Raw genomic sequence first — 115343 nt, forward strand, 5'->3', positions numbered from 1 at the left:
ACATCGACGTCCCTCAGTATTGCGCAATCTGTTGATGGAGGTTCCGGTTTGCGTCGACACTTTAACTATGGCAGCTGCTGCCATTTTTTCCTTACTATTTTGCCGAAATTTTCCCGGCAATGAGCGCCTGTTCCTATAGTTAATTTGAACAAACCACGGGAGAGGCCCATGCTGACGGTACACCATCTTAATCAATCACGATCGCAACGCGTACTGTGGGCACTGGAAGAGCTGCAGCTGCCTTATCAGATAGTCCGCTATCAGCGGGAAAAGTCGATGCTGGCGCCGGCGGCGCTGAAGAAAGTCCATCCGTTGGGGAAATCGCCGGTGCTGGAAGACAACGGCTATGTGCTGGCGGAGTCCGGGGCCATTCTCGAGTATTTGCAGGAGACCTGGGACAGCGGCGGGCTGCTGAAGCCGCAGGCGATAGAGGACAAACTGCAGTACCGCTTCTGGCTGCACTATGCCGAAGGCTCGCTGATGCCGCTGCTGTTAATGAAGCTGGTGTTCGCCAGCCTGGGTAAACCCCCTGTGCCCTTTGGCGTCCGCTCTCTGGGCGCCCTGCTGGGCAAGGGCATTCAGAAAGCGTGGCTGGATCCCCAGCTGGCCACCCATGCGCGGTTTATTGACGACCATCTTGCCACGCGGCCATGGTTTGCCGGCGAGCGTCTAAGTATGGCCGATATCCAGATGAGCTTCCCGGTGATGGCGCTGTTGGCGCGCGGTGGCGTGCATGACCTTGTCCATATTGAGGCCTGGCGACAGCGGGTGGAGCAGCGTCCGGCCTGGCAGCGGGCCATCGAGCGCGGCGGTCCCTTCACCTTACCCGGCGCCTGAGGTATCAGCGGATCCGATGACGCCGACAAATGAAAGCAACTCACTAAAAATTTGTTAGCGGATTGCGCATAGACGATAACGTTTGCGCATCGTCTGGTTATTTTCTGCTCGTCATAAGCGAAATTTAGCGAAATACGATAAACATCGGTTGAAAAGGGTTATCTAAAGGCCGGATAATCGTTTGCCTTTCTGTTTTGCTCCCTCTTTTTTCTGCTATCCAGGGGGAGGAGATAAGGTTGACACACCGTAGTGTATGCGCGGAGTTAAACGTTTGCTTTTTTGCAGCCCCCCTGGCGCTGCGATTCGGTACAAGGAGATCGCGTTTAACTGGCAGTGGAGGGTCCACCACGCATATCAACGAACAATAAAAATTTTCAGGGGAAGTTTTCTATGTCTACGCCTTCAGCGCGTACCGGCGGTTCATTAGACGCCTGGTTTAAAATTTCGGCGCGCGGTAGCACCGTGCGTCAGGAGATTGTTGCAGGTCTTACTACCTTTCTGGCGATGGTTTACTCCGTCATCGTGGTGCCGGGCATGCTCGGTAAAGCGGGCTTCCCGCCGGCCGCGGTGTTTGTCTCGACCTGTCTGGTGGCGGGCGTTGGCTCGCTGGTGATGGGGTTATGGGCAAATCTGCCGATGGCTATCGGCTGCGCCATTTCGTTGACCGCCTTCACCGCCTTTAGCCTGGTGCTGGGGCAGCAGATCAGTATTCCGGTGGCCCTCGGCGCAGTATTCCTGATGGGTGTCCTGTTCACGGTGATTTCCGCGACCGGCATCCGCAGCTGGATCTTGCGCAACCTGCCGCAGGGCGTGGCGCATGGTACCGGGATCGGGATTGGCCTGTTCCTGCTGCTGATCGCCGCCAACGGCGTTGGTCTGGTGATCAAAAATCCGCTGGACGGTCTGCCGGTGGCGCTGGGCAAATTTGCCAGCTTCCCGGTGGTGATGTCGCTGATTGGCCTCGCGGTGATCATTGGTCTGGAAAAAATGAAGGTGCCGGGCGGTATTCTGCTGACCATTATTGGCGTGTCGATTGTGGGCCTGATTTTCGATCCGAACGTCCATTTCTCCGGTATTTTCGCCATGCCATCCCTGAGCGATGATAAAGGCAACTCGCTGATCGGCAGCCTCGACATCATCGGCGCGCTGAACCCGGTCGTGCTGCCCAGCGTGCTGGCGCTGGTGATGACGGCGGTCTTTGACGCCACCGGTACTATCCGCGCGGTGGCCGGCCAGGCAAACCTGCTGGACAAAGATGGACAGATCATCAACGGCGGTAAAGCGTTGACCACCGACTCCCTGAGCAGCGTCTTCTCCGGTTTAGTTGGCGCGGCGCCAGCGGCGGTGTATATCGAATCGGCGGCGGGTACCGCGGCTGGCGGTAAAACCGGTCTGACCGCGGTGACGGTCGGTGTCCTGTTCCTGCTGATCCTGTTCCTCTCCCCGCTCTCTTATCTGGTACCGGCCTACGCGACCGCGCCGGCGCTGATGTACGTCGGCCTGCTGATGCTGAGCAACGTGGCAAAAATCGATTTCAACGACTTCGTTGACGCGATGGCTGGCCTGATCACCGCGGTGTTTATCGTGCTGACCTGTAACATCGTGACCGGCATCATGATCGGTTTCGCTACCCTGGTGATTGGCCGTCTGGTCTCCGGCGAGTGGCGCAAGCTGAACCTCGGTACGGTAATTATCGCCGTGGCGCTGGTGGCGTTTTACGCGGGCGGTTGGGCGATTTAAACCCTTCGTGCTCCTCACGGGCGGCTCAGGCCGCCCGTTTTATTTTTAAGCCACATCCTGTTTCCATTTGCGTTAATCTGGGTAGCGTATGATTCACAGGCACGACGCCTCACAGGTATAAAAGAAAACGCAGCAAACAGGGAACACATGGAAATATTCTTTACCATCCTCATCATGACCCTCGTGGTCTCACTGTCCGGGGTAGTGACGCGTGTACTGCCCTTTCAGGTTCCACTCCCACTGATGCAAATCGCCATTGGCGCGCTTCTGGCATGGCCGACCTTCGGTTTGCACGTTGAATTTGATCCAGAGCTGTTTCTGGTCCTGTTTATCCCGCCGCTGCTGTTCGCCGACGGCTGGAAAACGCCGACCCGTGAGTTTATTGAACACGGGCGGGAGATCCTTGGTCTGGCGCTGGCGCTGGTGGTCGTGACGGTGGTCGGCATCGGCTTTCTGATCTACTGGATTGTGCCTGGCATTCCGCTGATCCCGGCGTTCGCGCTGGCGGCCGTACTCTCGCCGACCGATGCCGTGGCGCTCTCCGGCATCGTCGGGGAAGGGCGGATACCGAAAAAAATCATGGGCATTCTGCAGGGGGAGGCGTTAATGAACGACGCCTCTGGTCTGGTTTCGCTCAAGTTTGCCGTCGCGGTGGCGATGGGCACTATGGTCTTTACCGTTGGCGGCGCGACCGTAGAATTTCTGAAGGTGGCGATCGGTGGCGTGCTGGCCGGGTTTGTGGTGAGCTGGTCGTATGGCCGTTCGATGCGTTTCCTCAGCCGCTGGGGCGGGGATGAACCCGCCACGCAGATTGTCCTGCTGTTCCTGCTGCCGTTTGCCTCCTATCTGATTGCCGAACATATCGGTGTCTCCGGTATCCTGGCGGCGGTGGCGGCGGGGATGACCATCACCCGTTCCGGCGTGATGCGTACCGCGCCGCTGGCCATGCGTCTGCGCGCTAACAGCACCTGGGCGATGCTGGAATTTGTCTTCAACGGCATGGTCTTCCTGCTGTTGGGCCTGCAGCTGCCGGATATCCTCTCCAGCTCGCTGGTGGCGGCGGAAGCTGACCCCAACGTCGAGACCTGGATGCTGTTTACCGACATCATCCTGATCTATGCCGCGCTGATGCTGGTGCGTTTTGGCTGGCTTTGGTCGATGCGTAAGCTTAGTCAGCGCTTCCTGAAGAAGAAACCGATGGAGTTTGGCTCCTGGACCACCCGCGAGCTGCTGATCTCCTCTGTGGCCGGGGTGCGCGGGGCGATTACCCTCGCCGGTGTGCTCTCGATTCCGCTGTTGCTGCCGGACGGGAATGTTTTCCCGGCGCGCTATGAGCTGATTTTCCTCGCCGCCGGGGTGATCCTGTTCTCGCTGTTCGTCGGGGTGATAGCGCTGCCGATCCTGCTGCGCCACATTGAATCCAGTGACAACGTGCAGCAGCGGAAAGAGGAACGGCTGGCGCGCGCAGCGACGGCAGACGTGGCGATTGTGGCGATCCAGAAGATGGAAGAGCGCCTGGCGGCGGATACCAAAGAGAATATCGATAATCAGCTGCTGACCGAAGTCAGTTCGCGGGTGATCGGTAACCTGCGCCGGCGCGCCGATGGTCGTAACGACGTGGAGACCTCTATGCTCGAAGAGAGCCTGGAGCGCCGCTTCCGTCTGGCGGCGCTGCGCTCCGAGCGTGGAGAGCTGTATCACCTGCGCGCCACCCGGCAGATCAGTAACGAGACGCTGCAGAAGCTGCTGCACGATCTCGACCTGCTGGAAGCGCTGTTAATCGAAGATCAATAACCTTTAGTCCGGATAGCGCGACGCTTATTCGGGCTACTGGCGAGACTGCAGTAAATGTGTCGCCCCGGTAAGCGTTAGCGCGACCGGGGGAAACCCGGGCAGCGGCGCAAGCGCCTGACCCGGGTTACCCATTCCTCTGTGAAACGCGTTGTCACCAGGGAATTATTCCAGCCAGAACGCTTTACTGCACGCCAGCCAGGCCTCAGCGCTGCGCGACATATACACGCCCTCCCGCCAAATCATCCCCAGCTCCCAGCGCAGCTCGCTTTGCAATGGGATCCAGCAAAAGTTCTGCGGGTCGAGACGCTGGCAAATCGGCTCGGGCAGGATCGCCACGCCAATGCCGGCCTGCACCATCGCGGCGAGAAAATCCCACTGGCCGCTGCGCACCGCGATACGCGGCTTTACGTCATGCTCGGCAAACAGGCGCATCAGCTGCTGGCTGAGGGCAAATTCTTCGTTGTAGATGACCAGCGGATACGCCGCCAGCTCGGCCGGCGAGAGCGAGGTCACGCCCTCCCACGGCGCGGTTCTTGGCGTCAGGACGCACAGCGGGTGGTTGAACAACGGCAGGGTGGTGAGGTGGCTACCCTCTTCGATGGGCAGGGCGGTCATCGCCATATCGAGCTCGCCGTTGCTGACCGCCTGCTGGACCGTCAGGCCGCCAAACTCGGCGATTTTCAGCTCGACGCCCGGGTAGCGCTCGCGGAAGCGGCTGATCGGCTCCGCCATCAGCATTCCGACCATCGGTGGAATGCCAAGCCGCAACACCCCTTTATGCAGGTGGTTGATATCGCTCAGTTCTGACTCCAGCTGGCTGAACTCGCCAAGGATCGCCTGGCCGCGTTCAAAAACAACGCGCCCGGTATCGGTGAGCAGCAGTTTACGGCCATCGCGGATCAACAGCGTGCAGTTCAGTTCATCTTCGAGATTTTTGAGCATCTTGCTGATGGTGGGCTGTGTGACGAACAGCTTTTCCGCCGCGCGAGTAAAACTCTGCTGACGAACCACTTCAACGAAATAGCGCAGCGTTCGGATATCCATAATTATTCCCTGAGACTATACCTGCGATGATTTTAATTCATTTCTGTCCGCTTCTGCGGCTCTCTATACTGCACCCCTGACTTCTTTTTTTCAGGAATATCGCTCATGGCCTTCGCGCCAGCTCGCGTTGCCCCCGTCGTGGCGCAGCGTCTTCAAATCCCGCTGCAGGTGCTCCTTTATGTCGGGTTATTTATTTTTGCGCAATATCTGGTGAACAGGTGGCAGGTACCCCTGCCGGCTAACCTGGTCGGCATGGTGATGCTCCTGCTGCTGATCGTCTGCCGGGTGATCCCCCTGAGCTGGGTTCGCGCCGGCGCCCGCTGGTTGCTGGCGGAGATGCTGCTGTTTTTCGTCCCGGCGGTGGTCGCGGTGGTCAATTATACCCAGCTGCTGATGGTTGATGGCTGGCGGATTTTCCTGGTGATTGCCTTAAGCACGCTGATGGTGCTCGGCGCGACGGCCTGGGTCGTCGACAGGGTCTACCGTTACGAAGTGAGCCGGCTAAAAAATGAGTGATGTCATGCTGAGCGTCCTGTGTCTGGTGGCGACGCTGGGTCTCTATTACGCCAATAAAAGACTGTATCGCCGTTTTCATAAACTGCCGCTGATGCCGCTGGTGTTCACGCCGATCCTGCTGGTGCTGATCCTGGTGCTGGGCCATATCTCTTATCAGAGCTATATGGGAGAGACCCACTGGCTGCTGTGGCTGCTGGGCCCCGCCACCATCGCCTTTGCCGTCCCGGTCTATGAAAATGTCGCGGTGATCAAACGCCACTGGATGTCGCTCAGCGCCGGGGTGGTAACGGCGGTGGTGGTGGCGGTGACCAGCTCCGTATGGCTGGCGCGCGGATTGATGTTGTCTGATGAAATCCAGCGCAGCCTGGCGGTGCGCTCGGTGACCACGCCCTTTGCGCTGGCGGCGGCGAAACCGCTCGGTGGTCAGCCCGATTTGGTGGCGCTGTTTGTGGTGATCACCGGCGTCTTTGGCATGGCGGTGGGGGATATACTGTTTTTACGCCTGGCTATCCGGGAAGGGATGGCGAAAGGAGCCGGGTTCGGCGCGGCTTCCCATGGTGCCGGGACGGCGCGCTCCTATGAGCTGGGCCAGCAGGAGGGCGTGGTGGCCAGCCTGGTGATGATGCTGTCTGGCGTAGTGGTGGTGCTGGCGGCGCCGTTAGTGCGCTGGCTGCTGTTTTAGCGTTCTCGTGTAACCGGTTGTTATGAAATATTGAGGGGCGGAATAGTTGTGAACTATTTTCGCCCCTTTTTGTTTATGCCGGTTATTGGTCATCAGAAAAGATTAAGGCAATTCTTATTACCATCCTCTCTTTGTAACTAAATATTTCATAATCAATACTGATCTAATTATATTGCGAATGATGTATAGGCTTTTTATTATCTCTAAGAATTTTATAAGTTTGTATCGCTATGATTTCAAAGGAACTTCATCTTATTTTTCTCATTTTTTAAGGCGATTTGTTTAAAAATCAATTTTTACATTAATAATTGAGCTTTTACCCTCTGTTCGTTATTCTTTTTACGCGGGCTTGTATTATTGAATGGATTCAAATGCTGGTCGTTTATTTATGTATAATATTAATTATCATAAATCATATGTCACGTAAATGTGTATGTGACGCCGCGCGGATGCAAATTCATTCTCTAATATATCTGCATAAAACAATTGACGGACTGATTGTCGTTTATAATGGATATGGGAATAAATATGAAGATGAGTAAAAAAATTCTGGCGGGTGCCCTGATTTTCTCTGCCTGCAGCGTGCTGTCTACCGTTGCTCAGGCCGATAACACCATTACTTTTAATGGTGTTGTTTCCGATACGACCTGTACGGCGACCATTGACGGCGGCGTAACGGCTATTGATATGGGCACCACCTCAGTGGCGGATCTGAAAGCGTATACCTTCGGCGCTGCCAAGAACTTCTCCTTTAGCTTAGCCGATTGCCCGACCGCGGAAGACGGTGGCAACAGCATCGCTCGCGTCACTTTTGGCGGTGTTTCCGATACCGCGAACAGCGATTATTTTAAAAACCAGGCGACTGATGAGCCGGCAACCGGTGTTGCTGTGGCCCTTTTCGACGAAGCGGGTAAGGTGATGAAGAATAATGAAGAGGGTTCGGATGTCGATATTTCTTCCGGTGCCGCAACCATTCCATTCACCGTTAAAATGGTGAAGTCGGGTGATACCGATCCGACGAAAGGTACCGTTCAGACAACTGTGACTTATAACGTGACTTATTATTAATTCGGCGTTTTGTTGAATGGAGAAAGGGGAATCGTCTGCTATTCCCCTTTAATTAAACGTATGAGATATCCTTTTTTTGTGGTCGGTTTTTTGCTGTCTTCCTCTATTGCGCAAGCCAGCGTGGTCGTGGGCGGCACGCGTCTGGTGTTTGATGGTGCGAAAAACAACGCCGTCATCACGGTTGAGAATAAAGATCAGAGCAGCAATATCGTCCAGTCCTGGCTCTCGGTGGTGGATGCCGCGTCGCCAGCCAAAGACGCGTTTATTATTACGCCGCCGCTGTTCCGTCTCAAAGCCGGAGAGAAAGGATTCGTGCGCGTTGTCCGCTCAGGAAAAAAATTACCCGACGATCGCGAGTCGATGTTTTGGCTCAATATCAAAGGGATCCCGGCAACGGAATATGTCCCGGATAAAAATGTGGTGCAGTTTGCCATCAACTCGAAAATAAAATTGATTTATCGACCTGCCGCGTTAAAAGGCAATACACCGGAATCGTATGCCGAAAAATTACAGTGGGGAAAAGCGGGGGACTCGGTGACGGTAAAAAATAACTCACCGCTGTATATGAATTTTTCCCAGGTTAGCCTTAACGGGAAAAATATTTCTGGCGCATGGTTTGCTGCCCCATTTTCTACTTTAAAAATACCCGTGCAGAGTACCTTGTCCGCGACAGGGAAAAAAGAGATCACATGGAGCGTGATTAATGATTATGGTATGTCAGGGAAGAAATATACCGCTATCATTCAGTAGCGTTGAGCTACTGTTTTCAACCAAAAGTATCTGCGTCGCTATTGTTTTGTGCCTGAGTACCTTGTCTTCTCGCGCTGAGGCCGGTGAATATTTCAACCCGAATTTACTCGAAGTCGCCGAGGATCCTGCGGCTTCGGTGGATCTGTCCTATTTTTCGCAAGATGGCGTACCGCCGGGCACCTATCATCTGGATGTTTACATCAATGATAAGTATGTCAGTTCAGAATCGCTGACCTTTCAGGAAATTGGCCATGACGCAGGCGCGACCGCTTCTCCCTGTCTTTCCGCGGAGTATCTGAATTCGTGGTTGATTAATACCACCGCCTATCCCCAGCTGTTCGCGGCAGGGGAAACCTGCGCCCGGCTGTCGGCGATCCCCGGGATGACATTTTCGGTGTCTCTTGCCCAACAGCGAATCGATTTTACCGTTCCGCAGGCCGCGATGCTGAATCGCCCAAGAGACTATATACCGGAGAGCCAGTGGCAGCAGGGGATCAACGCCGGTCTTCTCAACTATAGTGTCACCGGGCAGCGCAATGCGCCGCGGCATAATGGCGCGACCGTAGACAGCCAGTTTGTTAGCCTGCAGACTGGGGTGAATCTGGGGCCATGGCGTCTGCGCAACTACAGCACCTATAGCCACAGCGACAACAGCAGCCGCTGGGAGTCGGTTTACTCGTACCTTGCCCGCGATATTCACACCCTGCGCAGTCAACTGGTGGTCGGTAATACCTATACCTCTTCCGGCATCTTCGACAGTGTGAGCTTTACCGGCCTGCAGCTCAGTTCGGACAAAGAGATGCTGCCGGATAGCCTGCATGGCTTTGCGCCGACGATTCGAGGGATCGCGCGCACCACCGCGGAGGTCTCGGTTTATCAGAATGGTTACAGCATTTATAAAACCACCGTCGCTCCCGGCGCCTTTGAGATTAACGATCTGTATGCCACCGGCAGCGCCGGCGATCTGTACGTCACCGTTAAAGAGTCTGACGGCAGCGAGCAAAACTTTGTGGTGCCTTTTGCCTCGCTGGCGGTCCTGCAGCGCGAGGGCCAGCTGGACTATGCGCTGAGCAGCGGCAGGACGCGCTCAGGCAGCTCCGACGATAAAGAATACAACTTTATTCAGTCTTCCCTGGCCTATGGCGCCACCAGTAACTTTACTCTCTATACCGGCTTTCAGCAGGCGGAAGATAAATACACCAACCTGCTGTTAGGCGCTGGCTTTAACCTTGGCACCATCGGCGCGCTGTCGTTTGACGGCTCTCAGTCGTGGGCCGACGTGAAAACCAGCGATACGGCCTCGTCAACCCGCAAAGAACAGGGGCAATCGTATCGCGTCCGCTTCAGCAAAAGCTTTCTGCAGACGGGCACCAGCTTTTCCGTGGCCGGCTATCGCTACTCCACCGCGGGATACTATTCGTTTCAGGATTTTGTCGATAACGCCTCCACGCAGCGCGACTGCTGTACGCAGAGCGGCAGAACGAAAGGCCGGTTTGACGCTTCGCTGTCGCAGACGCTGTTCGGCTATGGTTCGCTCTCGCTTTCGCTGGTCAATGAAACCTATTGGGACAGCTCGCGCATGGAGTCGGTAGGCGTGGGCTATAGCGGGTCGATTGGCAGGGCCTCCTACTTTATTAACTATTCCTATAACCGCAATGTGCAAAGCACCGATGACAGCGGCAATAACCGGCCGGCCAGCGATACCATCGTCTCCCTGACGCTAAGCATCCCGCTTGGCGAGACGCTCTCGGCGAATTACACCTTGAACCATGGTCGGCATAACGACACCACGCACAGCGTGGGGCTCAATGGCTCGGCGTTCGAGGATCGCTCTCTCAACTGGAGCCTCCAGGAGGGTTACAACACCCGGGATAAGAGCACCTCCGGCAACCTCAGCGTCAATTATCAGGGAGCAAAAGGCGATGTCGCCGGCGGCTATGGCTACGACCACTACAGCAATCACTACAATTATTCGCTGCGCGGCGGCATGGTTGCTCACGCGGGCGGGCTCACGCTGTCGCGCTTTCTGGGTGAGAGTGCTGCACTGATCGAAACGCCCGGCGTCAGCGATGTGCGGGTGCAGGGCCAGACCAACGTGACGACGGATGCCGCCGGGTATGCCGTCGTACCGTATGTTCGCCCTTACCATCGCAACAGCCTGGCGCTGGATGAACAGCAGATGGCTGGCGCCGAGGTGGATAACGTCGCCAGAACGGTGGTCCCAACGCGCAATGCAATCGTCAAAGTGCAGTATGACACCCGAATTGGCTATAAGGCGATGCTCACCCTGCGTACTCGCAACGGTGTGGTGCCTTTCGGCGCGCTGGTGACCCTTGATAATGATCGCGCCAGCGCGGCGCGCAGCAATATTGTCGGCGATGAGGGGCAGGTGTATCTCACGGGGCTGCAGAAAAAAGGCCAGCTGTTAGCGCGCTGGGGGGAGAAAAGCAGTGAGCAGTGCACCGTTCATTACGACTTCTCCAGCATGGCTCTTGGCGACGATATTCTGTTCTATCAGGCCGAATGCCGGTAATAGATGCAGGTTTTCAACATGGAAGAAGGGGCTGATATGAATATGCGAGACGGCAGCACAAGGGGCATCCTGGTGGCCAGCCTTTTGCTGCTCTCCCTTCCGGCGCTGGCTTATGAAGGCAGCAGCACGGTCAATTTTAACGTCACGGGCACCATCGAAGCGCCTTCCTGCGAGGTGGCCGTGGAACCGTCGAACAGTATCGATTTAGGCACCGTCTCCTCGCAGACGTTCTCCGGAAATGCCGGGTCGAGCGGCGCCAGCGTGCCGGTTAAGCTGGTCTTTTCCAGTTGTTCCGCCGATGCGTCGGCGGTAACCATCGCATTTAGCGGAGCAAAATTCGATAACACTTACACCTCGGTTTATAAAAACTTCCGCACAGGCAGCGACGGGGCCAGCGGCGTCGGTATGCAACTTCTCACTCTTGCCGATCAGCAGCCCCTCGGGCCTGGCGACCAGTATCTTTATACCTTTGGTGACCGTGCCGACGTCCATATCTTCAATATGGTAGCACGCATGTTTTCGCCCTATGGCCAGGTAAGGCCGGGGATTGTCGGCTTTACCGCCACGTTCGATGTGGCTTACAAATAACGTTTCGACAGGGATGGGTATGAAAAAACTGATCTTCTTGTTCATGCTGGTACTGTGTCCCCTCTATAGCTGGGCGGCCTGCACGGGAACCAACTATGGCGATGTCTCGATGACTAACTTGCCGGAAAAGATTCTGGTCAACGCCGGGAGCTACACCGCGGGCACCGTGCTGTATGACTCGGGGAAAATTACCCGCGCGCAAACGGAGCTGATTAACTGCGAGGGAAGCACCTACGCGGTGTTTGCCTGGTCCTCGAACAATGCCGGGGCGCTGATAGGGGATAATATCTATGCTACCTCGGTGCAGGGGATCGGCCTCCGCGTCAAGGTGTGGCTCAATATCAGCGGTGAATATGACGGTGATACCGATGATTTCAGCCCCGACTCGCAGGTACATTATATCGGCGATGTGAATTACTATCTCGGTAAGCCCACCGGCCTGTTTGATTATTATGCCTCGACCCATTACACCCCGGCATATCAGCTGCAGCTGGTGGCCACCGGCGGCGCTATCGCCAGCAACAGTCAATTATCGTTCAGCGATCCGGTGGCTACGGTTTCGGCGAAGGATAGTAAGGCGACGCTCTCCATTTCCCGGCTGCACATCAGCGGCACCACCAGCATCCAGATGATCCCGATGGGGTGTATTGTCGGTAGCAATAATCTCAGTTTTGCCATGGGAAGCATCAATGCCAGCGAGTTCAACACCGCGACGAAGGTGGGGAACGCGCGGCAGTCCCTGACCCTTGCCTGCGAGCCGGGAACCAACGTTTCGATGCGTGTGGCGGCGGCGCAAGCGAGTGGGGATAACCCTGGCAACACGGTGATAGCCTTAACGGCAGAGGAGAATGTTGCCACCGGGGTGGGGGTTCAGTTGAATATGGATGGCGAAGCGCTGCCGTTAAATACCGATATCAGCCTCTATACTTCGAGCCGCACGACGGTGACCAACAGCGGCGCGGACGCCAGCTATAGCTATTTCACCAACCCCGACAGCCCAGGCGGGGCCGCGGCCATGCAGACGCTTGCCTTATCCACTAACTATTACAAGACGGGGAGCGCGGTGACCGCGGGTTCGGCAAACGCCACCGGGGTGATCACCTTAACCTATAACTAAGAGGTCGGGGGTGAGCCCCTTCTCCGGACGGCGCCGGGGAAGGGGAGAGAACGATTAATGCGCCTGGCCGCGTTCGATACCGATCCCGGTTTGTGAACGGATAAACTGGGCGCGGAACTGCTCGCGCTCGCGCATCCCTTCCGGTGAGTTATCGGTGGCGGAGAAGACCCAGATACCGATGAACGCGATGGCGATGGAGAACAGCGCCGGATATTCATACGGGAACAGCGCTTTCTCATGGCCGAGGATCTGCACCCAAATGGTCGGGCCGAGGATCATCAGAATGACCGCAGTCAGCAGGCCCAGCCAGCCGCCGACCATCGCGCCGCGGGTGGTCAGCTTCGACCAGTACATCGACAGCAGAATAATCGGGAAGTTACAGCTGGCGGCAATGGAGAAGGCCAGGCCGACCATGAAAGCGATGTTCTGATTTTCAAACAGAATACCCAGCAGAATGGCCACCACCCCGAGGATCAGCACGGTGATCTTGGAGACCTTCAGCTCCTGACGCTCGGTCGCGCCCTTGCGGAAGACGTTGGCGTACAGGTCGTGCGACACCGCTGAGGCGCCGGCGAGCGTCAGGCCAGCCACCACCGCCAGGATAGTGGCGAAAGCGACCGCGGAGATAAAGCCGAGGAACAGATTGCCCCCCACCGCATCCGCCAGATGCACCGCCGCCATGTTATTGCCGCCGATAAGCTGTCCGGCCGCGTCTTTAAACGCCGGGTTCGCGCCGACCAGCATGATGGCGCCGAAGCCGATAATAAAGGTCAGGATATAGAAATAGCCCATAAAACCGGTGGCGTAGAAGACGCTTTTACGCGCTTCTTTGGCATCACTCACGGTAAAGAAGCGCATCAGAATATGCGGCAGGCCGGCGGTACCGAACATCAGACCCAGACCCAGAGAGAGCGCGGATATCGGATCTTTCACCAGTCCGCCGGGACTCATAATCGCCGCCCCTTTCGGATGGACGGCCATCGCCTCGGTAAACAGGTTATTGAAGCTGAAGCCGACGTGCTTCATGACCATAAAGGCCATAAAGCTGGCGCCGCACAGCAGCAGAACCGCTTTAATAATCTGCACCCAGGTGGTTGCCAGCATGCCGCCGAACAGGACATAGAGCACCATCAGCACGCCAACCAGCACCACGGCGACATGGTAATTGAGGCCGAACAGCAGCTGGATCAGCTTGCCGGCGCCCACCATCTGCGCGATCAGATACAGCGCTACCACCACCAGCGATCCGCAGGCGGAGAGGGTGCGGATCGGCCCCTGCTTCAGGCGGTATGAAGCGACGTCAGCAAAGGTATAGCGGCCAAGGTTGCGCAGTCGTTCGGCAATCAGAAACAGGATAATCGGCCAGCCGACGAGAAAGCCCAGCGAGTAGATCAGGCCGTCGTAGCCTGAGGTATACACTAGCGCGGAAATACCGAGGAACGACGCTGCCGACATAAAGTCGCCGGCAATCGCCAGCCCGTTCTGGAAGCCAGTAATATTGCCGCCGGCGGTATAATAATCGCTGCGCGAACGTACCCGTTTTGAGGCCCAGTAGGTGATGTAAAGCGTCAGGGCGACGAAAATCAGGAACATGACAATCGCCTGCCAGTTGGTCGGCTGGCGCTGTACCGCGCCGGTAATGGCGTCTGCCGCGTGAGCGCCGAGGGGCAGCAGCGTGGCGGCGAGCGCCGTCAGGACTCTCTTGATCATGCTTTTACCTCGTTGAGAACGCTCTTGGTCAAACGGTCGAATTCACCATTGGCCCGCCAGACATAAATACCGGTCAGGATAAACGAAATGACGATCACGCCAATGCCGAGCGGGATCCCGCGGGTGACGCTGGTACCGGCGTGCAGCGGAGTGCCGAGCCAGCCGGGCGCGAAGGCGATAAGCAAAATAAAGCCCACGTAGATCACTAACATAATCACTGACAGAATGGCGGCAAACCGTTGCCGTGATGCAACTAACTCCCTGAAATGCGCACTATTTTCTATCCGCTGACAAAGTTGTTCATTCATCTTAGCGTCTCCAGAGGTCTCCCTTTCGTCATCCACTCAGCGGACGCTGGCGACAGCAACCCCTCCGGCGATGGAGCCGGGATACGGTTTGCTGACGGCGTTCCTGCGAGTGGAATCCTGGGGGAGGGACTTATTTTTATCCTCTCCCCGGCGGGGGAGAGGGTGTAGGGAATCGGTCCTTGCTTACGATGGCATCGTTATGGCCTGCTTCTCTTCGAGCAGTTTTTCCACGACGCCAGGATCGGCGAGCGTCGAGGTATCGCCGAGGTTGCTGGTGTCGCCCGCGGCAATCTTACGCAGAATGCGACGCATGATTTTGCCCGAGCGGGTTTTCGGTAGCGAATCGGTCCAGTGCAGCACATCCGGCGTCGCCAGCGGGCCGATCTCTTTGCGCACCCAGTTACGCACTTCGGCATACAGCTCCGGCGTTGGTTCTTCGCCGTGATTGAGCGTCACGTAGGCGTAGATGGCCTGGCCTTTGATGTTGTGCGGGATCCCCACCACCGCCGCCTCAGCGATTTTCGGGTGCGACACCAGCGCGGATTCAATTTCCGCGGTACCCAGACGGTGGCCGGAGACGTTCAGCACGTCATCCACGCGGCCAGTGATCCAGTAGTAACCATCTTCATCGCGACGCGCGCCATCGCCGCTAAAGTACATATTTTTGAAGGTGGAGAAGTAGGTTTGCTCAAAGCGCTCATGGTCACCGAACAGGGTACGCGCCTGGCCGGGCCAGGAGTCGGCGATGGCAAGATTGCCCTCGGTGGCGCCATCCAGCGGCAGGCCTTCGTTATCCACCAGCACCGGCTGGACGCCGAAGAACGGACGCGTCGCGGAGCCGGCCTTCAGCTCGATTGCGCCCGGCAGCGGGGTGATCATAAAGCCGCCGGTTTCGGTCTGCCACCAGGTGTCCATCACCGGGCACTTCTCGTTGCCGATCTTCTTCCAGTACCACTCCCAGGCTTCCGGGTTAATCGGTTCGCCGACCGAGCCGAGAATGCGCAGCGAGGAACGGTCTGTGCCTTCGATAGCTTTGTCGCCTTCCGCCATCAGGGCGCGGATAGCCGTCGGGGCGGTATAGAGAATGCTGACCTTATGCTTATCGACGACCTGGCACATACGCGCCGGGGTTGGCCAGTTCGGTACCCCTTCGAACATCAGGGTGGTGGCGCCGCAGGCCAGCGGACCATACAGCAGATAGCTGTGGCCGGTGACCCAGCCCACATCGGCGGTGCACCAGTAAATATCGCCCGGATGGTAGTCGAAAACGTATTTAAAGGTGGTGGCCGCGTAGACCAGATAGCCGCCGGTGGTGTGCAGCACCCCTTTCGGTTTGCCGGTGGAGCCGGAGGTATAGAGGATGAACAGCGGATCTTCGGCGTTCATCTCGACGGGCCGGTGCTCGGCGCTGGCATTGGCCATCAGGTCGCTCCACCACAGGTCGCGGCCTTCCTGCCAGTCGATTTTGCCGCCGGTACGTTTCAGGACCACGACATGCTCAATACTGTTGACGTTCGGGTTTTTCAGCGCGTCATCAACGTTTTTCTTCAGCGGGATGGCGCGACCAGCGCGCAGCCCTTCGTCAGCGGTGATCACCAGGCGCGAGCTGGAGTCGATAATGCGCCCGGCCACCGCCTCCGGCGAGAAGCCGCCGAAAATCACTGAGTGGATAGCGCCGATGCGGGCGCAGGCCAGCATCGCCACCGCGGCTTCCGGCACCATCGGCATATAAATGGCGACCACATCGCCTTTTTTAATCCCAAGGTCGAGCAGCACATTGGCGAAGCGGCACACGTCCGCATGCAGTTCACGGTAGGTGATGTGCTTGCTCTGGCTGGCGTCGTCGCCTTCCCAGATGATGGCGGTTTGATCGCCGCGCTCGGCGAGATGGCGGTCGAGGCAGTTGGCGGCGAGGTTCAGGGTGCCATCTTCATACCATTTGATGGAAATATTACCCGGCGCGAAAGAGGTGTTCTTCACGCGGGTATAGGGGCGTATCCAGTCAAGGATCTTGCCCTGCTCGCCCCAAAATGTATCAGGGTCGGTTATGGATTGTTGGTACTGCGCCTTGTACTGTTCCGGGTTAATCAGGCAACGTTCCGCGATATTAGCGGGAATAGGGTGTTTGTGTATTTGGCTCATGGCTTTTTTTCTCCTTTGAACTTGTTAAATATATGTCAAACAAACGTTAATAGTAGGGGTTTTGACAGCTTTGTTTGTTAATTGGGGGGCAGATCACGCAATGATTCAACTGAGTGAAATTTCATCAAATGAAACTTTGAAGTGAAATAATTACGTAAATGAATTTATAGAAACGGAAGGTGTGAAATATTTTTTATTACAAATACTTATGCATTGTAACTGGGGAAAATTCGTGACTTTATGCAGAAAACCAGAAGAAAGCCCTATTCTTAAAGGCTTGCGCAGCATGCCGTGCAAATGATACTGATATTGCGCGTTAAATAACCCCACAAAGCAACGCAACACAATTCATACCCCCTGCAGTGGGTACCATGACGAAAAGGAATGGTGCCTTTCATTGAGGAAGTCAGTAGTGAAGAAAACGAAAAAAGTCAGTCTGGCCTGGCAAATCTTGCTAGCCCTGGTGCTGGGTATCCTTCTGGGCAGTTATCTGCATTACCACGCCGAAAGTCGCGATTGGTTGATTAGCAATTTGCTGACGCCGGCGGGCGATATCTTTATCCATCTGATTAAAATGATCGTGGTCCCGATTGTCATTTCGACCCTGGTGGTCGGGATTGCCGGCGTGGGCGATGCCAAGCAGTTAGGCCGGATCGGCGCCAAAACCATTATCTATTTCGAAGTGATCACCACGGTGGCGATCGTGCTGGGTATCACCCTGGCCAACGTCTTTCAGCCGGGGACCGGCATTGATATGTCACAGCTGGCGGCGGTTGATATTTCGAAATATCAGAGCACGACTGCCGAGGTGCAAAGCCATGCGCATGGCCTGATGGGCACTATCCTGTCGCTGGTCCCGACCAACATCGTGGCGTCGATGGCGAAAGGCGATATGCTGCCGATTATCTTCTTCTCGGTGCTGTTTGGTTTGGGGCTCTCCTCGCTGCCGGCGACCCACCGTGAGCCGCTGGTGACGGTCTTCCGCTCCATCTCCGAAACCATGTTTAAAGTCACCCACATGGTGATGCGCTATGCGCCGATCGGGGTGTTCGCCCTGATTTCGGTGACCGTCGCCACCTTTGGTTTCGCCTCGCTGTGGCCGCTGGCCAAGCTGGTACTGCTGGTTTACTTCGCGATCCTGTTCTTCGCGCTGGTGGTGCTGGGGATTGTCGCGCGTCTGTGTGGCCTGAGCATCTGGATCCTGATCCGTATCCTGAAAGATGAGCTGATTCTGGCCTACTCCACCGCCAGCTCGGAGAGCGTGCTGCCGCGCATTATCGAGAAGATGGAAGCCTATGGCGCGCCGGCGTCGATCACCAGCTTTGTGGTGCCGACCGGTTATTCCTTTAACCTCGATGGCTCAACGCTGTATCAGAGCATCGCGGCGATCTTTATCGCCCAGCTGTATGGTATCGACCTCTCTATCTGGCAGGAGATCACCCTGGTGCTGACTCTGATGGTGACCTCGAAAGGGATCGCTGGCGTGCCGGGCGTCTCCTTCGTGGTGCTGCTGGCAACCCTGGGTAGCGTGGGGATCCCGCTGGAAGGCCTCGCCTTTATCGCCGGTGTCGACCGTATTCTCGACATGGCGCGTACCGCGCTGAACGTGGTGGGCAATGCGCTGGCGGTGCTGGTTATCGCCAAATGGGAGCATAAGTTCGACCGCAAAAAAGCGCTGGCGTATGAACGCGAAGTGCTGGGCAAGTTTGATAAAACCGCCCAATAAAACACAAAGCCCGGCGCGAACGCCGGGCTTTTTCTTATCCTTTACTGATCCGGTCAAACTCTTCGCAGCCGGTATCAAACCCCTCCAGGCAGCTGACGTTAAGCCAGTGCAGCGCCTTCTGCTTATTCGGTTCGATAAAGCCTTTCTCTCCCTGCTGGAACATCATCCCGGCCCAGTATTCGGCATAGCCGGTCCGTGAGAGCGCCGAGCTGCCTTTGAAGTATTCGCTCGCTTTCACATCATCTTCCGGGCCGTGCACGCCGCTGGCGTAGATCAGCCCCAGCAGCATCTGGGCGTCCACCGCTGCATCGCTTTCGCTATCCCGGGCGGCATCCTGCAGCAGCGTGATGGCGTGCGCCACATCGGTGGGGCCAGCCTGACGGTTCACCAGCACCCGCGCCAGAACGATCTCCCCGGATTTACTGCCGACCTTGACGGCTTTTTCCGCCAGCTGGCGGGCCTGCGGATAGTCCGCCTGCTGAGGGTTGCGAATTTTGAGCTGCGCCAGCAGCGCCAGTGCATCGCCATCGCCCTGGGCGGCGGCCTTCTGCGCCCAGTATTCGGCTTTCTGATAATCACCGGAGCTGACCCAGGTATCGGCAAGGTAATATTGCGCGCGTCGATCGCCGGCTTCCGCCTGCTGTTGATACTGGCTGCCCGGTTCGGTGGCGACCGCTGCGCCGCTGGTGAAAACCAGTAGAAATAAAAAGAGGTATTTCATTTGTATTTATTATCAGCAAGGAACATAGCGCGCAGTATAAAGGGAGGCGAAAAAGAAGAAAATGGCGGGAATTAGCGGGGTAAATACCCGGAGAAGGCGCAACGCGCCGCCTCCGGGGAAAATCCCCGGTATCGCTACCGCTTACCGGGGCTACAGCGTTGTGCGATTTGGTAGCCCGGAGAAGGCGCAACGCGCCGCCTCCGGAGAAAATCCCCGGTGGCGCTAACGCTTACCGGGGCTACAGCGTTGTGCGATTTGGTAGCCCGGAGAAGGCGCAATGCGCCGCCTCCGGGGAAAATCCCCGGTATCGCTACCGCTTACCGGAGCTACAGCGTTGTGCGATTTGGTAGCCCGGAGAAGGCGCAATGCGCCGCCTCCGGGGAAAATCCCCGGTATCGCTACCGCTTACCGGGGCTACAGCGTTGTGCGATTTGGTAGCCCGGAGAAGGCGCAATGCGCCGCCACCGGGGAAAATCCCCGGTGGCGCTAACGCTTACCGGGGCTACTCAATGGTACAAAGGTTCGAACCTTAACCCATCGCGCTTTCGCGCAGGCGGGCTTTCAGCTTGTTGTACTCATCAATCACGTACTGTTCCGCCGCGCGCTGATCGGCAATCCGCTCAACGTTGACCGCGCAGTACTTGTACTCCGGCGTTTTGGTTATCGGACTCAGGTTCTCTGAGACCAGCTCGTTACAGGCACCGATCCACCACTGGTAGGTCATATACACCGCGCCTTTGTTCGGCCGGTCGCTGACCTGCGCGCGGGTGATGATCCGACCCTTACGCGAATTCACCCACACCAGCGCTTCATCTTCGATGCCTAACCGTTCGGCGTCGGCGGTGTTGATTTGCGCATAGCCAGGTTCATCCGCCAGTGCCGCCAGCGCCGCGCAGTTACCGGTCATTGAACGACACGAGTAGTGGCCGACTTCGCGCACCGTCGACAGCACCATTGGGTACTCGTCGGTGAGCTTATCGATCGGCGCGACCCAGTCGCAGGTGAAGAACTGCGCCAGCCCGTTCGGGGTATCGAACTTCTCTTTAAACAGATACGACGTCCCCTGGTCGGCGTCGGACTCATCGCGGCATGGCCACATGACGTAGCCGAGTTCGCCCATTTTCTCATAGGTGGCGCCGTAGAAGTCCGGGCACAGATGCCGCAACTCATCCCAGATCTCCTGGGTATTGTTGTAGTGCATCGGATAGCCCATCCGGGTGGCGATTTCGCTGATGATCTGCCAGTCGGTTTTCAGGTCCCACTTCGGCTCCACGGCTTTAAAGAAGCGCTGGAAGCCGCGGTCCGCTGCGGTATACACGCCTTCGTGCTCGCCCCACGATGTGGACGGCAGGATGACGTCGGCCGCGGAGGCGGTTTTGGTCATGAAAATGTCCTGGACGATAACCAGTTCCAGATCGTCGAACGCTTTGCGGACCGCCGAGAGTTCGGCATCGGTCTGCAGCGGATCCTCACCCATGATGTACGCTGCCCGCACTTCACCGTGCGCCGCGCGATGCGGCAGCTCGCTGATGCGATAGCCGGTATGTTCCGGCAGGCTGTCGACGCCCCAGGCTTTGGCGAACTTCTCGCGGTTCTCCGGGAATTTGACGTACTGGTAGCCCGGATAGGTATCCGGCAGCGCGCCCATATCGCAGGCCCCCTGGACGTTGTTCTGGCCGCGTACCGGGTTGACGCCGACGCTCGGCTTGCCGAGGTTGCCGGTGAGGATCGCCAGGCTGGTCAGCGACCGGACCGTCTCCACGCCCTGATAGAACTGGGTGACGCCCATGCCCCACAGGATGGCGGCGGATTTGGCGCTGGCGTACATCCGGGCGCAGGCGCGGATCTCCTGGGCGCTAACCCCGGTGATCTCTTCCACCGACTCCGGCGTATAGCCTTCAACGATTTTGCGATACTCCTCGAAGCCCTCGGAACGGCTGGCGACGAAGGATTTATCGTACAGATCCTCTTCAATAATCACGTGGCCAATGGCGTTGAGCAGCGCGATATTCGAGCCGTTCTTCAGCGCAATGTGCATGTCGGCGATGCGCGCGGTTTCAATTTTGCGCGGGTCGCAGACGATGATTTTCGCCCCGTTGCGTTTGGCGTTAATGACGTGATTCGCCACGATAGGGTGGGAATCCGCCGGGTTGTAACCGAAGATAAACACCAGATCGGTGTTATCAATCTCCGTGATGGCATTACTCATGGCGCCGTTACCGACCGACTGGTGCAGACCTGCAACCGAAGGGCCGTGTCAGACGCGAGCGCAGCAGTCGACGTTATTGGTACCAATAACGGCGCGCGCGAATTTTTGCATCACATAGTTGGTTTCATTACCGGTGCCGCGGGAGGAGCCGGTGGTTTGGATCGCATCCGGGCCATATTTGGCTTTAATGGCGCTGAGGCGAGTGGCGACGTAATCCAGCGCCTCATCCCAGGAGACAGCTTCCAGCTTGCCGCCGCGTTGACGACGGATCATGGGGGTTTTCAGGCGCGGCGTCAGGATCTGGGTATCGTTAATAAAGTCCCAGCCATAATAGCCCTTCAGGCACAGGGTTCCCTGGTTGGTTTTCCCCTGCGCCGCTTCAGCCCGAACGATTTTGCCGTTATCGACCACCAGGTTGATTTTGCAACCTGATGCGCAATACGGGCAAACCGTGACGACTTTTTTCATCGGTCTTGCTCCAGTTATTCAATGGGCGCGTTTGCGCTATCGCGCCGTCACTATGCATCTTCTATGCCATATTTTCATTGTGGATATTCCTTGATGATACGCGGCTTTTTTGGGCGAAATGCTGACGAAAAACAGCCTGTCGACAGATTTGACGTGTCGATACGCCGGAGATGTGACGGCGCTTGAAAAAATGTCACCGGGAGAGGAATTTGTCGGCGCAGGCTTGCAGAATCGATCAGACTGACACTAATTCCCCGCGGGCAGAGGCAAAGATGAAACCAGTCATTTTGGTGGTGGATGACGACATAGCGATGGGCGAACTGCTCAGCGATGTGCTTGGCGCGCACGCGTTTGAAGTATTGGTCTGCCAGACCGGCGGCGACGCGCTGGCGAGGGTGGCGCAGCGGGCAGACATCGCGCTGGTTTTGCTGGATATGATCCTGCCGGATACCCATGGTCTGCAGGTGCTTCAGCAGCTGCAGCGCACGCGGCCTGAGTTGCCGGTGGTGATGCTGTCTGGTCTGGGCAGTGAGTCTGATGTAGTGGTGGGCCTGGAGATGGGCGCCGATGATTACATCGCCAAACCTTTCAGCTCGCGGGTGGTGGTCGCCCGGGTGAAAGCGGTACTGCGACGCAGCGGGGCGCTGGCCGGCGAGACGTCGGGCGTCGGCAGCGGCCTGACGTTTAACGGCTGGCGGCTGGATACCACGCGCTGCGAACTGTATAACCCGCAGCAGCAGGCGATCCCGCTGACCCAGGGAGAATATGGCCTGCTGCTGGCGCTGGCGCAGAACGCGCGCCGGGTATTGAATCGCGAACAGCTGCTGGCGCTGACTCATAATGAAAGCACTGAGGTGTTCGACCGGACCATCGACGTGCTGATCATGCGCCTGCGCCGCAAAATCGAGTTAAACCCGCATCAGCCGACGTTGATTAAAACCCTGCGCGGTCTGGGCTATGTCTTTTCCGCCGATGTGACCCACAGCGATAAGGCGGCGTAGGGCGAGGTGCTGCCAACCTGCTCTTGACTTTATTTAGCGCGGCGAGTTTACTTTTTTTATTAAAGTGACACCTTGGGTTAATCTATGCCATCAAAATTAAACTGGCTGCTGCAAAACAGTGCTCCCGGAGATGTGATCCTTCAGTCCTGGTTAAGCCGGCATGCCATCTCTCCCTCTCTGGCCTTTAAATACACGCAAAGTGGCTGGTTAAAAAAACGAGGCAACGGCGTATACGCGCGTGCGGGACGTGAGCCGGAGTGGAACGATGCATTAGCATGTTTGCAAAATCAGCTAGCCGCTCCGGTGTATGTCGCGGGGCTCAGTAGCTTAGTCTGGCAGGGTCGTTCACACTATCTACAGCTCAAACAAAACCAGTGCTGGTTGAGTATGGAAAATAAAGCGCTGCTGCCAAAATGGTTCAGGGAATTCCCGGGTGTGGAGTGGATAGTCATATCGGGGCAAAAACTGCCGGTGCTGGATGATAAATACCGCGTAATGCTTGATGTAAAAGGGAAAAGACTCACCGGCAGTGCGCCGGAACTGGCTGCTTACGAGTTGTTGAGCGCGGTACCGGGGACCCTCTCATTTAACCACGCGGCAGAGCTTTTCCAGGGACTGGTTAATCTTAATCCTCGTAAAGTAGAGTATCTGCTTTCTGTCAGCCAGTCCGTGCAGACCAAGCGTTTGTATCTCTTTTTCGCCAGTTTTTACGAGCATGGTTGGCTCAGACGAATCGATAGCCAAAAAATCGATCTGGGTGCGGGTAAGCGGCAAATCGTGGTAAATGGCAAGTTCAATGCTCAATATCAAATCACTGTGCCTGAACGCTTTCAAAAGGAATAAAAAATATGGATATACAGGCGCCCTATTATCGGCAGGTTGCTCTGTTAATGCAGGTTTTACCCTATGTTGCCGTCGAACGGGAATTTGCTCTGAAAGGTGGCACGGCAATCAATCTCTTTATCCGTGATTTCCCACGATTATCGGTGGATATCGACCTCGCCTGGGTGCCCCTGGAAAGCAGAACGATCGCTTTACCTCATATACGGGATGCGCTTGCACGTATTGCCGCTAATCTGCAACAACAGGCAGGTATGAACGCTGTATTACAAGCTAATCGTTCCGATGAGATGCGTGTCGTTGTTACTACCGATAGCGCACAAATAAAGATAGAGGTCTCACCGGTCGCACGGGGAACATTATATCCACCACAGGAGCGAGAGGTGGTGGGGGCGGTAGAGGACGTTTTTGGCTATGCCAGCCTTCCGGTGGTTTCGTTGCCCGATCTCTACGGTGGAAAATTATGCGCGGCGCTGGATCGCCAGCATCCCAGAGATTTTTATGATGTGAAATTACTTCTTGATGCGCAGGAGCTTAACCGTCCCATTTTCAATGGGTTTATCGCGTATTTACTTAGCCATAATCGGCCTCTGGCTGAAGTGCTTAGTCCTCGCTGGAAAGATATTGCTGAACCCTTTTACCGTGAATTCAGCGGGATGACATTTGAGACGATAGCCCTGGAGGAACTGACAGCAGTCCCCTACAGGATGATTGATGCGTTAAAATCCTGTTTCACGCAACAGGATGTCGATTTTTTGCTGTCATTTAAACGAGGCGAACCAGACTGGCGTTTAGCGCCGGAAACGCGTATTCAGGATTTGCCTGCCGTGCAGTGGAAATTGCGCAATATTCATCAGATGCCAGCGATAAAACGCGCTGAGTCATTAGATAAACTGGAAAAGGTGTTGGCCGAGTGGCGCAGTTAGTCATCTGGCCCGGGCTTGTTGAACTCAGCGTAAAACAGGCGTGATTTGAATAAACCGTATCCCTTTTCTCGCCATGATACGTCGTTCTCCTGTGGCATCGCCCTGATAGCGGGATCTGCCCAGTCTAACCATTCTGCAACTGAATAAACGCCTGCAGCTCAGGGAGCGTTTTGGCGCCGTCGATCGCGTTGGCGGCCTGCAGGCTGGCGCGGGCGCAGGCGTGGGCCAGCTGCAGACTGTCGGTTAACGGCCAGCGTTCGTGACTGCCATACAGCAGGCCGGCGCAGAAGGCATCTCCCGCGCCGACGCTGCCGATAATCTCCTCCGGCGGCAGCCGCCATGACGGTACCCAGCGCCCGGCTTCCGTGCGGGATACGCCCCATGCGCCCTCCGGACAATGGATCACCACCCGCTGGCGCACGCCGGCGTCAAGTAATGCGCTGGCGGCGCGGGCGATATTAGCGACGTGCGGCTCACCGTTGGGCAGACGGATTTCCAGCCCGCTAAACTCGCTGGCCTCCAGCTCATTGATGGTCAGGTAGTCGAGATGCGCCAGCGCCGGCAGGACCCGCGGGCGGTAGTGCGGATCGCCTTTGCGCGACACCAGGTCGAGGGACACTTCATAGCCTCGATCGCGCATCTGCGCCAGCAGTCGCGCGCTGCGGGTGCCGAACGCCTCGTCGGGCCGATCAAGGCTTTCGAGCAGCAGCAGATAGCCGAGATGAAAAATCTTCAGCGGCGTATCCAGCGGCTCAAAGGCCGGGAGGTCAAGCAGTCGGTTGGCGCCGGGAGAGTGAAAGAAGGTGCGCTGGCCGTCGGCGTCGGTCATCACCTGGGTCATCGAGGTGGGTGCGGAGCTGGTGCGCTGCACGAGCTGGCGATTGATATGGTACTGATCGAGCATGGCGGTAATGTAGTCGCCGTCGTTATCCTCGCCAATCAGGCCAACCGCCTGCAGCGGCAGTCCGGCATGCATTTTAGCCAGGGTCAGCAGGACATTCAGCGGGGCGCCGCCGGTGGCGCGTTCACTATGGACAATTTCCACCAGCCAGCCGCGCTCCGGCCACTGCCTGATCTGGTGGACATGATCGACCAGCATGTTGCCTGCGGCAATAATCCCTTTACGTTCCATGATCGCTACTCCGCGCCGTCATACTCGTTAAGCGTAGCGCACAATCGGCGGAACGATTGTGCGCCGGGTTGCGCTTATTTCACGGTCCAGCCTTTGTAAGAGCTGACGTTGTTTTTGTCGATCATCGTCACCGGGATTAGCACTGGCGCGGTCGGCGCCGGTTTGCCCTGTAGGATGTCGTAGCCAATCTCCACCGCCTTCGCCGCCATGACCTGCGGATCCTGCGCCGGCGTCGCGACGAACAGGGAGTTCTTACGCTTCAGCGCCTCTTCGCCGTCCGGGCTGCCGTCGACACCCACGATGAAGAACTCGCTACGCTGCGCCTGTTTCGCCGCCAGATCGGCGCCAATCGCCGTCGGATCGTTGATCGCGAACACGCCGTCAATCTTCGGATTGGCCGCCAGCAGGGAGGTCATCACCTCCAGGCCGCCTTCCCGGCTGCCTTTAGCGTTCTGGTTGGAGGAGAGGATTTTTATATCCGGGTGTTTTTTGAACTCCGTTTCGCAGCCTTCGACGCGGTTTTGTACCGCAGATACCGGCGGCCCGTTGATGATCACCACGCTGCCTTTGTTGTTCAGGCGGTCGCTAATGTATTTACAGGCCAGCTCGCCCGCCTGGGTGTTATCGGAGGTAATGGTGGCGTCGGCGCCTTCGGCGGCGACGTCAACCGCCACCACCACGATCCCGGCCTCTTTGGCCCGCTTCACCGCCGGGCCAATGCCCTTCGAATCGGCGGCGTTGAGGATGATCATATCGACTTTGGCGGCGATAAAGTTATCGATCTGCGCCACCTGCTGGCCCAAATCGTAGCCGCTGGAGACCAGCGTCACTTTGACATTATCTCCCGCCAGCTTGCGGGCCTCCAGCTCCGCCCCTTTGGTGATCTGCACAAAGAACGGGTTGGCAAGGTCGCCCACTGTCACGCCAATCGCTTTCAGTTCTTTGGCCGACGCAAAGGGGGAGGCGGCCAGCAGCGCGCCAGCACACAGCGCGGTCACTATCGGTTTTAAACGCATTCGCTTTTCCTCGCAGGTAAGATGGTGTTGTTATGCACTTTGATGGTGTCGGGTACGGTATTTGTCGATCAGCACCGCAATGATGATCACCGCCCCTTTGATCACCAGTTGCCAGAAGTAGGAGACCCCCATCAGGGTCATGCCGTTATTGAGGGTGGCGATAATCAGCGCCCCCACCAGCGTACCGGTGATGGTGCCGATACCACCGACGAAGCTGGTGCCGCCGAGAATGACCGCGGCGATGGCATCCAGTTCGTAGCCGACGCCGAGGTTGCCGTTGGCGCTGTATAACCGCGAGGCGCTCATCACCCCGCCAAGACCGGAGAGCAGGCCGCTCATGCCGTAGACAAACAGCAGCACCAGCCAGACTTTGATGCCGGTCAGCCGCGCCGCCTGCATGTTGCCGCCCACCGCGTAGATATGCACCCCAAGGGTAGTGCGGCGCAGGATAAACCAGCACACCGCGATAACCGCCAGGGCGATGACCACCAGCCACGGCACCGGGCCGAGGTAGTCATTGCCGATCCACTCAAAGCTGATATCGGAGTTGATCACCGTGGTGCCGTCGGCCAGCAGATAGGCGGCGCCTCGCAGCGCCGTGTAGGTGCCGAGGGTGACGATAAACGGCGGTAGCCCGGCGAAGGCGACCAGCGCGCCGTTGAACAGCCCAAGCAGCAGGCCGAGCATCAGCGCCGCCGGAATCGACAGCAACGCCAGCTCCGGGATCAGCGACACCACCATTGCCGCCACCGCGGTGGTGCCGAGAATGGAGCCAACGGAGAGGTCAATGCCGCCGGTAAGAATGATGAAGGTCATTCCCGCCGCCAGCACAATGTTGATCGAGGCCTGGCGGGTGATATTCAGCAGATTGCTTTCCGTGAAAAAGTTGGGGGCGATAAAGCCGAAAACGGCGACGATCAGGATGAGGATCGGCAGAATGCCGACGGTCTGCATCAGGTCGCCCATCAACATTTTTTTCGCCGAAGCGGATTTCGCGACCGGCGCGGAGGTCTCTTTCGGTATGCTCATAGTTGCCCTGCCTTAAGGTGAGAATCGTTCACGCCGGTGGCCAGCGTCATGATACTTTCCTGGCTGATATCGCCGGCCTGTAACTCGCCGGCGATAGCGCCCTCGCGCATCACATAGACCCGGTCGCTCATGCCCACCACTTCGGGCAGTTCGCTGGAGATCATCAGAATGGCGACGCCCTGGCGCGCCATGTCGTTCATGATGCGGTAAATCTCGCTTTTCGCGCCGACGTCGACGCCGCGGGTGGGTTCATCGAGGATCAGAATGCGCGGGCCAATCGCCACCCAGCGTGAAATCAATAATTTCTGCTGGTTGCCGCCGGACAGTCCGCCGGCGCGCACCTGGGCGTGCGGCACGCGGATGTTAAGCAACTGGATGGCGTCATCGGAGATGGTTTGCGCCTTCCGGCGGTTGAGCATCCCCCAGTTCGCGTCGCGTTCCAGCGTCGCCATGGTGATGTTTTCCTGGGCTGCCAGTTCGAGAAACAACCCCTGTTCTTTGCGGTTTTCGGTCAGAAAGCCGATCCCGAGGTCGATGGCTTCGCGCGGCGAGTGGATCACCACCGGCTCGCCGTCGATCTCAATCACCCCGCCAGTGGCTTTGCGCACGCCGAAGATCAGCTGCGCCAGTTCGGACCGCCCGGCGCCGACCAGTCCGGCGAGGCCGACGATTTCGCCAGCATGCACCACGAGGCTGCTGGGCTTAACCTTGCCGCCATCGGTCAGATCCTCGACCCGCAGGCGCGGCTGGCCGCGGGGAATGTCGCGTTCTTTATTGAACAGATCGCTGAGCGGGCGGCCGACCATCATGCGCACCAGCTCCGGCGCGTTGAGCTTGTCGCGCACCAGGCTGCCGACATACTGCCCGTCGCGCAGGACGCTGACGCGGTCGGAGAGCTCATACACTTCCGCCATGCGGTGGCTGATATAGATAATCGCCATCCCCTCATCGCGCAGGCGCAGGATGAGCTCGAACAGGCGCTGGGTTTCCCGCGAGGAGAGGGCGGCGGTGGGTTCATCCATCACCAGAATGCGGCTTTGACGGTGGAGCGCCCGGGCGATCTCCACCTGCTGCTGTTCGGCGATGGTCAGGGTCATCACCCGGTCGCTGGCTTTGAACTGGGCGCCGAGACGGTCGATCACCGCCTGCGCCTGGCTGAGCATGGCTTTGCGCTGCACCAGGCCACCGCGCGCCAGCTCGCTGCCGAGGAAAATGTTTTCCGCGACGGTCAGGTTCGGCGCCAGCTGCATCTCCTGATAGATCAACGTGATCCCAGCGGCCAGCGCGTCCTTGGGGCCGCGGATGGTTTGCGGTTTTCCGTCGATCAGGATCTCGCCGCTGGTGGCGGTATAGGCGCCGGCAAGGATCTTCATCAGCGTGCTTTTTCCGGCGCCGTTTTCTCCCATCAGGGCATGGATCTCCCCTGGCCAGACCGGCAGGTCGACGCCCTTCAGCGCGTAGAATTTGCCAAAAGCTTTGGCGATATGGCGCATTTCCAGTACCGGGGTGGCGGTCATCGCGGCGCTCCTGTCTATGAGAACAATAGCTGCAGTCCACCACCGGAAAATAAATGCAGAATGTCAGAATCCATTCATATTTGTCATAGTGATAAATAGTTAACCGCGATCACAGTTACGCGGCGTCATTTTCTGCACCGTCACGCCTATATGCCGACCTATCCTTCACTGGAGTTGCTATGACCGCTCGCCGACACCCGTTTTTCACCAGCGCCCGTGGCCGCCTGCTCTCCTTTAATCTATTGATGGGCGTGGTCACCCTGTTGGTGAGCGGCGTGGCGGTGTTCGGCTTTCACCACGCCAGCCAGCTGCAGGAGCAGGTGCAGCGCCAGACTCTCAACGACATGCGCGGCAGTATGGATCTGGCGCGGGACACGGCGAATGTCGCCACGGCGGCGGTGCGCCTGTCGCAGGTGGTGGGGGCGCTGGAGTACAAAAGCGAAGCGGAACGGCTGCTGGCGACGCAGCAGGCGCTGAAGCACTCGCTGGCCCAGCTGGCGGCGGCCCCGCTGGCGCAGCAGGAGCAGGCGCGGGTGGCCAATATTATTCGACGCAGCAACGCGCTGCAGCAGAGCGTGGCGGAGATGCTGGAGCGCGGCCAGCGCCGCCATCTGCAGCGCAATGCGCTGCTGAGTTCGCTTTACCAGAATCAGAGCAATCTGCGCCATCTCGCCGATCTTAACGATCGCGGCGGGGATAAGGCGATCGATCCGCGCCGGCTGGCCGAGATGGACCGGCTGATCGTGGCCGCGATCCATACCGTTACGCCGCGGTCGATCGTTCTGCAGCTCGACCAGCTGCGCGGCGACCTGCCGGCAGGCAGCGCCGATCCCGCGCTGGCGTTTTTCCTGCCCGACGTCACCCGGGAACTGGCGACGCTGGCCCCGCTGTCGGCCCAGCTGGAGGAGAGCGACCTGACGATCAGCTGGTACATGTACCACATCAAAGCGCTGGTCGCGTTGCTTAACGAGGATATCAATCAGTACGTGACCCGGGTGGCGGAAGCCTCAGAGCAGCGGGCAGCGCAGAGCCATCGGGAGCTGCGCTCCATCAGCATGTTTATTCTGCTTTCCGCGCTGCTGGCGCTGGCGATCACCGGCTGCGCCGGGTGGTATATCTACCGTAACCTTGGCTCGAACCTGACCGCCATCTCCCTGGCGATGTCGCGGCTGGCTCAGGGGGAGCCGAACGTCTCGGTGCCGGCCCTGCAGCGGCGCGATGAGCTGGGCGAGCTGGCGCGAGCCTTTAACGTTTTCGCCCGCAATACGGCGTCGCTGGAGCACACCACCCGGCTGCTGAAAGAGAAGACCACCCAGATGGAGATCGATCGGATTAAGCGCCAGGAGCTGGAAGAGGCGCTGCTGCACAGCCAGAAGATGAAGGCCGTCGGCCAGTTGACCGGGGGGCTGGCGCATGACTTTAACAACCTGCTGGCGGTGATCATCGGCAGCCTCGAGCTGGTGGAACCGGACGCACGCGATGCGCCGCGCCTCTCCAGGGCGCTGAAGGCGGCGGAGCGTGGGGCGCTTCTGACTCAGCGGCTGCTGGCCTTTTCGCGCAAACAGGCGCTGCATCCCCAGGCGGTGGCGATGGCGCCGCTGCTGGAGAACCTCAGCGAGCTGATGCGTCACTCCCTGCCAGCGACCTTAAGTCTGGAGATTGAGGCGCAGTCGCCGGCGTGGCCGGCATGGATAGACGTTGGCCAGCTGGAAAACGCCCTGATCAATCTGGTGATGAACGCCCGCGACGCCATGGCCGGGCGCGACGGGGTTATCAAAATACGCACATGGAATCAGCGGGTCACCCGCAGCAGCGGTCAGCGGCAGGATATGGTGGCCCTGGAGGTGATCGATCATGGCAGCGGGATGTCGCAGGCGGTGAAAGCCCGGGTGTTTGAACCGTTCTTCACCACCAAAGCCACCGGCAGCGGCAGCGGTCTGGGACTGTCGATGGTGTATGGTTTTGTGCGCCAGTCGGGCGGCCGGGTGGCGCTGGAGAGCGCGCCGGGGCAGGGGACGACGGTGCGGCTGCAGCTGCCGCGGGCGATGACCGAGGTTGAGACGACGGTGGCGCCAGCGGAGGACGAGCCGCTGCCGGCGGGAGAACGGCTGGCGCTGGTGCTGGAAGATGAAGAAGATGTACGCCAGACGCTGTGTGAACAGCTGCATCAGTTGGGCTGGCTGACGCTGGAGACGCCGAGTGGCGAAGAGGCGCTGCAGCTGCTGGAGGCGTCGCCGGATATCGCTCTGTTGATTAGCGATCTGATGCTGCCCGGCGCGCTGAGCGGCGCCGACGTGATCCATACCGCCCGACGCCGCTTTCCGGCGCTGCCGGTGCTGCTGATCAGCGGCCAGGATTTGCGTCCGGCGCAGAATCCGGCCCTGCCGGAAGTAGAGTGGCTGCGTAAGCCGTTTACCCGCGCCCAGCTGGCGCAGGCGCTGAGCGCGGCGTACGCGAGGATTTGAGATTCCTCCGCTACTCGGGGGTTGTACGCTTGATTAAGGTAGCGGCAGGACTCTGACGAGATTGGCCCCGATGAAACGTTACGCAACCGCACTGCTCTTTTGCACCCTGTCGCTGACCAGCCTGGCCGCTCGCGCCGATATTATCGATGACGCGATCGGCAATATTCAGCAAGCCATTAACGACGCCTATAACCCGGGTAGCAACCGCTCCGATGACGACGACAGATACGATGATGATGGCCGGTATGATGACGGGCGCTATCAGGGGAGCCGTCAGCAGAGCCGCGACAGCCAGCGTCAGTATGACGATCGACAACGGCAACTGGACGATCGCCGCCGCCAGCTTGACGAACGCCAGCGCCAGCTCGATCAGGATCGTCGCCAGTTAGAAAGCGACCAGCGTCGTCTGGATGATAGCTACTGATCGCTCCGCAACGGACCTGCACTTAATCCAGCACGATTTCCATCCCGTCATATCCCGCTTCGAAACCTGTCGGCAGCGGGTTATCCATCATCCAGACATCTAACTGGTGGCTGATATGGGTGAGGATCACCCGCGGACAGCCAATCACCTGGTTAAGGTGGCGGACGGTGTTTAGATCGTTGTGGTTACGCGGGGTCTGCGCGCGCGGCTCATGACTGCAATCAATGATCATCGCCTGCGGGCGGTTGTTGAGTAAAAACTTCAGCGTCTTGTCCGGCAGCCCGGCGGTATCCGAGAGCCAGGCCACCCGGCTGTGGGCCGACTCCAGCAGATAACCGAAGGTGAGCTTCGAGTGGTTGAGCGGCAGGGGCGTTACCCGCAACCCCTGCAGGTCAAACACCACAAACGGCGTGACGGTATGGCTAAAATCGAGCAGGCCGGGGTGCTTGAGCAGATCGTCGCAGCCGGCGTCGTCCGGCGGGCCATAGACCGGGATCGACGCGCCGACTCCCCAGCGCAGCGGAAACAGCCCCTGCACATGATCCAGATGGTAGTGGGTCAGCAGCACCTGCTGAAAACTACCGGCGGGATGATGTTCCATCAGATCCGGTCGTCCGGCATCAAGCAGCGTCACGGCGCTGTTGAACGTGACCACGCCGCTACAGGGGCGGCGTCGGTGGCTCTCCTCGCGGCGGGCGCGGCGGCAGGCCGCGCAGTCGCAACCGAAGACGGGCACCAGCTGGGCGCCGCCGGTGCCGGTTAAACGGATTGTCAGGCTCATCGTGTCACCTTTCACTCATACCGGCTGATCCTCTACGCGTGCCACGTGGCTGCGCAGCAGGCGGAAGAAATCGTCAACCGATTGTCGAAGACTCCCGTCATTATTCAACGTCAGGCAATTGTCCGGCTTATAGCGCGCGGCGCGATCCAGACGCTGGGCGATTTCCAGTGCGTTTTCCCGGCCGCGCTGCTCCAGCCGCTGGCGGAGCACCGGCGGCGAGACGGCGAGACAGATCGGCACCAGCACCTCGCCGTAGCGTTCCCGGGCCAGCGCCAGGTGGGCGCGGGAGCCGTTGGCCACCACGTCAAAGCCAGCGTGCAGCCACAGGTCGATCTCCACGCCAATGCCATAGTAAGTATTGTTGGCGTGCCAGCTGAGAGCAAAAAGATGCTGCTCGGCGCGGGTAAAAAATTCATGTTCGCTGAGGGCGATATGATTCTCGCTGCCCGCGTTAAACGGGCGGGTAATGTAACGATGGGCCACCAGCAGCTGCGGGTGCTCGCGCTCGCGCAGCGCCGCCAGCAGGCTGTCTTTACCGGAGCCAGAGGGGCCCACCAGCCAAATCAGTTTTCCCGGCATTAAAAGACCCTCGTTCCCTGGCGCCAGACATGGTCGATGTGCACATGCTCGCCGCGACGGCGCGCCAGCACCAGGTCGGCGCGTTTCCCCTCGGCGATGACGCCGCGATCGTCAAGGCCCAGCGCCTGCGCCGGATGCTTGCTGACCAGACGGATCGCCTGCGCCAGGGTGAAGGCGTTATCCTCGGCGTCGGCGATGCGGAAAGCGGCATCCAGCAGGCTGGCGGGGTAATAGTCAGACGAGAGAATGTCCAGCAAACCACTGCTCGCCAGCTGGTGCGCCGCGATGTTGCCAGAGTGGGAACCGCCGCGCACGATATTGGGGGCGCCCATCAGGACGTGCATCCCATGCTGACGTGAAGCCTGCGCTGCGGCCAGCGTGGTGGGAAACTCGGCGATGACGCTACCTAACTGACTGGATTCGGCCACATGCGCCTCGGTGGCGTCGTCGTGGCTGGCAAGGGCGATACGACGGGCGCGGCACATGGCGGCGATGGTCTGACGATTCGGCTGCGACCAGGTGGCGGCCAGGGCCATCTGCTCGGCTTCAAAACGGTCCATTTCGTCGTGAGTGAGATGGTATTTGCCCTGATAGTAATCGCGGTACTTGCTGCGATCGGCGTACTGACGCTGGCCTGGCGAGTGGTCCATCAGAGAGACCATGCTCACCGACTCGCGGTCAATCAGCTTTTCAAACAGCGGCAGCGTGGTGTGATGCGGCAGCTCGCAGCGCAGGTGCAGGCGATGCTCGGCGCGGTTGAGGCCGCGCTTTTGCGTCTCTTCCACCGCATTGACCATCTTCTCCAGATTCTCAAGACGATCGCCGCCATCACGCACGTCGCCAATCGCCACGGCGTCGAGCACGGTGGTGATGCCGCTGGCGACCATCATGGCGTCATGGCTGCTCATCGCCGAGTGGGCCGGCCAGTCCACCTTCGGTCGCGGGGTAAAGAACTTGTCGAGGTTATCGGTATGCAGTTCGATAAGGCCCGGCAGCAGCCAGCCGCCTTCCCCATCCAGCGCCTGCGGCAGCCGACTCTGGCTTTCGGCGAAAGCGAGGATGCGACCGTGCTGGACTTCCAGTGAACCGTGGACCACGTCGTCGTCGAGAACCAGTTTTACGTTATTGATAATCATGCTGTCATTCCCATGGGGTGCAGTCGGTCGGCGACCTGACGGCGTACCCCTTCGTCATGGAAAATCCCCACGATGGCCGCGCCGCGCGCTTTGGCATCGTGGATCAGGTTGACCACGGCAGCACTGTTTTTGGCATCCAGTGAGGCGGTGGGCTCATCAAGGAGCAGAATCGGATAGTCGACCGCAAAGCCGCGGGCGATGTTGACCCGCTGCTGCTCGCCGCCTGAAAAGGTCGACGGCGCAAGGTGCCACAGGCGTTCCGGAACGTTGAGGCGGGTCAGGAGCTGGGCGGCTTTCGCGGCGCTCGCTTCACGCGGCGTCCCAAGGTCGAGCAGCGGCTGCATCACCACCTCCAGCGCTGAAATGCGCGGGATCACCCGCAGAAACTGGCTGACCCAGCCGATGGTGGTTTTGCGCACTTCCAGTACCTTGCGTGGGGTGGCGGTGACCAGATCCACCCATTCCTCGCCGTGGCGGATGTGGATATGGCCGCTGTCCGGCAGATAATTGGCATACAGCGAACGCAGCAACGTCGATTTGCCGCTGCCGGAGTGACCGTGGAGTACCACGCACTCCCCGGCGTTAACGGTCAGCGAGGCGTCGGCCAGCACCGGCAGGCGCACGCCGTGCTGCTGGTGCAGAACAAAGGTTTTATGGATGTTTTCAACGCGGATCATGTTAGCCCTCGCGGGGTTGGGTTGCCGGGTGGCGCTTCGCTTACCCGGCCTACGAATAACGCACCTGTAGGCCGGGTAAGGCGTAGCCGCCACCCGGCAAAACAGCATCAATTCTGCAACACCGACGACACCAGCAGCTGGGTGTAAGGGTGATGCGGATCGTCGAGCACCCGGTCGGTTAAGCCACTCTCGACTACCTGGCCCTGCTTCATCACCAGCAGACGGTTCGCCAGCAGACGGGCGACGCCGAGATCGTGGGTAACAATCACCACCGCGAGATTCAGCTCCACCGCCAGGCCGCGCAGCAGATCAAGCAGCCGCGCCTGCACGGACACATCCAGCCCGCCGGTGGGTTCATCCATAAACACCAGCTTCGGCTGGGTAACCAGATTGCGGGCGATCTGCAGACGCTGCTGCATGCCGCCGGAAAAGGTAGTGGGCAGGTCGTCGATGCGTGAGGGCGGGATCTCCACCTCCTGCAGCCACTTTTCGGCGGTGGCGCGAATGTTGCCGTAGTGGCGGGCGCCGGTGGCCATCAGCCGTTCGCCGATGTTGCCCCCGGCGGAGACCTGGCGACGCAGGCCGTCCATCGGGTGCTGATGCACCACGCCCCATTCGGTACGTAGCAGGCGGCGGCGTTCGGCTTCGCTCATGGCATACAGCGAGCGCTGCTGGTACAGCACCTCGCCCTGCTGCGGCGTCAGGCGGGCAGAGATCGCCTTCAGCAGGGTGGTTTTACCGGAGCCGGACTCCCCGACGATGCCGAGTACTTCTCCCGGCCACAGTTCAAAGGAGACATCGCGAAAACCTTTGTCCGGGGCGTAGAGATGGGTCAGGTTATTCACAGCAAGTAATGGCTGGCTCATTTTTTCTGCCCCTCGCTCTGCTGGCGGCAATAGTCGGTATCGGAGCAGACAAACATCCGCTGGCCGCTGTCATCCAGTACCACTTCGTCGAGGTAGCTGTGGCGCGAGCCGCAGATGGCGCAGGGCTCATCCCACTCCTGCACGGTAAATGGATGGTCGTCGAAATCGAGACTTTCCACCGGGGTATAGGGCGGCACCGCGTAGATCCGCTTTTCGCGCCCGGCGCCGAACAGCTGCAGCGCCGGCATCATGTGCATTTTCGGGTTATCGAATTTCGGGATCGGCGAAGGGTCCATCACGTAGCGGCCATTGACCTTCACCGGGTAGGCGTAGGTGGTGGCGATATGGCCGAAGCGGGCGATATCTTCATACAGTTTCACCTGCATGACGCCGTACTCTTCCAGCGCGTGCATGGTGCGGGTTTCGGTTTCGCGCGGCTCGATAAAGCGCAGCGGCTCCGGGATCGGCACTTGATAGATCAGGATCTGATCCTCCACCAGCGGCGTCTCCGGGATCCGGTGGCGGGTCTGGATCAGGGTGGCGTCTTCGGTACGCTCGGTGGTGGCGACGCCGGTGACGCGCTTAAAGAACTGACGAATCGACACCGCGTTGGTGGTGTCATCCGCGCCCTGGTCAATCACCTTCAGCACGTCGTTCTCGCCGATGACGCTGGCGGTCAGCTGGATGCCGCCGGTGCCCCAGCCGTAGGGCATTGGCATTTCGCGACCGCCGAACGGCACCTGGTAGCCGGGAATGGCCACCGCTTTGAGGATCGCCCGGCGGATCATGCGCTTGGTTTGCTCGTCGAGATAAGCAAAGTTATAGCCAGTCAGTGGGTTAGCCACGTTCGTTCTCCCGTTGCAGGCGTTTCAACAGCGCCAGTTCGGCCTGGAAATCGACATAGTGCGGTAGTTTCAGATGCGAGACGAAGCCGGCCGCTTCGACGTTATCGGCATGGGCCAGCACAAACTCTTCATCCTGAGCCGGGCCAGCAATCTCTTCGTCATAGTCTGGCGCCTGCAGGGCGCGGTCGACGAGGGCCATGGCCATTGCTTTGCGCTCGCTCATGCCGAAGGTCAGACCGTAGCCGCGGGTGAAGTGCGGCGGCTCATCCTGCGGGGCGACGAAGCCGTTGACCATTTCGCATTCGGTGAGCAGCAGCTCGCCAATATTGACGCTAAAGCCCAGCTCTTCCGGCACGATTTCCACCTGCACGTAGCCGCTGCGGATCTCGCCGGCAAACGGATGGTTGCGGCCATAGCCGCGCTGGGTCGAATAGGCCAGCGCCAGCAGGTAACCTTCATCGCCGCGCATCAGCTGCTGCAGGCGCGAGGAACGCGAGCAGGGGTAGACCGGCGGGGTGCGGGTGATATCGTCGGGCGGCGTGCCGCGATCTTCCTCGGCCTTCGCCAGCCCCTGCTGCGTGAGCAGGCTAAAGACGTGCGGCGTCGGCTCTGCTTCGCCATCGGCTTGCTGCACAGACGGCGCTTCGCCGTTGGCCAGCAGGGTAAAATCGAGCAGGCGATGGGTGTAGTCGTAGGTGGGGCCTAGCAGCTGGCCGCCGGGAATGTCTTTGTACACTGCGGAGATGCGGCGTTCGAGGCGCATCTCCGCAGTGTTAATCGGTTCGCTGACCGCCAGCCGCGGCAGGGTGGTGCGGTAGGCGCGCAGCAGGAAGATCGCTTCGACGTTATCACCGCTGGCCTGCTTGAGCGCCAGCGCCGCCAGTTCGCGGTCGGCGATGCCGCCCTCGGTCATCACCCGGTCCACCGCCAGGTTGAGCTGGTCGCCTATCTGATCAACGCTCAGTTCGGGAAGCCGTCCATCGCCCCGCCGTTTCTGTTCCTGTAAGGCGTGAGCGGCGAGGATCGCCTTCTCGCCGCCCTTGACGGCTACATACATTTAGCAAACCTCCACGTGGGTGGTGCGCGGGATCGCCAGCAGGCGCTCGCCGCAGGTGAGGATCAGGTCGATGCCCAGCGGGAACGGATGCGGGCGTTCAGTTAATTCGTCGATGATGCAGTCCGGCAGCTGCGGCGCAATCATTCGCTCTTCGGCAATGCCTGCCCCGGTCAGGCGCAGCATGCGTCCGCCGCTGAGGCTGGCGAGCTGAACAATCAGCGTGACGCCGGTTTCCGGAGCAGTGACGGTGCCAGCGGAAAGGACGTTGAGCTGCTCGGCGCTGATGCCGTCATTGGCGACGGCAAAAACCGCCTGCTGCGGCTGATCCACCAGCGGCGCGCCGGTATGAAAGCGCAGATTCTGTCCCACCAGATCGTTATGCAGAGCGCTGGCGAGCCAGACCGGCGTTTCATGATCGGCAAGGGTCAACAGCAGGCTGGTGGAGGCCACGTTCAATGGCTGCCAGCCGTGCTGAAGCTGCTGCAGGGAGACAATCACCCCCGGCTCGCTCATCGCTTTCAGCAGGCGACGAAAACTGTGTTGGGCATCCTGCACAGCCAGGGTAAAAGCGGGTTGTAAGGTCATGCGTTATCTCCGCGAACCAGGGTAAAGAAGTCGACCCGGCTGGCGTTGACTTCGGCGCGTCGGGCTTCAATGCGCGCGCTGCGTAGCGCTTCCAGCGGGGTTATCAGGGTTTCCATTAACGTATGAAAATGGCGAGGCGACTGCAGCAGGGCGTCGATGGCCGCGCAGCGTTCGGCATGCGGGCGGTCGCGGCCTAAGATCCAGCTGTAGCCGAGCGTCCCGTCGGCCAGACGTACCGCCGCGCGGGTGAGCGTGGCGTCGCCGGCAAAGAAACGGTCGCCGATGCCACCCATGCGGGCCTGGAGCTGTACCAGCCCGGTTTCCGGGGTGCGAATCAATTCATACGCCGGCGCCAGCTGCAGGGACTGCATGCGCGCCAGAAGATCTTGCGGTTCACTGTGGGCCAGCACGGACATCCAGCGCTGGCGGGTGGCGGTATCGAAGTGCATTCAGTGCTCCATGGTAAATTCAATCATGTCGGCGCGGGTCAGGCTGACGGAGTATTCGATGGGGGTCTGCTCGCCCTGGCGGCTGTTGAGGGTGCGTACGCAGAGCAGCGGCGCCATGTTGGGGATCTCCAGCAGCTTGCTCTCTTTCGCCTGCGCGCGGCGGGCGCTGATTTTGGTGCGTGCCCGGGTCAGTTTGACGTCGAGCTCATCGCGCAGCAGGTCGTGCAGCGATCCGTGGCTAAAGGTTTGCAATACCGGCCAGAAACGCAGGTCGGCGAAGTAGTGGTCGATCAGGCACAGGGCGACGCCATTGACCCGGCGCAGGGTGCGCAGGTGGATGACGTTCTCGCCCTCATTGATGCCAAAGGCCTCGGCAACATGCGCGCTGGCGGGGCGCAGCACCGACAGCAGCTTTTCGCTGGTGGGATCGCTGCCCTGTTCCAGCAGGTTCTGGCTGAACCGCGCCTGAGCATTAAGCGGGTAATCGATCGGCCGCATCAGCACCAGCACGCCGACGCCCTGACGGCGCTGGACCCAGCCGCGTTCAACCAGCTGGTCGATAGCCCGGCGCAGGGTATGGCGGTTAACGTCAAAGCGCGTCGCCAGCTGCTGTTCGGCGGGCAGATAGTCGCCGCAGCGATAGTGGTGGCGCAGCTCCTGCTCAAGTCGGGCGGCGATTTCCTGATAGCGCGTGGGATAACTGGTCGGATGTCTGGACAGGTGCATAGTCATCAAGCCTCACACAGCATAGGCGAGGAGGTCCCTCGCGTTGTGGGCCGATCCTGACCGGTTTATGTTGCATTTCGGTTAAGTGATGATGACCAAAGGATGAAGAGTTGGTGCCAGACGGATGACAGGGCGGCCGGGCCGCCCTGGCGGGGTCAGCCTTGTTTGACCACGTTGATCATCCAGGGGACGCCAAAGCGGTCGACGACTTTGCCGAAGCCGTGGGCCCAGAACGTTTCCTGCCAGGCCATCTCAATGCGCCCGCCGACGGCCAGTGCGTCGAACCAGCGCTGGCCTTCAGCGACATCGCTGGGATCGAGGACGAGGGTGAAGCCGGCGTAATGCACATCGGGCCCGAAGGCGCTGTCGCTCAGCATCAGCTCGCCATTATTGATGCGCAGGCTGGCGTGGGCGATGGCATCATCTGCCATCTTCTGGCCAGACGGGCAGCCGTCTGACGCTTCTTGCGCCGGGGGCGGCATTTCGCCAAAGGTCATTTTAAACATCAGCTCCGCGCCCAGCGTCTGCTGATAGAAGGCGATTGCCTCGGCGCAGTTGCCTGCAAAGGCAAGGTAGGGACTTAAGGACATGGTGAATACCTCAGTGACCGTAACCCGTAAAGCGTAGTCGCCGGGGACGCTGTTGAGCCAGACGGCAGCGCGAAAATGTGTAGCGGCATAGCGGCGAAATGGTCAGTGAAAATAGCGGGGACTGAGGCGGAAAATAACAGGTTGCACAGGGAGCGGGTGGGGCACGATGATATCGGGAGCGGCGACGGTGGTGCAGGAAAATAATGACGCCGACCTCCCGGAAATAAATCAGTTCTTTTTGACGAATTCCGACTTGAGCTTCATCGGACCAAAACCGTCAATTTTGCAGTCAATATTGTGATCGCCTTCGACCAGACGGATATTCTTCACTTTGGTGCCGATTTTCAGCATCGAAGAGCTGCCTTTTACCTTCAGATCTTTCACGACGGTAACGCTATCGCCATCGGCCAGTAAATTGCCATTGGCATCTTTAACGATCAGAACGTCGCTCTCTTCTGTCGCCTCGGCAGGGTTCCACTCATGGGCACATTCCGGGCAGATGTACATGCCGTTATCTTCATAAGTGTAAGTCGAATCGCATTTTGGGCAGTGTGGCAGTTGCATGACGTTCCTCGTGATGTCGTCGGAAAACAGGACGTTGGTCCTCTAAACAGCGGCTGATAGCCGAAAGTGTGGCTGATTATAGCGCAATCACCCACTTTTGTCGGGTGTTTTTTTAGTAAAAATTACCCATCACACTATTCGGGTGAAAGCAGAATAACCGCCAAAATTATCCGCCAGAGGATAAGGGGGAGTGCGGAAATAATTTTTGCGAGCAGCCAGTAAAATGAACTTATTTATTTTCGGACACTCTGTAATAAGGCGGTAAATTTATGTGAAGTTGATCGCAGATATAAACGCTGTTAGGGTAAAAAAGGGGAGCAGGTCAATTTCATCAGGTATCACGATCGGCCGCTCTATTTATTCACCAGTAGCCAGAGCAGGCGTCAACAGGTTCGGTTGTACATTCTGTCAGCAGACAGTGCAGGCAAACCTGCTACGCTTGAAATGAGGAGCACAGCAATTCACCGCTCCTGACGCACGATACGAATGGCCTTGTCATTCGGCGATGATGCGTGTACTCAAGGCGGAGTAGCAGAGGAAAAATATGCTTAAAAGGAAAAAAATAAAGCCCATCACCCTTAAGGATGTGACCATCATCGATGATGGTAAACTGAAAAAGGCGATCACCGCGGCCTCCCTGGGTAACGCGATGGAGTGGTTCGATTTCGGCGTCTATGGCTTTGTGGCCTACGCCTTAGGTAAAGTCTTCTTCCCCGATGCCAACCCAAGCGTGCAGATGATTGCCGCACTGGGTACCTTCTCCGTTCCATTTTTAATTCGTCCGTTAGGCGGCCTGTTTTTCGGGATGCTGGGCGATAAATATGGTCGGCAGAAAATCCTCGCAATAACCATCGTGATCATGTCGATAAGTACTTTCTGTATCGGCCTGATTCCGTCGTATGCCACGATAGGCATCTGGGCGCCGATCCTGCTGCTGCTGTGTAAAATGGCGCAAGGCTTCTCGGTCGGCGGTGAATATACCGGGGCATCGATCTTCGTCGCGGAATATTCTCCTGACCGTAAACGCGGCTTTATGGGCAGCTGGCTGGACTTTGGCTCCATCGCCGGGTTTGTGATGGGGGCCGGCGTGGTGGTTCTCATCTCCAGCGTGGTGGGGGAACAGAACTTTCTCGACTGGGGTTGGCGTATCCCGTTCTTCCTGGCGCTGCCGTTAGGCATCATCGGTCTCTATCTGCGCCATGCGCTGGAAGAGACCCCGGCGTTCCAGCAGCATGTGGACACCATGGAGCAGGGCGACCGTGAAGGACTGCAGGACGGGCCGAAGGTCTCTTTTAAAGAGATTGCCACCAAGCACTGGCGTAGCCTGCTGACCTGTATTGGTCTGGTGATTTCCACCAACGTGACCTATTACATGCTGCTGACCTATATGCCGAGCTACCTGTCGCATAACCTGCACTACTCGGAAGATCATGGGGTGCTGATCATCATCGCCATCATGGTCGGGATGCTGTTTGTGCAGCCGGTTATCGGTATGCTCAGCGACCGCTTTGGCCGTCGTCCGTTCATCCTGATTGGTAGCGTGGCGCTGTTTGCCCTGGCGATCCCGGCCTTCATTATGATTAACAGCAACGTGATTGGCCTGATTTTCGCTGGTCTGCTGCTGCTGGCGGTCGTGCTGAACTGCTTTATCGGGGTGATGGCCTCCTCGTTGCCGGCGATGTTCCCGACGCACATCCGCTTCAGCGCCCTGGCCAGCGCCTTTAACATCTCGGTGCTGGTTGCTGGTCTGACGCCAACCCTGGCGGCGTGGCTGGTGGAAACCACTCAGAACCTGATGATGCCGGCGTACTACCTGATGGTCATCGCGGTGGTGGGGATGGCGACGGGTCTGTCGATGAAAGAGACGGCTAACCGCCCGCTGAAAGGGGCGACCCCGGCGGCGTCGGATATCCAGGAAGCGAAAGAAATCCTTGGCGAGCACTACGATAACATCGAACAAAAAATCGAAGATATCGATCAGGAGATCGCCGATCTGCAGGCAAAACGGTCGCGTCTGGTGCAGCAGCATCCGCGTATCAACGACTAACCGTTTTCACTGTTAATCATGCCGCCTGGGGAGACCCCGGCGGCATTTTTTATGCCTCCGGCAAGGCCAGCCCGTGACGTCGCTGCTGGCTAAGTTTACGGTACTGCTGCGGCGGCATGCCCACGTAGCGGGTAAAGGTGCTGTAGAAGCGGCTGCTTGAGCGAAAACCGGCGGTAAGGGCAATATCCAGGATGGTCTTGTCGGTATCGCTCAGCAGCGCCCGCACATGATTGATCCGCATGGCGGTAATATACTGCTTCATGGTCTGCTGCATCACCCGCTGAAAGACCCCCATCGCGTAGTTCGGGTTAAGCTTCACGTGCTCGGCAACGGCATTGACGGTCAGCGCCTGGTCATAGTGGGCGGCGATAAACTCCAGCATCTGGCTGACATAAAACTGCGCGTGGCGCGAGACGCTATTCTTGTGGGTGCGCGAGGTTTTGTTGACCAGAATCGGCTGCCAGCCGGAGAGGCTCAGCCGCTTGAGCATCAGGGCGATTTCATCGATCGCCAGCTGGCGAATCTGTTCATTGTCGTGGTTCAGCTCCTGCTGCCAGCGGCGCACTTCAAAGGCGCTTAACTGCTGCGCGGCGAGGGACTTAATTACCATTCCATGGGTGACGTGGTTGATAAGCTCCCGGTCCAGCGGCCATGAGAGAAACAGATGCATCGGCAGGTTGAATATCGCCATCTGCTGGCAATCGCCGGGGCGGGTCAGCTGATGCGGCGTACAGGCCCAGAACAGGGTGATATAGCCTTTCTCAATGCGCACCACTTCGTTATTAATCAAATACTCCACGTCGCCATCGAACGGCACGTTGACCTCCACCTGGCCGTGCCAGTGGCTGGTGGGCATGGCGTGCGGCGGGCGCAGTTCGATATCCATACGCTGATACTCGGAGTAGAGCGCCAGCGGGCTGCGGCTCTGCTTTTCGTCGCTGCTGCACATAAAGGGATCGGGGGGCAGGGAAGTAAAGCGGTGTTCCATGATTAACGTATTCCTGGATTGTCAGAGTGGCTGCATTTTTCGCCAGAACTGACTACAGCTTAGCGGAATAACCGGCCCGTTTTCTCTACTTTTAAGTCGATCTATTGCCAAAAACTCAGATTTTGTGGCGCTTAATGGCCGATCTGAGTTTACGGGAATGCTCCGGCGGGAACAGGGCAGCGTAACGCTGAACGACGTGCCACTCTGCAAGTGTTCAATGACCTGATGGAGAGTGCGTGATGACCGCCCCAAAAATTACTTTTATCGGCGCCGGTTCGACGGTGTTCGTCAAAAATATTCTCGGTGATGTTTTCCAGCGCCCGGCGCTGAAATCGGCGCATATCGCGCTGATGGATATCGATGAAACCCGGCTGGAAGAGTCGCATATCGTGGTGCGCAAGCTGATGGATTCGGTGGGCGCGAACGGCGAAATCAGCTGCCATCGCGATCGTAAAACCGCCCTGCAGGGCGCCGATTTCGTTGTGGTCGCTTTCCAGATTGGCGGCTATGAGCCCTGTACGGTCACCGATTTTGCCGTCTGCAAGCGCCACGGCCTGGAGCAGACCATTGCCGATACGCTGGGGCCGGGAGGCATTATGCGCGCGCTGCGCACCATCCCCCACCTGTGGGCTATCTGCGACGATATGACCGAGGTCTGCCCGGACGCCACCCTGCTTAACTATGTCAACCCGATGGCGATGAATACCTGGGCCATGTATGCCCGCTACCCGCATATCAAGCAGGTTGGCCTCTGCCATTCGGTACAGGGGACGGCGGAAGAGCTTGCGCGCGACCTCGATCTCGATCCGGCGGATTTACGCTACCGCTGCGCGGGAATCAACCATATGGCGTTCTATCTGTCGCTGGAGAAAAAGCTCGCTGACGGCAGCTACGTCAGTCTCTATCCCGACCTGCTGCAGGCCTACGCCGAGGGCCGGGCGCCGAAGCCTAACCTGCACGGCAACCCGCGCTGCGAAAACATCGTCCGCTACGAAATGTTCAAAAAGCTGGGCTACTTTGTCACCGAATCGTCGGAGCATTTCGCGGAATATACGCCATGGTTTATCAAGCCGGGCCGCGATGACCTTATCGCTCACTATAAAGTGCCGCTGGATGAATACCCTAAACGCTGCGTCGAGCAGCTGGCCAACTGGCATCAGGAGCTGGAGAGCTATCAGCGCGGCGAGCGCATAGAGGTGAAACCATCCCGCGAGTATGCCAGCACCATCATGAACGCCATCTGGACCGGCGAGCCAAGCGTGGTGTACGGCAATGTGCGCAACGATAATCTCATCGACAACCTGCCGCAGGGTTGCTGCGTGGAAGTGGCTTGCCTGGTGGACGCCAACGGTATTCAGCCGACCAAAGTGGGCGCGCTGCCGGCGCATCTGGCGGCGCTGATGCAGACCAACATCAACGTACAAACGCTGCTGACGCAGGCGATCCTCAACGAAGACCGGGATTACGTCTATTACGCCACGATGATGGATCCGCACACCGCCGCGGTGCTGGGGATCGAAGAGATCTACGCGCTGGTGGACGATCTGATCGCCAGCCACGGCGACTGGCTGCCGGCCTGGCTGCACCGTTAATCCTCTCATGCCGCCGGGGGCAACGAACCCGGCGGTGCCTGTCACGCTCTATCAAACGCTGAAGGAGGCGCTGGCGACAGCGACCTGTACCCTATGAGTATTTCAATGACAACAAAGCTCAGCTACGGATTTGGTGCCTTTGGTAAAGATTTCGCTATCGGTATCGTCTACATGTATCTGATGTATTACTACACCGATATTGTTGGCCTGTCGGTTGGGGTGGTCGGCACCTTGTTCCTGGTGGCAAGGATCCTCGATGCGATAGCCGATCCGATCATGGGATGGATCGTCAACTGCACGCGATCGCGATGGGGGAAGTTCAAACCGTGGATCCTGATCGGCACGATAACCAACTCGGTGGTGCTGTATATGCTGTTCAGCGCCCATCACTTCAGCGGCGGGGCCCTACTGGCGTGGGTGTGGCTGACCTATCTGCTGTGGGGCTTCACCTATACCATCATGGATGTGCCGTTCTGGTCGCTGGTGCCGACCATTACCCTCGATAAACGTGAACGTGAACAACTGGTGCCTTACCCGCGCTTTTTCGCCAGCCTTGCTGGGTTTGTGACGGCCGGCGTCACGCTGCCGTTTGTCAGCGCCGTGGGCGGCGCCGACCGCGGTTTCGGTTTCCAGATGTTTACCCTGGTGCTGATTGCCTTCTTTGTGATTTCCACCCTGGTCACCCTGCGTAACGTGCATGAGGTTTACTCCTCGGATAGCGGCGTGAGCGAGGATTCCAGCCATCTTTCACTGCGCCAGATGGTGGCGCTCATCTATAAAAACGATCAGCTGGCCTGCCTGTTAGGCATGGCGCTGGCCTATAACACGGCGGCGAACATTATCGCTGGCTTTGCCATTTACTACTTTACCTACGTGATTGGCAGCGCGGAGATGTTCCCGTATTACATGTCCTACGCGGGGGCGGCGAATTTGCTGACGCTGATCCTGTTCCCACGACTGGTGAAAGGGCTGTCGCGGCGCATTCTGTGGGCGGGTGCTTCGATCATGCCCGTGCTGGGCTGCGGCGTGCTGTTGCTGATGGCGCTGAGCGGCGTTTACAACATCGCGCTGATTTCGCTGGCCGGGGTGCTGTTGAATATCGGCACCGCGCTGTTCTGGGTGCTGCAGGTTATTATGGTGGCCGATACCGTCGACTACGGCGAATATACGATGAATATCCGCTGCGAAAGCATCGCCTACTCGGTACAGACGCTGGTGGTGAAAGCGGGCTCGGCGTTTGCGGCCTGGTTTATTGCCATCGTGCTCGGTATCATCGGCTACGTGCCGAATGTTGTGCAGTCATCTCACACGCTGCTGGGGATGCAGGCGATTATGATTGCGCTGCCGACGCTCTTTTTCGCCCTGACGCTGTTTCTCTATTTCCGTTATTACAAACTGAATGGCGATATGTTGCGCCGTATTCAGATTCACCTGCTGGATAAATATCGCCGGGTACCGGAAAATGTCGTCGAGCCGGAACGGCCGATTGTGGTACCCAACCAGGTGTAAAAAGCGTGCGAAAACCGCTGAGGAAAGAGGGGAGGGATGCTCTCTTTTTGTAAAAGAACAGTGTCTGAAACAGACAGAAAGAGAGAAACTGTATTTCTCTATTTTGTCTCAGTTATTTCTCTTTCAGGGCGCATTGAATTGTTCGTTTCTCCATTTTTTCTCAAATAAAACTCGGAATTGTCTCTTTTTCGTGCACTTGCGCGGCTTTTTAACTCTTGCTACTCTTTTTGGGTCTTACATTTTTCTCTTATTTGTCTCAGTGATGGAGCAATGCGATGCGCATTTTTATCGATGATGGTTCAACCAATATCAAAATGCTGTGGGAGCAAGATGGCGAAACTTTCACCCATATCAGCCCCAACAGTTTCAAACGCGGCTGGTCTGCCACCTTCGGTTCCGGGAAGCCTTTTAACTACACCGTGGATGATGAAAAGTACTCATTCGACCTGATCACTCCCGATGCGCTCCCCACCAATAACATTGACTGGCAATATAGCCCGTTGAACTCCATCGCTGTCCATCACGCGCTGCTGACCAGCGGTCTTGAGCCGCAGGATGTCGAGATTGTGGTCACCCTGCCGCTGACCGAATTTTACGACGAAGATGCGCAATATCGTCTTGATAACATTGAGCGTAAGAAAAAGAGCCTGCTGCGCGACGTTAAACTGAACAAAGGCGTGGTGTTCAATATCACGAAAGTTACCGTGCGCCCGGAATCCATTCCGGCGGGGATCAGCCTGTGCGATGAACTGAAACCGTCGCATTCGGTGCTGATTATCGACCTTGGCGGCACCACGCTGGATATTTCAATGGTCGCCGGGCAGATGACCTCGGTTTCGCGCATTTACGGCGATCCGAAGCTGGGGGTATCGCTGGTGACCGATGCGGTTAAGCTGGCGCTGGCCCGGGCGAATACCGACACTTCCAGCTATAACGTTGACCAGATAATCATCAACCGCCACGACGAAGAATACCTGACCGACAACATCAACGATCCGGATGCGGTTTCTGAGGTGAAGAAGGTGATCAATAACAGCATCGAACGTCTGACCACCCGCGTCCTGACGGCGATTGATAGCTTTAAAGGCTATTCGCACGCCATCGTGATTGGCGGCGGCGCGCCGCTGGTGGCCGATGCGATTCGTGAACGTATGGGGCTGCGCGAGGACCGTTTCGTGGTGGCTGAAGAGCCGCAGTTTGCCCTGGTGCGTGGTCTGAAAATTATTGGTTAAGGAGCGTCTATGACTCTGGATCGCAGAAAAGTGCTGATTTACCTGCGCCCGGATATCAGCGCCAGCGAGCGCTTCGCGGACGCAAAAATTGAGGCCCACCACCGTGGCGACCGCGGCGATATGTCGCGTACGGCGCTGCTGGCGGGGCTGGCGTTAGGGGAAGTTGATAGCCGCTTGCCGTCGATGCTGGCGGCGCTGCTGGCGGAAGATACTAAACCGGAAACGCTGCGTAAGATGCTGGCTTCGTTCCTTGAGATCCAGCCGGCCTCTTCCGCCCCGGCATCCGCGCCAGCGGCGGCTCCAGCTAAGGCGCCGGAGCCACCCGCGCCGGTCAGCGAGAGCGTCTCCGCGCGTAATCTCGCCGGTTCGTTACCGGATTAAGCGCTATTCCCGGTTTGCGCTATCCGGGAAACTCCCCGGCTTGCGCTGCGCTTAGCCAGGCTACTGTTTGCACTGTCCGGTAGCCCGGGTAAGGCGGAACGCCGCGACCCGGGAAATTCCCCGGCTTGCGCTGTGCTTAGCCGGGCTACTGTTTGCACCGTCCGGTAGCCCGGGTAAGGCGGAACGCCGCGACCCGGGGAACTCCCCGGCTTTCGGCTGCGCTTAGCCGGGCTACTGTTTGCACTGTCCGGTAGCCCGGGTAAGGCGGAACGCCGCGACCCGGGAAATTCCCCGGCTTGCGCTGTGCTTAGTTTGTAGGCCGGATAAGGCGTAGCCGCCATCCGGCACGAAGGCGGAACGCTGCCACCCGGGATGTCGCCCCTATCCGTGGGCGAGGAAGCGGGCCAGGCGCTGCTGCAGCAGGCGATTTTCGCGGGTCAGCCGCGCGTTCTCATCCAGCAGGGTCAGCGCCACCGCGATCCCCGGCCAGTCCAGCTCCAGCTCGTTACGCAGGCGCACCGCGCGATGGACAATCGTCACCGCGCTGTCGTCGAATAGCCAGGTTTCCGCCTGCGGCTGGTGCGGTTCAATCATCCCCAAGCCGACGATCTCCGTCAGCTCCTCTTCCGATACCCCGGTACGCAGGCACAATTCGGTAATGGTAAACGTCACTGTTACTGTAGCCATCAGGCTTTCCCCCATGTCTTACGCGGATCGAAGCTGGCTTCGGCGGCGGCCAATTGTTGCCAGAGCTCACGCGCTTTTTCATCTGGTTTTGGCGGCATGACAATTTTGATGACGGCGAACAAATCGCCAGTGTGGGTTTTGCTCACCAGCCCTTTGCCCTTGATACGCAGTCGCTGCCCTGCCTGACTGCCCGGCGGCACCGTCAGCAGAATGCTCTCTTTCAGGGTGGGCACCGTGACTTTCGCACCCAGCGCGGCCTCCCATGGCGCCAGCGGCAGGACGATCTCCAGGTTATGGCCGACAATATCGAACAGCGGATGCGGGGCGATGTGGATAACCAGCCACAGATCGCCGTTCGGGCCGCCGTTTTCGCCCGGCGTTCCCTGGCCTTTCAGACGGATACGCTGACCATCGACTACCCCGGCGGGGATCTTCACATTCAGCGTTTTCGGCGTTTCACTTTCGATCATGCCAAACACGTTGTACACCGGCAGGTTATAGCTGATAGTGCGCGTCTGCTCGGCCAGCGTCTCTTCAAGGAACACCGCCACTTCGATCTCCAGATCGTGGCCGCGTGCGGCATGCTGACGGCGACGCTGATGCGCCTGCTGGCCAAACATGGAGGAGAAGATGTCGTCGAAATCTTGCTGGCTGTAGCTCTGCTCGTGTGTCTGCTGCTGGCGACCGAAGCCGGGATCGTTGCGATGCTGCCAGAGCTGATCGTATTCGGCGCGCCGCTGCTCATCTTTCAGGACTTCCCAGGCTTCGGCGAGATCCTTGAATTTGGCTTCGGCATCGCTTTCTTTACTGACGTCGGGGTGATATTTGCGCGCCAGGCGGCGGTAGGCGGTCTTGATAGTTTTCAGATCGTCGGTTGGTTGCACCCCGAGAATGGCATAATAATCCTTCAATTCCATGATTTTATCTCATCTATGCTCAGTGCGGTGGTTACATATTCCCTGGAACAGGCGTCAGTATAAAGCGTAGGGCAAATGCGCCCTGAAGGGGAAGAAAAGTGGCGGAAACTTGACGCCGTCGGGGTCGGCGGCGTCGTGGGAGAGGTTAGTCTTTCGCCTGCGGCCGTGGGCGGCGGCGCCATCCTTCAAACAGCACCAGCAGCGCGCCGACGGCGCCAGCCACGCGCGCGGTGCCGTCCCCGGCGGCGGGAAACAGTTGCTGAATGGTGGGATCGCTGACCAGCATTGAGCCGGCAATCCAGCCGATGAGCATTCCGCCCAACAGCACCACGGCGGGAAAGCGGGTGAGCAGGACCAGGACCAGTTTACTGCCCGCGACGATAATCGGAATGCTGATCGCCACGCCGAGGGCGACCAGCGCAATGTGCCCTTTTCCCGCCGCAGCGACCGCCAACACATTATCCAGCGACATGATCACATCGGCGACGGTGATGGTGATCGCGGTGCGCCACAGGCTCGCGGAGCTGCCGACCTCGCTCTCTTCTTCCTCATTACTCACCAGCTTCATACCAATCCACAGCAGGAGCAACGCGCCGACTATTTTCAGCCACGGTAGCGACAGAAGATACAGGGCGAGCGCCAGCAGCAGCACGCGCGCCAGGATCGCCCCCACGGTACCGATGATGATCGCTTTGGTGCGCTTTTGTGGCGGCAGTTTGCGGCAAGCCATGGCTATCACCACGGCGTTATCGCCGCCCAGCAGTAAATCGATGGCGACAATCTGCAGCATAATCACCGCCATGTCCCATTGTTGGAGTAACGCATTCATTTCGAGAGAAACCACCTGAAAAAAGAGCAAGAAAAACCGCTGCGCAGGGTACTCCGCCTGGGGCGCATTGACCACTGACGCAGACCCACGCCGTCGCGCGGGAAAAGCGTGCCTGAAAAATAAAGTTACGAATCAACGCGCCGTTGGGCAAGGCTTCGGCGAAAAAGGGTGATATTTTGTCACCCAGACTCACCTGCCGTTCACTTATCGCAAGGATCCCCACTATGTCTGGCCACAAGAAATACCTCTCTGTCGCCCTGCTGAGCGCTGTCTTACTGCCGGCGATGGCCTCTGCCGCTGACGCGCCGGCGACTTTCACCCCGGAACAGGAGGCGAAAATCGGCAAAATCGCCGCCGACTACCTGGTCGCCCACCCGGAAGTCCTCCTGCAGGCGAGCCAGAAATTGCAGCAAATACAGGCTGAACAGCAGGCCAGCGCGGCCACTCAGGCAGTGCTGAAAAACGCGGCTGTATTGACCCAGGATAAAAATACCCCGACCTACGGCCCGGCCAACGGCAAAGTCACGGTGATCGAATTCTTCGACTACCAGTGCGTGTACTGCAGCCGTCTGGCGCCGGTGATGGAGCAGGTGATTAAAGCGCACCCGCAGACCCGCTTCGCCTTCAAAGAGTGGCCGATTTTCGGCGGCCGCTGGGAAAGCTCGCTGGAGGCGGCAAAAACCGGCCTGCAGATCTATCAGCAGAAAGGGGCGGATGCCTATCTGGCCTACCATAACGGGATTTACGCTACCGGCCATAACGAAGGTAAGCTGACGACGGCGGATATCCAGCAGCAGGCGAAGAAAGCCGGCTTTGATGCGAAGAAGGCCACCGACGTCGAACCGGTGCTGCAGAGCATTAACGATCTGGCGCAGGAGATTGGTCTGAGCGGCACGCCGGGCGTGATCGTGATGCCGACCACCGGCGCCACGGAAGCCAGCATCACCGTCTTCCCGGGGCTGGCGGATCAGGCCTCGCTGGAAGCCGCCATCAAAAAAGCCGGCGGCTGATCCACGGCGTCGTAACCCATACAGGCCGCCGACGGCGGCCTTGCTCTCATGCGCGATCGCTCTCTTCCTGCGGCGGCGGTAACGCGTGGCTTTTTAAATCAATAATCTGCCCGATTTGATCGTGGTAAACGGTGAGCAAATTATAGCGGCTCATCTCCGAGATAATCTGCGGCGCAACGTTAAAGCTGCTCGCCAGCTCATCATGTCGCAGGGTGAGCACCGCGGTATGATGCCGGGTGCGAGCGCGGCGCCGGTTGTAATGATACCAGAGGATCAACAGCCAGCCGTTCAGTGCGGCAATCAGCAGATACACCAGCGCCGTATTCAGTGAAGCCATCAGCGACTCCCAGCGCGGAGAGGGCGGCGCGATGAACTGCATCAGCAAATTGGCGTACAGAAAGAACAGAAAACCGAGCCAGGCCAGCAGCGTTAAACCGGCGTCGACCAGCCGGGGCAGCACACGGTGTTCGGTTAAGATGAGCGTATTTTCATTCATCACAGGCTTCCTTTTCCCCGGTCCGGACTCACCCAGCGCGCGCGGGAACGTTGACGTTTCACCATCACTTTCGGAAAAGCGACCAGCGTGGTCAGCAGGCCGATCATCCAGTAGACCATCGGGAACCAGATCACCCAGAACAGTGATTTGGCGACCTTTTTCTCATAGCGTCGCTCGATATACAGACTGGCGACGAACTGCAGCAGGCACATCACGCCAAGCAGCATGCCGGTGAACTCCGGCGGAAACAGGCTGTGCACCGCCAGATTGTCAGGCAGCGGCATCAGGCGGCTGAGGATAAACAGCAGAATGGTAACCGCGTAGGCAAAGGCCCACAGCGTGGAGCAGGCATACTCCAGAAACAGCGGCCACATCCGATGATGCTCCCAGTGAAACAGGCGACGGAGGTTGACCAGAAAAACCTCCGCGCCGCCCTGCGCCCAGCGCAGACGCTGCTTCCATAACCCTTTGAGGGTCTCCGGCATCAGGATCCAGCACAGCGCCCGCGGCTCGAAAAAGATGTCCCAGTGGCGGAGCTGAAGCTTCCAGCTGATATCAATATCTTCGGTGATCATATCCGGGCTCCAGTAGCCGACGTCCGCCAGCGCCTGGCGCCGGAAGGCGGCAATCACACCGGAGACGGTAAAGACCCGGCCATAGATCCGCTGCGTCCGCTTGATAAGCCCAATGATCGACGAGAATTCTCCCACCTGAATGCGACCGATCAGCGTGGATCGGGTGCGGATCCGCGGATTGCCGGTGACCGCCCCGACGTGCGGATAGTGGATCAACGGCGCGACCAGCCAGGCCGCGGTATCCCGGTCCAGCAGGGCGTCGCCATCGATGCAGACCAGCAGATCGCCGCGGGCGGCGGCGGCGCCTGCTTTGAGCGCTACCGCTTTTCCCTGATTGGCGGCAAGGTGGATCACCCGCAGCCTCGGCTCCTCCTGCGCCAGCTGCTGGAGCACCTGGGCGGTGTTGTCCGAAGAGCCGTCGTTAATGGCGATCACTTCGAGATTGGCGTAACGCTGGGCCAGCGCCGCGCTGATGGTTTCCCGAGCGTTTTTCTCCTCGTTAAAACAAGGGATCAGGATCGAAATCAGCGGATTGCCCGGCAGCGTCGGCGGCGGGGTATCCTCCCCCCACGGCCAGTGGCGTTCCAGCTGAAACCAGAAATAAAGGCCCCCGGTGATCCACAGCACTGACATAAACAGCGGCCAGAAGAAGACAAAGTCGAGGATAAGCTCGCCGGTAAATACCGCTGCGACACCTAACGGCAGCCCGAATACGAGGCATAAAATACACAATGCGATGATGCGATCAGTCATGGTCAGGGTACCACCAGGAAGAAAATTGCGGCCTGATACGGGAGATATCAGGCTGGTTGTTAATAAAATCGTCAGGGTAGTAGCCGTAGTTTTTGACGCCGTTCAGCCGCAGCAAACGCATCCAGTCCGCCAGCTGCTGGTCGGGAATGGCGTTTTGCTGGCGTCGGTTCCAGTCTCGGGCCTGCAGTTCAAAGATGGTTTTCTTCAGCGCGCCCGGGTGGCTGGCGACGGCCTGGACCAGCCGCGTCAGCCAGGCCTGGCTGGCGTCAATCGGTACGGACTCCATCAGCGGCATCGCCATGGGTACCGTCCAGTCATAGGCGGCAAGGAAGTCATCCAGATTCTGCGCGAACCAGGCTTCGCTCTGCGGCTCCAGGATCGGCAGGGCGAAGAGATTACGCGCCGTTTTCACCTGCGGGCCGCGGATGGCCTGCACCGCCTGGCGTAGATCCAGAGTGAAGCGGGTCAGGGTTTGGCTTTTGAAACGCATCCATGCCTGGCGCTCTTGCGGACGTTGGGGCACCGGGCCGGCATCGTGCCCCAGACCCGTCTGCCGCCAGGCGGCGACCGCCTCCGGGCTCACGTCTTCAAAATCGGTCAGCACGGCGTCATCGTGAAACAGAATCCCGCTGAAGCTGGCGTGCCGGGCCAGATCTTCGTAGATGTCGGTGATCTGCTGGCGAACCCGGGGATCCCAGGGCGACAGGCGAACGTACGGCTGGCGGGCAAGTAACGCCTTCCCGGTTTGCGGATCCCAGCGCTGAACGCGCGGCAGATCGGACGAGAGATCGAAGGCCAGCACCGGCATCCAGGCATACACCTTCACCCCGCCGCGGGTCTGCAACTGCCAGGAGACGAAGTTAAACAGGTCGGCGCGCATCGGCAGCCAGCGGTTGGGGAAATAGAGCGACTTGACCGTGCCGTCGCCTTGCGGGTCGGAAAAGGCCTGCAGAAAGACATGGCTGATTTTCATGTCATAGACGCGCTGCACCAGCTTATCGATATTTTTCGCCTGCTGGACGGGATTGGGGTCATAGACATAGTCCAGATCCACATGCATCACCCGAACAGGATCGGCTTCCTGAATCTGGGTTACGGCGTTGGCAAAGGCCTTGATCGACGGGTTACCGGCGATCAGCATGCGCGGAATATTGTCCAGATCTTTCACATTGCCCAGGCCGTCGTTCAGCGTAAACGCCAGCTGATACCCCTGCTGTTTGGCGATAGCCAGGGTGCTACCGCTGGCGGCGCCATAGGGCCACACCCAGGCGCGCGGCGCTTTCCCGGCGACCTCGTGGATTTTCGCCGTCACTTTCTGCACGTCATCGGCCATGCGCCGGGTAAACTGCGCGTCGCTTTCATAGCGGCCGGTGGTTTTATCCCAGCCGCGGTTGGCGGCGGCGGGCTCGCGGCTGCCCTGCGGATTGGCCGGCAGACCGTAGTGCGAGGCCCAGGTGTGCGCGCCGATCTCCACCAGCGGCGAGCGGCTGAGCTCGCGCACCATCTCCCAGGTAGCGAAGCGCTCGCGCGGCGTCATCAGGCCGCCAAAATTAACGGGCTGGCCAGCGGGAGTGTCCACCCAGCTGCCCACCGGCGCCCACAGCGCCGGAACATTCCAGGCTTTAAGTAGCGGCCAGACGCGGGTGTAAAAGCTGCTATAGCCATCGTCGAAGCTGAGAAGAAAAGCCCTGGCCGGCAGCGGCTTAACGCCATGGTGTGCATCGAGAATGTCCTGGACGCTCACCGCATGGTAGCCGTGATGCAGCAGCCAGGCGATCTGCTCATTGAGCGCGCTGGTGCGCACTGAAAGATAACGCTGGTCGGCGGCATCGTCTTCGACGTCATGGTAGGCCAGCACCAGAAAGCGATCCGCCGGCCAGGGTTGATTGGCCTCCGGTTGGGGGCGCTGCTGCGGGGCGAGGAAGGGGACTTCCTCAGCACGCACGCTGAAGATAAGGCACAGCCAGACGAGAAGCATCAGGCCGTTGCGCAGGGTCGTGTTCAGCATGGTCATCCTTAAAACCGTATATTTGCATCAAGAGTGATGGCGAGGTTGTTTTCGCGTTTACCGTCGTAGGGGCGTTTGTCCCAGTTCAGCATCACCCCGGTGTCGACGACGTTGTTCCAGCGCAGGCGCTGCCCATAACCCAGCACCGTGATCGCCCCGGCGGCGTGATTTTTTTGCCAGTAGCTGCCGCCGCCGGCGAGCAGCTGCTGGCTCCAGACGGTGTCATAGCGCTGGTAAAGCGTGTGATCGACGGCCAGCGCCGCGGTGGCAGCGAGGTCCCGTGCCGGACTGTAGTAGGCGGTGTCGGTGCGGCTATTGGCGCTGGCCGACAGACCGGGCTGCAGATCCAGCGTTAACCACGGCGTCTGCCAGAGGCGCTCTTTACCGGAGAGGATGTACTCCTGGCGGCGGTTACGATCGGTAAACCGGCTGGCGGCCACGCTGACGCGGTATTCCCGGCGTTCGTTTTGATACCAGCGCAGCCAGCCTTCGCCGCGGTTGGCGCTGACGCCGTTGCGTAACGCGCGCAGCGGAGTCTGCTGCGAAATCCGCTCCAGTTCGCCGCCCAGCTGCCAGCGATCGCTGATGTCGTGGGCGGCGGAAAGGCGGACGCCGGGCTTGTTCTCGCCGTGAAAATTGACGCTGGAGAGTTCAAGCTCGCCCCAGTAGTCGCGCGGGCGCCATTCAACGCCGGCGAACAGCTGGCGACGGCTGCCTTTCCCCTCTTCAAAATTGCCTTCAGCGAAGCGGTGCCCGCCGAACAACCGCCAGCTGTCGGCTAGCGGCGGGCTGTAGATCGCCGTCTCAAAACTGAGGTCGTGGGTGCCGCTCTCCGGGTTGTCGGAGTGCAGCCCTTTGCCAACGCTCAGGCGAAGTTCGGAAAGATGATGGACCTCGCGCGCTCTGGCCAGGCGCTGGGTATTCAGATCCCGTGGCGAGCGGGCGACGACGTCGTCAGTCAGCAGATCCATTTGCCGCCACTCCTGCAGATCGAGGGCGACCCAGGCCTGCTGGCGCTCCAGCTGCAGGCTGGCGGGTTCCAGAGATTCCGCTGCTTTTAGCTGGCTTTCGGCGGCTCGCGGTAGCCCTCTGTCCTGCAGAAGGGCGGCATAATCTATCTGCAGGCCCTGATTGCCGGGGGCCGTTGCCGCCAGGCGCTGCATCCGGGCTTCGGCCTGCGGCAGGGCGTTGGTGGCCGCTAAATAGTGCACGTTAAGCGACTGTGCGGTGAGCCAGTCGTCATTCGGCTGCGGCGTCGGCGAACCGTAGAGACGACGGATGTAGGGTGCATTCCGGGTGAGGCGGGCGACATACTGTTGCGCCGCCGGGTACTGACCGGTGTCCAGCAGGGCGTAGAAAAGCTCATGTTCCTCATTCTGTTGGCTTGTCAGCCACGAGGGATGCTGGTGAATAAGCGTCAGCGCAGGCTCAATTTGCTTAAGGGCGATATAAGAGGAGATGACCCAGCCGATGGCCCAGTCGGGAACGGTCTGCTGCTGCGCGATGAGATTTTGGTATTCACGGATGACCTGCGCGTAATCTGCATTGGCGTACAGCGCACCCAGACGATCAATGCGCGCCCGGATGATGTCGGGCGCAGCCTGTGGGTCGGGGTGCCAGGCGGCAATCATCGCGTCGTATTGCGCCAGGGCCGTGCGGGCCAGCGCGTAACGCGCGTTTTCTTCGCGGGAAGGGGTATCGGCAAGGCGCACCAGTTCGGCGGCGGCGTTCAACTGCAGATTGCGCTTTTCCGCAGGCGTCAGTTCGACGCTATTCGCCAGGCCGAGAGCAGGGGAATCGATCCGGTTGCGGGTCAGGGTCGCCATCAGGCTGGCCAGCGCGGCTTTGTTTTGCGGCTCACGATCGAGGATCTGCGTGTCCACCAACAGCTGGTCCCAGCTTTTGCCAAGCCGCAGGTAGACATAAGAGAGCGTCTGCAGGTGGGCAACGCTCGCCTGCTCCGCTACCAGGCGACGCGCTTCGCTGAGCGCCTCGCCGTCCTTGCGGGCATCGGCCAGCGTTTTGATATAGCCGATACGATAATCGTCACTGTCAGGGGCCTGGCTGAGAGCCTGCTGCCAGAGGGTGAGCGAGGCTTGCCACTGTTTCTGGTTACGCAGGGCCTGTGCCGCCGCGGTGGTACCGCGTGCGGGAAGCGGCATATAAACCTGATAGCGTCGCCAGACTTTCACCACTTCATCGTCCTGGCCGGCCCAGAGAGCTACCTGCAGCCAGTCCGCCACCTGAGAAGGGGTTAAGGCATGCCGCAGCTGGTACTGCTGAAGATAAGAGAGAAAGGGGGCGTACTGGCCTTGACGCGCTTGCAGGATCTGCTGGTCATAGAGCGAATCTGCTCCCTGAACCAGCGCCGGGAAGAGCAAAAGCAAGCCGATTGACAGCGAGAGTTTCGTGTTGCGATTAAACAATAACGTATTTGAATAAGGTGATCTTTCCATTTCTATTTGCCATATGTTCATCAAGAATCCATTGCACAACACGACCGTCCTTTGACGGTGAGTTAAAGGATGAGGATGGTCCCATTTAGCTGACTGGCACTGCGGGTGAATGACTTATTGCAAACTAATAAACATATCTCCTGTTGATAATTGAATGGATAATTTATACCCGATACGGCAGCGGATAAATATGGATAAATGATGAGCTGCGTTTTAAGATAATTCTGTAAAATCGACTTAATTCGAGCGGCGTTGTTGAAGTTGGTTTCTTTAACTTACTGAAATAAATAAAAAAGAGAGAGGGTTGGAATTTTGTTTCAAAATTGATGTGCTGCTTATATTGTGAAGAGGTTGGTGGTTTTTACTGGATATTTAAGATGATTTCTGACAAAAATTCTCAATGCCAAAAAAAGCATCTTTTCTGTGGATTTTTTTTATTTATAATTAATCCGTTTATTTTCCATCAGAACGCAAGGAGGGTTTTCACAGCCAGAGTCAGATGCCGCGCTAATGATAAATCACAGGTCTCGTTATTTTTACCGCCATGCGAAGCGTCCAAAGGGGGAAGGAAAACGTCTGGTTGACGAGAATTTGTTGATTAAATGTTAAAGGGACGATTTGTGGCAACTTCAATGATATTGGTTACTCAGGATTACTATCTTTTTCAAGGGGTTAAGAATTTCTTTCCTGATATCATTCAGTTAGATTCTAGCGGAAAAACGATTTTAGATAATGAGGTTGATGAGGTCTCTCTGCTGGTTGATAGCCGTTCGCCGCTTTGTCATTACGATTACCTGGTGATGGAGGCGGCACAATCCAGAAAGCGAATATGTTGTATCGTCCTCGATATGCGCCATCGGGAAGAGCATTTACTGAGTCTGAAATCGTTTTTAAACATGTCATTATCACCCGCCGATATGGCGACATTATTTGGGCTTTTTCTGGAGATGAAGAGCAAGCGGCTGACCAAAGAGTGGTTTGACGATCTGCGCTTAAGTTTGTCTGAACAGTTAATGCTACGTTTGCTTGGGGCGGGTATGACCATGGAGGAGGTGGCGGTGAATCTGAATACCTCGGTAAAAAGCCTTTACCGGAAGCGCACTGCGCTTTATGAGCGACTGGGGTTAGATAATTTTAATGAAGCCTGCTTATTTATCTTCAGAAATAAACTGCTGGAGCACTCCATTAGGTCGCCATGAGGCTTGGTTGTACAGGGAGTGGATGACATCGCAAGGTATTTGATAACGGAAATATAATAAATTAAATAGCTATTGATAGGTACAACCGTCGATACCGTTCGGTATCCATGGCGGCGTTCGACATATAATTCCGGAGCTCTTTGGAAGTAATTACCGCGAATGCGGTTTGCTATGCACAGCGATTATTATAATGAATATATTCCTTGCGCTGCACAGGAATAGTTTTGTCATAAATTAACTCTACCATGGTATTCCGGCCCAGGTGTCGGAATACCATGGGATATCGTGAAAGCATCAGAGGAGCGAGGTGGATGAGAATAAGGGACAGTATTGCTGAACGGTTAGAGGCGAGTGGGCTCTACCGTCGGGCGGCATCCAGATGGATTGAGGTGATGCAGCGCTGCCTGAACGATGATGACAGAGAGTGGATCCGTCACCATCGTAATCAGTGTCTGAAAAAGGCGCAACGTCCGCCAGCGCCGAAAGAGGAGTTTGCCGACCTCCACCAGGCGGCCAAAGAGACGCAATATCGCATGGGTATCGCGAAGCCCTATGGCGAAGCGTTCAGGCTGCCCGGCAAAGGGAAAACGGCCGCCGAGTAATCCCTTTCTTCATGGCGTTTGCCTGACGTCTTCGTCTTATCCGGCCTGCGTTTGCGCAGGCGTTTCCTCATCCCTCAGGCCTGTGCAAGCGCAGCGCCGCCTGGAGATACACATCAGACGCCGTACCCGCGGTTGTGCCGGATGGCGGCATAAATGCCTTATCCGACCTACGGGTCCTCCACAGGTTCAAACAGCGTAGGCCCGCGCAAGCGCAGCGCCGCCGGGCGATACACATCAGACGCCGTACCTGCGGTTGTGCCGGATGGCGGCATAAATGCCTTATCCGGCCTACGGGTCCCCCCGCAGGCTCAAACAGCGTAGGCCCGCGCAAGCGCAGCGCCGCCGGGTAGGGGATCATAGAGTGGAGTTCGATGAAGAGTCCGGATGCAGAAAAGCAAAAACCCGCCTTTTGGGCGGGTTCTTTAAATAGTGGTGCCCGGACTCGGAATCGAACCAAGGACACGGGGATTTTCAATCCCCTGCTCTACCGACTGAGCTATCCGGGCAACGGGGCGCATTAAACCGTAATCCGCCCACCCCGTCAACCAAATTTCTTAAATTACTTATCGATTGCTTATCTTTGCGGCAATTCTGCGTTCAAAGGCGCGTTTTGGCTTAACTTCACTGCATGCCGTTATCACCCTCGCGGGTTTTCCAGCCGCTGGTAATGGCGATTACGTGGCGCAACCCGGAGATAATATAATCGCCAATGACCTCTTCATCCTCGCGCGGGGAGCTCAGCGTAATTTCCGCATCCACGCCGTGGCGATAGGCGCCATGGTGGCTAAAAATAGTGCCGATATAGCACTTCCCGTTCAGCCAGACCGGAATATAGGCCACTGTCTCATAGATATAGTTGATGGCGACGCCGCTGTAGTAGTTATCCGCCTCGTCGGCGGAGGTGCCCGGTGGGATGGGGCAGATCGGCGCATCGTTGTCGCTGACGGGTTTGTCTTTCAGCAGGCTGCCCTGCATGACCTCCAGCGAACGCAGCAGATCCACTTTATCGCTGTCGCTGAGGGGTGGGGTTAACGGCTGGTCTTTCTCCGGGGAGCGGATGCTGTTCAGCGTATAGCGATAGCGAACCGTCACCGCGGGCGTCTGGCTCGCAGTGCTGAACGGGCGCAGCAGGTAGAGATTATCTTCGCCAAACTGGCCGTTGTACCACAGGGCATACACCTGACCGTTGATTTTGACCCAGTGGTTCCATTGGTTAGCCCCGCGGCCATTGATAGAAAAGAGGGCGCCGGGCACCCCGGCATCGAAATCATCGCCGTTATCACTGTCGCTGCCGTCGACGGCGGCAAAGTCATTATCGCCGCGCCGGAGCACCCCGGTGTAGCTGAAGAGCCCGGTGCCGCCCACGTAGCTGTCGATGATCAGATCGCGTTTGCCGTCACCGTCGAGATCGATCAGGGTAAAGCTGACTTTACCGTTTTCTGAATCTGCGCTGATCGAGGAGCGCAGAAACGCCTGCCACTCGTCATCGCTGATATCCGGGGAAGGTTTGCTGGTCGAAACCAGGGTGTCATCGGCGTAGGTGAGCGTGAAGTCGGTAATATGGCCGGTTAACGGAAACTGCTCGGCGACCTTATTCAGCGACAATTCTGGATCGCTTTTTTGCGCTTTCAGCACTGCGTTATACAGCGTGCGCAGGGCGAGGTTATCCGCCTCTTTCTGCTGCCTGGGGATCACCTGGCTGACAAAGGTCGGCAGCATCCAGGTGCCGCCGGGGGTGATTTCCCGACACATACCGGTGCTGTACTTCAGGCTGGGGGTAAAGGTTTTACCATCCCAGATGCGCGTCTCGCCGGTTAGGCAGTCGGCAATGCCCCGTTCTTTGTGCAAAAAGACGATAGTGCCGTTGGCGTAGCTCGAGGCCTCGGTGGTCAGCAACCGTGGCCTGTTCAGCTGGGCGTTATCGACCAGCCACAGCGCATAGCCGTCGTTATAGGGCGCTCGCCAGCAGAGCGCCTGCACCAGAGAATGGGTTTTATCCAGCGCGGTCAGCGTGATCTGGCGCTCTGCCGCCGGGATGGCCGGGTTCTGCCAGTCGTCACAGCGCTGGTTCAGCAGCGGCGTCAGGGAGGGCAGCAGCTTCTGGCGCTGAAGTATGCTCAGCGCCACCGGCTGCGCGTTATGGATCACCGGGGCGGCGATAATCTCCGGGGCGGCAGTGGCTGGCAAAATGGCATCGTCGCCGGCATCGCCTTTATCCAGCAGCGCGTCGGCGGTGCCGGTGCGTCGCTGAAACGCATCCATTTTACCCAGTACCTCGCGGCTGCCGGCGCTGGAAAGCGGCAGGTGCTGGCCGTTAAGGGTGAATTCGATTTTGCGCTGATTCGCCAGGGCCTGTAGCAGGGCGGCAGTCTGATCGCTGTCCAGACGGAAGTGGCTGTCGTCCTGGGCGTCCAGCGCGCCAAGATCCCGGTCGTCGATCAGCAGGCTGGCGGTGGAGTCGGCGGGGATATCGTGCTCGATTTGCGCAAAGGTGGCCGTGGCGGCGAGGCGCTGTTCGCTGCCGGCGTTGCGGGTCAACAGCACGCTGACCTCGCCCATGCGGACGCCGTAACCCGCCGCCCGGCAGGTGCCAGTGTTATCGCAGGCGAGCTCCCAGTCTTTTTGCGTAAAGGAAAAACCTTGCAGGGGAGCCGCCAGCAGAGGTGTGGAGCACAGCCCCAGCCAGGCAGCCCAGAAGAACGCGCGCATATCAATCCCTGTCAGCAATCAGTGAGGGGGAAATTATAGGCGCGACGTGGCGGTTAGGATATCAGAATCAGGTTAAGGCGCCGCCCATACGACACTGGGCGAAGCGCAGAATATCTTCTGCCAGCCGCCGGGCCGTATCCACATCCGTCTGGCTACGCTTGATCAGCAGACGGCTCAGGCAGCCCTCGACGATCAGCTCCATCTGTTTAGCGACCATTTCCGGGTCATCCACCTCCAGCTGAGTCAGCAGCTCATGAGTATAGGCCAGCGAAGCCTGCTTCTGCTGTTCCGCCAGCTGGTGAATGGGGTGCTGGGGATCGGGATAGAAGGTGCAGGCGGCGATAAACAGACAGCCGGGGTAGCGGTGGTTACTAACGCAGGTGGTGAGCGCGGCATAGCGTGCCAGCAGCTTTTGCTCTGCGCTTAAGGTGTCGTCCAGCAGCAACTGTCGGCGCCAGGCATCCACCTGCTGGCTCAGATAGCGAAGCGCGTCGTACAGCAGCGCTTCGCGATCGGGCCAGAAGCGTTTCAGGTCGCTCGTCGGACAGGACACGCGCTCAGCGACCATCTCCAGCGACGTGTTGGCGATACCTTCAATTTCAAGAATTTTAATGGCTTCTGCCAGGACGTCTTCACGTAGCACGGTGTTCTCCTCCATCTTTCCTCCTAAAGTGTCGCTCACGCTTGCCAATCGCGCAAATGGGCGCTGAATGCCGCGGCATCCATAAAGCCGGTGACTCGCCGCTCAGGCTGTTCCTGACCCTCAGCGTTGAAGAACAAGATCGTCGGCAGACCGAGCACCTGCAGGTGTTTCAGCAGCGCGACGTCTTGCGGGCTGTTCTTCGTCACATCAATCTGTAATAACACGGTGCCTTTCAGCGCCTGCTGCACGTCAGGTGAACTAAAGGTGTATTTTTCAAACTCTTTGCACGCCACGCACCAGTCGGCGTAAAGATCGAGCATCACCGGTTGGCCTTTTGCCTGCGCCAGCGCCTGGTTAAGCTCGGCCACCGAGTTGACGCGGGTGAACGTCAGATGCGCCTGCTGCTCGACTGCCGGAGCGCCAAATGCCCAGTCCTGCAGGGGCCGCGCGCTGACCAGCGCGGCAGCAAGCAGGATGATTTGTACCAGCCGCATCCACGGCCGGGTAGCGCCCAGCGAGGTGATAAACGCCCAGCTGAAGAAGGCGACGCCAAGCATTGACCACAGACGTAATCCCCACGGGTCGCCGACAATGCGCTCCAGCAGGAAAACGGGCAGAGCCAGGATCACGAACCCGAAGGCGGTCTTCACATGGCTCATCCACGGGCCGCTCTTCGGCAGCAGACGGTTGCCAAATACGGTGACGAGGATCAATGGCAGGCCCATGCCCAGCGCGTAGAGGTACAGCGTGCCGCCGCCCAGCCAGAGATTACCGCTCTGGGCGATATACAACAGGATGGCGCTCAGCGGCGCGGTGGTGCATGGGGAGCAGATCAGTCCGGCAATGGCGCCCATCGCGAAAACGCCACCGGGCGAGCCGCCCTGGCGCTTATTGCTGAGCAGCGCCAGCCGCGTCTGCAGCGAGGAGGGCAACTGGAGCGTGAACAGGCCGAACATGGAGAGCGCCAGCAGAATAAATACCACCGACAGTCCCGCCAGGACATACGGGTGCTGCAGGGCCGCCTGGAACTGCAGACCGGCGGCGGCCACTACCAGCCCCAGCGCGGTGTAGGTTAAGGCCATCCCCTGGACGTAAATAAAGGCCAGCAGCAGGGCGCGCGCGGTGGAAAGCCGCTGCTTTCCGCCCAGCACAATGCCGGAAATCAGCGGGTACATCGGCAGCACGCAGGGGGTGAAGGCGATACCAATACCTATCAGCAGCGCCCACAGCGCCGTAAAGGGCAGGCGGGCAGGCGTGTCTGCAGGCGGCACTGCGGCAGGCGCAGGTGATGTGGCGAGCTCCGGGGCCGGTCGCGGCTCAACCGGCAGCGGCGGGTTGAACGCCGGACGGCTGCTCGTCGACGGCATGGGCTCGATGGCGGTTGCCTGGCCGTCGGCAGAAGTCGCCAGCACGGCGCTCAGCGGGATCACTTTGGTTTCCGGTGGATAACAGAATCCGGCATCGGCGCAGCCCTGCCAGGTGACGGTGAGGGTGGCGTCTTTCTCCGCCTGCTTCACCGTGACCGGCACGGTCAGGCGCTGGCGGAAAATCTCGCTTTTGCCGTAAAACTCATCTTGATGCCACTCTCCTGCCGGGAGCGCCGGTTCGTCGATCGTCGCCCCGGCGGCGCGAAAGGTAAACTGTTGACGATAAAGATAGTAACCATCCTTGATTTGCCAGCTCAGGTTGACATCGTGCTGTTGCTGCTGAAAGTCAAAGGCGAAGGCCTGGTCAGCAGGCACGAAGTTCGAGCGCCCCGGCGCGTCGAATAACCCGGCGGTGGCTGACGTGCTGCACAGCAGCAGGATCAGCGTAATGATGCGGTAAGCCATGAGAGGTAATCGTTGTCTCCATGAATGACGGGTAGAACCAGCAGTTCAGGGGTTTGATACGGGTGGTGAGACTTCAGGCAATCCAGCAGCGCCTGCTGATGGGCAAGGTCGGTTTTGAGCAGCATCTGAACTTCATACTCCTGCTCGAGTTTCCCTTCCCAGTAATAGAGCGAGGTGGCGCCCGGCAGCAGCGTGGCACAGGCGGCCAGCTTGTCCGCCAGCGCTTTTGCCGCCAGATCCTGGGCGGTCGCTTCATCCGGCGCGGTACAGAGCACAACAACAGCATCAGGCGTAGTCATCATGAACCTCGTATCAGCGAAAAGAGGCACTATAGCACGCAAGATGCGGGGATATTAGCGTCACGATCGGGGGTAGGGGAGGGAAACGGGCAGCGGGCCCGCGCGGGGCCCGCTGCCAGCGGTATTTACAGCATAATCCCGCCAAAGATAAAGCCCAGGATCACGCACAGCGTGATAGCGATAACGCCGGGGATCAGGAAGGCGTGGTTAAAGACGTATTTGCCGATGCGCGTCGAGCCGGTGTCGTCCATCTCCACCGCCGCCAGCAGGGTCGGATAGGTTGGCAGGACGAACAGTGCCGAGACGGCGGCAAACGAGGCGATCGCCGTCAGCGGGCTGACGCCGAGCAGCAGCGCGGCGGGCATCAGCGCCTTGGTGGTGGCTGCCTGTGAGTAGAGCAGCGTGGCGGCGAAGAACAGCACCACCGCCAGCAGCCATGGGTAATTGTGCAGCAGGTCGCCGGCCACGGCCTGGATATCGCTGATGTGCGCTTTAACGAAGGTATCGCCCAGCCAGGCGACGCCGAGGACGCAGACGCAGGCGCTCATCCCGGATTTAAAGGTGCTGGCGTTGAGCACTTCGCCAGTGTCGATTTTGCAGGTGATGCTAATCAGGGTGGCGATGGTCAGCATAAACACCACGATCGCTTCGTTACGCGGCAGCACCGGGTTCTTAATCAGGCCGACGGTATCGCTGATGGCCGTGGCGTAGAACATCACCGCCACGATGCCGATCAAAAACAGGAGGACAGAGCGTTTGGCGTGCGGCTTCAGCTCAAACACCTGGCTGCCGCGCAGTCTAACTTCCCCCTTGGCCAGCCGCTCCTGGTAAATGGGATCGTCTTTCAGTTCGCAGCCGAGGAAGTTGCAAACAATCGCGGTGAGCATTACCGCCAGCAGGGTGACCGGAATACAGATGGCCAGCAGCGTCAGGTAGCTAACGCCCAGCGGCTCAAGGATCCCGGCAAAGAACACCACCGCCGCGGAGATAGGCGAGGCGGTGATCGCTATCTGAGAGGCCACGACCGCAATCGACAGCGGACGAGATGGGCGAATGCCTTGCTCTTTGGCCACTTCGGTGATCACCGGCAGCGTGGAGAAGGCGGTATGGCCGGTGCCGGCGAGTACGGTCATAAACCAGGTCACCAGCGGGGCAAGGAAGGTAATGTACTTCGGGTGGCGGCGCAGCATCCGTTCGGCGAGGCTGACCAGGTAATCCATCCCGCCGGCGACCTGCATGGCGGCGATAGCGGCGATGACCGCCATGATGATTTCAATAACGTCGAAGGGGATCGCACCCGGTTTGATTTGAAAAATAAGCGTCAGGACAAGGACGCCAAGGCCACCGGCAAAGCCGATACCAATGCCGCCGAGCCTGGCGCCGAGATAAATCGCCAGCAGGACAATAACCAGTTCTGCACCAAACATATATGCCTTCCTTGTTTTTTAACAAGTTGATATTGGATTGTTGTATTTTAGTAAAACTAAAAAGCAAAAAAGGCATGTCATCGCTGACATGCCTTTCAATGACTAACCGGAAAGATTACTGTTCGTTTTCATCGGTATAACGCTTCGCTTTATAAGCAGGATGCATCAGGTTTTGCGCGGAGAAAATATCATCCAGCTCCGCCGCCGTCAGCAGCCCACGCTCCAGCACCACTTCCCGCACGCTCTTGCCGGTTTCGGCGCAGATCTTGCCGACGATATCGCCATTGTGGTGGCCGATAAACGGGTTGAGGTAGGTGACGATGCCGATTGAGTTGTAGACGTAGCCTTCACATACCGCTTTATTGGCGGTGATGCCGTTAACGCATTTCTCCAGCAGGTTGTAGCAGGCGTTGGTCAGGATATGTATGGATTCGAACATCGCCTGGCCGATCACCGGCTCCATCACGTTCAGCTGCAGCTGCCCGGCTTCGGAGGCCATGGTCACCGTGGTGTCGTTGCCGATGACTTTAAAGCAGACCTGGTTGACCACCTCCGGCACTACCGGGTTAACCTTCGCCGGCATAATAGAGGAACCCGCCTGCAGCTCCGGCAGGTTGATTTCGTTGAGGCCTGCGCGTGGACCAGAAGAGAGCAGGCGCAGGTCGTTACAGATCTTAGACAGTTTCACCGCCAGGCGTTTCAGCGAGCTGTGAACCATGACGTACGCCCCGCAGTCCGAGGTGGCTTCAATCAGATCTTCCGCCGGAACGACCGGTAAGTTGCTCACTTCCGCCAGCTTCTGCACCGCCAGCTGTTGATAGCCGTCCGGGGTGTTGAGACGTGTACCGATGGCGGTGGCGCCGAGGTTCACCTCCAGCAGCAGCTCCGCAGTGCGCAGAATACTTTTGGTCTCTTCATTAAGCAGCACATTGAAGGCATGGAACTCCTGGCCGAGGGTCATCGGCACCGCGTCCTGCAGCTGGGTGCGGCCCATTTTGAGAATGTCCTGGAACTCCACGGCTTTCGCCTGGAAGCCTTCGCCCAGTTGTTTAATCGCATCGATTAACTTCAGGATGGAGGCATACACCGCGATGCGGAATCCGGTCGGGTAGGCATCGTTGGTGGACTGGCATTTGTTGACGTGATCGTTTGGGTTCAGGTACTGGTATTCGCCTTTCTGATGGCCCATCAGCTCGAGGCCGATGTTCGCCAGGACTTCGTTGGTGTTCATGTTTACGGAGGTGCCGGCCCCGCCCTGGAAGACATCGACCGGGAACTGGTCCATGCATTTGCCGTTATTGAGGACTTCGTCACAGGCGGCGATTATCGCATTTGCCGCGCTTTTGGGAATGGTCTGCAGCTCCTTGTTCGCCAGCGCGGCGGCTTTCTTCACCATCACCATGCCGCGCACGAATTCTGGTATGTCGCTGATTTTGCTGTTGCTAATGTAGAAGTTTTCAATCGCTCGCAGAGTATGAACGCCGTAGTAAGCGTCCGCGGGAACTTCCCTGGTGCCCAACAGATCTTCTTCGATACGAATGTTGTTTAACATGTGAACCTTCTTTTCAAGCTGCCAATGAATTCACCAAATACACAGAATATCCAGGATTCAGTATATTTTCTGGCCGACGATTATTTCCTTAACCGGCCTGGTGCCCAAGATCATATGCTGATGATAGCGAATATCAGTAAGCTTGATCACTTATTACATCGCGGGTGTGAGAAGATTTATTAATCTGTGAAATGGGTCACCGCTTTCCTATTGCTGGAAAAAATAAGCATTTCCGCTGATTGAAAAGCCGCGCAGCATCCCCATCTTAGTGGGATGCGATCAGCAAATTGATGATTACGGGGGCTGAGCTCAGCGCCCGTTAGATGAAGGAGACGCCGGTGCGTTGGATTCCGTTTATTGCCTTTTTTCTTTACGTTTACATTGAGATATCGATCTTTATTCAGGTCGCGCACGTGCTGGGCGTCTTTATGACCCTAATCCTGGTGATCTTTAGCTCGGTGGTAGGGATGTCGCTGGTGCGTAACCAGGGCTTCAAAAATTTCCTGCTGATGCAGCAGAAGATGGCCGCAGGCGAGAGCCCGGCGGCGGAGATGATCAAGAGCGTTTCACTGATTATTGCCGGTCTGCTGCTGTTGCTCCCGGGGTTCTTTACCGACTTCCTTGGCCTGCTGCTATTGCTGCCGCCAGTGCAGAAGCACCTGACGATGAAGCTGATGCCGCATCTGCGCTTCAGCCGGATGCCGGGCGGCGGCTTTAGCGCCGGTACTGGCGGCGGTGAGACCTTCGAAGGGGAATTCCAGCGTAAGGATCAACAGCGCGACCGTCTGGACCATAAGGACGATCCCCGCGATTAATACACGCCCGGCCCGGTCAGCAGATGCGACCGGGCCGCTTTCTTTCCAGGCCTACACGCTTCCCGTCGCCAGCTTGCGCCTGGGTAAAAACAGCCACAGCCCCGCCAGCATCACCAGCGCGTACAGGCTTTTCCAGCCGACCATCGCCAGCAGCAGCAGACAGAGAATGCTGCCCACCACCGCCAATAGCCGATAGCGCCCGCGCAGCAAACGACAGCCGGCCAGCATGCACAGCAGGTAGATCATGATGAAAATGCCGTTGGCATAGACGATCAGCGCGTCCAGATTGATATCGAGCAAATAGATACACAGGGTGCTGACCACGCAGGAGCCCAGCACGGCGTTGAGGGCATTGCGCGGGATCTGCCGTGGCGACAGCCGTGCGAGGTAGCTTTCGGGCTTATGCTGCGCCTGCGACCAGACCAGGCGGGCGAAGCTTTGAATATAGATGTTGAGGCTGGCGAAACAGGCGAGATAGCCGATGACGCAGGCCACCCACAGCGCTTCGACACCGAACAGACGGACCACGATGTTCGGTAGTGACGCCGCCGCCGCCATCTCCTCGCCAAAGGCGTGGAAGTGCAGCACCAGCACGGTACAGGCCCAGTAGACCGAACCGGCAAGCAGCAGGCCTATCATCAGCGCCCTGGGGAAGTCACGCTCGGGATGTTTAAACTCCGAGGCCAGGTGAGCAAAAGCTTCCAGACCGACAAAGCACCAGAACATGACCGATAGCGCGGAGAAGAGCTGACCATGGTCGATCTCCGTCAGGGCGGGGAAGGGGATCTGCGCCGGGCTTATCTCGCCACGCCACCAGACGGCGACGATCAGCGCCACAATCAGCACGGCAACCAGCGTCTGCAGGTTGGCGCTGGAGCTGGCGCCACGCGAACCGATCCACCAGACGATGGCCAGGGTGCCCAGCTCCGCCAACAGTAGCTGCGCATCATGCCAGCCGAACAGCGCCTGGCCGAAGCCGGTGGCGATGTGCAGCGCGGCGGGGAGTCCGACCGGGATAACGGATAAAAACAGCCAGCCGGTGACGCTGGCCAGACGTGGGCCAAATGCCATATCGACAAAGTGGGCCACGCCGCCCGCGCTGGGAAAATGGCGGCCCAGCAGGGCAAAGACGATGGCAATCGGGAAAACAAGGAGAATGAGCAGCGGCCATGCCCACAGACTGTTATCGCCAGCGACCAGCGCCGCCAGCGCCGGGACGGCGAAGACGCCGGTACCCAGCAATGAGGTGGAAAGTAATCCGACTCCCTGTCCCAGTCCCAACTCCTGTTTTAAACCACTCATGATTCCATCCTGCGCCAGTGAAAAAAAAGAGAGTATCACAATCGCTTTTCCTTATGACGCATTGGCCGATAGCGCTGCTTTTTGCGCGCTAGCGCAAAGGTAAAAATTTTTTTTGATTTTGCCCTTGAAGCGGGAAATGGCCACCCCCATCTCTCTCTGCACTAGCCGGTAAACCGCGTTCGGCCCGGCGTCACCCATAACTGATAATGACTTTCTCGAAGGAGAGCTATCAATGAGTATTCGTCCGTTACATGATCGTGTGATCGTCAAACGTAAAGAAGTTGAAACCAAATCTGCAGGCGGCATCGTTCTGACCGGTTCTGCGGCAGCTAAATCAACTCGTGGCGAAATCATCGCTGTCGGTAAAGGCCGCATTCTGGAAAACGGAACTGTGCAGCCGCTGGACGTTAAAGTTGGTGACATCGTGATTTTCAACGATGGCTACGGCGTGAAGTCTGAGAAGATCGACAACGAAGAAGTGCTGATCATGTCCGAAAGCGACATCCTGGCAATTGTTGAAGCGTAATTCGCACGACCCTGAACGAATTTGAGGAATAAAAGAAATGGCAGCAAAAGACGTAAAATTCGGTAACGACGCTCGTGTAAAAATGCTGCGCGGCGTAAACGTACTGGCAGATGCAGTTAAAGTGACCCTGGGCCCGAAAGGCCGCAACGTGGTTCTGGACAAATCCTTCGGCGCGCCGACCATCACTAAAGATGGCGTTTCCGTTGCTCGTGAAATCGAACTGGAAGACAAGTTCGAAAACATGGGTGCGCAGATGGTGAAAGAAGTTGCCTCTAAAGCGAACGACGCGGCAGGCGACGGTACCACCACCGCAACCGTGCTGGCTCAGGCTATCGTGAACGAAGGCCTGAAAGCTGTTGCAGCAGGCATGAACCCGATGGATCTGAAACGTGGTATTGACAAAGCTGTCATTGCCGCCGTTGAAGAACTGAAAGCGCTGTCCGTACCGTGCTCTGACTCTAAAGCTATCGCTCAGGTTGGTACCATCTCCGCTAACTCCGACGAAACCGTCGGTAAACTGATCGCGGAAGCGATGGATAAAGTCGGTAAAGAAGGCGTGATCACCGTTGAAGACGGTACCGGTCTGGAAGACGAACTGGACGTAGTTGAAGGTATGCAGTTCGACCGTGGCTACCTGTCTCCGTACTTCATCAACAAGCCGGACACCGGTGCCGTTGAGCTGGAAAGCCCGTTCATCCTGCTGGCTGACAAAAAAATCTCCAACATCCGCGAAATGCTGCCGGTTCTGGAAGCCGTAGCGAAAGCTGGCAAACCGCTGGTTATCATCGCTGAAGACGTTGAAGGCGAAGCGCTGGCGACCCTGGTGGTTAACACCATGCGCGGCATCGTTAAAGTGGCTGCGGTGAAAGCACCGGGCTTCGGCGACCGTCGTAAAGCCATGCTGCAGGATATCGCTACCCTGACTGGCGGTACCGTTATCTCTGAAGAGATCGGTATGGAGCTGGAAAAAGCGACTCTGGAAGATCTGGGCCAGGCGAAACGCGTGGTTATCAACAAAGACACCACCACCATCATCGATGGCGTTGGCGAAGAGTCTGCAATCCAGGGCCGTGTAGCTCAGATCCGTAAGCAGATCGAAGAAGCGACCTCCGATTACGACCGTGAAAAACTGCAGGAACGTGTCGCTAAACTGGCTGGCGGCGTGGCAGTAATCAAAGTCGGTGCGGCTACCGAAGTTGAAATGAAAGAGAAAAAAGCACGCGTCGACGACGCCCTGCACGCAACCCGTGCTGCGGTTGAAGAAGGCGTGGTGGCTGGCGGCGGCGTAGCGCTGGTTCGCGTTGCGGCGAAACTCGCTGGCCTGACCGGTCAGAACGAAGATCAGAACGTCGGTATCAAAGTTGCGCTGCGCGCAATGGAAGCGCCGCTGCGTCAGATCGTGTCCAACGCCGGTGAAGAGCCGTCTGTTGTTGCTAACAACGTGAAAGCTGGCGACGGTAACTACGGTTACAACGCAGCAACTGAAGAATACGGCAACATGATCGACTTCGGTATCCTGGACCCAACCAAAGTGACCCGTTCTGCTCTGCAGTACGCGGCATCCGTGGCTGGTCTGATGATCACCACCGAGTGCATGGTGACCGACCTGCCGAAAGGCGACGCGCCTGATTTAGGTGCTGCTGGCGGTATGGGCGGCATGGGCGGTATGGGCGGCATGATGTAATCGTGCGCTCTACGGCATAAAAAAGCAGAAACCCCTGGCCAGCAATGGCTGGGGGTTTTTCTTTTGGCGCGCTTTTTAGTATAAGGCTTATACATAAAAATCATTTAAGCTGCATCAGAGCGGCAAGCACCTCCGTTTCGGGCGTGAACTGACAAGCGCGACCGGGGAGGAAATGAACGCGGCTCATGCCGACGCAGTTTGAAGGATGACAGATTTACATCCGGGCCAGTGCGTCCAGCTCATCGATCATGGGGAATAACATGCAGGTAAAATATTTAGCAGGGATTGTCGGCGCAGCCTTACTGTTGGCAGGTTGCAGTTCCAGCAATGAATTAACCTCTGCCGGCCAGAATGTGCGCTTCGTGCAGGAGAAGCCGGGCGCAGAGTGTCAGCTGTTAGGGACCGCGACGGGTAAACAGAGCAACTGGCTCTCCGGCCAGAATGGCGATGAGGGTGGTTCCATGCGCGGTGCGGCAAACGCCCTGCGCAACCAGGCGGCAGCGATGGGCGGCAACGTGATTTACGGCGTCAGCAGCCCGACGCAGAACCTGCTGTCGAGCTTTGTACCTACCGACAGCGAAATGAACGGCCAGGTTTATAAGTGCCCGAACTGATGCGTGACGCCTCTCTCTGCGAGCGCGGAGAGAGGCGTGGTGTTATTTAATCCCTAAAGAGACTTTAGTTTCCTGATAGTAGTTTTTCAGGAATTTTAAGCCTTGTTCGGCCGATAACGTCTGTCCATCTTCGGCAGGGAGGTCATGCATAAACGTCCGTTTTATCTGATGCTTATCGTTATATCCGCGAAATTTAGGTATAAGGTGCATTATACGTAATGCAACATTTTGAATTTGCTGATCGTTAGCGTTGAGGTAGGTCTTGACGATACATCCGCATAGTAGTTTCTCACCATCATCGGTGTGGTAGCTAAACAGAATGGCGACATGATTGGGAAATAACGCCTTTCGCCATTCATCATGAGAATAGTGTTGATAATTCATGGTCGCGCTTTCATCAAGTTCGCAGTCGTAGAGCATAATAAAATCAAGGGTTCCGCTGAAATGAAGAATCGCTTCTTTATCACCGGAGTTTTGTAGTGCCTGAATCATTGCGCGTAATATGATCTCTGCCTGACCATTACTGAAGCGTAAGGTAACAATTTGCTCGCTTTGTAAAGCAGCGATGATGGTAAAGGTTTCACTATCTTTCTTTAAAGCGATTGACATGATGCGCTTTGCAGGATCGGGACATTCGACGTCTTCCTGTTGCATAACTGGTGACTGACTAATAAGAGCCTGGCTTTCCGCGATGAGAACAGTTTTATATTTTTCACCGTCTTTTTGCAGTCGCTCCATTACCGCCATTAGTCTATTCTGCGTAATTAATAAAAAATCACGAATGACCGTATGCTGCATTGTATAACATTCATCAATGCCATCACTATTGCGGACTTTGAGAACAATCGCTAATAAATGTCCTTCATGCATGATAGTTCCGGTATTGATGCCTTTAATGAGGTTATTCATTTTTCTCCTTCCTTGAGATTAACAATTATTTATGAATGTTTTTGCTAGAGAGATCGATGATTCTATCTGCTGAAGCAATTGTTGATGGCCGGTGTGCCACGATAATACGAGTAATACTTAACGATGATATGGACTGATTAATATAAGATTCATTAGCCAAATCCAGGTGACTGGTAGCTTCATCCATAAATAAAATATTTGGCTTACGATAAAGTGCACGAGCGATAAGCAGACGCTGTTTCTGTCCACCAGAGATCCCCAGGCCTAATTCCCCAACCAGGGTTTCGTATCCCATTGGCATCTTCATGATTTCATCATGAATGTTGCTGAGTTTGGCACAATGCATCACAAACTCCATGTCAGGGTTATCTTCAAAACTACAGATATTATCCGCAATTGAGCCAGAAAACAGGCGATCTTCCTGCAATACACAAGCTGTACTCATGCGATAGTTATTTAAACCAATTTTTGAGATATCTAAACCTTCAACAACGACTTCCCCATGAGTGGGGGTCAGAAGACCACACATCACTTTCAAGAGCGTCGTTTTGCCAATACCTGAGGGACCGACCAGCGCAATTGATTCGCCAGGTAGGACATTAATATTAAGATCGCTGAAAATTGGCTTGGTAAACGGATCATATTGATAGCTCAAGTTTTGAACGTTGAGGGCGACACCTCTATTCTCTTCAAATATACGCCTGGCCGGGAGTTCTTTTTCAGGCTCGGTGAAAACGATCTCAGAGAGACGTTCATTATGTAAAGAGAGCATGCGTAGCTGCATACTTAAGTCCACCAGGCTTGACGCTCGTTGCGAGAACTGGCCACGGAAGGCATTAAATGCCATAAACATCCCAAGCGTCATTTCGTTATCAATAACCATGACTGCCCCTAACCACAGGATAACGACCTGATCTATTGATGTAATTAAGGTGTTTATACCACCGAATAGCATATCGAAGCGTGTTTGTTTAATACCAGCATTACAGGCTTCAATATTGATGTTAAGCCAATGTTCCGAACGCCGCCCTTTAAGATCGAGAGCCTTGATTGTAGAGATGCCATACAATGATTCCATAAAATGTGAGCTGGAACGCGCGCCTTTTACAACCTGCTCTTCCGCCACTCGGCGATAGAACTGGTAAGTCGCCAGACGCATGATGGCGTAACACAGAGTAAACCCGATCACTACCCAGACCAACCATCCGCCATACAGCGTCAGCATGATGATTAAGCCAACAGTCATGATCAGGTCTATCAATCCGGAGATGATGCTGTTAGTAAACGTTGAGCGAATTGTATCTAATGAAGAAAAACGTGATTGAATATCACCCAGATGCCGCTTTTCAAAGAAAGAGAGTGGCAGGCTCATTAAATGATCAAATAGCGTAGTTTTCCATTGAATACTGGTTAAGGTGTTTAATGTTAATGAGGTCCATGCACGTAACATGCTGATGAACGTCCGAAATAACGTAAACATTACTAAACCGATGCAGATGACAGCTAAAAGGCTTTCATCGTGAGCAATAATTACATGGTCGGTTACCAGTTGGGTGCCAATGGGTAATAGCAGGTTGATTGCTTCAACAACAACCGAATAAGCAAAAATTTTAAGCAAAGCATTTTTTAGACCACTGATGTTTTTCATCAGGTCAATGAGGCGTAAGCGACTTTTTGCTTTTTCCTGCTGAAAGTTGTTATCAGGCCATAATTCAAGTGCAACGCCGGTAAAGTGATTTGACATTTCTTTTATGCCTATAACACGTTTACCCATTGCCGGATCGTGAATAATGAAACTATTTTTCTTGCGTTTTACTAGTACTACGTAATGATTTAAATCCCAATGTAAAATACAGGGTAGTTTCAATTGTTGGATTTCATCAAGATCAAGAGAAAGCGCGCGACTTTTGAGTTGCGCTTGTTCGGCCGTTTTGCTAAGTGATAATAGTGTTGCACCTTGCGTTGCGCTACCGAAACGATGACGAAAATTAAATAAATCAATTTCGAGACCATGGTAGCCACATATCATTGCCAGACATGCAATGCCACATTCTGAGCCTTCGGATTGCAATATAATAGGGGCTTTTCGACGTAACGAAAAATTTACGCGAGAAGTAATTTTGTCAAATAATTCGTTAATCATTGATCGGCCCATTTACACTGTGAGAGATTTTATAGAAAGGAGTAAACATCCACATATAAAGTGGTCGCTCTTCCAGGAAGACAGTTGCTTCTGCTTTTAGTCCGTTTGAAAGTGTTAAAACTTTATCGTTATAGCGAAATGAACTGTCTTCTATAGATACTAAGGCCTTATATAAAGTGATATCTTGTTGGTTAGCCGCATTACCAACGTTGTTATACTCTTGTAACTCTTGTCGAGAGGCAGGAACCGTTGAGATAGTCGCTACCTTACCAGGAAATTGTCCAAATTTATCTGAAGGAAAGGCTTCATAACGAATATTTATGGTGTCCCCAACCTTAATATAAGGAATACTATTGTTAGGTAGCCAAAGCATTAGATAATATTCAACATTCCCGATGGGCTTAATCTGTGCAAGGCTGCTGCCACGATCAACCATTTGACCGCTAGTCACTGCTAATGATTCTATTTTTCCGTCGGCAGTTGCTTTAATGATAGCATTGTCGTTTGCGCTAGACTCGACACGCTGATTTTTATAGTCATTGATTTGGTTCTTTTGGCTTGAGATCTGGTTATCAAAATCAGCAGATTTAGTCACCATATCGCTCTTAAGCTGTGTTAACTGCGTCTCCAGTTGCATTTTTTGGCTGGTAAGCGATTGGTAGGAACTCTGCTGTTGAAAATAAAGGTTATGCTGATAATTATACTGATCTTTAGTAATTAGCCCCTTTTTAAGATAGTCATCGTAGCTGGAAAGATTGGTACGCATCTTTTTCAGGCCAGCTTGAGTATTTGCCAACATACGCACGGTTTCATGTAGAGAAGATTCTACGCTGGTGAGCTGGTCATTTAGCGCATCAACAGTTTCTTTTTTGTTTTCGGTAATCTTCTGAATAATTTCTTTTGCATTACTGATTTTTTCATCGATCACCTCTGTCATAGCCAGACTAACGTTACCACTGGTGGTATGTCTGGAGACATCAAGTTCGTAGAGCGGAGTTCCTTTTTTTACAACATCACCGATGTTAACAAATTGCTTAACGACAAAACCCTGTTGCGGAGCAAAAACGTTGATGGAGTGCGGTAACGTGACGACTTCACCATACACATTAATGCGCTGGGTATAGTTAAAAAAAATCAGCATGAATATTAGGACGATTAAAAAGGTACACGCCAGCAGGGTAATTAGCCAGGCAGGCATCCCTGCCAACAGAAGTGCTTTGCCCTTCCAGTGATATTTTTTATATTCGATCGCTTCCTTGCGATAAATATTTTGTGCCATATGTGTCTACTTTTTTAATGGGAGAGAAAAGGCCCGAGGGCGGGCCTTATGAAGGGGGGCATTTATGTTTCCCAGAGTACAGACGTGGCGTTAAAAACCGCATATAACATGTCTTCAGTAATCTGGGAAGCGATATTGAGCCCCCTAAAGACGTCAGTGGTTAAGTCACCAACCAGACCAGCGGCCCAGCTGACGATATAGTATTTTGATTAAATTACCAAAATACTAAAGTACCGTTGAACCCTGCGTACAATACATCTTCGAAAATTTGGCAGACAGTATCGTAACCACCAAAAAGGCCTGCAGTTAGGCCACCGACCAGGCCAGCAATACCGCCGACGATGGCACCACCCAAGGCACCAATCAGACCGAAGCCTAACATACCGCCGGTATTTCCGCCGATGGCGGCGCCTGTTGCCATGCCGCCGAGTGTTCCGCCTACCCCACCGATAATCAGACCTGCACCTGCCTGAAAGAGATTGTTGGCGAGAGAGGTGATCGCACTCTGGGCAGAGCTAAAGTCCCAGATATATCCGGTGCCCCATCCTGGTGTATCAGCAGCACCAGAGACGCAATCCATTTCGACCATTGATAATTCTTTCATTGCGAATTCCTTTGCAATAAGAAAGTTATAAAAATCCTAAATTAGGATCTGCTTGGTTCGGTTTGCTTACCAGAGAACAAACGTACCATTGAAGGCCGCATACAGTACGTCTTCGGCAATTTGAAAAACGGTATCGAAACCGCCGAATAAGCCCGCAGTCAGACCACCGACCAGGCCAGCAATACCACCGACGATGGCACCACCCAAGGCACCAATCAGACCGAATCCGAGATTGCCGCCAGTATTGCCGCCGATGGCGGCGCCTGTTGCCATGCCGCCGAGTGTTCCGCCTACCCCACCGATAATCAGACCTGCACCTGCCTGAAAGAGATTGTTGGCTAGAGAGGTGATCGCACTCTGGGCAGAGCTAAAGTCCCAGATATATCCGGTGCCCCATCCTGGGGTATCAGCAGCACCAGAGACGTAATCCATTTCCATAATAGATAATTCTTTCATTATGATATCCTTCACATAATATTTTTCGATTCGTATGGTAGTTTTAGTATTTGTCTTGTATTACCAGAATACTAAGGTGCCATTAAAGCCAGCATAAAGTACGTCTTCTGCAATTTGCATAACGGTGTCAAAACCACCAAAAAGCCCTGCGGTCAGGCCACCAACCAGGCCAGCAATACCGCCGACAATGGCACCACCTAGAGCACCAATCAGACCGAAGCCTAACATACCGCCGGTATTTCCGCCGATGGCAGCACCTGTCGCCATACCGCCAAGTGTTCCGCCTACGCCACCAACAATCAGGCCTGCTCCAGCCTGAAAGAGGTTGTTGGCAAGGGAGATAATTGCGCTCTGGGTAGAACTAAAGTCCCAGGTATAGCCAGTACCCCACCCTGGGGTATCAGCAGCACCAGAGACATAACCCATTTCCATGATAGATAATTCTTTCATTTATTATTTCCTTTATGAGTTAAATGTAATCTCCGTTTTTCAGAGCCGGAGAAACGCTCCCTATAGCTATAGCTAATATAAATATTATTAGTACAGATATTCGTTTTCTGATGGCAGAGGAATGGACACTATCAGCAAATTATCTGCCATAAAATTTCCGCACAAATTAAGTGGTCCTGTATTCTCATGCAATGTGAATTAATAATTCATATTAAAAATTCATCACAAAACAAAACCCTCAACAATAGATGAGGGTTTTGTTATTACAGTTGCTTATCAATCCTGATCGATGGTTACCGTCATGCCCGTATTTGCCGTTCCTGGGCCGATATTGCCAACAGTGGTTGCAGCCTTATATCTGGCAGTCATTGGTAATGTGAGCTCCTTGTTACTTACGCTTGAACTGGTGTAAGTATAATCAGAAGAGAATTTAAGTAGGGTATTATTATTATCCCGGACCTCAACACCTACGTTCTGGGCTGCATTTGCGACTGTGGAATCAACATCCATAAAGCCGTCACTTGCACCAGACGTCATTCGCTCGAAGGAAATCTTCACCGGCGCATCGGTTGGGATGCCATCGGGGCAGTTAATCACCAGTTTGAAGTTTTTCACCGGACCGTAGCCGCCACTATTAAAATCGCTCTTACTGATAGTCCCCATCTGTACTGTCTGGTTACGGTTTGAGTTACTTAAGGTACAACTTTTCGCCGTCCACCCTCCGGCAGGCCCATTGGCAATGTTAATTTCATAAAATTGCTTGGCACCGACAGAAGTGGCACGTGAATTAACCTTAGCAGTGACCAGCGTACCTGTTTTAAATTTTCCTTTATTAACAGTAGGAATTTCACCCGTTTTGATAATTTCTATTTTTACCGTACCGGTGGCATTGCTACCGCTCCATGAACCCATGGCAGGGCTTTGAGTGTAGGGGGCATACTGTGAACGATAGACAATGTCCGTAACACGGATGCCGATACCGGTTAGCCCTGTTTCATAAACTCCTGAAATAGCAGATTCTGTACTAAAATTAGATCCCATCGTTGACCCATACCACAGCGCCTGCGTTCCACAGTTAAAGGCGGCGGGATAATTTCGGGTATTTACCTGCTGTACTTTTAATACACTGCCTACTGGCGCATCGGGATCGATTTTAAGTGAATTAATAGTGATATTCACCTTATTGGCTGAAACAGAGCAGTCTGCCGCCTGAGCCTTGCCGATAGCCAGAGACGTAGCCGCGAGCAACAGGCTTATATGCAATATATTTTTTCTAGTAACTCTCATGCTCAATATCCTTTTATCGCATCCGATTAGCGGCAGACCGCTTGAGACTGTGTTATCCCTGCGTTCTGCGCAGCAGTTTGTAATGAGAATGCAGCAGTACACATCTGGGTCGATTTTTTACCCCACTGTACTTTCAACGAGCCAGTCTCTTGAAGTCCGGTTAGGTATACCATGCCATTATCGTTAACAATACTGCTATAATTTTCCTGCGCAGGGTCAGATACCGTGGCACCGAAAGGTAAAGGATTATTTAAAGTATCAACCAATCTAATTATTGCTCTTAATCCAACATTACCGCGAAAGTTTGCTCTGGATATGGCACCGCGGGTGGGGACAACTTTTTGACTTGTAATATCCATATCGACGTTGTCTGCAAAAGTTTCACTATCCAACATAACTTCATTATAACGATAAGGCGTCAGATACGGGACAATCGCATAGCCGCGGAAATCTGTTTTCACACCGGTTTCATTTAATATCCGGGTGTCTGTCACTCCTGGTGCTTTAACCAGGGCTGCAGTATCGCCTAATTGTTGGCCAAATGTTAATCCGTTCTCATGAAGAACAACGCTGCCTGATGCGCCATAGTTTACGCGCTGCGCATTGTGATCATAGTCATAGCTGCCAAAAACTTCTCCATAGGTTCCGCTATAATCCATACCGGCGCTGCCACTAGCATATTGTTCATTATCATAAGATTGCTGAACGTTCCAGCTTAAATTGTTATCAGCCAGGGTGGTGCCATTTAGCCCAACACTGTTAGTTGTTGAGCCTGGATTCCCTGTATTCATTGAGTATGTGACCCAGGTATTTGGTAACAAACTGCTAAATGGCAGACTTAAGGTTAGTGAAAATAATTTATCACTGTCGTAGTGTCGATTTGAGTCACCATTGATTTGTGAGGATCTATTGTATGAATAATTAAGTGAATAATTAACCAGTTTCCATGTATTGTTATAACCTACACTAAGTGAAGTATTCCGGCGATCTTCATTCCAGTAATCTTCAACTACACCATTGAGCGTTAATGATCCCAGTGAGCGCCCCATATTCTGGCTAATTGTCGCTTCTGTTCTATTGCGAACACGGTCGTATGAATAACTACCGCTATTGCGATAGCTGTTTAGCACATCACCTAACGTATTATAACCAGACGTTGAGTAGCGATAGCCTGCAATGGATAAGTTTGTCCCGATATCGGTTAAGTTTTTACTATAGCGTATGCGCCAGGACTGACCCGATGTTTTATCCTGATTTTTTAATGTTGACCACGCTTGCGTGACATCGACGGATACCGCACCAAAATCACCCATATTTTGTCCAATACCGACCGCAACAGACTGGTATTTTGAGGATGACTGAAAGCCTCCAAACGTGGTGGCACCATACGGTAAACCATAGCTGGCTGTGGCTTGTGTAAATGGAGTCTCGTCAACGGCACCATCGTAGGGGCGATATTGTCCAGAAGTGATACTGTATTTCAGACTGCCTTCACGACGCAGAACTGGCAGGGAAGCGTAAGGTACAACGAACTCTTGCCGACTACCATCTGATTCCTCTACGGTAACATAGAGGTCGCCACTACCACCGGTAGAGTACATATCAGAAATTTCAAAAGCCCCGGGACGCACATAGGATTGGTAGATTAAATATCCGTTTTGCTTAATTAATACTTTAGCATTTGTTCTGGCTATCCCGCGGACAACAGGAGCATATCCCTGAATACTATCGGCATCCATTTGGTCATCAGTAGCTAACTGAGCACCTGTAAAAGGCACACTATCAAAAATGTCTGCATTAGATGAGCTTTCGCCCATTGTTAATACGCTTTTAATTGTTGGAATATTGCGTTCTACATAGGTATAAACAGTATCCCAGTCTCCTGAGCTTGAATCACTGTCAGACTTGTTCCATGTGGTATAATTCCTCAAGCGCCACGGGCCCAGGTTGAGGCCTGGTTGCATGTTGAGATTATAGTTCTCTGTGTCGCTGATATTGGACCGGCGCGCGTAGCTGTTAGAACCGTTGAACTGATAATTCATCAACAAAGCAGTGATACCATCATCAAACTGGTCCGGGGATACATAACCACGAATAGCAGGACTCAGTGCGGCCTGTGGCAAGTTAAATCTTAATGTTTGCGTATTGAAAATAAATTCGTAAGTCGCTTCAGGAATCACAGAGATATCTGCACATCCGAGCGTGTTATCAATTAAGTTTGGAAATGAATCGGTTCTGATACCAAAAGCACGAAAATCTTTTACGCTTAAACATGGCTGGAGAGTGCTACTGTCCTTACCGCTGGAATTTGTTTTAGTGGTAAATTCAACATCACGGGTATCAATAAACGCATCATTAACAATGATATCAACACGATATTTACCGGGAGATTGCGAGTTTTCGTGCTCAAAAGCTGAGAGGTCTGGCACGCGATCCGAACCGTTCATACCGTTCAAAAATGCCGGGTTGAAAAAGTCTCGCGCAATGACATTTGAGCTCAAGCAAGTAAGACAGGCACTCATCAACGCAAGAGAATAGGTGGTGTATCTAAATTTAACAACCATCGCATAATCCTTTATATTAGCGAGTATCGCTTTATTTTTTTTCCGTCTATGCACTTTTATAATGTGGTTTTATGTTCCGGCCCTATACCGCCTTGGTCGTTTATGATTTTCCAGATTACGGTCCCGCTTGATACGCCATTGGGGAGTGCATATTCATTACTTGAGAATGGCGCGAGTAATAGCGCATCCTTTACCAAGGAGTTATTAACTTTTACAGCAGAAAAATTCATATAGTAACCTGTAGGGTTTATGACTTTGAGTTTTCCTCCAGTTATTTGCCAGGTCAACTTTGTTGTAACATTTTCTGGTGTGTCATCGGCAAGTGCTTTTGGCCGATAAAATAGTTTCATCCGATTACGTACAGCGATTTGCAAAGTATTTTGCTTCGCATCTTCATCTGTCGCTGCCGGGATGGAGGTTACGTTAAAGTAAAAGAGAGATTCTCGATCTGCCGGCATCGCACTGCTTGCGTTGAAGATACGTAAAACACTCTTTTGTTGTGCATCAAGCCGGAAAAGTGGCGGCGTGATCATAAAATAACCGGCAGATGATTCAATGCTTCCTTTCTCAAGAAAGGTTTTTATCAAATACGGAAAGTTCTCTTTATTCTCGACTGTTATGTTTATCTCTTTTTTACCTTCCGGATAAACAAGACGAGTACCGCCAATCACAACTCCCGCTTGAGCGTTTGTAATATTAAAGATAACCGTTACTATTGACAGGAAAAATGATAGAAAAATACGCATAATTTTCTCTGCTTAAAAAGAGGATGTGCTCCCATTTATGGGAGCACAAATTACGTCTTAACTACTATTAATAGTTAATGGTAAAGGTAGCGCTAGAGTTTGCAGTACCAGCAGAGATGGTGGTTTCACGCTGGATATAAGCTGCTTTGAAGTTCAGCTCGGTAGAGCTACCGGTACCTACGTTCAGAGTGAACGGCTCAGACGGCTCACCCAGCTTCAGCGCATTGCCGCTTGGGTTAGACAGCAGGATCGCAACTCCAGACGCTGTGGAACCGCTGTCCAATGCCAGGTAGCTGTTATCGCCATTATAATAAGCGCCATCAAACTTCAGAGTTGCCTGAGTCGGAGTACCCGCTGGGCATTCGGTCAGGAAAATCTTCACATTAGTAGAGCCAGCGCCTTGTGCCGCAGTTGAACCTACGCCAGAGAAGCTGCTTACAGGTACAATGCCCAGATCAACGGTTTCGTTGCTGCCGCCAGTCAGGCTACCGATGTGCGTTTCGCAGGAAGCATCGGTGATAGTACCGGTGAACTGAACAGTACCATCAGCTGCCAGTGCATTGCAGGAGATGATTGACGCAGCTACGAATGCAGCGAGAAGCTTAGCATTTTTTTTCATTTTACAAGTCCATATAAATATAAAGTTACTTAGTCCTGCATAGATACCGATAATTAATTATTATCATGTGAATGACATATCATTTATTGATAATTTTGATAAATGTTTGAGGTGTGCTCGATATTTATCAATGCAATTGCCGGCTCTATGATATCGCTTGCCATAGCGAACCATGGGAAAGCGGGAGTAATTTAAAAGCATGGTGCAAAAAATGCTTGTGAATTCTTTATGAAATGCCTCTGAATTTAATGCTTTTATAGTAGATTGAGATGCTGCCATTATTTGAGGTGAATTTAATCTGAAAATGCGGGGGCTAAACAAGATAACTGTCGCATATTGATTTATCTCCTGTATTCTGTGTGGCGCCGGTCAATGTGAACTAAACTCGTTCCTTTTTGAAATGATAATGTTCATAGACCATGTTGGCTGAACTAATTAGAATTTATTATGGATAATGGTTTTTCGTGGGGCAGGGATATGGATAACGCTGCGTTATTTAATGGGTGTATGATTAATCATGAAGTTATCTTTAATGCAAATATGAATGAGCTGTGGCCGCTTTCAGGTGACGGAGAGTGTGTCAGCCTCAATGCGCCCACTGCCAGATGCTTGCTGTTACTCTTGCAGAATAGCGGTAAAGTGATTTCGCGGGATGAATTTCTGGCTGCTGTTTGGGAAACCCGGGGAGTGGTGGTGTCACAAAATACGTTCTATCAAAATATCTCTTTGCTGCGAAAATCATTGCTCAAAGCGGGGCTGTCGGCGGATATCATTATCACCGTCAGGCAAAAAGGGTTTAGCGTCGCGCCAGATACCCTGATCATCCCTCTCTCTGATGAAGAGTGCGAGAATATGAATCGGGCGACATTAACGCATTATCAAAATAATAAGGTTGCCGACGTTACTGCCGAGAGCAAAGGTCATTCTGACGATCACGTAGTTATTCCATTAACAGAAAGCTTAGCGATTCAGGGCAATGAGTTGATAGAGAATAAAGTGGAGATACCAGGAAAACAATCGGAACGATTACAGGTAACTTTTAAAATGCCCACCTGGTTAATCGCGCTGATTGTAGTGATGATTGTGATTAATATCGTGGTGCTGGTGGTGCTTCACCGTTAGCTTGTCGCAATAGGGGGTTATCACGTAATGCGATAGCTGACAGCTGATAGCTGTTTACCTAATCCTCTGGCAAGAAATGGCTTCACATGGTTTGTCTGCCAGAGCGTCCTGGCAGACAAGTGAATCTGACGTTTATCGCTGCTTCAGCCCTAAATCCAGCGGCGTCTTGCTGGGTTCCCCGCCGATCTCGCGCGCCAGCTTCGGCACCATGTAGCCGGAGATGAGGGTCAATAGTTCACGCATGATTTCACGGGCTTCATCATCGCTAACCATGAAGTGCGCCGCCCCTTGTACCCGATCCAGCACGTGCAGGTAGTAGGGCATTACCCCGGCGTCAAACAGCGCATTGCTGAGGTCGGCCAGGGTTTGCGCGTTGTCGTTCACCCCGCGCAGCAGCACGCTCTGGTTGAGCAACGTGACGCCCGCCTGACGCAGCATGGCCATCGCCGCGCGGAACTCATCGTCAATTTCATTGGCGTGGTTGACGTGGTTAACCAGGATTACCTGCAGCGACGAACGCTGGAAGCGGCTGGCCAGCGTCTCGGTGATGCGCGCCGGGATCACAATTGGCAGGCGGCTGTGAATACGCAGACGCTTAACGTGCGGAATAGCTTCCAGCTGGGTCATCAGCCAGTCAAGCTCATGGTCCTTTGCCATCAGCGGGTCGCCGCCGGAGAAGATGATTTCATCAAGCTGCGGATGCGCTGCGATGTAGTCCATCGCCGTCTGCCAGTTGCGCCTGGTGCCCTGATTTTCGGCGTATGGGAAGTGGCGGCGGAAGCAGTAACGACAATTTACCGCACAACCGCCTTTCACCAGCAGCAGTGCCCGGTTGTGATATTTGTGCAACAAGCCGGGCACCACGCTGTGCTGTTCTTCCAGCGGATCGGTGGAGTATCCGGGGGCGACGATAAACTCTTCCTCGGCGGTAAGTACCTGACGAAGCAGCGGATCGTTAGGGTTGCCTTTCTCCATGCGGGCGATAAACGCGCGCGGGACGCGCAGCGGGAACAGGCGTCTGGCCTCGCGTCCGGCCAGCAGTTTTTCATCAGCGTCTACATTTAAAAGACGCAGCAGTTCATCAGGACTGGTCACAACATTGGCAAGTTGCGTTATCCAATCTTCTCTGGATGGGGTATTTAGGGTTACAATATGCGCCATTTTGTGGCTTAGCTACCAGTTAAACAATTTCAGAGGGCCTTATGGCGACTTACTATAGCAACGATTTTCGTGCTGGTCTTAAAATCATGTTAGATGGCGAACCTTATGCGGTAGAAGCCAGCGAATTCGTTAAACCAGGTAAAGGCCAGGCGTTTGCGCGCGTTAAACTGCGCCGCCTGCTGACTGGCACCCGTGTTGAGAAAACCTTCAAATCTACCGATTCGGCAGAAGGCGCGGACGTTGTCGATATGAACCTGACTTACCTGTACAACGACGGTGAGTTCTGGCACTTCATGAACAACGAAACTTTCGAACAGCTGTCTGCTGACGCGAAAGCGATCGGTGACAACGCTAAATGGCTGCTGGATCAGGCTGAGTGCATCGTGACCCTGTGGAACGGCCAGCCGATCGCGGTCACCCCGCCGAACTTCGTTGAGCTGGAAATCATTGAAACCGATCCAGGTCTGAAAGGCGACACCGCGGGTACTGGCGGTAAACCAGCGACCCTGTCTACTGGCGCCGTGGTTAAAGTTCCGCTGTTCGTCCAGATTGGCGAAGTGATCAAAGTGGATACTCGCTCTGGCGAATACGTATCCCGCGTGAAATAATTTCGCGTCATGATGACTGGCGCAGCCTCCGTGCTGCGCCGCTCTTTACGCACAGGTACGACGAACACGAGACATGAAGCGCAGCGTAAAACTTCTGGTGTTACTGTTTCTGAGCAGCGCGTTACTGGCTGGCTGCAACACCGCCCGCGGAGTGGGTGAAGATATTCAGGGCCTGGGCCACGCCATCTCTCACGCCGTGAGCTAAATTTCCTTCCGTTTTGCTAGTGGCGGTTGCCTCCTGGCGCGCCAGCTTCCTCCACGAATATTCCTTTTCTCTTAAAAATCGCAAAGATCCCTTCATCTGTGGACGGTTTGTCTATGCTTATAGGGCATGAAAACAAAACTGACACTAAGGATGACATTATGGTGAAAAAAACGATTGCAGCGTTCTTTACGGTTTTGGTCCTCTCTTCAGCACTGACTGCTTGTAACACTACGCGCGGAGTGGGTCAGGATATTTCAGAAGGCGGCAGCGCAATCTCTGGCGCGGCAACCAAAGCTCAGCAATAAACGCCGTCGACGGTACGGTTTTACGCCGTACCGTTCTTCACTTCCCCCATCCTGTTGGATATACTCACTGCGACTTTTCATCCACCTTACGGGACGACCCGTAAGCGTTTCTCATCCGGGGACGGCCCCAGCAAAGGAGCCTTATGTCCTGGATAGTCTTATTTATCGCTGGTCTGCTGGAAGTGGTATGGGCCGTCGGCCTGAAATATACCCATGGCTTTAGCCGGCTGGTTCCCAGCGTCATCACCATCGTGGCGATGGTCGTCAGCATGGCGCTGCTTTCGTGGGCGATGAAAACCCTGCCGGTGGGAACTGCTTACGCCGTCTGGACCGGAATCGGCGCTGTGGGCGCCGCCGTGACCGGTATTGTGCTGTTGGGTGAATCCGCCAGCGCTATGCGTATCGCCAGTCTCGCCTGCATCGTGGTCGGCATCATTGGCCTGAAGATTAGCGCGCACTAGTTGTAGCGCTGATTGACCCAGATCAGTTTGCTGACATCAAAGCCCTGCCGGGTAGCAATATCCAGCATCTGCTGCCTGACCTCCGGAGCGATGGTGGGTGCCCGCGCCAGTAACCAGAGATAGTCGCGATCGGGTCCGCAGACCAGCGCGTAACGATACTCTTTATCCAGGGCAATGACGTTATAGCTGCCGTAGAAAGGGCCGAAGAAGGAGATCTTCAGCGCGGCGCGGCTGGGCTCGCCGGTAAAGTACGCCACTCCATCCGTTTTCTGCCACATACCGCGGTCGGGGTTATAGCCTTTATTGACCACGTCCAGGCCGCCGTCATCGCGTGGGTGCCAGGCGATCGTGACCTTTTCCAGCCCGCTTTCAAAAGGGTGGTCAAAGCGGGCGATTTCATACCAGGTACCCAGATAGCGCTGAACGTCGAAGGGACTGACCACGGTGACGCCCGGCGGTGGGGTGGGCGTGCTGCAGGCGACAGACAGGAACGAGACGGCAATCGCGGTGATTATCGGCAGGATACGCATGGCATGCTCCTTGCTGGCTTTTAAGCTAAGTGTAGAGTCCAGCAGGGAAAAGGCGGCAAGATTTTTACATGAAGCGAGCCCGGTAGCAGAAATGCGACCGGGCTCTTGCAGGATCAGATAAACAGTACGCCAACGAGGGTGATGACGCTGAGGATTGCCGCCAGGCCGTAGAAGACCCACTTACCGTTGGGTACATGGATTTTCAGGTCGTGCATGGCGTGGTGAATACGGTGTAGACCGCACCACAGCGGCAGAACAATCATCAGAAAGATGAATGCGCGGCCGATAAAGCTTTGGGCAAAAGCCAGCACGCGCTCATAGCTGAAGGCGTCTGCCGGGGCGAGCCCCAGCGGCAGCAAGATGCCGACCAGCAGCACCATCACCGGCGCGACGATCGCGCCCCACATGCCGCCTGCGCCAAACAGCCCCCAGAATACGGGTTCATCGGAACGTTTCGGATTGGGATTAATCATCTCAGCCTCCTTACCAGAACAGGGCCACAAACAGGATCACCACAGTGACCACCGCCGTTACCACCCAGAGCCCTTTAATGACCGGCTCTGGCCCCATTTTTTCGCCTTTGATGATGACGTTGGCGGCTTTCGGCGCCAGCTCAAACCAGGTTTTGGTGTGCAGCAGCGCCGCCGCCAGGGTAATCAGATTGAGGATCACCACCACCGGGTTTTGCAGGAATCCGATATATCCCGCCCAGCTTTCGGCGCCGTGCTTGAGGGCAAACAGCCCGTAAATCAGCACAATGCTAAACCATACTGTCGGTACCGCTGTCCCTTCCCGCACCATGTAGAAGCGATAAAACGGCAGCTTTTTCCACCAGGTGGAGGTCATTGGCCGCACGTAGGGTTTGCGTTTCGTCGTCATAATGCACTCCTTAGCGTGGTTTCAGGGTGGCGATAAGAAAGTCTTTCGAGCTTTCCACCTTGCCCTGCTGGATCGCGGCCGCCGGGTCGACGTGCTTCGGACACACTTCCGAGCAGTAGCCCACGAAAGTACAGGTCCAGACGCCGTTCTGGCCGTTAAGCTGCGCCATACGTTCCTTTTTGCCGTGGTCGCGGCTGTCTTCGTTGTAGCGGTGGGCGAGGGTGATCGCCGCCGGGCCGATAAATTCCGGATTCAGGCCGAACTGCGGGCAGGCGGCATAGCACAGCCCGCAGTTGATGCAGCCGGAGAACTGATGGTATTTGGCCATCTGGGCTGGCGTCTGCTTGTTTGGCCCCTGGTCCGGCGTGCGGTTATTGCCGATGATATACGGCTTAATGGCCTCCAGACTTTCGATAAAGTGGGTCATATCCACCACCAGATCGCGTTCGATCGGGAAGTTGGCCAGCGCCTCAACTTTGATGCCTTTGGTGTAATCGCGCAGGAACGTTTTGCAGGCCAGCTTCGGCACTTTGTTGACCATCATGCCGCAGGAGCCGCAGATCGCCATCCGGCAGGACCAGCGGTAGCTCAGGTCTGGCGCCAGGTTGTCTTTGATGTAGCCCAGGGCGTCCAGCAGCGAGGTCTGCTCATCATAGGGCACGTCATAGAATGCGCTATGCGGTGCGGTGTCGACCTCCGGGTTGTAGCGCACCACTTCGACTTTCAGGTTTTTCATCTCAGCCATGGGTGGTCTCCTTCTTCTCAGCCGCTTCCGCTTCGGCGCCATAGACACGTTTTGCCGGTGGCAGCGTGGTGATCTTCACGTCGCCATATTCCAGACGGGTGGTGCCATCGGCCTCGCGGAAGGCGAGGGTGTGCTTGAGGAAGTTGACGTCGTCGCGCTCGGTACAGCCCTCATCCAGACGCTGGTGCGCACCGCGCGATTCTTTTCGGGCGATGGCCGAGTGCGCCATACATTCGGCAACGTTCAGGCCGTGTCCCAGTTCAATGGTGTACAGCAGGTCGGTGTTGAACACGCTGGAGTTGTCGGTAATGCGCACGCGCTTGAAGCGCTCCTGCAGCTCAGCCAGCTTATCGATAGTTTTCTGCATCAGCTCCGGCGTACGGTAGATGCCGCAGCCTTCCTCCATCGACAGCCCCATTTCATCGCGAATTTTCGCCCAGTTTTCGTTACCTTGCTGGTTAACGAGATTTTTCAGCCGTTGCTCTACATCGGCGGCCTGTGCATCCAGTGCGGCGCTATTTGCCTCAGTCGTCTGTGCGGCGCGCTGCATGGCCTGTTCCCCGGCCAGGCGGCCGAAGACCACCAGCTCGGCCAGCGAGTTGGAACCCAGACGGTTGGCGCCGTGCAGACCGACGGACGAGCATTCGCCCACGGCAAACAGCCCTTTGATCCGGGTTTCGCACTGCTGATCGGTTTCAATACCGCCCATGGTGTAGTGCGCGGTCGGGCGCACCGGGATCGGCTCTTTCACCGGATCGACGCCGACATAGGCTTTCGCCAGCTCACAGATAAACGGCAGGCGCTCCAGCAGCTTTTTCTCGCCGAGGTGGCGGAGATCGAGATAGACCACGTCACCGCGCGGCGTCGGGATGGTGTTCCCTTTCCGCCATTCGTGCCAGAAGGCCTGGGACACTTTGTCGCGTGGACCCAGCTCCATATATTTGTTCTTCGGTTCGCCGAGCGGGGTTTCCGGGCCCATGCCGTAATCCTGCAGGTAGCGATAGCCGTTTTTGTTGACCAGAATCCCGCCTTCACCGCGGCAGCCTTCGGTCATCAGGATCCCGGAGCCCGGCAGGCCGGTCGGGTGATACTGAACAAATTCCATATCGCGCAGCGGCACGCCATGGCCCAGCGCCATACCCATACCATCACCAGTAACGATGCCGCCGTTGGTGTTGTAACGATAGACGCGCCCGGCGCCGCCGGTAGCCAGCACGACCGCGTTAGCGCGGATCTGCACCAGGGTGCCTTCCATCATATTCATCGCTACCAGGCCGCGGGCCTGCCCGTCATCGACCAGCAGGTCAAGGACGAAATGTTCATCAAAGCGCTGAATTTGGGGAAACTGAAGGGAGGTCTGGAAGAGAGTATGCAGCATGTGGAAGCCGGTTTTATCGGCGGCAAACCAGGTGCGTTCGATTTTCATCCCACCGAAGCGCCGGACGTTGACGCTGCCGTCGGGGCGGCGGCTCCACGGGCATCCCCACTGTTCCAGCTGGGTCATTTCCGTTGGGCAGTGATGAACGAAATAGTCGACGACATCCTGCTCGCACAGCCAGTCGCCTCCGGCGACGGTGTCGTGAAAATGATACTCAAAGCTATCGTGATCCTGGGCAACGGCTGCGGACCCCCCTTCTGCAGCGACCGTATGGCTGCGCATCGGATAGACTTTAGAAATCAGGGCGATTTTGGCATTGGGGTTGGCCTGGGCGGCGGCGATAGCGGCGCGTAGGCCTGCTCCGCCAGCACCAATTACGGCGAGATCGGCTTGAAAAGTTTGCACGACATTCCTCCAGTTTTAGTGTATTTCGCCGCCGGGCTGGCGAAAAAGTATCACTGCTCCTTTATAGGTACAGGAGTATAGCCGTAGGGTCAGTAAGGAAAATTGACGTGTTCGATTTTTTTATCGATATGTGCGGTTATTTATCAGTGATATTTATGCATTCAGGTTAACGATAGATTAATGGCATGTAATCTGCCGGGGATTGCACAAAATTTGTTTCACTCGCCGGTTGCGAGTAGACTTCGTGCCCTTAATTTGCAATCGGAGAAAGTACCATGAGCGAGACGGCAACCTGGCAGCCGAGCGCACCCATTCCCAATCTGTTGAAACGCGCGGCGGTGATGGCGGAAATCCGCCGTTTCTTTACCGATCGCGGCGTGCTGGAGGTGGAGACGCCTTGCATGAGTCAGGCGACGGTAACGGATATTCATTTGTTCCCGTTCGAAACCCGTTTCGTCGGCCCGGGCCATTCACAGGGACTCAATTTGTACCTGATGACCAGTCCGGAATACCATATGAAGCGCCTGCTGGCGGCGGGCTGCGGTCCGGTTTTCCAGTTGTGTCGCAGCTTTCGTAATGAAGAGATGGGCCGGCATCACAACCCGGAATTCACCATGCTGGAGTGGTATCGTCCGTGCTATGACATGTATCGCCTGATCAACGAGGTGGACGACCTGCTGCAGCAGGTTCTGGAGTGTCAGCCAGCGGAAAGCCTCTCCTATCAGCAGGCGTTCCAGCGTCATCTGGATATTGATCCGCTCTCTGCTGATAAAACGCAGTTGCGTGAAGTCGCGGCGAAGCTGGATTTAAGCAATATCGCCGATACTGAAGAAGATCGCGACACGCTGCTGCAACTGTTGTTCACCATGGGCGTGGAGCCGCACATCGGTAAAGATCGGCCGACGTTTATCTATCATTTCCCGGCCACCCAGGCCTCGTTAGCGCAGATCAGCCCGGAAGATCATCGGGTCGCTGAGCGCTTCGAGGTTTACTACAAAGGTATTGAGCTGGCGAATGGTTTCCACGAGCTGACCGATGCCCGCGAACAGCGTCTGCGATTCGAGCAGGACAACCGCAAACGCGCCGCGCGCGGCCTTCCGCAGCAGCCTATCGATAACAACCTGCTGGCGGCACTAGAGGCGGGCCTGCCGGACTGCTCCGGCGTGGCGCTGGGCGTTGACCGTGTGGTGATGCTGGCGCTGGGTGCCGAAAGCATCGGCGAGGTGATCGCCTTTACGGTCGACCGCGCCTGATGGCGCTGTCACCTCCTGCCGCCTGAGAGCGGGGGAGGTGACAGACCCGCCCTGACCGATCCTCCCTCACGCTATCCCGGTTTTCGCCCGAATACCCACAATCTCCTTCCGTGCTTTTGCTACTATCCGCGCTCATTTTTTGAGGCCAGGCGTTGCCTGTTGGGTGATGCCCTCGTTTGGATAGATTTATGCATCAACAATTCAAGAAGATGAGCCTGATTGGGCTGATTCTGATGATCTTCACTTCGGTGTTTGGCTTTGCCAACAGCCCGTCGGCGTTTTATCTGATGGGCTACAGTGCGATGCCGTTTTATCTTTTTTCCGCCCTCTTTTTCTTTATTCCGTTCGCGCTGATGATGGCGGAGATGGGCTCGGCTTATCGTCGCGAAGAGGGCGGGATCTATTCCTGGATGAACCACAGCGTCGGGCCGCGCTTTGCTTTCATCGGCACCTTTATGTGGTTTGCGTCGTACGTGGTGTGGATGGTGAGTACGGCGGCTAAAATTTGGGTGCCGTTATCCACCTTTTTGTTTGGCGCGGACAAAACCCAGACCTGGGCGCTGGCTAGCCTGACCCCGACGCAGACGGTGGGCATTCTGGCAGCCTGCTGGATGGGTGTCGTGACCTTTATTGCCGTCAAAGGGATCAATAAAATCGCCAAAATCACCGCCGTCGGCGGCATCGCGGTGATGGGGCTTAACCTGGTGCTACTGCTGGTGAGCGGGGCGATCCTCCTGCTCAACGGCGGCCATTTCGCCCAACCGTTAAACTTCACCTTTTCACCTAATCCCGGGTATCAGTCGGGCATGGCGATGCTGTCGTTTGTGGTATTTGCCATCTTTGCCTATGGCGGAATTGAGGCGGTCGGCGGCTTAGTGGATAAGACTGATAAGCCGGAAAAGAACTTTGCCAAAGGGATTATCATCGCGGCGATCGTTATCTCGGTCGGTTACTCGCTGGCGATTGTGCTGTGGGGCGTGAGCGCCAACTGGCAGCAGGTGCTTGGCGCGCGTTCGACCAACCTCGGCAACATCACCTATGTGCTGATGACCAGCCTTGGGACGACGCTCGGCCAGGCTCTGCACCTGACGCCAGAGTCGGCGGCCCTGACCGGAGTCTGGTTCGCCCGTATTACGGGCCTGTCGATGTTTCTCGCTTACACCGGCGCGTTCTTCACCCTCAGCTATTCTCCCCTGAAAGCGATTATCCAGGGCACGCCAAAAGCGCTCTGGCCGTCGGTGATGACCCGTCTCAACGTCAACGGCATGCCCGCCGCGGCGATGTGGCTGCAGTGTCTGCTGGTCGGGGTGTTTATCGTACTGGTATCGTTCGGTGGGGATAGCGCTTCCGCGTTTTATAACAAGCTGACGCTGATGGCCAATGTCTCCATGACCTTGCCCTATCTATTCCTGACCATCGCCTTCCCGTTCTTCAAGGCGAAAACGCATCTTGACCGACCGTTCGTGATTTTCAAAAACCGTTCGTCGACGCTGCTGGCGACCGGCGTGGTGTTGCTGGTGGTGACTTTCGCCAATATCTTCACCATTATCCAACCCGTCATCGACAGCGGGGACTGGAACAGTACCCTGTGGATGGTCGGTGGACCGATCTTCTTCTCACTGCTGGCGCAGGGGATCTACGAAAGCTACCGTCGGCGCATGGCGTCCGGCGCGCTGGTGATGGAGAGTTAAAGAACCTGCCCGGCGGTGCAGCCGGGCAGGGGATGGTTTACAGGCTACCAGCCGTACGGCGGCTGGTTTTTCCGGCCGAGGTCATGGTTTTACTGCTTTGCCTGCCGTCGATACTTTCCAAACGCATCTGGAACGGAGGGAACGGCATATCAATGCCATGTTCGCGGAAGCCCGCCAGGATCAGCTGATGCATCTCATGGCGCAGCGGCATGCGATGCCCCATCTCCGCGGCAAAAATACGCAGCTCGAAAATCTGGATCCCCTGCTGCAGGTCGACGAGAAACGCCTCCGGCGCCGGGGTATCGATGACCAGAGAGCAGCGATGCGCCGCGGCAATGAGAATTTTCGTGACCTCGTCGGTATCGGCGTCCACGGGGGCCGGCACCGTCAGCACCACGCGGGTGACTGAGTCCGACAGCGACCAGTTGATAAACTGTTCGGTGATGAAGGCCTTGTTCGGCACGATAATCTCTTTCCGGTCCCAGTCACTGATGGTGGTTGCACGGGTATTAATGCGGGTGACGCTGCCCGTCAGGTCGCGAATGGTGACTGTATCGCCGATGCGGATCGGCTTCTCAAACAGGATAATCAGGCCGGAGATAAAGTTGGCGAAGATCTCCTGCAGGCCAAACCCGAGACCCACACCCAGCGCGGCGACCAGCCACTGCAGCTTCGACCACTCAATACCGATCATCGAGAAGCCCACCAGCCCGCCGACGAGCATCAGCAGATATTTGGTGATGGTGGTGATGGCGTAGCCGGTGCCGGGCGTTAAATCGAGATGCTGGAGGATCGCCAGCTCCAGCAGCGCGGGCAGGTTGCGCACCAGCTGAGTGGTGATGATCAGCACCAGAATGGCAATCAACACCGCGCCAAGCGTGATCGGCTCAAGGCTTTCCACCCCTTGTACCGTCGAGGTCACGTCCCACAGCGAGATATTCTCAAGGAAGCCAAACGCCGAGTGAATTTCCGACCACAGCACGATGACCGACAGCAGCGCGATCAGCATCAGCAGGGAACGCACAAGCCGCAGCGACTGGGTACTGATGGCATCGAGATCGACCTCGCTGACCTCCGTCTCCACCGACCCCTCCGGACTGCTGACGTGAACGGGCTCATCTTCGCCGCGGGCGCGCTGGGCGAGAATTTCCGCGCGACGGTGGCGGGCCCGGTCGAAGGCCAGCCGGCGGCGCTGGATCAGCATCCAGCGGCGGATGATGTGATAGACCACCAGCAGCAGGAACCAGATGGCGACCGAGGTTTCCAGACGCGCAAGCAGCGCCTGGGCGGTGGCGAGGTAGCCGACGGCGGCCGCCAGCATGGCCACCAGCGGGGCGCCAAGCATCAGGTTCCACAGCAGGCGGTTCACCATATTGTCGCCATTCCCCTCTTTATCCAGATAGAGCGGAATACCGGCGTGCTTAAGGCTCAGGGTAACCACCGCCAGCGCGCCGCAGATCAACAGGAAGCACAGGCGGCCCAGCGAAGCGGAGAACTCGCGGTCGTTAAGATTATCAAACATGATCAGCGCCATAATCAGCGGCACAATCAGCCCGATGCTCATCAGGTAGTAGCGCATCGCTTTCGCCACGCGGTTACGCGGCCAGCCGAAGTGGGCGATAAACAGCCCGTTTGGCCGGGCGAAGGTGGCGCAGATCATCACCACCCACAGCAAAGGCACGGTCGCCGTGACCCCATCGCCTATCGCCACCGCCAGCGGGAAGGGCCAGGCGGACTGCAGGCCATAGCCGAGCGTCATCCACAACACCGGCAGCGGCGAGGCCACCAGTATCGACCAGAAGACCGTGCGCAGCGTCAGCCAGAAGTGATCCTGGGTGACTTTCCCCACCCGGGCGCTGGAGCGCTCAAGGAAGCGGGTGAAATGGCGTCGGGAGCTGATGCTAAAGCCAACCAGCAGCAGGGCGGCAAACAGCGGCAGCAAGGTCTCTTTGCTGGTGAGCATCATCGCGCTGGCTTTGCCCAGCTCGCTGATGGTATCCAGGGAGATCAGACGCCGTAGATCCTGGACAATCTCCAGCGGCCAGGAGAAGCCGATGGGGCTGACGTCCGAAGTCCAGAACAGATAGCGGTGGGTCGCTTCGTTGATCTCTTTCAGCGCGTCTTCCAGCTGGCCGTTGGCGACCTTCAGCTTAGTGAGCTCCAGCATCAGAGTATCGCCGCCGCGCAGCAGCGAGTTCAGCAGCTCGTTCTGCGTGCGCAGCTGCGCCTGCAGGATCTTGTTCTGCTCGCTGGTCAGCGGTTGGCCGTCGGCCTGACGGATCTGCCGCAGCTGTGGTTGCTTACTGAGTAAATCTTCAAAGCGCAGACGCTGCACGCGCAACTGTGCCATTTCCGTATCCAGCTGCTGTGGGCGAGGGCGTTCCGGCAGTCGCGCCACCTGGGCGCGTAAGGCTTCACCCAGCAGGTTGGAAGAGCCCAGCCACTGCGATTGCTCGCGCAGGGTGTTTAACGCCTGGCGCACCTGCAGCGTTTGATTCGTCGCCTGCCGCTGCTGGGAGGCCACCAGATCCATGCGCTGCGCCTGCTGGTTCAGCGCCTGGGAGAGCTCCCGGTTGACCTTGAACTGCGCGGTGATGTCCGGCGGCAGGTTTTCACTGTTCTCCGCCAGCAGTTCGGTGCTCTCCAGCGCCTTTTCCGCCTCCCGCTGGCGCTGGCTGTTCTGTAAATTGCGCAGCGCCTGCAGATAGGCATCCAGTTGTTCGCTCTGCTTTTGCGCCAGCTCGGAACGGGCGCGCGACAGCTCCTGGCGGTTGTTGGCGGAAAGCTGGGCGAGGTCGAGTTCATCCACCAGCGCCTTCAGGCGCGCCGATTCCGCCTGCAGGGCAAGATTTTGCGCCTGGGCGAGAGCATTGTTGCCGGTTTGCGTGCCGATGCGGCGCTCAACCTCATTGAGCTGACGACGGGCATCGGTTTGCTGTTGCGGCAGCTGGTTCAGGGAGTCGGCGATTTCACGCGCGCGATCCTGCTCCTGCTGCGCCTGGCGGCTCGATTCCAGCAGCTGGCTGCTGACCTGCAGGATCTCCTGGTTCAGCGCATCGGCGGTCAGGCCGGTTGGCACCTGGCGCGGTTCTTCGCTCAGATTGTTGAGCTGGGAGCGCAGGCTTTGAAACAGTTTGGGGAAATTATCGATAACGTCCTGATACTGACGGGCGCGCTCGAGGGACGATTTTTGCTCCTCAAGCGCGTTCAGCGCGGACTGCAGAACTTCAACGGTTTCAGGCTGGGCGGGCTTTGCCGCCTTCGCCTGTTCCAGTTCCTGGGTTATCTGTTTAGCATCCGGGGCTGTCGCAGCGTACGCCCCGAAACTGAGGCTCAAGGCCAACAGGAAAGTGTATATCAGGCGCACGGCATAACCCTTTTTGCTGAAGAATTAACCTTGGTCTTGTGTATCGTCAACCAGCGGGCTGGCGCGGTGTTCGGCGCGGATCTCTTCTTCCGGTAACGGCGCGGGTTCAGCAGCGGTGCTGGCTTCCACGGCGGTCGCCAGCGGTTGGCCGATTTTAGTCACGGACAGGCTTTGCAGCGAGTCGACCAGCTTCACCTGGCCCGGGGCAAACAGGTTGATCACGGTGGAACCCAGTTTGAAGCGGCCCATCTCCTGGCCTTTCAGCAGGGCGACGGAGCCTTCGCTGTCGCCAGCGGGCCAGGTCCAGCGTTTAATAATGCCTTCGCGCGGCGGGGTCACGGTGCCGGACCACACGGTCTCGATGCTGCCGACGATAGTCGCGCCCACCAGAATTTGCGCCATTGGGCCAAACTCAGTATCAAACAGGCAGATGACGCGCTCGTTACGGGCGAACAGGTTAGGCACATTCTGCGCCGTCAGATGGTTAACCGAGAACAGGTCGCCAGGGACGTAGATCATTTCGCGCAGGATGCCGTTGCACGGCATGTGCACGCGGTGATAGTCGCGCGGCGACAGATAGGTGGTGGCGAAGCTGCCGTTACGGAACAGGTCGGCCATTTGATAGTTGCCGGCCAGCAGGGCTTCCAGGCTGTAGTCATGACCTTTGGCCTGCAGGATTTTATCGTCTTCAATGGCGCCAAGCTGGCTGATCACGCCGTCTGCCGGCATCACCAGCACGTTGGGATCGGTATTCAGCGGGCGAACGTCGTCGCGCAGCGGACGCACAAAGAAATCGTTGAAGGTGCGATAAGCCGCGGTATCCGGCTTCTGCGCCTCTTTCATATCGACCTTGTAGTATTTCACGAACAGATCGATGACCAGTTTCGTCAACCAACCTGCGCGTTTGCTCGCACCCCAGCCTGCGAGGCGGGTGAGCCACAGTTTAGGCAGAATGTATTGCAGTGAAAGTTTAAGATCGTTTAACAAAGTAGCCTCCAGGCCATGATATGTCGTTCCTGACCCCGCCCGCGGGCGGGGTCCTGAAAAAAGGGGACGATTCTATACGTAAACCTCGCCAAATGGCATCCGCGTTAGTCGCAGTTTGACCGCGTCCTGGCAGAGCCTGACGTGATGCTCAGCTTAATGATCAGTCATCGGACGAGGAAAAGTTTTTACGCGTTTTTACCTGTACCTGCTCCATGCTTTCGAGGATGCGGTGGTAGTTCTCAAAACGGCTTTCGGCGATCTTGCCGTTCTCTACCGCTTCGCGAAGCGCACAGCCAGGATCGTTATCGTGTTTACAGTCGCGGTATTTGCAATGGCCTAAATAATCATGGAATTCGACAAAGCCATGGGTGATTTGTTCCGCTTCCAGATGCCAGAGGCCAAATTCACGAACGCCCGGCGAATCAATCACATCGCCGCCGTGCGGGAAGTGGTAGAGGCGCGCCGCGGTGGTGGTGTGCTGGCCTAAGCCGGAAACGTCCGAGACATCATTGGTGAGGATTTGATCCTCATTCAGCCCCAGCAGGGCATTCAGCAGACTCGATTTACCGACCCCGGACTGCCCGGCGAAAATGCTGATGCGGTCGGTCAGGGCCGCTTCCAGCGGCTTGAGACCGTCCTGAGTCCGGCTGGAGACCATGAGCACGCGGTAGCCGATATTGCGGTAGATGTCCATTTGCTCATTGACGAAGCGCAGGCCATCGTCATCCAGCAGATCGATTTTATTCAGGACGATCAACGGCTCGATATCCTGCGCCTCGCAGGCCACCAGATAGCGATCGATAATATTCAGCGACAGTTCAGGCAGGATCGCGGAAACCACCACGATCTGATCGATATTGGCGGCGATAGGCTTCACGCCGTCGTAAAAATCCGGACGCGTCAGGACGGAGGCGCGCTCGTGCACCGCTTCGACGATCCCTTTGACGTTTACGCCGTCGGCGGCGTCTTTACCCGGCCGCCAGACCACGCGGTCGCCGGTGACCAGCGAACGGATTGTCCGGCGAATGTTGCAGCGATGGACGCTACCGTCAGCGGATTCGACGTCGGCATGCATACCAAAGCGACTGATGACAATGCCTTCCGACGTTTCGCCAAACAGGTTGTCATCGTAGTCGGCCTTCTCCGCAGTGGTTTTCAGGCGGCGCTGGTGGTTGGCGTTGACGCGGCGCTGCTGGCCTTTGGAGAGTTTATTTTTACTCAATCGAACTGGCTCCTGGTCGCCCTGATGGGGCAAAACCTCTATGATACACGCTATTTTAGATGAATATAGTCACGCAAGAAGGGTGGAAAATAGCATGAGTGCAAATGAAAACAACCTCATTTGGATCGATCTTGAGATGACAGGGCTGGATCCGGAGCGCGATCGCATTATCGAAATCGCCACCCTGGTGACCGATGCCAACCTGAACATTTTGGCTGAAGGGCCGACTATCGCCGTGCATCAGTCGGATGCTCAGCTGGCATTAATGGACGAGTGGAATGTGCGGACGCATACCGGCAGCGGACTGGTGGATCGCGTGAAGGCCAGCGCCGTCAGCGAGCACGATGCCGAACTGGCGACCATTGAGTTTCTTAAGCAGTGGGTGCCGGCAGGCAAGTCGCCGATCTGCGGCAACAGCATCGGCCAGGATCGTCGCTTCCTGTTTAAGTACATGCCGCAACTGGAAGCCTATTTCCACTACCGCTATCTGGACGTCAGCACGCTGAAAGAGCTGGCTCGCCGCTGGAAGCCGGAAATTCTCGACGGCTTTAAAAAGCAGGGCACCCATCAGGCGATGGACGATATCCGCGAGTCGGTTGCCGAGCTGGCCTACTATCGCGAGCATTTCATTAAGCTGTAAACCAATACCGGGCCTGGTGCGGCCCGGTACATCTTTCTGATTATTTAAACCACTTTTGCTGCATCTGCTGGAAGTCAGGCGTCGCCATGACTGCGGTCAGGGCATCGTTGATGGCATTCAGCAACTCCGGATCGTCTTTGCGCACCGCAATCGCATACTGCTTACCGTAATAAGCCGGGTCGGTGGCCCGCTCATCCATGATGGCGTAGTCAGGGTTCTCTTGTTGCCAGGCGTCAAGGGTGGCGAAGTCGCTCATGACGCCGGTTATTTCGCCGGCTTTCAGCGCGGCTAAAGCGCTGGCGACGTCGTCGTAAGGGATCGCCTGCACGGCCTTCTGCTTATTGCGCAGATAGTGCTGGTGCAGCGTGCCTTTCACCACGCCGATTTTTTTGGCTTTCAGATCGGCAAAGGTATGGGCGACATCTTTATTGACGATCACCACCCCGGAGAGGGCCTGTCGATAGGGGCGGCTAAAGGCGACCTGCTTCTCGCGCATTGGGATCACTTCCATACCGGCAATCACCGCATCAAACTTCTTAAAGCGCAATGCCGGGATCAGGGTATCGAAACGCTGCGCCGTAAACTGGCACTGCGCCTGCATCTGCTGGCACAGGGCGTGAGCGAGATCGATATCGAAGCCGACGGGCTGATTTTTGCCGTTGGCGGTGACAAACGGCGGATTGGCCGTGGTAGTGCCAAAATGGAGCGTCTCGGCTGACGCGGTTCCGATGGCCAGCGTGCTCAGCAGCAGGACGGTGAGGACTTTTCTCATGCTAATTCCCTGTTTGGCGTCGTGGTGGCCACGTTATACGTCGCGCCACCGCACTATGATGCGAGCGATTTTGCGTCATTCAGCCGGGCGGAAAAAGCAATTTTGCCCGTTATGACGCTTATTTATACAATTCAGCGGCGTAGGTGGCGAGAAAATGTCCATTTAAACAAAAAACGCAAAAAAGTGATCGTCAGGGGGTTGCAGGGGCATCGAATTCTCGTATAATGCGCCTCCCGTAACGACGCAGAAATGCAAATTACGACGCCATCAAAATATGGCAAAAAAAGCAGTAACGCGGGAATAGCTCAGTTGGTAGAGCACGACCTTGCCAAGGTCGGGGTCGCGAGTTCGAGTCTCGTTTCCCGCTCCAAAATTTGAAAGCACCATCCTGATCACAGGGTTTCAACTCGCAGATGCGAGGCGAAAGCCGAAGATTAAGCGGGAATAGCTCAGTTGGTAGAGCACGACCTTGCCAAGGTCGGGGTCGCGAGTTCGAGTCTCGTTTCCCGCTCCAAAATTTGAAAGACATACCACACCAGTCGCAGTATTCAGGTTGCTACACGGTAGCTTGAATGACGATGATTAAGCGGGAATAGCTCAGTTGGTAGAGCACGACCTTGCCAAGGTCGGGGTCGCGAGTTCGAGTCTCGTTTCCCGCTCCAAATTTTCTTCCATCTCTTATTTATCCACAGTGCAATCCAGCGCCGGGGATGATTTTCATTTGATATCCAGAAATACTGTGAACAGAGTTATCCACAGGTTGTCGTTCCGTCTTTGACGGCGTAAATGCTTCGCTTTGTAAATAGTATCTTTATATACCATTGAAATTTAACAATTAAATTTCATTTCGAAATGTTAATCCGATCACTTGACCTCGGTCTGCGCCTTGAAACGCAATGTGTTTTAGATTTTATTCACAGCCTGTGAATGAATCAGGCGTCGCGCGGCAAGCCTTTCTCTACTACCCTGACCAGACGTAATTTTTTCGGCAGTTGTACTTCGACGGCGTCGGCGTTCCGCTTGTTTATTTGCTCAGCGATAGCCCATTCGATGTGCTCGTCGAGAAGCGGGTGCTCACCCCGGCGACTCTCCAGCGCGCGAAGATGGGCTTCATCCCAGGGCGCATTGCCCAGCGCGACGGCGATATTGCGCAGCCAGCGCAGGTGGCCAATGCGACGAATCGCCGACCCTTCGGTTACCTTCAGAAACCACGCTTCGCTCCAGGCGAACAGCTCCACCAGCGGTGGCGCATGCAACGCTTTGCGTGGACTGAAATCCTCTTCATCGGTGAGCTGTGAGAAACGGTTCCACGGACAGATCAACTGACAATCATCACAACCGTAAATACGGTTGCCGATAAGCGGACGGAACTCCTCCGGGATAGAGCCTTCCAGTTCAATGGTGAGATAGGAGATGCAGCGCCGGGCGTCGACGGTGTAGGGCTCAACGATGGCGCCGGTGGGGCAGATGGTCATGCAGGCGACGCAGCGTCCGCACTCCTCCGCAACCGGGCTGTCGACCGGTAGAGGCAGATCGATCAGCAGTTCGCCGAGGAAAAAGAATGATCCCGCGTCGCGGCTTAAGATAAGTGAGTGCTTACCTGTCCAGCCAAGGCCCGCTTTTTCTGCGATTGGCCGCTCCAGGATAGGCGCGGAATCGACAAAAGGTCTAAAATTGAGCGAAGCACACTGTTCCTGAATCTTCTCCCCCAGTTTTTTCAGGCGATTACGTAGCAGCTTATGATAATCACGCCCGAGGGCATAACGGCTGACGTAACCCAGTGCGGGATCTTTCAGGGTGCGGGCAAAGGCGGCGTTGGCGGGCAGATAGTTCATCCGCACGCTGATAACGCGTAACGTACCGGGCAGCAGTTCGTGGGGACGGGCGCGCATCATACCGTGACGGGCCATCCACTCCATTTCGCCGTGGTATTGTTTATCCAGCCATGCCTGCAGTTTGGGTTCACTAGCGCTGAGGTCGGTATCGGCGATACCCACCTGCTGGAACCCGAGCTCTGTGCCCCACTGTTTGATTTGTTGCGCTAACTGAACGAGATCGAGGGGCTGTGACATGATGGACCATACAATGACGAAAAACCCTGACAGTATACCATACAACATTTGGCCTGCGGAGGCGCTGCGCCTGGCCGAACGAGAGGCGGCGGACAGCCTGGGGCTGACGCTGTTCGAACTGATGCAGCGCGCGGGCGAGGCGGCCTTTCAGCTGGCCAGCCGCGCTTATCCCGCCAGCGCGCACTGGCTGATCCTCTGCGGACATGGCAACAACGGCGGCGACGGATATGTTGTCGCGCGTCTGGCACAGGCCGCGGGGCGGCGGGTGACGCTGCTGGCGGTAGAGAGTGACAGCCCGCTGCCGGAAGAGGCGCAGGCGGCGCGGGAGGCGTGGCTTAACGCCGGCGGCGTGATCCATGCGGCGACTATCCCGTGGCCCGACGATATCTCACTGATTATTGATGGCCTGCTCGGCACCGGTCTGCGCAGTGCGCCGCGCGATCCCGTCGCGGCGCTCATCCACCAGGCGAACCACCACCCGGCGCCGGTGGTGGCGCTGGATATCCCTTCCGGCCTGAATGCGCAGACCGGCGCGACCCCAGGTGCAGTGGTTCAGGCCGACCACACCCTGACCTTTATCGCCCTCAAACCCGGGCTGCTGACCGGCAAGGCGCGGGATGTCGTCGGGCATCTCCATCATCATGCCCTTGGGCTCGAGCGCTGGCTCGCCGGGCAAAGTACTCCCCTGACGCGGTTTTGCGCCGCCCACCTCGCCGACTGGCTGCCGCCGCGGCGGGCCACCTCCCATAAGGGCGATCACGGCAAGCTGGTGATTGTCGGCGGCGATCGCGGCACAGCAGGCGCTATCCGTATGTGCGGTGAAGCGGCCCTACGCAGCGGTGCAGGGCTGGTGCGAGTGCTTACTCACCCGGAGAACGTGGCGCCCATTGTCACCGTGCGGCCGGAATTAATGGTAGATGAACTGACGCCCCAGACCCTGAAAGCCGCGCTGGAATGGGCTGATGTGGTGGCGATTGGCCCGGGTCTGGGGCAGCGCGAATGGGGGCGCAGCGCCCTGCGCACGGTGGAAAGTTTTAACAAACCGATGGTCTGGGACGCTGACGCGCTGAACCTGCTGGCATTCAATCCCGATAAACGTCACAATCGCGTGTTAACGCCGCACCCCGGCGAAGCGGCCCGTCTGCTGAACGTTAGCGTGGCAGAAATTGAAAGCGATCGCTTACTTTCTGCGCAGCGTCTGGTAAAACGGTATGGTGGCGTGGTTGTGCTGAAAGGCGCAGGCACGGTGGTGGCCAGTGAAAGCGGGGCGATGGGCATTATCGATGCCGGCAATGCCGGGATGGCCAGCGGCGGGATGGGCGATGTGCTTACCGGCATTATTGCCGCATTGTTAGGACAGCACCTGACGCCGTATGATGCAGCCTGTGCCGGGTGCGTCGCTCATGGCGATGCCGCCGACCGGGTGGCCGCTCGCGAGGGCACCCGCGGTATGCTGGCGACCGATCTCTTTTCCACGCTCAGGCGTGTTGTTAACCCGGATGTGATTGACGTAGACCATGATTAACCGAGTGATTCCTTTACCCGATGAGCAGGCCACGCTGGCCCTTGGCGACCGCATCGCGCAGGCCTGTACCGGCGCCACCGTGATTTATCTGTATGGTGATTTAGGCGCGGGGAAAACGACCTTCAGCCGCGGATTTTTGCAGGCGCTCGGTCACCGCGGCAATGTCAAAAGCCCAACCTATACCCTGGTGGAGCCGTATACCCTCGAGAATCTGATGGTATATCACTTCGATCTCTACCGACTGGCGGATCCTGAGGAGCTCGAATTTATGGGGATCCGTGATTATTTTGCCGACGATGCCATCTGCCTGGTGGAATGGCCGCAGCAAGGCGCAGGTGTCCTGCCTGACCCGGATGTTGAAATTCACCTTGATTACCAGGCACAAGGGCGTGAGGCGCGTATTACCGCGATCTCCTCACGGGGTGAATCTTTACTGGCGCGTTTAGCCATTTAGCCTGAAGGATGACGGGATGAAGTATCGCATAACCACCTGGCTTGCCGCTGCGCTAATGCTCTCGAGTCTTCACGCCACTGCGGCGAGTTTATCCGATATCCAGGTCTCCAACGGAGACCAGCAGGCCCGTATTACCCTAAGTTTTGTCGGTGAGCCGGAGTACTCCTTTACCCCACAGGGTAAACGTCTGGTCGCGCTGGATATCAAGCAGACCGGCGTATTGCAGGGACTACCGCTGCAGTTTAGCGGCAGCAACCTGGTGAAGAGTATTCGCGCCGGTACGCCGCAGGATACGCAGACGCTGCGTCTGCTGGTGGATTTGACGGAAGATGGTAAAACGCGAGCGGTGAAGCAGCAGAACGGGGCGAATTACACGGTGGTCTTTACCATCAACGCCGACGCACCGCCGCCACCGCCACCGCCACCGCCGCCTGTGGTGGTGAAACGGGCTGACCCGCCGCCAGTGATGCCTTCCCGGACGGCGACGTCAGGGCGTAACCCGTTCAGCTCGTCGGGTCATGAACGGCAGACGGCGATGACCTCCTCCCAGCCGGCGATGACCAACAATCAGACCGTGACTCGCCCGGCGGCCCGTACGGTGTCGGCGGATGATAAGGTGATTATCGCCATCGATGCCGGACACGGCGGTCAGGATCCTGGCGCAATTGGTCCGAATGGCACCAAAGAGAAGAACGTCACTATCGCTATCGCGCGCAAGCTGCGGGCGTTACTGAACGCCGATCCGCAGTTTAAGCCGGTGCTGACCCGCGACGGAGATTACTTTATTTCGGTGATGGGCCGCTCTGACGTAGCGCGTAAGCAAAACGCCAACTTCCTCGTCTCTATCCATGCTGATGCCGCGCCAAACCGCGATGCGACCGGCGCCTCGGTGTGGGTGCTCTCGAACCGTCGCGCCAACAGCGAAATGGCCGGTTGGCTCGAGCAGCATGAGAAGCAGTCTGAACTGCTCGGCGGGGCAGGCGACGTGCTGGCGAACAGCCAGGCCGACCCCTACCTGAGCCAGGCGGTGCTGGATCTGCAGTTCGGTCATTCCCAGCGCGTCGGCTACGATGTGGCGACCAACGTGCTGAGCCAGCTGCAGCGCATTGGCAACCTGCACAAACGCCGCCCGGAGCATGCCAGCCTCGGTGTATTGCGCTCGCCGGATATCCCGTCGATCCTTGTGGAAACGGGCTTTATCAGTAACAACGGTGAAGAGCGGCTGCTGGGGAGCGATGATTACCAGGAGCAGATTGCGGAGGCGATTTATAACGGCCTGCGCAACTACTTTATGCAGCATCCGCTGCAGTCGGCGCCTCGCGGCGAGGCGGCGCAGACCGCCAGCGCCGCAGCGCCAGGCGGGATGTTGATTAACTAAGGAGCAGGGGATGCCGATTCAGGTTCTGCCGCCGCAGCTCGCCAACCAGATTGCCGCCGGCGAAGTGGTGGAGCGGCCCGCGTCGGTGGTAAAAGAGCTGGTTGAGAACAGTCTTGATGCTGGCGCTACGCGGATTGACATTGATATAGAACGCGGCGGCGCGAAGCTCATTCGCATCCGCGATAACGGCAGCGGCATCAAAAAAGACGAGCTGGCGTTGGCCCTGGCTCGTCATGCGACCAGTAAGATCGCCTCGCTTGACGATCTGGAGGCGATTATCAGCCTCGGCTTTCGCGGCGAAGCGCTGGCCAGTATCAGTTCGGTGGCGCGCTTAACGCTGACTTCGCGCACGGCGGAGCAGCAGGAAGCCTGGCAGGCTTATGCCGAAGGCCGCGATCAGGCGGTAACGGTGAAGCCGGCGGCGCACCCGGTCGGCACCACCCTGGAAGTCCTCGATCTGTTCTACAACACGCCGGCGCGGCGCAAATTTATGCGCACCGAAAAAACCGAGTTCGGCCACATTGACGAGGTGGTGCGCCGCATTGCGCTGGCGCGCTTCGACGTCACCATTAACCTCAACCATAACGGTAAGGTGATACGACAGTATCGGGCAGTGGCGCAGGATGGCCAGCGGGAGCGGCGGCTGGGAACCATTTGCGGCGCCGCTTTTCTCGAACATGCGCTGGCGATCGAGTGGCAGCATGGCGATCTGACCCTGCGCGGCTGGGTTGCCGATCCGCTCCATACCACCCCGGCGCTGGCGGAAATTCAGTACTGTTACGTCAACGGCCGGATGATGCGCGACCGGCTGATCAATCATGCTATCCGCCAGGCCTGTGAAGACAAGCTGGGCGCCGATCAGCAGCCGGCGTTTGTGCTGTATCTGGAGATCGATCCCCATCAGGTGGATGTGAACGTCCATCCGGCCAAGCATGAGGTGCGTTTCCATCAGTCTCGCCTGGTGCATGACTTTATCTACCAGGGCGTACTGAGCGTGCTGCAGCAACAGCTTGATGCGCCGCTGGCGGAAAAAGACGACCCGCCGACGCCGCGCCAGATGCCGGAGAATCGCATCGCCGCAGGCGGCAACCAGTTTGCTCGGCCGTCGGAAGCGCGTGAACCGGCAACCCGATTCAGCATGACATCGTCGCGTGAGCCGGCTGCCTCCGGCGGCAGTTCTGGCGGCGCGAGCTGGCCGCATGCGCAGCCCGGTTACCAGAAGCAGCAGGGCGCGCTTTATCGTCAGTTGCTCGACACGCCCGCCGCTCCGCGACCCGCGCAGCCGTCCGCCGCCCCGGCGGAACTGGCTGGTCACAGTCAGAGTTTTGGCAGAGTGCTGACGATTGTCGGCGGCGATTGCGCGCTGCTGGAGCGCGAGGGCAGTCTGGCGCTGCTGTCGTTGACCGTTGCCGAGCGCTGGCTGCGCCAGGCGCAGTTGACGCCGGGTACGGAAGCGGTATGTGCCCAGCCGCTGCTGATCCCGTTGCGGTTAAAAGTCACGGAAGGGGAGAAGCGGGCGCTGGCCGCTGCGCAGTCGGCGCTGGCGCAGTTGGGGATCGAGCTTCATACCGATGCCCTGCACGTGACGGTGCGCGCGGTCCCTTTACCCTTAAGACAACAAAATTTACAAATCTTGATTCCTGAACTGATAGGCTACCTGGCGCAGCAAAACGCATTCGACGTCGGCAACATCGCCCAATGGATGGCGCGTAATCTGACGAGCGAACAGGCGTCATGGAATATGGCGCAGGCGATTGCGCTGCTGGCGGACGTCGAACGTCTTTGCCCGCAGCTGGTGAAAACGCCGCCGGGCGGCCTGTTACAACCTGTAGATCTCCATTCGGCGATGAATGCCCTGAAAGATGAATGATGTAACCGAGGCGAGCCTGCCCAAGGCAATTTTTTTAATGGGCCCGACGGCCTCAGGTAAAACCGCGCTGGCGATAGCCTTACGTAAAGTTTTGCCAGTAGAGTTGATTAGTGTTGATTCCGCCCTCATTTATCGGGGAATGGATATTGGCACTGCCAAACCGGATGCCGCGGAGCTTAGCGCTGCGCCGCACCGGCTGCTGGATATTTTGGATCCCGCAGAAGCCTATTCCGCGGCTGATTTTCGCCGCGACGCGCTGGCGGCGATGGCCGATATTGTCGCCGCCGGGCGTATTCCGCTGTTAGTCGGCGGAACAATGTTGTATTTCAAAGCGTTGCTGGAAGGATTGTCGCCCTTACCGTCGGCTGACCCAGAGGTCAGAGCGCGGATTGAGCAGCAGGCCGCAGAGCAGGGGTGGAACGCGTTACATCAGCAATTACAGGAAATTGATCCCGTGGCTGCTGCGCGTATTCATCCAAATGATCCGCAAAGGCTTTCCCGGGCACTGGAAGTTTTTTTCATTTCGGGTAAAACTTTAACGGAACTGACGCAAACGTCAGGAGACGCTCTGCCATATCAGGTGCATCAGTTCGCCATCGCCCCGGCGAGCCGTGAACTGCTCCATCAACGCATAGAACAGCGTTTTCATCAGATGTTAGCTTCAGGTTTTGAAGCAGAAGTACGGGCGCTTTTTGCCCGCGGAGATTTGCATACGGATATGCCTTCCATCCGTTGTGTTGGATACCGCCAGATGTGGTCATACCTCAATGGCGAGATCCCTTATGATGAGATGGTTTATCGAGGTGTTTGCGCCACGAGACAGTTAGCCAAACGTCAGGTCACCTGGCTGCGCGGTTGGGAAGGTGTGCACTGGTTAGACAGTGAACAACCTGAACAAGCGCTCAACAAAGTATTACAGGTTGTTGGTGCGAGCCAGAACTGAACGTGTACAATTGAACGGTATCGTGCGTAATTTTTTTTAAGAATCGTAAGGTTCTGAGTACAAAACAAGCATACATATAAGGAAAAGAGAGAATGGCTAAGGGGCAATCTTTACAAGATCCGTTCCTGAACGCTTTGCGTCGGGAACGCGTTCCGGTTTCTATTTATTTGGTGAATGGTATCAAGCTGCAAGGGCAAATTGAGTCTTTCGATCAGTTCGTGATCCTGTTGAAGAACACGGTCAGCCAGATGGTCTATAAGCACGCAATTTCTACTGTTGTCCCGTCTCGCCCGGTGTCTCACCACAGCAATAATGCTGGCGGCGGTTCCAGTAACTATCACCACGGTGGTAGCGCGCAGGGCTCTTCTGCGCCGCAACAAGACAGCGACGACGCCGAATAAGGCCAGTGCTGTTTTTCCACGCCGGGGAGCCAGGTTTTCTGTGTTCCCCGCTGGTATTTTATAAGGGGTTTACGCTTGTTTGACCGTTATGACGCCGGTGAGCAGGCGGTACTGGTACACATCTATTTTTCGCAAGACAAAGATATGGAAGATCTCCAGGAGTTTGAAACTCTGGCCTCTTCCGCCGGTGTCGAAGCAATGCAGGTGATTACCGGTAGCCGTAAAGCACCGCACCCGAAGTATTTTGTTGGTGAAGGTAAGGCAGTCGAAATTGCGGAAGCCGTTAAAGCGACCGGCGCGTCGGTCGTGCTCTTCGATCATGCCCTGAGTCCGGCGCAAGAACGCAACCTGGAACGTCTGTGCGAATGCCGGGTTATCGATCGCACCGGTCTTATTTTAGATATTTTCGCCCAGCGCGCGCGCACCCATGAAGGGAAACTGCAGGTTGAGCTGGCGCAGTTGCGCCATATGGCAACCCGCCTCGTCCGCGGCTGGACCCACCTTGAAAGACAGAAAGGCGGGATTGGTTTGCGTGGCCCGGGTGAAACCCAGCTCGAAACCGACCGTCGTTTATTGCGTAACCGCATCATGCAGATCCTGTCGCGACTGGAAAAAGTTGAGAAACAGCGTGAGCAGGGGCGGCGGTCGCGCGCGAAAGCCGATATTCCAACCGTGTCGCTGGTGGGCTACACCAACGCCGGAAAATCAACGCTCTTTAACCAGATCACCGCTGCCGAGGTCTATGCCGCGAACCAGCTGTTCGCCACCCTGGACCCGACGCTGCGCCGCATTGACGTCCCTGACGTCGGCGAAACGGTACTGGCCGATACCGTCGGCTTTATTCGCCATCTGCCGCACGATCTGGTAGCCGCGTTTAAAGCGACGTTGCAGGAGACGCGTCAGGCGACGCTGCTGCTGCATGTGATTGACGCGGCGGATGTCCGTGTGCAGGAAAACATTGATGCGGTAAATACGGTTCTCGCTGAGATTGAAGCCGATGAGATCCCAGCGCTGATGGTGATGAACAAAATCGACATGCTTGACGATTTTGAACCGCGCATCGATCGCGACGATGAAAATAAACCGATTCGGGTCTGGCTTTCAGCGCAGACCGGGGTTGGCGTACCACTGCTTTTTCAGGCATTAACGGAACGTCTTTCCGGTGAAGTGGCCCAGCATACGCTGCGCTTACCGCCGAAAGAAGGGCGACTGAGAAGCCGTTTCTATCAGCTTCAGGCGATAGAAAAAGAGTGGATGGAGGATGACGGCAGCGTGAGTCTGCAGGTGCGCATGCCGATCGTTGACTGGCGGCGCCTCTGTAAGCAAGAGCCAACGCTTGTTGACTATGTGGTTTAACCTTGCAGCTTGCCTGAAGATATTGACCCCTGTGGGGATATCAAAAACAAATATGGAGCATATACATGGCGTGGAATCAGCCCGGTAATAACGGACAGGACCGCGACCCGTGGGGGAGCAGCAAACCTGGCGGCAACTCTGAGGGAAATGGCAACAAAGGTGGTCGCGAGCAGGGGCCGCCGGATCTGGATGATATCTTCCGCAAGTTAAGTAAAAAACTTGGCGGGCTCGGCGGCGGCAAGGGCGGACTGGGCGGTGGTAATAACGCGCAGACCCCTCGCGGACCGATGGGCGGGCGTATTGTCGGCATCGTTGCCGCGGCGGCAGTGATTATCTGGGCGGCCAGCGGTTTTTATACCATTAAAGAAGCCGAACGCGGCGTCGTGACCCGTTTTGGTAAGTTCAGCCATCTGGTTGAGCCAGGCCTGAACTGGAAACCGACCTTTATCGATAACGTTCAGGCGGTGAACGTGGAGTCGGTACGTGAACTGGCCGCTTCCGGCGTCATGCTGACCTCTGACGAAAACGTCGTGCGCGTTGAGATGAACGTGCAGTACCGCGTCACCGATCCGGAACGCTATCTGTTTAGCGTTACCAGCGCGGATGACAGTCTGCGTCAGGCGACTGACAGCGCGCTGCGCGGCGTGATCGGCAAATACACCATGGATCGCATTCTGACCGAAGGTCGTACTGTGATCCGTAGCGATACCCAGCGCGAGCTGGAAGAGACTATCCGCCCGTACAACATGGGGATCACCCTGCTGGACGTCAACTTCCAGACGGCACGTCCGCCGGAAGAGGTGAAGGCGGCGTTTGACGATGCCATTGCCGCGCGTGAGAACGAGCAGCAGTACATCCGTGAAGCGGAAGCTTATACCAACGAAGTACAGCCGCGGGCGAATGGCCAGGCGCAGCGTATCCTTGAAGAGGCGCGTGCCTACAAGACCCAGACCGTCCTGGAAGCCCAGGGTGAAGTGGCTCGCTTTGCTAAGCTCCTGCCGGAATACAAAGCCGCGCCGGAAATTACCCGCGAGCGTCTGTATATCGAAACCATGGAAAAAGTGCTGAGCCACACCCGCAAAGTGCTGGTCAATGACAGCAAAAACGGCAATCTGATGGTTCTGCCGCTTGACCAGATGCTGAAAGGCGCCGCTGCGCCGGCAGCAAAGAGCGATAGCAGTGACGCCAGCGATCTGCTGCGTCTGCCACCTGCATCCAGCACAGGCAGCGCCAGCACCTCATCAACCTCGAGCTCAACCGGGGGTAGCATTATGGACCAACGCCGCGCTAACGCGCAGCGTAACGACTACCAGCGTCAGGGGGAATAACGATGCGTAAATCTGTTATCGCGATCATTGTCATCGTGCTGGTAGTGCTCTACATGTCAGTCTTTGTCGTAAAGGAAGGCGAGCGCGGGATTACGCTGCGTTTCGGTAAAGTTCTGCGCGACGACGAAAACAAGCCGCTGGTGTATGCGCCGGGCCTGCACTTCAAGATCCCGTTTATCGAATCGGTGAAGATGCTGGATGCGCGTATCCAGACCATGGACAACCAGGCTGACCGTTTTGTGACCAAAGAGAAAAAAGACCTGATCGTCGACTCCTATATCAAGTGGCGCATCAGTGACTTCAGCCGTTACTACCTGGCAACCGGCGGCGGCGACGTCTCCCAGGCCGAGGTGCTGCTGAAGCGTAAATTCTCTGACCGTCTGCGTTCTGAAATTGGTCGTCTGGATGTGAAAGACATCGTCACCGACTCCCGTGGCCGCCTGACGCTGGAAGTGCGCGATGCGCTGAACTCGGGTTCTGCTGGCACGGAAGACGAGGTCAGCACCCCGGCGGCTGATGACGCTATCGCCAAAGCCGCTGAGCGGGTGGAAGCGGAAACCAACGGCAAAGTGCAGGTGATCAACCCGAACAGTATGGCGGCGCTGGGTATCGAAGTTGTCGACGTGCGTATCAAACAGATCAACCTGCCGGCAGAAGTGTCGGAAGCGATTTATAACCGTATGCGCGCGGAGCGTGAAGCGGTTGCTCGTCGCCACCGTTCACAGGGTCAGGAAGAAGCTGAGAAACTGCGCGCGACCGCAGACTACGAAGTCACCAAGACGCTGGCGGAAGCCGAGCGCCAGGGTCGTATCCTGCGTGGTGAAGGCGATGCGGAATCGGCAAAACTGTTTGCCGACGCGTTCAGCCAGGATCCAGGCTTCTACTCCTTTATCCGTAGCCTGCGCGCCTATGAGAAGAGCTTCCAGAGCAACCAGGATGTGATGGTCCTGAGCCCGGACAGTGATTTCTTCCGCTATATGCGTTCACCGGATTCGGCGCGTAAATAAGCCGCAGAGGGTGTAAGCCTGAAGTGCTAACGCGAAAAGGCGCCTGTTTCAGGCGCCTTTTTTCATACTGCGGGGGCGTGAATTAGTTGCCGAGCAGTTTGTTCAGCAGGCCACCGATCACCGGCAGGCTCGCCAGCGCACTTTCGATGGTGCCACCGATAGTCGACCCAACGCTTTCGCCCAGGGTTTTGCCCAGGTCTGGCGCCAGGTCGGCCAGATTGAGGGTGCCAATCAGCGGCAGGTTGATGCTCAGGGCATCGGTACCCATCGTCCATGCGGCGGCGCCGACCTTGCTGCCTAAGGAAGCCAGGCCATCCTGTAACCAGCCTGCGCCGCTCACATTTTCGATTTCAAACGCGGTTAATTCTCTCATGATAAT

General features: G+C 56.6%; 104 protein-coding genes, 4 tRNA genes and 4 pseudogenes. 51 read left to right on the forward strand and 61 right to left on the reverse strand.

Annotated features, from left to right (window positions below; translation table 11 throughout):
• The first annotated feature begins 168 nt into the window (after positions 1–168).
• From SPE70_RS01350 to SPE70_RS01360, 3 genes are all read left to right on the forward strand, one after another.
• Positions 169–837 carry a glutathione S-transferase family protein gene (locus tag SPE70_RS01350; protein WP_008807273.1) on the forward strand — a complete coding sequence of 223 codons (669 nt, stop codon included), beginning with the start codon at positions 169–171 and terminating at the stop codon, positions 835–837.
• Positions 838–1227: 390 nt separating this feature from the next.
• Positions 1228–2577 (forward strand): NCS2 family permease, encoded by a 1350-nt coding sequence (locus SPE70_RS01355; RefSeq protein ID WP_008807272.1) that lies wholly within the window; start codon positions 1228–1230, stop codon positions 2575–2577.
• A gap of 147 nt (positions 2578–2724) precedes the next feature.
• A complete protein-coding gene (locus SPE70_RS01360; protein WP_004206334.1) occupies positions 2725–4371 on the forward strand; it encodes a Na+/H+ antiporter in 1647 nt (548 codons plus the stop codon).
• A gap of 162 nt (positions 4372–4533) precedes the next feature.
• Here the strand turns inward: SPE70_RS01360 and SPE70_RS01365 are convergent, their stop codons facing one another.
• Entirely contained in the window at positions 4534–5415 is an 882-nt protein-coding gene (locus SPE70_RS01365) for a LysR family transcriptional regulator (RefSeq protein WP_012543171.1), read from the reverse strand.
• A gap of 105 nt (positions 5416–5520) precedes the next feature.
• On the opposite strand from SPE70_RS01365, the gene SPE70_RS01370 reads away from it, so the two are divergent.
• From SPE70_RS01370 to SPE70_RS01400, 7 genes are all read left to right on the forward strand, one after another.
• The gene (locus SPE70_RS01370) at positions 5521–5931 is read left to right on the forward strand and encodes a CidA/LrgA family protein (RefSeq protein ID WP_023339420.1); all 411 of its coding nucleotides are present in this window, start codon (positions 5521–5523) and stop codon (positions 5929–5931) included.
• The gene (locus SPE70_RS01375; protein WP_063105931.1) at positions 5924–6613 is read left to right on the forward strand and encodes an LrgB family protein; all 690 of its coding nucleotides are present in this window, start codon (positions 5924–5926) and stop codon (positions 6611–6613) included. The genes SPE70_RS01370 and SPE70_RS01375 overlap by 8 nt, the downstream gene beginning before the upstream one ends.
• 510 nt (positions 6614–7123) lie before the next feature.
• Positions 7124–7681, forward strand: coding sequence for a fimbrial protein (locus SPE70_RS01380; RefSeq protein ID WP_074442684.1), 558 nt, complete (start codon positions 7124–7126; stop codon positions 7679–7681).
• Between the two features lie 60 nt (positions 7682–7741).
• Entirely contained in the window at positions 7742–8431 is a 690-nt protein-coding gene (locus SPE70_RS01385) for a fimbrial assembly chaperone (RefSeq protein ID WP_032691118.1), read from the forward strand.
• Positions 8385–10964: a fimbria/pilus outer membrane usher protein gene (locus SPE70_RS01390; protein ID WP_064170545.1), complete on the forward strand. Its 2580-nt coding sequence runs from the start codon at positions 8385–8387 to the stop codon at positions 10962–10964. The genes SPE70_RS01385 and SPE70_RS01390 overlap by 47 nt, the downstream gene beginning before the upstream one ends.
• A 36-nt stretch (positions 10965–11000) precedes the next feature.
• Positions 11001–11552, forward strand: a complete 552-nt coding sequence (locus SPE70_RS01395) for a fimbrial protein (RefSeq protein WP_044613841.1) — start codon at positions 11001–11003, stop codon at positions 11550–11552.
• A 19-nt stretch (positions 11553–11571) separates the two neighbouring features.
• Positions 11572–12669: a type 1 fimbrial protein gene (locus tag SPE70_RS01400; RefSeq protein WP_023296901.1), complete on the forward strand. Its 1098-nt coding sequence runs from the start codon at positions 11572–11574 to the stop codon at positions 12667–12669.
• Positions 12670–12723: 54 nt separating this feature from the next.
• Here SPE70_RS01400 and actP read toward each other — a convergent pair whose 3' ends face one another.
• The 3 genes from actP to acs form a co-directional block, all read right to left on the reverse strand.
• Complete coding sequence (actP, locus tag SPE70_RS01405) at positions 12724–14376, reverse strand: cation/acetate symporter ActP (protein WP_024623073.1); 1653 nt, start codon at positions 14374–14376, stop codon at positions 12724–12726.
• Positions 14376–14687, reverse strand: a complete 312-nt coding sequence (locus tag SPE70_RS01410) for a DUF485 domain-containing protein (protein WP_004177812.1) — start codon at positions 14685–14687, stop codon at positions 14376–14378. Before SPE70_RS01410 ends, actP begins: the two co-directional genes overlap by 1 nt.
• 183 nt (positions 14688–14870) lie before the next feature.
• Positions 14871–16829, reverse strand: coding sequence for an acetate--CoA ligase (gene acs / locus SPE70_RS01415; RefSeq protein WP_008807262.1), 1959 nt, complete (start codon positions 16827–16829; stop codon positions 14871–14873).
• A gap of 100 nt (positions 16830–16929) precedes the next feature.
• Here acs and SPE70_RS01420 point away from each other — a divergent pair.
• A pseudogene (locus tag SPE70_RS01420) lies at positions 16930–17130 on the forward strand (hypothetical protein).
• Positions 17131–17241: 111 nt separating this feature from the next.
• A complete protein-coding gene (gltP, locus tag SPE70_RS01425) occupies positions 17242–18555 on the forward strand; it encodes a glutamate/aspartate:proton symporter GltP (RefSeq protein WP_012543161.1) in 1314 nt (437 codons plus the stop codon).
• A gap of 34 nt (positions 18556–18589) precedes the next feature.
• Here the strand turns inward: gltP and SPE70_RS01430 are convergent, their stop codons facing one another.
• Together SPE70_RS01430 and fdhF are read right to left on the reverse strand one after the other, a co-directional pair.
• Positions 18590–19276 carry a tetratricopeptide repeat protein gene (locus SPE70_RS01430; protein ID WP_016160120.1) on the reverse strand — a complete coding sequence of 229 codons (687 nt, stop codon included), beginning with the start codon at positions 19274–19276 and terminating at the stop codon, positions 18590–18592.
• A gap of 529 nt (positions 19277–19805) precedes the next feature.
• Positions 19806–21953 (reverse strand): formate dehydrogenase subunit alpha, encoded by a 2148-nt coding sequence (gene fdhF / locus SPE70_RS01435; protein ID WP_077625434.1) that lies wholly within the window; start codon positions 21951–21953, stop codon positions 19806–19808.
• A gap of 272 nt (positions 21954–22225) precedes the next feature.
• Between fdhF and SPE70_RS01440 the strand changes: the two genes are divergently transcribed.
• The 3 genes from SPE70_RS01440 to SPE70_RS01450 all read left to right on the forward strand — a co-directional run bounded on the left by SPE70_RS01440 (position 22226) and on the right by SPE70_RS01450 (position 24720).
• Entirely contained in the window at positions 22226–22954 is a 729-nt protein-coding gene (locus tag SPE70_RS01440) for a response regulator transcription factor (RefSeq protein WP_008807258.1), read from the forward strand.
• A gap of 84 nt (positions 22955–23038) precedes the next feature.
• Positions 23039–23797: a type IV toxin-antitoxin system AbiEi family antitoxin gene (locus SPE70_RS01445; protein WP_040971113.1), complete on the forward strand. Its 759-nt coding sequence runs from the start codon at positions 23039–23041 to the stop codon at positions 23795–23797.
• Between the two features lie 5 nt (positions 23798–23802).
• Positions 23803–24720 (forward strand): nucleotidyl transferase AbiEii/AbiGii toxin family protein, encoded by a 918-nt coding sequence (locus SPE70_RS01450; RefSeq protein ID WP_040971114.1) that lies wholly within the window; start codon positions 23803–23805, stop codon positions 24718–24720.
• Positions 24721–24844: 124 nt separating this feature from the next.
• On the opposite strand, the gene SPE70_RS01455 is transcribed toward SPE70_RS01450, so the two are convergent.
• The 4 genes from SPE70_RS01455 to SPE70_RS01470 form a co-directional block, all read right to left on the reverse strand.
• A complete protein-coding gene (locus SPE70_RS01455) occupies positions 24845–25852 on the reverse strand; it encodes a carbohydrate kinase family protein (RefSeq protein ID WP_022065799.1) in 1008 nt (335 codons plus the stop codon).
• 74 nt (positions 25853–25926) lie between these two features.
• A complete protein-coding gene (locus SPE70_RS01460) occupies positions 25927–26868 on the reverse strand; it encodes an ABC transporter substrate-binding protein (RefSeq protein ID WP_012543155.1) in 942 nt (313 codons plus the stop codon).
• 30 nt (positions 26869–26898) lie between these two features.
• Positions 26899–27897, reverse strand: coding sequence for an ABC transporter permease subunit (locus SPE70_RS01465; protein WP_004206363.1), 999 nt, complete (start codon positions 27895–27897; stop codon positions 26899–26901).
• Positions 27894–29414, reverse strand: coding sequence for a sugar ABC transporter ATP-binding protein (locus tag SPE70_RS01470; protein ID WP_063105928.1), 1521 nt, complete (start codon positions 29412–29414; stop codon positions 27894–27896). Before SPE70_RS01470 ends, SPE70_RS01465 begins: the two co-directional genes overlap by 4 nt.
• A gap of 179 nt (positions 29415–29593) precedes the next feature.
• Between SPE70_RS01470 and SPE70_RS01475 the strand changes: the two genes are divergently transcribed.
• Positions 29594–31879 carry an ATP-binding protein gene (locus SPE70_RS01475; RefSeq protein WP_023296905.1) on the forward strand — a complete coding sequence of 762 codons (2286 nt, stop codon included), beginning with the start codon at positions 29594–29596 and terminating at the stop codon, positions 31877–31879.
• Between the two features lie 70 nt (positions 31880–31949).
• Positions 31950–32303 (forward strand): DDRRRQL repeat protein YjdP, encoded by a 354-nt coding sequence (gene yjdP / locus SPE70_RS01480; protein WP_012543151.1) that lies wholly within the window; start codon positions 31950–31952, stop codon positions 32301–32303.
• A 22-nt stretch (positions 32304–32325) separates the two neighbouring features.
• Here yjdP and phnP read toward each other — a convergent pair whose 3' ends face one another.
• The 12 genes from phnP to SPE70_RS01540 form a co-directional block, all read right to left on the reverse strand.
• Entirely contained in the window at positions 32326–33084 is a 759-nt protein-coding gene (gene phnP / locus SPE70_RS01485) for a phosphonate metabolism protein PhnP (protein ID WP_008807250.1), read from the reverse strand.
• 15 nt (positions 33085–33099) lie between these two features.
• Complete coding sequence (gene phnN / locus SPE70_RS01490) at positions 33100–33663, reverse strand: ribose 1,5-bisphosphokinase (protein ID WP_012543150.1); 564 nt, start codon at positions 33661–33663, stop codon at positions 33100–33102.
• Complete coding sequence (phnM, locus tag SPE70_RS01495) at positions 33663–34799, reverse strand: alpha-D-ribose 1-methylphosphonate 5-triphosphate diphosphatase (protein WP_008807248.1); 1137 nt, start codon at positions 34797–34799, stop codon at positions 33663–33665. The genes phnN and phnM overlap by 1 nt, the downstream gene beginning before the upstream one ends.
• The gene (phnL, locus tag SPE70_RS01500) at positions 34796–35476 is read right to left on the reverse strand and encodes a phosphonate C-P lyase system protein PhnL (protein ID WP_008807247.1); all 681 of its coding nucleotides are present in this window, start codon (positions 35474–35476) and stop codon (positions 34796–34798) included. Before phnL ends, phnM begins: the two co-directional genes overlap by 4 nt.
• Positions 35477–35583: 107 nt before the next feature.
• The gene (phnK, locus tag SPE70_RS01505) at positions 35584–36342 is read right to left on the reverse strand and encodes a phosphonate C-P lyase system protein PhnK (protein ID WP_012543148.1); all 759 of its coding nucleotides are present in this window, start codon (positions 36340–36342) and stop codon (positions 35584–35586) included.
• Complete coding sequence (locus tag SPE70_RS01510; RefSeq protein ID WP_002885202.1) at positions 36339–37187, reverse strand: alpha-D-ribose 1-methylphosphonate 5-phosphate C-P-lyase PhnJ; 849 nt, start codon at positions 37185–37187, stop codon at positions 36339–36341. The genes phnK and SPE70_RS01510 overlap by 4 nt, the downstream gene beginning before the upstream one ends.
• The gene (locus SPE70_RS01515; RefSeq protein WP_008807245.1) at positions 37180–38244 is read right to left on the reverse strand and encodes a carbon-phosphorus lyase complex subunit; all 1065 of its coding nucleotides are present in this window, start codon (positions 38242–38244) and stop codon (positions 37180–37182) included. The genes SPE70_RS01510 and SPE70_RS01515 overlap by 8 nt, the downstream gene beginning before the upstream one ends.
• Complete coding sequence (phnH, locus tag SPE70_RS01520) at positions 38245–38829, reverse strand: phosphonate C-P lyase system protein PhnH (protein ID WP_008807244.1); 585 nt, start codon at positions 38827–38829, stop codon at positions 38245–38247. It lies immediately after the preceding gene.
• Positions 38826–39278: a phosphonate C-P lyase system protein PhnG gene (phnG, locus tag SPE70_RS01525; protein ID WP_008807243.1), complete on the reverse strand. Its 453-nt coding sequence runs from the start codon at positions 39276–39278 to the stop codon at positions 38826–38828. Before phnG ends, phnH begins: the two co-directional genes overlap by 4 nt.
• Positions 39279–40004 carry a phosphonate metabolism transcriptional regulator PhnF gene (gene phnF, locus SPE70_RS01530; RefSeq protein ID WP_012543146.1) on the reverse strand — a complete coding sequence of 242 codons (726 nt, stop codon included), beginning with the start codon at positions 40002–40004 and terminating at the stop codon, positions 39279–39281.
• A gap of 155 nt (positions 40005–40159) precedes the next feature.
• The gene (yjdN, locus tag SPE70_RS01535; protein ID WP_002885221.1) at positions 40160–40594 is read right to left on the reverse strand and encodes a VOC family metalloprotein YjdN; all 435 of its coding nucleotides are present in this window, start codon (positions 40592–40594) and stop codon (positions 40160–40162) included.
• A 228-nt stretch (positions 40595–40822) separates the two neighbouring features.
• Positions 40823–41158 (reverse strand): zinc ribbon domain-containing protein YjdM, encoded by a 336-nt coding sequence (locus SPE70_RS01540; RefSeq protein WP_008807241.1) that lies wholly within the window; start codon positions 41156–41158, stop codon positions 40823–40825.
• Positions 41159–41702: 544 nt separating this feature from the next.
• On the opposite strand from SPE70_RS01540, the gene proP reads away from it, so the two are divergent.
• Positions 41703–43205 (forward strand): glycine betaine/L-proline transporter ProP, encoded by a 1503-nt coding sequence (gene proP, locus SPE70_RS01545; protein ID WP_008807240.1) that lies wholly within the window; start codon positions 41703–41705, stop codon positions 43203–43205.
• 49 nt (positions 43206–43254) lie between these two features.
• On the opposite strand, the gene melR is transcribed toward proP, so the two are convergent.
• On the reverse strand, positions 43255–44193 hold the full coding sequence (gene melR, locus SPE70_RS01550) for a transcriptional regulator MelR (protein ID WP_008807239.1): 939 nt from the start codon (positions 44191–44193) through the stop codon (positions 43255–43257).
• Positions 44194–44432: 239 nt separating this feature from the next.
• Between melR and SPE70_RS01555 the strand changes: the two genes are divergently transcribed.
• From SPE70_RS01555 to SPE70_RS01570, 5 genes and pseudogenes are all read left to right on the forward strand, one after another.
• A complete protein-coding gene (locus tag SPE70_RS01555) occupies positions 44433–45785 on the forward strand; it encodes an alpha-glucosidase/alpha-galactosidase (RefSeq protein WP_050887558.1) in 1353 nt (450 codons plus the stop codon).
• Between the two features lie 93 nt (positions 45786–45878).
• On the forward strand, positions 45879–47294 hold the full coding sequence (gene melB / locus SPE70_RS01560) for a melibiose:sodium transporter MelB (protein WP_008807237.1): 1416 nt from the start codon (positions 45879–45881) through the stop codon (positions 47292–47294).
• Positions 47295–47299: 5 nt separating this feature from the next.
• A pseudogene (locus SPE70_RS26360) lies at positions 47300–47431 on the forward strand (hypothetical protein).
• A 138-nt stretch (positions 47432–47569) separates the two neighbouring features.
• Positions 47570–48526, forward strand: a complete 957-nt coding sequence (parM, locus tag SPE70_RS01565; RefSeq protein ID WP_004146678.1) for a plasmid segregation protein ParM domain-containing protein — start codon at positions 47570–47572, stop codon at positions 48524–48526.
• A gap of 9 nt (positions 48527–48535) precedes the next feature.
• Positions 48536–48907: a plasmid partitioning/stability family protein gene (locus SPE70_RS01570; protein ID WP_016160127.1), complete on the forward strand. Its 372-nt coding sequence runs from the start codon at positions 48536–48538 to the stop codon at positions 48905–48907.
• Positions 48908–49288: 381 nt separating this feature from the next.
• Here the strand turns inward: SPE70_RS01570 and cbpM are convergent, their stop codons facing one another.
• Both cbpM and cbpA read right to left on the reverse strand, forming a co-directional pair.
• Positions 49289–49594 carry a chaperone modulator CbpM gene (cbpM, locus tag SPE70_RS01575; protein ID WP_012543142.1) on the reverse strand — a complete coding sequence of 102 codons (306 nt, stop codon included), beginning with the start codon at positions 49592–49594 and terminating at the stop codon, positions 49289–49291.
• Complete coding sequence (gene cbpA, locus SPE70_RS01580) at positions 49594–50511, reverse strand: curved DNA-binding protein (RefSeq protein WP_008807234.1); 918 nt, start codon at positions 50509–50511, stop codon at positions 49594–49596. The genes cbpM and cbpA overlap by 1 nt, the downstream gene beginning before the upstream one ends.
• A gap of 75 nt (positions 50512–50586) precedes the next feature.
• On the opposite strand from cbpA, the pseudogene SPE70_RS01585 reads away from it, so the two are divergent.
• Positions 50587–50694, forward strand: a pseudogene (locus tag SPE70_RS01585) (hypothetical protein); the annotation flags it as partial.
• On the opposite strand, the gene SPE70_RS01590 reads toward SPE70_RS01585, so the two are convergent.
• Positions 50657–51340, reverse strand: coding sequence for a TerC family protein (locus SPE70_RS01590; RefSeq protein ID WP_012543141.1), 684 nt, complete (start codon positions 51338–51340; stop codon positions 50657–50659). The pseudogene SPE70_RS01585 and the gene SPE70_RS01590 sit on opposite strands and share 38 nt — an antisense overlap.
• Before the next feature lie 224 nt (positions 51341–51564).
• Here SPE70_RS01590 and SPE70_RS01595 point away from each other — a divergent pair, with 224 nt between their 5' ends.
• On the forward strand, positions 51565–52350 hold the full coding sequence (locus tag SPE70_RS01595) for a DsbA family protein (protein ID WP_008807232.1): 786 nt from the start codon (positions 51565–51567) through the stop codon (positions 52348–52350).
• A 46-nt stretch (positions 52351–52396) separates the two neighbouring features.
• On the opposite strand, the gene pgaD is transcribed toward SPE70_RS01595, so the two are convergent.
• From pgaD to pgaA, 4 genes are read right to left on the reverse strand one after another with little or no spacing between them, the layout of a single operon-like run.
• Positions 52397–52846, reverse strand: coding sequence for a poly-beta-1,6-N-acetyl-D-glucosamine biosynthesis protein PgaD (pgaD, locus tag SPE70_RS01600; protein WP_012543140.1), 450 nt, complete (start codon positions 52844–52846; stop codon positions 52397–52399).
• On the reverse strand, positions 52846–54174 hold the full coding sequence (gene pgaC / locus SPE70_RS01605; RefSeq protein ID WP_008807230.1) for a poly-beta-1,6-N-acetyl-D-glucosamine synthase: 1329 nt from the start codon (positions 54172–54174) through the stop codon (positions 52846–52848). Before pgaC ends, pgaD begins: the two co-directional genes overlap by 1 nt.
• Entirely contained in the window at positions 54167–56182 is a 2016-nt protein-coding gene (pgaB, locus tag SPE70_RS01610) for a poly-beta-1,6-N-acetyl-D-glucosamine N-deacetylase PgaB (protein ID WP_012543139.1), read from the reverse strand. The genes pgaC and pgaB overlap by 8 nt, the downstream gene beginning before the upstream one ends.
• 8 nt (positions 56183–56190) lie before the next feature.
• Positions 56191–58638, reverse strand: coding sequence for a poly-beta-1,6 N-acetyl-D-glucosamine export porin PgaA (gene pgaA, locus SPE70_RS01615; protein WP_324726437.1), 2448 nt, complete (start codon positions 58636–58638; stop codon positions 56191–56193).
• Positions 58639–59270: 632 nt separating this feature from the next.
• Between pgaA and SPE70_RS01620 the strand changes: the two genes are divergently transcribed.
• Positions 59271–59837, forward strand: a complete 567-nt coding sequence (locus SPE70_RS01620; protein WP_032701147.1) for a helix-turn-helix transcriptional regulator — start codon at positions 59271–59273, stop codon at positions 59835–59837.
• Here SPE70_RS01620 and SPE70_RS01625 read toward each other — a convergent pair.
• Positions 59835–59963: pseudogene (locus tag SPE70_RS01625) on the reverse strand (hypothetical protein); the annotation flags it as partial. The gene SPE70_RS01620 and the pseudogene SPE70_RS01625 overlap by 3 nt on opposite strands.
• A gap of 185 nt (positions 59964–60148) precedes the next feature.
• Between SPE70_RS01625 and SPE70_RS01630 the strand changes: the two are divergent.
• On the forward strand, positions 60149–60439 hold the full coding sequence (locus SPE70_RS01630; protein ID WP_008807226.1) for a PerC family transcriptional regulator: 291 nt from the start codon (positions 60149–60151) through the stop codon (positions 60437–60439).
• Positions 60440–60869: 430 nt separating this feature from the next.
• On the opposite strand, the gene SPE70_RS01635 is transcribed toward SPE70_RS01630, so the two are convergent.
• The 7 genes from SPE70_RS01635 to aspA all read right to left on the reverse strand — a co-directional run bounded on the left by SPE70_RS01635 (position 60870) and on the right by aspA (position 68901).
• A tRNA-Phe gene (locus SPE70_RS01635) sits at positions 60870–60945 on the reverse strand.
• A 115-nt stretch (positions 60946–61060) separates the two neighbouring features.
• Positions 61061–63148: a DUF1176 domain-containing protein gene (locus tag SPE70_RS01640; protein ID WP_064170543.1), complete on the reverse strand. Its 2088-nt coding sequence runs from the start codon at positions 63146–63148 to the stop codon at positions 61061–61063.
• A 67-nt stretch (positions 63149–63215) separates the two neighbouring features.
• A complete protein-coding gene (locus SPE70_RS01645; RefSeq protein ID WP_032691323.1) occupies positions 63216–63791 on the reverse strand; it encodes a transcriptional regulator in 576 nt (191 codons plus the stop codon).
• Positions 63792–63826: 35 nt separating this feature from the next.
• A complete protein-coding gene (locus tag SPE70_RS01650) occupies positions 63827–65623 on the reverse strand; it encodes a protein-disulfide reductase DsbD (RefSeq protein ID WP_008807223.1) in 1797 nt (598 codons plus the stop codon).
• The gene (gene cutA, locus SPE70_RS01655; RefSeq protein WP_008807222.1) at positions 65599–65922 is read right to left on the reverse strand and encodes a divalent cation tolerance protein CutA; all 324 of its coding nucleotides are present in this window, start codon (positions 65920–65922) and stop codon (positions 65599–65601) included. Before cutA ends, SPE70_RS01650 begins: the two co-directional genes overlap by 25 nt.
• A 125-nt stretch (positions 65923–66047) precedes the next feature.
• A complete protein-coding gene (locus SPE70_RS01660) occupies positions 66048–67349 on the reverse strand; it encodes an anaerobic C4-dicarboxylate transporter (RefSeq protein WP_008807221.1) in 1302 nt (433 codons plus the stop codon).
• Between the two features lie 115 nt (positions 67350–67464).
• Positions 67465–68901, reverse strand: a complete 1437-nt coding sequence (aspA, locus tag SPE70_RS01665) for an aspartate ammonia-lyase (RefSeq protein ID WP_064170542.1) — start codon at positions 68899–68901, stop codon at positions 67465–67467.
• Between the two features lie 338 nt (positions 68902–69239).
• Between aspA and SPE70_RS01670 the strand changes: the two genes are divergently transcribed.
• Complete coding sequence (locus SPE70_RS01670) at positions 69240–69716, forward strand: FxsA family protein (RefSeq protein ID WP_022064659.1); 477 nt, start codon at positions 69240–69242, stop codon at positions 69714–69716.
• A 51-nt stretch (positions 69717–69767) separates the two neighbouring features.
• Here SPE70_RS01670 and yjeH read toward each other — a convergent pair whose 3' ends face one another.
• On the reverse strand, positions 69768–71018 hold the full coding sequence (yjeH, locus tag SPE70_RS01675) for an L-methionine/branched-chain amino acid transporter (RefSeq protein WP_049011230.1): 1251 nt from the start codon (positions 71016–71018) through the stop codon (positions 69768–69770).
• Positions 71019–71250: 232 nt separating this feature from the next.
• Between yjeH and SPE70_RS01680 the strand changes: the two genes are divergently transcribed.
• From SPE70_RS01680 to SPE70_RS01690, 3 genes are all read left to right on the forward strand, one after another.
• Positions 71251–71544, forward strand: coding sequence for a co-chaperone GroES (locus SPE70_RS01680; protein ID WP_003855929.1), 294 nt, complete (start codon positions 71251–71253; stop codon positions 71542–71544).
• A 37-nt stretch (positions 71545–71581) separates the two neighbouring features.
• Entirely contained in the window at positions 71582–73228 is a 1647-nt protein-coding gene (gene groL / locus SPE70_RS01685; protein WP_008807218.1) for a chaperonin GroEL, read from the forward strand.
• A gap of 260 nt (positions 73229–73488) precedes the next feature.
• The gene (locus SPE70_RS01690) at positions 73489–73842 is read left to right on the forward strand and encodes a DUF4156 domain-containing protein (RefSeq protein WP_004152419.1); all 354 of its coding nucleotides are present in this window, start codon (positions 73489–73491) and stop codon (positions 73840–73842) included.
• A gap of 42 nt (positions 73843–73884) precedes the next feature.
• Here SPE70_RS01690 and yjeJ read toward each other — a convergent pair whose 3' ends face one another.
• From yjeJ to SPE70_RS01740, 10 genes are all read right to left on the reverse strand, one after another.
• Complete coding sequence (gene yjeJ, locus SPE70_RS01695) at positions 73885–74751, reverse strand: YjeJ family protein (RefSeq protein WP_040971181.1); 867 nt, start codon at positions 74749–74751, stop codon at positions 73885–73887.
• A gap of 25 nt (positions 74752–74776) precedes the next feature.
• Positions 74777–76894, reverse strand: coding sequence for a peptidase domain-containing ABC transporter (locus tag SPE70_RS01700; RefSeq protein WP_032731750.1), 2118 nt, complete (start codon positions 76892–76894; stop codon positions 74777–74779).
• Positions 76887–78173, reverse strand: a complete 1287-nt coding sequence (locus SPE70_RS01705) for an HlyD family secretion protein (RefSeq protein ID WP_032731752.1) — start codon at positions 78171–78173, stop codon at positions 76887–76889. Before SPE70_RS01705 ends, SPE70_RS01700 begins: the two co-directional genes overlap by 8 nt.
• A gap of 214 nt (positions 78174–78387) precedes the next feature.
• The gene (locus tag SPE70_RS01710) at positions 78388–78777 is read right to left on the reverse strand and encodes a hypothetical protein (RefSeq protein ID WP_032731754.1); all 390 of its coding nucleotides are present in this window, start codon (positions 78775–78777) and stop codon (positions 78388–78390) included.
• A 66-nt stretch (positions 78778–78843) separates the two neighbouring features.
• Complete coding sequence (locus SPE70_RS01715; RefSeq protein WP_032731756.1) at positions 78844–79233, reverse strand: hypothetical protein; 390 nt, start codon at positions 79231–79233, stop codon at positions 78844–78846.
• Between the two features lie 60 nt (positions 79234–79293).
• Positions 79294–79683, reverse strand: coding sequence for a hypothetical protein (locus SPE70_RS01720; RefSeq protein ID WP_032731758.1), 390 nt, complete (start codon positions 79681–79683; stop codon positions 79294–79296).
• Between the two features lie 276 nt (positions 79684–79959).
• Positions 79960–80970 carry a fimbrial protein gene (locus tag SPE70_RS01725; RefSeq protein WP_032731760.1) on the reverse strand — a complete coding sequence of 337 codons (1011 nt, stop codon included), beginning with the start codon at positions 80968–80970 and terminating at the stop codon, positions 79960–79962.
• 26 nt (positions 80971–80996) lie between these two features.
• Positions 80997–83534, reverse strand: a complete 2538-nt coding sequence (locus tag SPE70_RS01730; RefSeq protein WP_324726442.1) for a fimbria/pilus outer membrane usher protein — start codon at positions 83532–83534, stop codon at positions 80997–80999.
• Between the two features lie 56 nt (positions 83535–83590).
• Positions 83591–84280, reverse strand: coding sequence for a fimbrial biogenesis chaperone (locus SPE70_RS01735; RefSeq protein WP_049011389.1), 690 nt, complete (start codon positions 84278–84280; stop codon positions 83591–83593).
• 67 nt (positions 84281–84347) lie between these two features.
• Positions 84348–84899 (reverse strand): fimbrial protein, encoded by a 552-nt coding sequence (locus SPE70_RS01740; RefSeq protein WP_022064650.1) that lies wholly within the window; start codon positions 84897–84899, stop codon positions 84348–84350.
• A 477-nt stretch (positions 84900–85376) separates the two neighbouring features.
• On the opposite strand from SPE70_RS01740, the gene SPE70_RS01745 reads away from it, so the two are divergent.
• Positions 85377–86021, forward strand: a complete 645-nt coding sequence (locus tag SPE70_RS01745) for a winged helix-turn-helix domain-containing protein (protein WP_086512147.1) — start codon at positions 85377–85379, stop codon at positions 86019–86021.
• A gap of 132 nt (positions 86022–86153) precedes the next feature.
• Here the strand turns inward: SPE70_RS01745 and epmB are convergent, their stop codons facing one another.
• Positions 86154–87182, reverse strand: coding sequence for an EF-P beta-lysylation protein EpmB (gene epmB / locus SPE70_RS01750; RefSeq protein ID WP_008807210.1), 1029 nt, complete (start codon positions 87180–87182; stop codon positions 86154–86156).
• Between the two features lie 41 nt (positions 87183–87223).
• Between epmB and efp the strand changes: the two genes are divergently transcribed.
• The 4 genes from efp to sugE all read left to right on the forward strand — a co-directional run bounded on the left by efp (position 87224) and on the right by sugE (position 88761).
• Positions 87224–87790 (forward strand): elongation factor P, encoded by a 567-nt coding sequence (gene efp, locus SPE70_RS01755; protein ID WP_002885506.1) that lies wholly within the window; start codon positions 87224–87226, stop codon positions 87788–87790.
• Between the two features lie 73 nt (positions 87791–87863).
• A complete protein-coding gene (locus tag SPE70_RS01760) occupies positions 87864–87995 on the forward strand; it encodes an entericidin A/B family lipoprotein (protein WP_002885511.1) in 132 nt (43 codons plus the stop codon).
• Positions 87996–88153: 158 nt separating this feature from the next.
• Entirely contained in the window at positions 88154–88300 is a 147-nt protein-coding gene (ecnB, locus tag SPE70_RS01765; RefSeq protein ID WP_004206423.1) for a lipoprotein toxin entericidin B, read from the forward strand.
• 143 nt (positions 88301–88443) lie between these two features.
• The gene (gene sugE, locus SPE70_RS01770) at positions 88444–88761 is read left to right on the forward strand and encodes a quaternary ammonium compound efflux SMR transporter SugE (protein WP_008807209.1); all 318 of its coding nucleotides are present in this window, start codon (positions 88444–88446) and stop codon (positions 88759–88761) included.
• Here sugE and SPE70_RS01775 read toward each other — a convergent pair.
• From SPE70_RS01775 to frdA, 5 genes are all read right to left on the reverse strand, one after another.
• Positions 88758–89291 (reverse strand): lipocalin family protein, encoded by a 534-nt coding sequence (locus SPE70_RS01775; RefSeq protein WP_008807208.1) that lies wholly within the window; start codon positions 89289–89291, stop codon positions 88758–88760. The two genes, sugE and SPE70_RS01775, sit on opposite strands and share 4 nt — an antisense overlap.
• 113 nt (positions 89292–89404) lie before the next feature.
• Positions 89405–89764, reverse strand: coding sequence for a fumarate reductase subunit FrdD (gene frdD, locus SPE70_RS01780; RefSeq protein ID WP_002885526.1), 360 nt, complete (start codon positions 89762–89764; stop codon positions 89405–89407).
• 10 nt (positions 89765–89774) lie between these two features.
• Positions 89775–90170 carry a fumarate reductase subunit FrdC gene (gene frdC, locus SPE70_RS01785; protein WP_002885530.1) on the reverse strand — a complete coding sequence of 132 codons (396 nt, stop codon included), beginning with the start codon at positions 90168–90170 and terminating at the stop codon, positions 89775–89777.
• Positions 90171–90180: 10 nt separating this feature from the next.
• Entirely contained in the window at positions 90181–90915 is a 735-nt protein-coding gene (gene frdB / locus SPE70_RS01790) for a fumarate reductase iron-sulfur protein (protein WP_004177729.1), read from the reverse strand.
• The gene (gene frdA / locus SPE70_RS01795; RefSeq protein WP_022064646.1) at positions 90908–92698 is read right to left on the reverse strand and encodes a fumarate reductase (quinol) flavoprotein subunit; all 1791 of its coding nucleotides are present in this window, start codon (positions 92696–92698) and stop codon (positions 90908–90910) included. Before frdA ends, frdB begins: the two co-directional genes overlap by 8 nt.
• A gap of 275 nt (positions 92699–92973) precedes the next feature.
• Here frdA and epmA point away from each other — a divergent pair, with 275 nt between their 5' ends.
• Both epmA and yjeM read left to right on the forward strand, forming a co-directional pair.
• Complete coding sequence (gene epmA / locus SPE70_RS01800; protein ID WP_008807206.1) at positions 92974–93951, forward strand: elongation factor P--(R)-beta-lysine ligase; 978 nt, start codon at positions 92974–92976, stop codon at positions 93949–93951.
• Between the two features lie 188 nt (positions 93952–94139).
• Positions 94140–95642 (forward strand): glutamate/gamma-aminobutyrate family transporter YjeM, encoded by a 1503-nt coding sequence (yjeM, locus tag SPE70_RS01805; protein ID WP_064170538.1) that lies wholly within the window; start codon positions 94140–94142, stop codon positions 95640–95642.
• A gap of 37 nt (positions 95643–95679) precedes the next feature.
• Here the strand turns inward: yjeM and mscM are convergent, their stop codons facing one another.
• The 3 genes from mscM to rsgA form a co-directional block, all read right to left on the reverse strand.
• The gene (gene mscM, locus SPE70_RS01810; protein ID WP_022064597.1) at positions 95680–99009 is read right to left on the reverse strand and encodes a miniconductance mechanosensitive channel MscM; all 3330 of its coding nucleotides are present in this window, start codon (positions 99007–99009) and stop codon (positions 95680–95682) included.
• Between the two features lie 24 nt (positions 99010–99033).
• On the reverse strand, positions 99034–99996 hold the full coding sequence (gene asd / locus SPE70_RS01815) for an archaetidylserine decarboxylase (protein ID WP_012969117.1): 963 nt from the start codon (positions 99994–99996) through the stop codon (positions 99034–99036).
• A gap of 160 nt (positions 99997–100156) precedes the next feature.
• The gene (gene rsgA / locus SPE70_RS01820; protein ID WP_008807202.1) at positions 100157–101218 is read right to left on the reverse strand and encodes a small ribosomal subunit biogenesis GTPase RsgA; all 1062 of its coding nucleotides are present in this window, start codon (positions 101216–101218) and stop codon (positions 100157–100159) included.
• A 94-nt stretch (positions 101219–101312) separates the two neighbouring features.
• On the opposite strand from rsgA, the gene orn reads away from it, so the two are divergent.
• On the forward strand, positions 101313–101858 hold the full coding sequence (gene orn / locus SPE70_RS01825) for an oligoribonuclease (protein ID WP_004206435.1): 546 nt from the start codon (positions 101313–101315) through the stop codon (positions 101856–101858).
• 40 nt (positions 101859–101898) lie between these two features.
• Here orn and SPE70_RS01830 read toward each other — a convergent pair whose 3' ends face one another.
• Positions 101899–102630 carry a transporter substrate-binding domain-containing protein gene (locus tag SPE70_RS01830; protein ID WP_032731766.1) on the reverse strand — a complete coding sequence of 244 codons (732 nt, stop codon included), beginning with the start codon at positions 102628–102630 and terminating at the stop codon, positions 101899–101901.
• Positions 102631–102924: 294 nt separating this feature from the next.
• Between SPE70_RS01830 and SPE70_RS01835 the strand changes: the two genes are divergently transcribed.
• The 3 genes from SPE70_RS01835 (at position 102925) to SPE70_RS01845 (ending at position 103292) form a co-directional block, all read left to right on the forward strand.
• Positions 102925–103000 (forward strand) — tRNA-Gly (locus SPE70_RS01835).
• A gap of 68 nt (positions 103001–103068) precedes the next feature.
• Positions 103069–103144, forward strand: a tRNA-Gly gene (locus SPE70_RS01840).
• A gap of 72 nt (positions 103145–103216) precedes the next feature.
• A tRNA-Gly gene (locus SPE70_RS01845) sits at positions 103217–103292 on the forward strand.
• Between the two features lie 270 nt (positions 103293–103562).
• Here SPE70_RS01845 and queG read toward each other — a convergent pair.
• Positions 103563–104702: a tRNA epoxyqueuosine(34) reductase QueG gene (gene queG / locus SPE70_RS01850; RefSeq protein WP_008807198.1), complete on the reverse strand. Its 1140-nt coding sequence runs from the start codon at positions 104700–104702 to the stop codon at positions 103563–103565.
• Between the two features lie 13 nt (positions 104703–104715).
• On the opposite strand from queG, the gene nnr reads away from it, so the two are divergent.
• The 9 genes from nnr to hflC all read left to right on the forward strand — a co-directional run bounded on the left by nnr (position 104716) and on the right by hflC (position 114964).
• Positions 104716–106227 carry a bifunctional ADP-dependent NAD(P)H-hydrate dehydratase/NAD(P)H-hydrate epimerase gene (gene nnr / locus SPE70_RS01855; protein WP_023323501.1) on the forward strand — a complete coding sequence of 504 codons (1512 nt, stop codon included), beginning with the start codon at positions 104716–104718 and terminating at the stop codon, positions 106225–106227.
• Entirely contained in the window at positions 106220–106681 is a 462-nt protein-coding gene (gene tsaE / locus SPE70_RS01860) for a tRNA (adenosine(37)-N6)-threonylcarbamoyltransferase complex ATPase subunit type 1 TsaE (RefSeq protein WP_012543113.1), read from the forward strand. The genes nnr and tsaE overlap by 8 nt, the downstream gene beginning before the upstream one ends.
• Before the next feature lie 16 nt (positions 106682–106697).
• Entirely contained in the window at positions 106698–108059 is a 1362-nt protein-coding gene (gene amiB / locus SPE70_RS01865; RefSeq protein ID WP_032731770.1) for an N-acetylmuramoyl-L-alanine amidase AmiB, read from the forward strand.
• 10 nt (positions 108060–108069) lie between these two features.
• Positions 108070–109929 (forward strand): DNA mismatch repair endonuclease MutL, encoded by a 1860-nt coding sequence (gene mutL, locus SPE70_RS01870; protein ID WP_043875915.1) that lies wholly within the window; start codon positions 108070–108072, stop codon positions 109927–109929.
• On the forward strand, positions 109922–110872 hold the full coding sequence (gene miaA, locus SPE70_RS01875; protein ID WP_002885652.1) for a tRNA (adenosine(37)-N6)-dimethylallyltransferase MiaA: 951 nt from the start codon (positions 109922–109924) through the stop codon (positions 110870–110872). The genes mutL and miaA overlap by 8 nt, the downstream gene beginning before the upstream one ends.
• 92 nt (positions 110873–110964) lie before the next feature.
• Entirely contained in the window at positions 110965–111273 is a 309-nt protein-coding gene (hfq, locus tag SPE70_RS01880) for an RNA chaperone Hfq (RefSeq protein ID WP_002885659.1), read from the forward strand.
• 75 nt (positions 111274–111348) lie between these two features.
• Positions 111349–112629: a ribosome rescue GTPase HflX gene (hflX, locus tag SPE70_RS01885; RefSeq protein WP_008807194.1), complete on the forward strand. Its 1281-nt coding sequence runs from the start codon at positions 111349–111351 to the stop codon at positions 112627–112629.
• Positions 112630–112694: 65 nt separating this feature from the next.
• Positions 112695–113957 carry an FtsH protease activity modulator HflK gene (gene hflK, locus SPE70_RS01890; protein WP_012543112.1) on the forward strand — a complete coding sequence of 421 codons (1263 nt, stop codon included), beginning with the start codon at positions 112695–112697 and terminating at the stop codon, positions 113955–113957.
• Positions 113958–113959: 2 nt separating this feature from the next.
• A complete protein-coding gene (gene hflC, locus SPE70_RS01895) occupies positions 113960–114964 on the forward strand; it encodes a protease modulator HflC (protein WP_002885662.1) in 1005 nt (334 codons plus the stop codon).
• 82 nt (positions 114965–115046) lie between these two features.
• On the opposite strand, the gene SPE70_RS01900 is transcribed toward hflC, so the two are convergent.
• A complete protein-coding gene (locus SPE70_RS01900; protein WP_008807192.1) occupies positions 115047–115337 on the reverse strand; it encodes a hypothetical protein in 291 nt (96 codons plus the stop codon).
• Positions 115338–115343: the final 6 nt, after the last annotated feature.

This window comes from Klebsiella sp. ZJOU C1, assembly GCF_035620215.1.
In the GTDB taxonomy this organism is placed as follows: Bacteria; Pseudomonadota; Gammaproteobacteria; order Enterobacterales; family Enterobacteriaceae; genus Klebsiella; species Klebsiella variicola.

Bases quoted from the DNA above. Each gene is read 5' to 3' on its own strand.
- SPE70_RS01350 (WP_008807273.1), top strand. From the start codon at position 169: ATGCTGACGGTACACCATCTTAATCAATCACGATCGCAACGCGTACTG.
- SPE70_RS01355 (WP_008807272.1), top strand. From the start codon at position 1,228: ATGTCTACGCCTTCAGCGCGTACCGGCGGTTCATTAGACGCCTGGTTT.
- SPE70_RS01360 (WP_004206334.1), top strand. From the start codon at position 2,725: ATGGAAATATTCTTTACCATCCTCATCATGACCCTCGTGGTCTCACTG.
- SPE70_RS01365 (WP_012543171.1), bottom strand. From the start codon at position 5,415: ATGGATATCCGAACGCTGCGCTATTTCGTTGAAGTGGTTCGTCAGCAG.
- SPE70_RS01370 (WP_023339420.1), top strand. From the start codon at position 5,521: ATGGCCTTCGCGCCAGCTCGCGTTGCCCCCGTCGTGGCGCAGCGTCTT.
- SPE70_RS01375 (WP_063105931.1), top strand. From the start codon at position 5,924: ATGAGTGATGTCATGCTGAGCGTCCTGTGTCTGGTGGCGACGCTGGGT.
- SPE70_RS01380 (WP_074442684.1), top strand. From the start codon at position 7,124: ATGGATATGGGAATAAATATGAAGATGAGTAAAAAAATTCTGGCGGGT.
- SPE70_RS01385 (WP_032691118.1), top strand. From the start codon at position 7,742: ATGAGATATCCTTTTTTTGTGGTCGGTTTTTTGCTGTCTTCCTCTATT.
- SPE70_RS01390 (WP_064170545.1), top strand. From the start codon at position 8,385: ATGATTATGGTATGTCAGGGAAGAAATATACCGCTATCATTCAGTAGC.
- SPE70_RS01395 (WP_044613841.1), top strand. From the start codon at position 11,001: ATGAATATGCGAGACGGCAGCACAAGGGGCATCCTGGTGGCCAGCCTT.
- SPE70_RS01400 (WP_023296901.1), top strand. From the start codon at position 11,572: ATGAAAAAACTGATCTTCTTGTTCATGCTGGTACTGTGTCCCCTCTAT.
- SPE70_RS01410 (WP_004177812.1), bottom strand. From the start codon at position 14,687: ATGAATGAACAACTTTGTCAGCGGATAGAAAATAGTGCGCATTTCAGG.
- acs (WP_008807262.1), bottom strand. From the start codon at position 16,829: ATGAGCCAAATACACAAACACCCTATTCCCGCTAATATCGCGGAACGT.
- SPE70_RS01430 (WP_016160120.1), bottom strand. From the start codon at position 19,276: ATGAAATACCTCTTTTTATTTCTACTGGTTTTCACCAGCGGCGCAGCG.
- SPE70_RS01440 (WP_008807258.1), top strand. From the start codon at position 22,226: ATGAAACCAGTCATTTTGGTGGTGGATGACGACATAGCGATGGGCGAA.
- SPE70_RS01445 (WP_040971113.1), top strand. From the start codon at position 23,039: ATGCCATCAAAATTAAACTGGCTGCTGCAAAACAGTGCTCCCGGAGAT.
- SPE70_RS01450 (WP_040971114.1), top strand. From the start codon at position 23,803: ATGGATATACAGGCGCCCTATTATCGGCAGGTTGCTCTGTTAATGCAG.
- SPE70_RS01455 (WP_022065799.1), bottom strand. From the start codon at position 25,852: ATGGAACGTAAAGGGATTATTGCCGCAGGCAACATGCTGGTCGATCAT.
- SPE70_RS01460 (WP_012543155.1), bottom strand. From the start codon at position 26,868: ATGCGTTTAAAACCGATAGTGACCGCGCTGTGTGCTGGCGCGCTGCTG.
- SPE70_RS01465 (WP_004206363.1), bottom strand. From the start codon at position 27,897: ATGAGCATACCGAAAGAGACCTCCGCGCCGGTCGCGAAATCCGCTTCG.
- SPE70_RS01470 (WP_063105928.1), bottom strand. From the start codon at position 29,414: ATGACCGCCACCCCGGTACTGGAAATGCGCCATATCGCCAAAGCTTTT.
- SPE70_RS01475 (WP_023296905.1), top strand. From the start codon at position 29,594: ATGACCGCTCGCCGACACCCGTTTTTCACCAGCGCCCGTGGCCGCCTG.
- yjdP (WP_012543151.1), top strand. From the start codon at position 31,950: ATGAAACGTTACGCAACCGCACTGCTCTTTTGCACCCTGTCGCTGACC.
- phnP (WP_008807250.1), bottom strand. From the start codon at position 33,084: ATGAGCCTGACAATCCGTTTAACCGGCACCGGCGGCGCCCAGCTGGTG.
- phnN (WP_012543150.1), bottom strand. From the start codon at position 33,663: ATGCCGGGAAAACTGATTTGGCTGGTGGGCCCCTCTGGCTCCGGTAAA.
- phnM (WP_008807248.1), bottom strand. From the start codon at position 34,799: ATGATTATCAATAACGTAAAACTGGTTCTCGACGACGACGTGGTCCAC.
- phnL (WP_008807247.1), bottom strand. From the start codon at position 35,476: ATGATCCGCGTTGAAAACATCCATAAAACCTTTGTTCTGCACCAGCAG.
- phnK (WP_012543148.1), bottom strand. From the start codon at position 36,342: ATGAGCCAGCCATTACTTGCTGTGAATAACCTGACCCATCTCTACGCC.
- SPE70_RS01515 (WP_008807245.1), bottom strand. From the start codon at position 38,244: ATGTATGTAGCCGTCAAGGGCGGCGAGAAGGCGATCCTCGCCGCTCAC.
- phnH (WP_008807244.1), bottom strand. From the start codon at position 38,829: ATGACCTTACAACCCGCTTTTACCCTGGCTGTGCAGGATGCCCAACAC.
- phnG (WP_008807243.1), bottom strand. From the start codon at position 39,278: ATGCACTTCGATACCGCCACCCGCCAGCGCTGGATGTCCGTGCTGGCC.
- phnF (WP_012543146.1), bottom strand. From the start codon at position 40,004: ATGCACCTGTCCAGACATCCGACCAGTTATCCCACGCGCTATCAGGAA.
- yjdN (WP_002885221.1), bottom strand. From the start codon at position 40,594: ATGTCCTTAAGTCCCTACCTTGCCTTTGCAGGCAACTGCGCCGAGGCA.
- SPE70_RS01540 (WP_008807241.1), bottom strand. From the start codon at position 41,158: ATGCAACTGCCACACTGCCCAAAATGCGATTCGACTTACACTTATGAA.
- proP (WP_008807240.1), top strand. From the start codon at position 41,703: ATGCTTAAAAGGAAAAAAATAAAGCCCATCACCCTTAAGGATGTGACC.
- melR (WP_008807239.1), bottom strand. From the start codon at position 44,193: ATGGAACACCGCTTTACTTCCCTGCCCCCCGATCCCTTTATGTGCAGC.
- SPE70_RS01555 (WP_050887558.1), top strand. From the start codon at position 44,433: ATGACCGCCCCAAAAATTACTTTTATCGGCGCCGGTTCGACGGTGTTC.
- melB (WP_008807237.1), top strand. From the start codon at position 45,879: ATGAGTATTTCAATGACAACAAAGCTCAGCTACGGATTTGGTGCCTTT.
- parM (WP_004146678.1), top strand. From the start codon at position 47,570: ATGCGCATTTTTATCGATGATGGTTCAACCAATATCAAAATGCTGTGG.
- SPE70_RS01570 (WP_016160127.1), top strand. From the start codon at position 48,536: ATGACTCTGGATCGCAGAAAAGTGCTGATTTACCTGCGCCCGGATATC.
- cbpM (WP_012543142.1), bottom strand. From the start codon at position 49,594: ATGGCTACAGTAACAGTGACGTTTACCATTACCGAATTGTGCCTGCGT.
- cbpA (WP_008807234.1), bottom strand. From the start codon at position 50,511: ATGGAATTGAAGGATTATTATGCCATTCTCGGGGTGCAACCAACCGAC.
- SPE70_RS01590 (WP_012543141.1), bottom strand. From the start codon at position 51,340: ATGAATGCGTTACTCCAACAATGGGACATGGCGGTGATTATGCTGCAG.
- SPE70_RS01595 (WP_008807232.1), top strand. From the start codon at position 51,565: ATGTCTGGCCACAAGAAATACCTCTCTGTCGCCCTGCTGAGCGCTGTC.
- pgaD (WP_012543140.1), bottom strand. From the start codon at position 52,846: ATGAATGAAAATACGCTCATCTTAACCGAACACCGTGTGCTGCCCCGG.
- pgaC (WP_008807230.1), bottom strand. From the start codon at position 54,174: ATGACTGATCGCATCATCGCATTGTGTATTTTATGCCTCGTATTCGGG.
- pgaB (WP_012543139.1), bottom strand. From the start codon at position 56,182: ATGCTGAACACGACCCTGCGCAACGGCCTGATGCTTCTCGTCTGGCTG.
- pgaA (WP_324726437.1), bottom strand. From the start codon at position 58,638: ATGGAAAGATCACCTTATTCAAATACGTTATTGTTTAATCGCAACACG.
- SPE70_RS01620 (WP_032701147.1), top strand. From the start codon at position 59,271: ATGATATTGGTTACTCAGGATTACTATCTTTTTCAAGGGGTTAAGAAT.
- SPE70_RS01630 (WP_008807226.1), top strand. From the start codon at position 60,149: ATGAGAATAAGGGACAGTATTGCTGAACGGTTAGAGGCGAGTGGGCTC.
- SPE70_RS01640 (WP_064170543.1), bottom strand. From the start codon at position 63,148: ATGCGCGCGTTCTTCTGGGCTGCCTGGCTGGGGCTGTGCTCCACACCT.
- SPE70_RS01650 (WP_008807223.1), bottom strand. From the start codon at position 65,623: ATGGCTTACCGCATCATTACGCTGATCCTGCTGCTGTGCAGCACGTCA.
- cutA (WP_008807222.1), bottom strand. From the start codon at position 65,922: ATGACTACGCCTGATGCTGTTGTTGTGCTCTGTACCGCGCCGGATGAA.
- SPE70_RS01660 (WP_008807221.1), bottom strand. From the start codon at position 67,349: ATGTTTGGTGCAGAACTGGTTATTGTCCTGCTGGCGATTTATCTCGGC.
- aspA (WP_064170542.1), bottom strand. From the start codon at position 68,901: ATGTTAAACAACATTCGTATCGAAGAAGATCTGTTGGGCACCAGGGAA.
- yjeH (WP_049011230.1), bottom strand. From the start codon at position 71,018: ATGAGTGGTTTAAAACAGGAGTTGGGACTGGGACAGGGAGTCGGATTA.
- SPE70_RS01680 (WP_003855929.1), top strand. From the start codon at position 71,251: ATGAGTATTCGTCCGTTACATGATCGTGTGATCGTCAAACGTAAAGAA.
- groL (WP_008807218.1), top strand. From the start codon at position 71,582: ATGGCAGCAAAAGACGTAAAATTCGGTAACGACGCTCGTGTAAAAATG.
- SPE70_RS01690 (WP_004152419.1), top strand. From the start codon at position 73,489: ATGCAGGTAAAATATTTAGCAGGGATTGTCGGCGCAGCCTTACTGTTG.
- yjeJ (WP_040971181.1), bottom strand. From the start codon at position 74,751: ATGAATAACCTCATTAAAGGCATCAATACCGGAACTATCATGCATGAA.
- SPE70_RS01700 (WP_032731750.1), bottom strand. From the start codon at position 76,894: ATGATTAACGAATTATTTGACAAAATTACTTCTCGCGTAAATTTTTCG.
- SPE70_RS01705 (WP_032731752.1), bottom strand. From the start codon at position 78,173: ATGGCACAAAATATTTATCGCAAGGAAGCGATCGAATATAAAAAATAT.
- SPE70_RS01710 (WP_032731754.1), bottom strand. From the start codon at position 78,777: ATGAAAGAATTATCAATGGTCGAAATGGATTGCGTCTCTGGTGCTGCT.
- SPE70_RS01715 (WP_032731756.1), bottom strand. From the start codon at position 79,233: ATGAAAGAATTATCTATTATGGAAATGGATTACGTCTCTGGTGCTGCT.
- SPE70_RS01720 (WP_032731758.1), bottom strand. From the start codon at position 79,683: ATGAAAGAATTATCTATCATGGAAATGGGTTATGTCTCTGGTGCTGCT.
- SPE70_RS01725 (WP_032731760.1), bottom strand. From the start codon at position 80,970: ATGAGAGTTACTAGAAAAAATATATTGCATATAAGCCTGTTGCTCGCG.
- SPE70_RS01730 (WP_324726442.1), bottom strand. From the start codon at position 83,534: ATGGTTGTTAAATTTAGATACACCACCTATTCTCTTGCGTTGATGAGT.
- SPE70_RS01735 (WP_049011389.1), bottom strand. From the start codon at position 84,280: ATGCGTATTTTTCTATCATTTTTCCTGTCAATAGTAACGGTTATCTTT.
- SPE70_RS01740 (WP_022064650.1), bottom strand. From the start codon at position 84,899: ATGAAAAAAAATGCTAAGCTTCTCGCTGCATTCGTAGCTGCGTCAATC.
- SPE70_RS01745 (WP_086512147.1), top strand. From the start codon at position 85,377: ATGGATAACGCTGCGTTATTTAATGGGTGTATGATTAATCATGAAGTT.
- epmB (WP_008807210.1), bottom strand. From the start codon at position 87,182: ATGGCGCATATTGTAACCCTAAATACCCCATCCAGAGAAGATTGGATA.
- efp (WP_002885506.1), top strand. From the start codon at position 87,224: ATGGCGACTTACTATAGCAACGATTTTCGTGCTGGTCTTAAAATCATG.
- SPE70_RS01760 (WP_002885511.1), top strand. From the start codon at position 87,864: ATGAAGCGCAGCGTAAAACTTCTGGTGTTACTGTTTCTGAGCAGCGCG.
- ecnB (WP_004206423.1), top strand. From the start codon at position 88,154: ATGGTGAAAAAAACGATTGCAGCGTTCTTTACGGTTTTGGTCCTCTCT.
- sugE (WP_008807209.1), top strand. From the start codon at position 88,444: ATGTCCTGGATAGTCTTATTTATCGCTGGTCTGCTGGAAGTGGTATGG.
- SPE70_RS01775 (WP_008807208.1), bottom strand. From the start codon at position 89,291: ATGCGTATCCTGCCGATAATCACCGCGATTGCCGTCTCGTTCCTGTCT.
- frdD (WP_002885526.1), bottom strand. From the start codon at position 89,764: ATGATTAATCCCAATCCGAAACGTTCCGATGAACCCGTATTCTGGGGG.
- frdC (WP_002885530.1), bottom strand. From the start codon at position 90,170: ATGACGACGAAACGCAAACCCTACGTGCGGCCAATGACCTCCACCTGG.
- frdB (WP_004177729.1), bottom strand. From the start codon at position 90,915: ATGGCTGAGATGAAAAACCTGAAAGTCGAAGTGGTGCGCTACAACCCG.
- epmA (WP_008807206.1), top strand. From the start codon at position 92,974: ATGAGCGAGACGGCAACCTGGCAGCCGAGCGCACCCATTCCCAATCTG.
- yjeM (WP_064170538.1), top strand. From the start codon at position 94,140: ATGCATCAACAATTCAAGAAGATGAGCCTGATTGGGCTGATTCTGATG.
- orn (WP_004206435.1), top strand. From the start codon at position 101,313: ATGAGTGCAAATGAAAACAACCTCATTTGGATCGATCTTGAGATGACA.
- SPE70_RS01830 (WP_032731766.1), bottom strand. From the start codon at position 102,630: ATGAGAAAAGTCCTCACCGTCCTGCTGCTGAGCACGCTGGCCATCGGA.
- queG (WP_008807198.1), bottom strand. From the start codon at position 104,702: ATGTCACAGCCCCTCGATCTCGTTCAGTTAGCGCAACAAATCAAACAG.
- nnr (WP_023323501.1), top strand. From the start codon at position 104,716: ATGACGAAAAACCCTGACAGTATACCATACAACATTTGGCCTGCGGAG.
- tsaE (WP_012543113.1), top strand. From the start codon at position 106,220: ATGATTAACCGAGTGATTCCTTTACCCGATGAGCAGGCCACGCTGGCC.
- amiB (WP_032731770.1), top strand. From the start codon at position 106,698: ATGAAGTATCGCATAACCACCTGGCTTGCCGCTGCGCTAATGCTCTCG.
- mutL (WP_043875915.1), top strand. From the start codon at position 108,070: ATGCCGATTCAGGTTCTGCCGCCGCAGCTCGCCAACCAGATTGCCGCC.
- miaA (WP_002885652.1), top strand. From the start codon at position 109,922: ATGAATGATGTAACCGAGGCGAGCCTGCCCAAGGCAATTTTTTTAATG.
- hfq (WP_002885659.1), top strand. From the start codon at position 110,965: ATGGCTAAGGGGCAATCTTTACAAGATCCGTTCCTGAACGCTTTGCGT.
- hflK (WP_012543112.1), top strand. From the start codon at position 112,695: ATGGCGTGGAATCAGCCCGGTAATAACGGACAGGACCGCGACCCGTGG.
- hflC (WP_002885662.1), top strand. From the start codon at position 113,960: ATGCGTAAATCTGTTATCGCGATCATTGTCATCGTGCTGGTAGTGCTC.
- SPE70_RS01900 (WP_008807192.1), bottom strand. From the start codon at position 115,337: ATGAGAGAATTAACCGCGTTTGAAATCGAAAATGTGAGCGGCGCAGGC.